We start from the raw sequence: 89,547 nt of genomic DNA, 5'->3' as shown, positions 1-89,547 counted from the left end.
AAAAAATAACTGCTGGTATTCAAGGTAGTGTTAAAGGTGGTATTAGTATTTTTAATTTTGATATTGGGGGAAACGTATCTTATACTGATGATGGCCAGACAAGAGACACATTTACATTTACATTAACCCCATCAGATTTGGAACATTCTAAGCCAGTTCTATTTGCTGTAATAAGCCAAAAGTTCCAATAGACTAAACATTACAAATTAAAGTAACAAAATTATCCCCTTTTAACTCCTATAAAACTGTAATTACAAAAGTAGAAGGCCAAATTAGCCTTCTACTTTTTATTTATAGGGGAATTATTATTTGTCTTCTAAACTAAGATCTATCTTAAAACTCTTCTATCCTTCCTAACTTTTAAGAAAAGAATAATATCTGTGGCACCAAGTTTTCATCATACTTTTGAATCAAGCTGTATCCTATGCCTGCAAGACCGTTGATAAAGGATAAGGACTCCTTATCATAGTCAATATTTTCATACATAGTGCCGTCTAAGATGCTTTCAATTATGTTGTTGTAGGTGTTTATACATCTATTTTTAAGAATAGGATTCTTTGAAACCTTGGCTGCGTAGTTTAAAATCTCTAGGTTTCCTATTTGACCATAGCCATAATAAGGGTTGTCTCCAAGGCCTTTCTCTATAACCATATTAACAAAAAACTCTATTTCCTCATCTAATAGTAGGTCCTTATACCCTGCATCCTTTAACATAAGCCTGCTTAAAAGGATTCCTGATAGCCCATTTAGCCAGTTATTTTTAAGCTTACTTTTTTCCTTTTCATATAGTTTTCTCTCTAAAGATAAGATGTAAGCTATAAATTCTTCCACACCTTCATCACTTTTCATTGGGATAAGCTTTGATAAATAAGCTATGATCCCTGACAAACCATAGGCAAAACCTACATTAAATACATCCTTGCTGTCTAGAATTTTCACCTGCTGCACCACATTTTTATAGGCAATGTTTATAAGATCAAGGGTGGTTTTTTTTAGCTCCTTGTCATCAATATCGTTGTAAATACAAGTTAAAATTCCTATAATTCCTGCGCTGCCATCCATTACATTTACACATTTGCTACCCATAAGTCTATATAAAATTGATATATTATCCTTTATAAATTCCTTAATATCTTCCCTGCCTGTTAGCTTATATAGCTTGGCTAAAGTGTAAAACATACCGCTAATACCCTTAAAAGCTCCTAGGGGAAGATCTATGTTTTTGTTTGCATTTTCTATATAACGTTTCACAACCTCCATAGCTTCAAAGGCAGAACTTATAAAATATTCCTTCTTGCTTGAAGCTCCTAAATAAGCTAGGAATAAGGCTATGCCGTTGTTTCCTTCATATAAATTGCTTCCAATTATAGATACAGTATTATTTTCTAAGGTATCTATCCAAGTTCTTTCAATCTTAGAATTCTTGTAACCTATAATGCCCTTTTCAATTATATAGTCCCCAAGCTTCAAGGCCACAGTTAAAAGATGCTCACTGTTAAGCTCTGTTTTAAGTTCATTTTTTGAAAAACAAACCCCATTGTTATAAATATGCTTCCTTGAAAATCTAGCATCTATAAAGTTTAGCTGCCTTTTAAGATCTTGATTGTTAAGCATTTGAATTTTAATTAATATATAATTAGCAATGCTAGAATCCTTCCCTAAATTTGTGCTTATAAGCCTAGTTACATTAAGCTTTTCTTCTAAAACTATATTATAAACAATCTGAAAACCTTCCTTTATATATTCAATATATTCTTCCTTAAATTCTAGCTTATTAAAGGTTAAAATCTCTTGCTTGTAAATTGATCCATCAAGTATATTTTTTGCAATGTCATCACAGAAAAATGCTCTCCTTGGCTCTATAATGTTTATGTCACTAAAATCTACAATAACTGGGCTGTCACCTTTAATCAGAATATTTTCTAAGTTTACATTTCTTAAATTCAGAATATATATAATAGCTAAAAGCTCTCCCAGCTTTAAATAAAATCTGTCAGCCTGAAGCTTATTTTTAGAAGACTCATCTTCTATAAACTCACTGAAAATATAACCCTCGCTTTCTATAAAGTCCTGTATATATAACCGCTTTTCCTTTTGAAGCTTTTTATTTATCCATTTAACTACTCTATTAAAAATACTTAAGACTTCAGAATTCTTCCTGTAAAGAAAGACCTTATCACCATCACTGAAAGTAACTAATTTTACAAAACCACTATAAGATCTTATGGAGGCTATCTCCTTTGTATCTTCAAATTCACAATAAACCTTACTTACTAAATTTACACTTTCTAATAAGGAAGAAAAATATTTAGCTGCAATGTGATTTAAATCTGCTGAACTGGACTTTTTTGAACTTTCTTTTAAAATAGAGCATAAATCTTCTGTGGCATTTTTTATAAAAGAATTTTTATCATAAATAAATTCTTCTTTATGTAAGCTGTCTGAAAAGCTATTTATAAACTCATTAAAATTCCTATTTACCAATTCATTATCATCAATTGTTAGCATACTTCTCACTCTCCTTTCTCATTATTGGTCTTGAAAAATAACCATGTCACACTGACTTTTTTATTTTTCAAGATTCCTTGTTCATACTAAAAATATAACATGCAATTTAAGGAGAATTTTACTTTGATAATATATGCCTTATTTTTAGTAAATTCCGAGATAACTAAGACTATAAAAGCTCAGGAAGTAAGGATTTTTTGCTACAGAAAAAATATAGTTTAAAATCATATCTTTTGGGGAAGATATCATGATGTAATGAAAAGAATATATCATGATATCATTATAAGATGATATCATGATATAGCAATTTAAACTAATCAGCCTATTAGATCTAAAATTTAGCTGTTTGTTTACATAAGACATCTGAAAATAAATAACAAGTCCAAATAGACTAGCAGATGGACTTATTTACTTTTTGAAGATGTCTAGATGTAGTTTTATTATTGCAACCTATCTATTAATTAAAATTAGTATCTAAACCTTCTAATGTTTTCTTTGCTTCATAGCTTAATTTTATCATCATAATGAAATTTACCAATGGAATAAACATTAAAATTACTACTTTTAGCACAATTTTTCCTTTAACTCTAATTGCTCCATTTATTGACATAACCATAGACACTGCGTACATTATAAATAGCGCAAAAATCATATAAGGTGCATAGATAATTACCATGGGACTAAATGAAGATACTACTATTACAAAAAAGCAGATTGGTACATGAATTATAGTAATGTATAGTGTATACCATATTGAATATTGTAATAAACTCCTGCCTTCTTTTAATCTGATGTGTTCATTACTTTCCTTGATAGCCATTGAATTTTTAGAAAGTGGTTTTATATTAATTTTTATTATTACTCCCATTATTACAAGTGTTGTACTTGCTACAATTAAAAAATTAAGCAGTATTTGAAATTCTGCTGAACCACCTAACAAGATTAAAAGGTTAATCAGCTGATCTGGATAAGTATAGAGAATAAAAGGTAATAAAAACAATGAAGTAGAAATCATTAAAATTCTACATATATTACTTCTTCTATTCTTAATTAGAATAAGCAATATTATAAGAATAATCATTATTACTAATATTCTATTATTTAATATAGCACTCATTTTATAGCCCCCAAATTTCCTAATATTTATTTTAAAACATAGACTCTGATTAATACAAACTACTATAAAATTTATATTATCAACTCATATGAAAATTATACCACATAATTCTTTTAATGGTAAAAGCTATTGCGCAGTTAACAATTTTGCCAACTACGTAATAGCTCCTTATTACGCTATTATTAAAATCATCTGTTTTTGACTTTGGTTGTTGTGATTTAGGAACACCCAAGGTAAACACTACCTTACTGTTATCCCAAGTTACTGAACCAACTGAATTAGCAGTGCTATTAATATCAACATTAGAGTCAATATAACCAAAATCCTTCAAGCCGCCTAAAAAAGCAACTCTCATTTCTGGATTTTTTATACCTTCTTTCATTAATTTAATTACATAAACTATAAAGATTTAAATTAATGAAATATAAACCTAATATTAAATTAAATATTTTTCCTACAACCACCCTGTTGTTGTTTTATTTGTTTTTATGTTTTTATTGTTTATATGTTTAGACCTAGCGTAAAGTCAGTTATATCAAGGCTTTAAAATTTTTAATAATACAAATGACTACCGTACTAATACAAATAGCTACCCAACTAATACATTTGGCTACCTAACTAATACAGATGGCTACCTTAACTAATACAAATAGCTACCTAACTAATACAAATGACTACCTTAAATAATACATTTAGCTACCCATTAACTAATACATCACTATTGCCTATGTATTAGTTAGTGATATAATCATCCTATGAGGTGGATTTATGAACGAGAATTATCTAGTTACTAAGGCAAATACTTTAATAACATCAAATTATGATTTAAGTTTAGAAGAACAAAGAATTATATTAACTTTAGCTAGTACAGTGCAGCCTACAGATGAGGATTTTAAACCTTACAAGTTTAGCATTAAGGACTTTATTCATCTTTTGGGCATTGAGGATAAGAGAAAATACACAAAGATTCCGAAGATCACAAAGGAACTGATGCAAAAGGTCTTAGAGATTAAGCAAGGCGATGACATTCTTCAAGTGGCTTGGCTATCTTCTGCCCATTATAGAAAAGGCACAGGCACCATTGAACTTGAGTTTAGCCCAAAGCTTAAACCTTTTATGCTGGGCTTAAAAGAATTCTACACCAGCTATAGGTTAAAAAACGTGCTGGAGCTTAAAGGAAAGTACTCCATTAGAATGTACGAAATTTTAAAATCAAATGAATTTAAAAAATCTGCAGAAATAGAAGTGGATGAACTTAGAAAAATTCTAAAGGCAGACACAGGCTCTTATCTGGTTTATCAAAATTTTAAAAATAGAATTATAGTGCAGGCACAAAGGGAGCTTCAAGACAAAACAGACATAAGCTTTGACTTTGACGAGATAAAAACAGGGAAAAAGGTTACCAGCATAAAGTTTTACATAAATTCAAATAAAAATAAGATAAATGAAGCTATAAACCTAATTCCACAGCCCCTAAATGAAGAAAACCTATCTTCTGAAGAAAAAAGTGAAGGTTTAGAAGAAGCTATAAATACAATTGTTTCTATGATGAAGGATAAAAATATCACCCCTTCAGAAGCTCTAAAAATATATAACAGCTCAGAAGGAGATATAAATCAAATAAATAAGGTATACAATCACTTCAAAAACAAGGAAGCTGAAAATTTTGTGGGACTTATGCTCTCTCAAGTTAAACCAGGAGCCTTCAATGAACCAAAAGTAAATTCTAAAACCACTAACTTTCATAACTTTGAAGAAAGAAATTATGATTATAAGGACTTAGAAAATAAACTGCTTGGATGGGATGAGTAATAGAGAGAATGGCGTAAAGTCATTCTTTTTTTTCTTAAACCAATAATATACTATTATGCTAGTTTTAGGTTCTCTGATCTCTTTTTTAAGCATAACTTTGTGAAAATCAAAGCTTAGATATCCCTTACATTTCAAATTGTAAAGTTTACTCTTATCTCCAGTTACTTTACATATAATTACATACAATTGTATAATTATTACTGTTAAATAGCTATTTATGAAATTAAGATCAAAATTGTATGTTAGGGGGATAATTTTATGAAAAAAAAGAAAAGTTTATTGAAACTTTTAGTTACTGCCATTACTGCTGCAAGCTTAGTTACAGCAACTTCAACAGGTTCCTTTGCAGCAGCAGCTAAAACAACAACTGGCACTGCACTATCCGATACTCCTTTATATAGCTTTAGTGTTATTTCAGATTGTCACGTAAACGTAAATGATGGGGATAGAAATGTTAATTTCACCAATGCACTACAATGTATAAAGTATAAATTTGGTAGTGATAGTTGCATAGTTATGAATGGTGATGTAGTTGATGATAACAGTGAGTACGATACTTTAGGTAAGCTTATTAGCTCTGCAAATTCTGGTAAAAGGTTACCATATATCTATTTTAACTATGGCAATCATGAGTTCGATGACCACCCTGGTGATTCTCCTCATGTAGAAAACTATAATCAATCTCTTGATACCTTTATTAGAGAAACAAATAGAATTCAAACTAATTACTTAAATCATAGCGATGCTGTTCGTGATGCTGGCAATTCCTATGATTGGAAGTATGTAAAGGGAAATCTATTTTTCTTCTTGGGAACTGACAAGCTAGCCTATGATCAACAAATTAACTGTGCTGATCTTAATCGTAACTATCAGTTAAGTCATTTATTTAGTAAATTAAATTCTACTAGCGGATGGAAGTTTGTTTTCTGCCATCAACCTCCACACGGAACAGTACAAGGTTCAGATTGGACAAATTGTATTTGTGAACGTAGCTATAATGATCCTAATGGTGATTATTTTGAAAATAATATTAAACAATATAATAAGACTATAATGTTTACCAGCCATACTCATAGAGATTTTAATCAATACAAAAATGCACCTGACGGATCCAAGGATGCATTTGGCGGAAATAACGATGATTTTTACCAATTAGGAGGATGTTCAGTATTTAATACTTCTTCAGTGAAATACTGCGCCCAAGGTTTGCATGTTATAGTATATAGTGACCATGTACATGTTGATGGTGTACAATATAAATCACCAACAAGCGTTTCCTTTGTATCTAAGAGAGACGTGCGAAATTAAAAAACCCTTTATCTTAATATATAAGAATGGCGAAAGTCATTCTTTTTTTTTTATAAACAGCTTTCAGCAAATCTTTTGGTAAAAATCATTGCAATTCTTTGTTTGGTATTACTAAAACAGTCTCCTTACTCAGAAAATCACTGTTTTTTGTCCCAAACTATAAGGAGCCTATTATTCTTACTTTAAGTGCTTTAATCTAGCATTTTAGGCATAACTTTTTGAAATTTTTCATCATATTTTCTTAAAATTAGTCTTCTGTAGCAAAATACAACTCCAGCGCCTATTTACATATAATCTCACTTATGTATATAATTATTACAGGAATTAAATTATTAAAAAAGTTTTTGCATAATTCAACAAACAACCTTATTGGTTTGTTTAATAAATAGATACCTTAAAAATTAATATCTCCCTCAGGATAGTTTACAAGAAAGAGCTACCTTATTTATAAATTAAATAAGGATGCTCTTTTCTTTTTATATAATTTATAGTTTACAGAGTTTCTTACTTATTAACAAATCTAATGTAATTACAAACTATTACATATATCCACTATTTGTATCTCAAAAAACTAAAGTTTTATAATACATGTATTTTAACAAGAAAATCTATGAAATTTTAAAGTAAATATAGGACTATAACTTTCAAAAAGTGTATCATGCTACTTGCATAGTTTTATGATACACTTTATAATTTTATCATGAAAGAATTTAAGGAGATGACAATATGTTATTTAATAGAAGTAAATCTTATGAAGATATATGTCCTGCACTAGACACTAAAAAGTTAATTATGCTGGTAAAAAAATTACTTCCTGATGTAGTTTTCAATATGGCTAGCTTAGAAGGAAATCCATTCACCTACCCAGAAGTTCAAACTTTACTAGATGGAATTACTATAGGCGGACATAAGGTAAGTGATGAACAGCAGATTTTTAGTATTAGAAATGCGTGGAGTTACTTATTTGATATAGTAAGTCAAAACAAAGTTATTCTTAATGCTGTTACTTTTAATGAATTCAATCATATAGTTGCTGAAAATGAAGCCTTAATCAGTGGAGCCTTTAGAACAGGTCAAGTTAGAATAGCTGGTACAGAATTCATGCCTCCAAAAGCTGAAGACTTAGAAAATATATTTGAAAGCGAATTACCTGAATTAATAAAAAGATGCAAAAGCCAAACAGAGTTAGCTTTTGACATATTCCTATGGGGCGCTCTAAATCAATTTTATTATGATGGTAACAAAAGAACTTCTAGATTAATTTCTAACATGATTTTAATATATAACGGCCAAGGAATTTTTAATATTAAAGCAAAGGATAGATTAGAGTTTAATACTTTAATGGTTGAGTTCTATAACACTAGAGAAGCAGATAATATTTTTGATTTTCTATACAACAATTGCCTAGAAAGATATTAGGCATATAAACTTATTTATTTTTTGAAGATTCCTTAGTACTTACTATTTTAGGATATCTTAATTAAAGGAGAATTGCTTTAAAATGAATTATAGTTATGAACGTGTAAGCACCACAAAGCAGGATGAACGTAGGCAAGAGCTTGCCTTTAATAATATAAAAATAGATAAAAGGTACCTTGACAAAGTCAGCGGAAAAACCAAGGACAGACCTGAACTTAACAAGCTTATGTTAGACTCCAAAGCTCAGGACAACATCTATTGCGAGAGCATTAGCAGGCTTGGAAGAAACGTGGATGACTTAAGATATCTCTGCAGCTACTTTAAGGATAAGGATGTAACAGTGCATTTTATAAAGGAAGGCTTCAATACAAAGGGAGATATGTATAAGTTTATGCTCACCATTTTAGGAGCTGTAGCTGAAATGGAAAGAGAAATAACTGCTGATAGAGTTCGTGAAGGTCTTGAAAAAGCCAAGATCTTTGGAACTAAGAGTGGAAAACCTATAGGCAGACCAGAAACCACCCTTCCAAAGGAATTTCCTAAATATTATAGAAGGTGGACCCTAAAGGAAATCACCGCAGTAGAATTTGCAAAGCTTCTAGGGGTAAGCAGAGCCACCCTTTATAGATATATAAAGCATTATGATGCTAATTTAGAGAAGTAGATAAAGGCTTAATTTTTCTGTAATTACAGAAAAAAACATATTGTATAAGTACCATTTAGGATGGAAACTGAATTTAAGCTTTCAGCTTATTATGTATTACATGGTGTACAGCACTGGGATAACAATTTATGAGCTAACTATAACTTCAATTAAATTTATTCTTAAAAATATAGGAAACAGCATATAAACTGCTGTTTCCTATATTTTTATAAATTAACCACTTCATCAAAATCATCCATAAGCTCTTCATTTAAATGGTGAGTTATAAGAAGTACCGTAAGATTTTTATTCTTCAATAAAGCAGACTCTACTTCCATAGCATTCTTTTTATCTAGGGCAGAAGTGCCTTCATCTATTATAAGCACAGGCTTTTTTCTAATCAAAGCCCTTGCTATAGCTATACGTTGTTTTTGTCCTCCTGAAAGATTGTTCCCATCTTCACTTATTACAGTATTTAGTTTATCTTCTAAGGAGTAAACAAATTCATTTAAACAACTTTCCTTTAAAGCTCTGTCCATTTCTTCCTTGCTAAAGCTTTCATTCAAGGTGATATTTTCTTCTATAGTGCCACTAAATACATAAACATCTTGGCTGATATATGCAATGTTGTCCCTTATACTTTGGGAATCATATAGTTTTATATCCTTATTATCAATACAAATCTTCCCTTTATATCCCCTTAGATGTCCCAAGATTAATTTAATCAAAGTAGATTTTCCACTGCCACTAGCCCCTAATATTGCGTACTTTTTGTCCTTCTCAAAGGTAAGAGAAACATCCTTTAAAACTTCCTTAGCTTCATAACTAAAATCTAAATTTCTTAATTCAATAGCTTTATTGAATTCAGGACAGATGACCTTCCCACTATTCTCTACATTATCTATATTGAACTTTTCAAAAATAGGCTTAGTAGATTGTATAGCTGTTCTTGATCTTAATATATTAGAAACTGCACAAAAGAAGGTCCCTGCTAGACTTCCTGCGGGCAGAATATTGCCTATGCTTGTTAAGCCAATAACTGATAAATACCCTGTTATAAAGTTTATACCGATTTGAGAAAATATATTGGTAAGTCCAATCAATTCACTGACTAAGGTTTGTTTTTGCCTAAAGGTATATTTAGCTCCTTCTAAAGCCTCAGACCCCTTTGAAATATTATTTTTTAATCTAGATAATAAATTATAGCTATACAATATTTCATGACCATTAATAGTTTCCTTGGTGACCTTCACAAACTCCTCCTGCTGAATGGACATATTCTTTGAGTACTTTTCAATAGTTTTATTCATTAGCTTTGGCACCACTGACATTATTATAAGCATTATTATTGAAGATATAGCCACCCAATAATGGATAAAAAATAAGCCTCCAAGTGAAAACACCACTGTTGCCAAACCGTAGACAATTGTGAAAATAGAACTAAAGCCTAAGTTTTCAATTTGACTTATATCATTGGTTAACCAAGAAACATAGCTGCCAGTTTCTTCTGAATAAAATTCTTCATAATCCATCTTGGTTAGCTTTTCTGATATCTCATATCTTAAGGTAGAATTCATCCTGGCTATAGCCTTTGAGGAAAGGATACTCTTCATATAGTCTAAGATTAAAAGTACTCCCCAGCCAAGTAGCAGTAGTATTGTTTGTTTTATTAAATCCTTAACATCCCTTGCAATAATGGCATTTAAAAGATTGGTTAGCATCAATGAGGTTATTACTACTACTAGAGATGCCATTATATTAAAAATGCAAGCCACTATTACTATATTTTTATTCTTTAAAATAATGCTTTTCATGACTATCCTTCACCTCTATTTCTAAAACTATCTTAGTAACTCGTCTAAAAAGAAGCAAAAGTTACCTGAATTATTTACCAATCTATTAAAGAAGAGAACAATACCTGAAGTACCACTGCCAAGATCTGTAGATAATTTATTTATAAGATTTCCTGGGAATAACACTCCGTCTGGAGAGTCTATCTTGTATAAATAAATTCCTTCTGCCACATCATAAGCCATCTCCTTATAAGCTGCATCCCCTAAGAATTCATAGCAATCTAATAGGGTATTTCCAAGAGATGTAAGTCCAAAAAATAGGCCTGGATTAATAGCATACTTTACATAGATTCCTGGAAGTAATGAATTTATTTCCTCCATAAAAAAGCTATCCTTAGTAACCTTATAATATCTTAATAAAACTGAGATTACCCCTGAATTACCTTCTGTAAAATATGGATATAAAGGCTTTGTCAAGCTATTATCCCTAGGGAAGGAATAAAACTCTGTACCTTCTACCAGTATCTTCTCCTTCAAATCATATCTTAAAGCAAGCTTCCCTGTTTCTAGAAATCTTTCTTCTTTGCTCACTGAGGATAAATATAATAAAAATAATGCAATTCCAGTAGCTCCATCCCCATAACCTATAGAAATTTCTTTCTTTCCCTCAGGCCAGCAGGCTGTTTTGTTTAATTCATCTATCTTAGCACAAGCAATTAATGTGTCCCCTATATAAACTGCCTTCTCTAAAAATTCTTCCTCCTTAGTTTCTAAGAAGAACTTTAATAAGGTTAGTCCATATCCAGCAAGTCCACAGCGAATACCAAAGTTATTGTCAAACAATGGATTCTTATCAATCTTCTTAAGCACTTCCATAGCCTTTTCTCTGTACCCTAGCTCCAAAAGTACCCAAGCAACGCCGCTAACTCCAACATATAATCCTGGTGCATAGGACTCTATTTTCTGAAGCTTGTCCATAACCCAAGGCATGTATCTATTAATCTTCTCTTCTTCCTGCATGCAGTTCATCATATATATGTTTCCTAAAGCTCCGCAGGTTATATTCAAAGAGTTATCTATACATGGAGTGTTTGGGAAAAGTCTCTCTTTTTCTTCTAAGTTTGCAGTGTTATCTATAGCCTTTATGCACTCTTTAGTTAAATTACTATACTTTAAATCTAAAGCTTCATAATCTAGCTTGTTATCTCTCTTTATGCAAACCTCACTTCTTCCTTCAATGGCTTCTAATCTTTCTTTAACCTGATCTAGTGAAGGTCTCTTTTTGAAGTCTTTTTGAGTTAAATCAAGTATTAAGTTCACCAAATCCTGAGGTAAGGAATAATCCTTTAAAAGACTATCAAGGAATCTTTTTATAATCTCATGATCAAAACGTATCATCTCATTTCTTTGGGCCAAACAGCTAAAAAATACACAACCCAAGGCATATAAATCTGACTCTATGAAATTATCTTTTGTTATTTTCTCGCTGTAACCTGAGGTAGACATTTGAGCAAAAGACTCATCCCCCTTCTCTATGCAGGCTTCTAAATCAATAAACTTAACCTGTAAATCCTCTGTAATCATTATATTGTTTGGAGACAAATCCGCAAGTATCAAATCACTTTCATGAACCATCTTAATGAAATCCACTATCTTAAGGAATACCTTTGTCAAATTCTTAATATAAGTATCTATATTTTCGCTGTTTTTAAAGGTCTTATAAAAAGGATTGTGTTGAGCACAAAAGCTCTTCAAGGTTTTACCCTCAAGAAATTCCTCCACCAAAAAGATGTGCTCCCATTCCTTAAAAAGTTCAATAGGAGTTGGAACCATATTAGATTTTTCTAACTTTTTTAAGAAGAAATACTCCTTTTCTCTTAAATATATAGAATCCTTCTCATCATCTACAAAGCAGGTATAAGGACGAGCTTCCTTTATAATAACCCGTCTTCCATCTTCAAGCTTCACACCTTCATAAACCCCACCACTATTAGAAAAAATAAGGGGCTTATCAATTCTATAAGTAGTATCAAGATGTGATTCAACAGGCTTAACTATAGGTTCTTTAATAGGATTCTTTATATTAGCTGGCACTGAAAAATAAGGATTTCTAATATCATCAATCCAATTACCATTACCATCCTTAATTATAGGAACAAGATCTCCATCCTTCTCCATTCTATATTGTCCAATCATTCCTCCATAACGATAATATAAAACCTTACAATTCTTGTATCTTTTATCAGAAAGAATATAAGGGCCCTTAAAATCCTTTAATTTAGCATAAAAAATCTCAAGCAGCTTCAAAAATGCATCTTCATTTTCTGGATATATGGTTATGAACTTTCCAGACCCACCCCTTGAGTACGCTTTTTGAGAAGTTATCTGCAATATCCTAGTATCCCTCATAAATTTGAAAGAGAAGTTATTTTCTACAGCCGCTTTAGATACAAATTCAAGTATTTCTTTGCAATTAATTAAGGTTGCTGAAATATGAATCTTCCAACCTGTAAGTGGTATTTTATGAGCCTTATTCATGCAAGTTAAGTATATTGAGCTTTTCTTTAGCTCCCACTCCTTAGGCAATATACTGCTAGCTATATTATAAAACTCCTCAGAGCTTTTTAATTTATCAATGCCTTCATAATAATATTTATTATCTAAAGCTTCTAATAGAAAATTTTGTCTCATACAATTCTCCTCCTAACCAAATATAAAAATATAATTAAATTCTATGTACTGAAATTTTTTATAGAGAAGGTATGTATTAGCACAGATAATTAATACATACCTTCTTAACTATTAATTAATCTATTGAAATTTTTTTACCATTATTGCAAGCGTTGCTTACAGTACTCCATTCTTCTACTTGATCTCCTGTGATAGGACTCATTGCTTGTAAGTTTAGTATGTTTTTCATAATTCTCATTCCTCCTTAATTTAATTATTAGTTAGTTTCAATTTTTCTACCATTGTTGCAAGCGTTGCTTACAGTGCTCCATTCTTCTACTTGATCTCCTGCAATAGGAGCCATTGCTTGTAAGTTTAGTATGTTTTTCATAATCCATTCCTCCTTAATTTAATTATTAGTTGGTTTCCGTTGTTCTAATGTTGCAAGTGTTACTAGTTGCACTCCAATATTCTACTTGATCTCCTGTGATAGGACTCATTGCTTGTAAGTTTAATATATTCTGCATAATTCTCATAACTCCTAAATTAAATTATTAGTTGGTTTCAATTTTTCTACCATTGTTGCAAGCGTTGCTTACAGTGCTCCAATCTTCTACTTGATCTCCTGCAATAGGAGCCATTGCTTGTAAACTTAATATACTCTTCATAATTTATTCCTCCTTTTTAATTCTTCTTATTATATAACTCTGCCTTTATTGCTCTATAACTCTGCCTTTATTGTTGCAAGCGTTGCTTACAGTGCTCCAATCTTCTACTTGATCTCCTGTGATAGGAGCCATTGCTTGTAAGTTTAGTATATTTTTCATAATCACATCCTCCTTTCTTTAAAATTCTATATTAAGTTAAATTTCACCTTGGTCCATGTCTTCAAGATTACAAATACCACTAAGTGTACTCCAACCTTCTGCTGATGCTGATATATCTCCAGTCATTGATTGTAAACTCAATACACTTTCCATAACACTTATTTCCATAGTATTTATCCCCCTTTTAATTTATAAATTTAATTCTCAAAATCTTTTTCCTAAGTACTTTAAAAATCTTCAGTTTAAAATTCTATATGTTTTTCAATAGATGTAAATTAGAAATATATGAAATTCAGTTTGTGTAAATATTTTTATTTACACAATTATAGTAACATAGGTTTTTATTTTTGTAAATATCTTTTTTTACAAAAATAAAATAATTTTACTTTTTAAAACAATTCATTTTTCTTCAAATTTATCTTCTTGAAATTCTTACTTCTTAGGTGGTTCTATTCCTGGATCTAGTATTTGAGCTTGACCACTAGTACTATAATGAAAAGCTAAAAAGCTAGTATTTATCGCATTTTTTCTTATATTATTTTTTTGTATTGGATATATAGCCGCACATAAACATACTCCCAAAACTATAGATAGAGGTTTTATCATTTTATTCATTCCCATCTTCTCCTTTAAAATAAATATAATCAATATGTAAATCATTAATGCACATGTAAATTTTCTTGTTTACATGTAAAATATACCATAATATTTTCTTCTTGTAAAGATATTAATTTACATTTATTTTTTTTTATGATATGATATTGTTATAAGATAATTAAACCTATGTTTATAGACAATAAAATTTTCGAATTTTATACTAGACATTTGAAAGGAGATTGATATTTATGGAGATTTTATCACCAGGTCAAAAGATAAAAAAAATCAGACAAGAATTTAAAATTAATCAAAAAGATATTACGGGAAATAAAATAACTCGTGAACTTATAAGTATAATTGAAAATGATAAATCAGCACTTACTCCAGCAGTAGCTGAAATAATCACTGATAATATAAACAGAATATGTAAAGATAGAAACATCGATTTTCATCTAGATTCTGAATACTTATTAGAAGATGTAAACTTTCAAACTAATAAAATGGCTAACCAATATTTAGAATTCTTATGCGTAAACGAGGATAATCTCTCAAAGGATTTTTCAAAGGACATTGAAGAAATAGAATTATTTCTAATTAGATATGATGTTCCTGAAAAGAAAATGATTATTTATGAAAAGATAGCAGATATACTAAAGAAACAAAAGGATTATAGTAGAAGTTATACCTACTATATAAAGGCTTTTGAAAATCACAATCATTTATTTAATGATATTAAACTATTTAACCTTTTGCAGAAGCTTGGAAATGTATGCATATATCTTCAAAAATATAAAGAAAGCTTAGACTTTAATAAATTAGCTCTTATATATAATGATAATGTGCCAGAAGACTTAAAATTCAAGGTGCTTTTCAACACCACCCTAGCATACATGAACCTTAAAGAATATGATAAAGCATTAATTGAAATTGAGCACATTCTAAGTACCTTTAAAGCATTAACTGAAGAAGATACATTATCGCTTAATGTTTTAAAAGTAAATTGTCTTAGATTCAAAAAGTTTTACAGTGATGCCTTTAACTTAAATCAATCTATGCTAGACAATATAGATTCAAATGATAAAGGTCATATTGCTTTAATCACTGGAAATATTCTTGATATCTACACAGTGCTTAAGGATATAAGCAATATAAAAATTTATATAGATAAACTACTTTATCTATTAAAGGATTATGATAATGCAAAAGAAAGTTACTACACAGCTAACTGCTACAATCAATTAGGTATCTCTGCTAATTTAATAGGCAACAAGGAGCTTGCCATTGATTGTTACAAAAAATCCATTGAGATTGCTAAACACCAAAAGGATAAAAGTATACTAAAAAAATCCTTAGATGAGCTTTTAACCTTACTTATAAAAGAAAATAACCCAATAGAAATAAATAGCTGCAAAAATACAATCCTTGAGTTAATATCTTTAGAGATTATTGATACTAATTCAACGGCTATATTCAAACTTATAGATTTTTATAATGAAGTTAATGATAAGGACAGCATAAACAGTATAATAAAATTTATATTGGACTTAAAAGAAGAATAATTACTTTTATTTAGGAACCATATTGCTCCTGATATTAGACTTAAATAAGCCAAAGCTTTCCCCCTAAGATACTTTAGGGGGATTTTGTAATTTTAAATTACTGCTATTTGAAATTCATCTCTATATTTCTATATATTTCATAATACCCTTTTAAACTACAATTTATATGTTTAATCCCAAATAGACAAATCATTGTATAAATAATAAGAATACGTAGTTATTTTGGTACAAGCATAATATATCCGTGGAAAAGAGCTCTATGAATAGCGTAGCAATATTTGACATTTAATTCATTTAAAGGTATAACTAACATTGATAGCATGTTATTAATGATTTAGAGGAGTGATTTTATGAAAATTACAAAAAAAATCTTTAGTTTTATTACTTCAGTTTTAGTTTTAGCTACTACCCTTACTTTGGGAAACACAGTTGCTGCTAAAGCAGATACAAATGAGGTACCTGTCCAATTATATTATAGTTATGGAGTAGGAAACACTTCAGAAACCAGTCACTACGTTGGATATATTGCTGTAAAGAACCTTTCATATGATAAGAAGGTTACTGTTCACTATACTTATACTGGCCCTCAAGCAGGAGGTCCATGGAAAGATGTAGCTGCAACTTATGTAAGAACCAATGCTTCAGATGGATATGAAATATGGAAGTTTGAAACTCCTGAAACATTTGATCATTATGGTTTTGGACAAATTCAATACTGCATCAAATACGAAGTAAATGGACAAACTTATTGGGATAACAATAATGGTAAAAACTATGTTGGAACTGATTTTTCAGCAAACAGACCACACCTAGTTAATACTTCACTTTCTTTTGATAACGGTAATTCTTATTTAAATTGCTATGTAGCAACTAAAAAATCTGTAAACCCTCAAGCAATTAGAATACGTTATTCTAAGGATAACTGGGCTACTTATAAGGATGTAGATGTAACTGCTTCAACTGATGTATATTACAATGAAGATTCAAATTGCTGGGTTGCAAAAGTACCATTTGGAAGGGGTACTGAAGTAAAGCTTGCAGTTTATTATGTATTAGATGGTGTAGAGCACTGGGATAACAACCTAGGAGAGAATTATAGTTTTAATTAAATCTAATTCTTAATAATATAGAGGAAATAGCATATAAATTGCTGTTTCCTCTATTAATTTCTGACCTATTAAACTATATAATAAGATCCTAACCTATATAAATATTAAGCTTTTGTAATTACTTTTTAAACATTGTATACTTAAATTAACAAGTAAATTTATTGATTAGGAGGTATATTATGGATGCAACCAGGTTTGAACTAAAGACAATTTATGAAAATCTGCCAAACGTAGAAAAAAATAAATGGGCAATAAATTCTGGATATAAGGGCTATCAAGGATTGTATCGATATCTAAGGCATAATGAAAAAGAATTGGCTTTTCATAGAATTGTAGAAGGCCTTGAAAAAACTATTGGAACTGAACGCTTCAAGCTTTTCTTTGCTCAAAAGCTTAATGAGGAAGGAAGCTCTCAGGTTGAAATAATTGAGGATAAAACCAATGAATCTGCAACTGATATTAGCGAACTTAAAGAAAAAATTCTAGATGCAATTTCAAATTCAAATGATGTTAAAGAACTGCAATCCATTGAAGCTGCTCTTGATACACTAAAAGATACTATAAAATATCAAAGAGAAAGATTGGAGTTTTTATCTAACTTACAAAAGAACAAAATTAAAGTAATTAAATAAATTTCTTCTAAATTGAGTATGTTGGTGTTTTTCTTTAATATTATCATTAATCTATATTTAGTGATGGAAATAAAAGATGATATCATGAAATAATCTTTTCATGATAAGAACAACTAATGATATCTTCTTATAATGAAAAGAACAAATCATTATATCATTAAATCTTCTTTTCATGATATCATTATATCATGATATACTTGTAATCAGTGTTAAGCCTACTTAATCAATAAAGAAGACTTACTTTTTTAAAAGAATAAGATTAATTTTTATTATTAAACAGCTCTTTAATAACAAAAATTAATCTTATACAACACACTCAAATTTATACTTCTTATTTTTTAGTGAAGTTTGTCTCCACTTAGGTATCTCTTAAAATAGATACTTAATCTAAATATGCAAAAGATTCTTTCTCAAGATCCTTAGCTTAAACATGCCCAAGTTTGTGATCCTACAATGCCATCTGGTGCAAGAGTAGGTTGACCATTAGGTCTTGCCCATCTGTTCCAGTTAAGTTGAAACTGTCTAACTGCGTCTCTTGTTTTTGGTCCAAATTGTCCATCTACATCAGAACTAGATAAGTATCCCCAAGAAACCAATCTACTTTGGACATCTCTAACAGGTTGTCCTGAATCTCCTTCTTGAATAACTCCACCATTAGCTATAATAGTAGCAGCACTTTGATTGCTATAGAAGTCCTCATGGATTGCTGGCTTTACCCCTTTTGTATTTGTTACAGTTTGTGCAAAAACAGGTGTTGCTGATGTTGCTACAGCTACTAATACACCTAAGCTTAAAAATTTTAATTTCATGTTTTTCATTTAAAACACCTCCTAAGTAAATGGTAATTTTTTATAAAAATAATGTAAAACCTAATATTTAAATCTCTAGTTACATATAAACTCATATTTTAAAATTACATGAGGTAAGCTTGAATTTTCAGGCTTTTTTACATCATTTTTCATTTTTTATCTTTTATTGGTTATAGCTCTTTTAAATCTTCATTTATATAATGCTTAACTGGGTCATTTTTTGATGTTCAAGTTAATTATTTTAATTTTAACCTAAATTTGTATATAAAAAGTTTTTAAAGTTTACAACTTCTTCATTTAACTATGAAAAGAAATGATTATATCTTGATTTCATGATATAATTATAAGAAGAAAAGATGATATGAAGAAAAGAATAAATCATGATAAGAAGATATCATCTTATCATGATATAGTTATATGAACCATTAAGGGGGATTTCGTAATGAAGACTATCGCTATTTTCAATCAAAAAGGTGGTTGTTCGAAAACATCTACCTGTAGCAATCTTGCAGCAGCTCTATCCTTAAAGAACAAAAAAGTTTTGCTGGTAGATTGTGATCCACAAAGCAATTTAACTTCCAGCGTAGGAATTGATGATGAAACTTTAGAAAGCACAATTTACACTTTGCTTACTTCAAGGGATATATCCTATGAGAGTATTAACAAAGTAATACTTCCAACAACATATAAAAATTTAAGCATTATCCCATCAGATATAACCTTATCTGATGCTGAAATCAGCTTATCAAACACCATGAGTAGAGAAACTATTCTTAAGAGAATTCTAGCTAAGGTAAAAGATGAATATGATTTTATACTTCTAGACTGTCCACCAAGTCTTGGACTTCTTTCACTTAATGCTCTATGTGCAGCTGATGATATTATAATCCCAGTAAGTCCAGACTTCTTCAGCTTAAAGGGAATCAAGCATCTTTTATCTACAATTGATGCAGTGCAAAGCACAATAAACCCTGACTTAAAAATCCTTGGAGTGCTTTTAACTAAGTATGATAGCAGAAAGAACTTAGCAAAGAACATTCAAGAGATCCTTAGAGAGAACTTTGGAGATTCTGTGTTTAATACACTAATAAGAATAGATAGCCAAATAGAATACTCACAGGACAACATGACCCCTGTAGTTTTCTATAACCACAAGGCTAAGTCCAGCGAGGACTACACTAATCTTGCAGCGGAGGTACTAAAAAATGTCAAGTAAGAGTACAGATTTATTTAAAAACTTAAAGCTAAATGCAAAGAAAAATCAAGAAGAAGTTATATCACTAAATGGTGAGGAAGAAGAAGTTTCTGATGCCTTTCAAGAAGTAAAAGGAACTGTTATTCAAAGCTTCAACTTTCAAAATGATGAAAATAAAGAACCTGCTTCTGTTTCTTCAGTAGCAGAAAACACTAACACTCAGGAAACAAAATTAAATAAACAAACTGCTGATATTAAAGCTCCTGAAGTAAAGGTTGAAACAACTGAGGTTAAAAAGGTAGATACTAATGTTAATGAAACCAATGCTTCTTTAGCTGATAACAGAGCAAATACAGGTTCAGCCCGTGGCTTAACCCCTGAAATAGAAGGAGAAAGACTTTGTATAAAGAGAAGCTATCAATATAGAGAGTCCACTTTAAGAAAATTAAATGAACTAAAAGCTGTGCATCCTGATGTAAATGTATATTTAAATACTATAATCGATGCAGCCATTAATCATTATTATGACTATATAATGAATCAAGGCGGAAAGCAAAAGTAAAAAATAATGAGGCTGTGCACTAGTTATTATTTAGTGCAACAGCCCCATTATTTTTTATTCTTATATTTTATAGTTATGCAAAAGCGTTTAACTTAAATCCATAAGTCTATAAAAGCTATATATATTGTTTATTATATATCTAAGTTATATATCTTCCTAGAAACTAAAATAGAAATTATCTCCTAGGTTGTTATCCCAGTGCTCTACTCCATTTACTACATCATAAGCAGCAAATTTTACTGGTTTTCCAGATATAATTGGAATGTCTATACTCCATGCATTTGAATCAGAATTAATGAATCCATCTCTTGCTTGAGTTAAATCTACTTCTTTATAAGTAGCCCAATCATCTTGAGTATAACGTACTCTAACAACTTGAGGATTTACTGATTTTTTAGTTTGAACCTGGCAGAATAAATATTCTTGTCCATTGTTTCTTGCATACCCTGAAAAACCATTTAGATAAGGTCTACTTGCTCCAAAATCTCCTCCAAAATAAGTTGATTTATAATTCTTCCCATTATTGTTATCATAGAAGGTTTGTCCATTTACATCATATTCAATATAATATTGAATATCAGCCAAACCGGAATATTTACTATCTACAGAAGGTGTTTCAAATTTCCAAACTTCATCTCCATCTGAAGCATTATTCTTTACATAACTTGCATTCACATCATACCATATATTACTTGCTTGAGAATTAGTATAATTGTAATGAACTACAACATTTTTAGCATAAGCAAGGTTTTTTACACCAATATATCCAGAATAATGTGCTGAAGAACCAGCATCATAAACTACATTGGTATGATATAACTCAACAGGTTTATCAATTGTCTCTGCTTTAGCAGATATCCCATTAGTAAATGTAACTGCACTAGTTAAAACTAAAGCTGAAGTAATAAAACTAAAGATTTTTTTTGAAAATTTCATAAAATCACTCCTTTAAAATTACTAATTATTAATAACATGTTATTGACTTAAGTGTTACATTCTTGTATATTCACTGTCAATTATAGCTTATTTTGTAAATTACTATAAAACCGTATACATAGCTCTTTTACTTCATTTAAAGGATTTTTTCGCACTATTATGACAATTATAAATATTCTAACAAATAGTTTTTCCTTTAAACCAATTATTGATTATAATCCTTTTATCCCATAATGATATCTTCTTATCATTAAATCATGATATAATCTTATATTCTTTTCATTATATGTTCTTTTCATGATATCATCATATCATGATATAGACATACCAACACTTCTAAAGCCTCAATTAAAATAATTTCTTTACTATTAGAAATTTTAACTATAAAACGTCTAGCTTAATATCAATTATATTGAAATTACCCCTTTAATTATATAAAAAATACAATTTATAAAAACTCATATTTTAGCACAATTTAATTATGTTGTATTTTAACAGCGAATATTTTTTAGGAGTGGTAACTATGTTACTTACAAATGCTATAAAAAAACACGCATCAAATTTGGTTCAAGCTCAAAATGATTATAAATTAAACGTGATTAGAACAAATACATTTATGACCAGTGTGCTAACTTCACAAATTCCAAGTTTGAATTATAAACCAAAAGATTTTCAAGAATATTTAACAGCTTTTCAAAAAGCAAATGGTACTGCATTAGACTGGTCAAATAAAGTAATGGCTAAATTACTTACAGTTCCTGATGAAATTGTTAGTTATAATGATATAATAATTTCTCTTTTGAATGATGCACAAACTCAAACTGAAGCCTTAAAGGTTCATCCAGATAATAGCATAGCTATAAAAATATTAACCAACGATCTTGACACCTTATCAACTCAACTTTCTATGGTTCGAAGCTTTATATCTGGATCTGTTACTAGTATTGAAGGTGTGAAAAACAATCTACCAGATATGGCAAAACAATTAGAAAATATTTCAAATAGAGCTATCAATGATGAAAAGGCAGATAAAAAACAAATTGATGACCTAAACAAAGCTGTAGATAAATTAAAAAGTGATATAGATTCATGCACTGCTTCCATTGTTGGATTTAGTATTGCTACAGGTGCTGCCGTGACTTTTGGCATAATATCAACAATTGCAGCTTGGCCAATAGGGGCTGTAACTTGGTTCTTTATAGCTCCTGTGGTTGCAGTATCAGTGTATTATATTGTTATCGATTCTATTCAAATAGAGACTGATAAGAAATTGATAGAAAATATTCAAAAAGAAATTACAGGAGTAACTGCTGATGTTGCTACCCTTAGTCTTCTTTCTAAAAACTTTACAAACATGGCTAATGAGGCAAGTAAGGTTCAATCTAATCTTCAGGCGGTTTTAAATGAATGGATAGTTCTCGAAAATGATATTAATAGAGCTATTAATGAGATAAAAGACGCTATTAATGAAAAAAATCAAAAGAAATTCAATGAGATTTTAACTGATTTAAAAGAAGCTACTGCTGCTTGGAAGGATGCTTATACTCAAGCTGGTGCATTACATCTTGATTTAGGAGTTAATAATTGTGAGTTAAAACTAGGCATGTCTTCTGATGAAGTTAAAAAAGCTTTAGAAGGTGGAAAAGTAATAGATATCATAAGTTACTATAATGAAATTCAAAAGGTAAATTCAAAGGAATTACAGCCAGTATAACATTAATGTAAAGATCCTTGTTTGAAAAAAGGTTAGCATCTATACTGCTAACCTTTTTGTATAAACTTTATTCACCATCTGAATAAAGAATTGGCTTACCATTCCTATCAACAAGAACTGTTACGCCACCACCATATCCATCAAAGGCATATAAATACTGAACACCTGTGTCTTTATCCACTATTATCTTGCAGCCAGACATACCACTAGTATCCTTATGAATCGCTACAAATCTTTTTTCTTTCCCAAACATATTATCACCCCCGATAACGAATTTAAATATTATTAATGCATTATTTTATAATTATACCATTATTTTCAATGCAATTAAAAGCGATTCAACTGCTTCCTATGATAAAATCCTAAAAGCGACTTTTGCGTACCTAAAATATAGTTTGGGTACGCAAAAGTCGCTTTTTAAGATAATTTATCAATATTTCTTTTATTATAAGTTTTAATTATATAAACTTCTGTAGGATTTTTTATAAGTGAAGAAACCTTTATATTGCTAGGCTTTAATCATGCAACAACCTTCTCATGCTTTTAAGTTTTCTATATTTATATAAATGTAATTTCGGTACGCAAAAGTCGTCTTTAATCATAAACGCGTACTTTTTGGTAACTAATGCTATTTTATGTATATAAACCAAACGTTTATTCTTTAAAATATTCAGTAACGCAACTATACCCATTATTAATCCCAGATCCAAGAACTTCTACTTGCTCATTATTAATATACTTATTAAGCATTTTAATAAACTCAATTTTATATAAGTCTGTTAATGTATTTACATTTCGAGCAAAATAACATTCAAAAAGTATTGCAACCCTTTATTTGTTCAAGTAATTCACTCACATTTTAGTACTCCTTTTTAAAATATATCAATTAATTTTATTATAAACTTAATTATTAAAGTTTGGGTACGCAAAAGTCGTCTTTAAAGTCTTTACTTGTTTACTTTGTGTTTTGGACTATATATTAACTATGATTTATTGAGCAATGCTTTAGAATTGCATATTAAAAAATCGCAAATCCAATCTCTTGAATAATACGATTTTAGAATTTACTCTTTAATTTTATTAATTCCTTATTAAAGAATATTTAGTATTTAGTTTAATGTAGATTATGCTTATTTTGAACTCAAATAATAGTGTTCTCCTTCATATACCTTGCCTTCACTGAAGCCTAGTTTTAATAATGTTTGCCATCTTTCAACAGCTTCAGGTATTGCCTTAGTTGCAATTATATCAACCTCAAACAAATTAAAAAAATTCTCGTTACAAACACTAAATATTTCATTTAAGTTATTTTCAATTTCGTATTCAGAAGACACATCAACTCGGAGTATTCCTGTTTTGTTTTTACATTTACCAACATAACCAAACATTTCTACTGTTCCAATAGCTTTACATAGTGATTTATCTATAATTGCAAAGCGTATAAATTCTTGTTGAGAATATGCATCTAGCCAAGCTCTTATGCATTGTAACATATCCTCAATTGTGTACATACAGAAATCCCCTGTACACCTATCACAGTTAAAAATTTTTTGTGCCTTATTATCAGAATAACATTTAAGTAGCCCTTCAGAATCTTCTTCCGAAACGAGTCTTAGAATAAAAGTTTCTGTTTCAAAAGTAGGACATATTTTGTATGGGTTTTGCATAAAAATCCTCCTCATCATGTAAATAATATAATGTTTCACATTAATTTACTATTTTGCATTTATTATAGCATATTTTGTAAAAATCATATTGTTTAAATTTCAAAAAGCATTTTTATAATTTACTACTTCAAATCTATAAAAGGTTCATAAAAAACATAAGTTAACTTAGTAAAAATCTCACTATTTAATTTTCAAAAAAGCACTTTAATTTTAATATATTTCTAACGACAACACTGTTGTTGTTTTATATGTTTTATATATATTGTTTTATATGTTTTAGACACCCTTCAAAGCATTGGTATAACTGGGCTGTAAAAATTTAAAACGACTTTTGCGTACCTAAAGACGACTTCTGCGTACCTAAAATTGATTTTAAAACGACTTTTGCGTACCTAAAAACGACTTTTACGTACCTGAATTTTATTAAAAACGACTTTTACGTACCCATAAACGACAAAAACGTTGACCTAGTCGTTATAATGTGATAAATTTATGCTAAGGGGTGAATTTATGGATAAGCAGTATCTAGTAACTAAGTCTAATTATTTTATTATGAACTCTAGCTATGACCTAAGTTTAGAGGAACAAAAACTTATACTTACTCTAGCTAGTATGGTTCAACCAACAGATGAAGAGTTTAAACCTTATGTTTTCAAGATTTCTGAGTTCATGGAGCTTTTAGGGGTTGATACGAAAACAAAATATACTGAAATTCCTAAGATCACTAAGGAACTTATGAAGAAGGTTTTTGAAATTCATGAAGGTAATTCAATACTTCAGGTGGCTTGGTTAAGCAGTGCTAGATATGAAAAGGGATCTGGAAAGGTTACTTTAAAGTTTAGTCCAGACTTAAAACCCTATATGCTAAAGCTTAACAACATGTTTACCCAATATAAATTGGCCAATATCTTAAACATGAAAAGTAAGTATTCACCTAGAATATATGAGATTTTAAAGTGTAATGAATTTAAACAGCAGGGATATATTGAACTTGAAGTTGAGGAGCTTAGAAAGCTTCTAAAGACAGACGGGATATATACTAGATATAATGACTTTAAGAAGAAAGTTATTCAGCAATCACAAAAGGAACTTAAAAAGCTAAGTGATATAGATTTCGATTTTGATGAGATAAAGACAGGAAAAAAGATAACCAGCATAAAGTTTTATATACGTGAAAACAGTCATGATGGAAGAGCTTTAAACAAAACCAACAAATCTAATAAGTCCAACAAAACTAAAAATACCTATGATGAAATATCAGCCACAGTGGTGCCTTATGAAGATGTTAGTGATGATATGGGCATAAAGAAAGTCCAAGACATGCTAAAGGGACATAGAGTTGGTCCAAAGAGTGCTAAGGCCATTTATGAAAACGCTAAAGGTGATATAAGGCAAATAAAAAAGGTTTATGAATATAGCAAAACTCAAAAGATAAAAAGCCTAGTAGGGTTTATGAAGGCTATGGTTGTCCCAGGAGCTCTTGAAGAAAGCATAGGTATGCCAAGACAACTTTCCTTTAATAACTTCTCTCAAAGGGCCTATGACGGTTCTGATGGGGGTATGACCTTTGATGAACTTGAAAAGAAATTATTAGGCTGGGATGAGTAAGAGTAAGATAATGTGTTTAGAAGGATTTAAACATATTATCTTACTCTATTTTTATCACTAGATAATGAATAATTATATCTTCTGTCTTCTTATAATGAAATCATCTTATCATTATATATTGTTTTCATGATATCATGATATAGTATTTTCAATATTTAAAGAGTTTTTTATAATGAAAAATAAGCTCATATTAATTATTAAGCATTATACTTGAGGTAATCATTATTATAGATAAAAATAAATCTATTAATACCTTGAATTAAGGTTTTATTAATAATGTACAAAAAAGTACCGTGGAGAAATACTCTAAGTTGCTTTTGGTACTTAGTTTTTAACAAATAAATGTATGCTACTATGGTGACATATAGCGCTTATAGCTCTGCAGAAACTTTACAATTAACAATAGAAATTCCTCAGTAATTTTATAAATATAAGACCTGCTTTTAAGAATAATGCTATGTCACATATGAGTAAAATGAAATATTTAGTACAGAATAATAGGCCGAAGAGAAACCTCAACCGCCTATTATCAATACATTTTTTGGTTTAGTTATATAAATAATTTAATTATCTATGATATAAGGTGGGTATCACTCATGATAAACTTCTTACACCATAAATTAAGCGTGGTTTTGCATTGAGCTCCAAGTTGCAGGACCAACTTGACCATCTCTAGATAATCCATGTTGATCTTGATAGAATAATACAGCAGCTTGAGTTGCAGGACCAAAATGACCATCTACGGTAATGCAATATACATTATATTTAGGATCTGCTGGTGTTGAAAAATATAAGTCACGAAGAAATTGTTGAACTTGTGCTACATTAGAATCATAGCTTTCGTTTCTCATACTTAAAACATATCCAGGATAAGAGCCTAATCTATCACTTACGTGGTAAGGACATGCAGATGCTGTTTTAGGATTCACTATTCCATTTAAACCAAAGCCTCCTAAAACAATTAATGATACAGCTAAAACTTTTGTCAATGTCTTTGACATTTAAACCAACTCCCTTTTTTATTTATATAAACAGCGCTGTTTATACAAAGTATTCTATAAAAAAAAAGCAAAGTCCTTTATAAAAGCCCCAAATATAGAAAAAGTTACCTAAAGGTGTATTTAAGTAAATATGGGTTGATTAGGCAAAAAAATCTGATTTTAAAGAGAAAATAAAGAATGATATCTTTTTTTATTCTTATAATGAAATCATCTTATCATTATATATTCTTTTAATGATATCATGATATAGTATTTTCAATGCTTAAACAGTTTCTATAATAAAAAGTAAGCTCATAATAATTAAATTATAAAAGAAGTATGACCATATAAAATCTATACTTCTTTTAATTTTTGTAATTAGTAACTAAGATATAAAAATATTGTGCTACCTTAATTTATTAAATAAATTAATTAACATTATAATTATAGTTGTAATATTCACTGCCAATTTAAGTTTATCATATTTTTTCTTATTCATTTTTTTCCTCCTATCATATAAGTTTTTGAAACTATAAAAAATAGTTTCGTAAATATATATTGGAACCGTTTGAAGAAAAAAGTTTGCAGTTTAAAAAAATAATTAAAAAACTTGTAATTACAAAATTTACCAGTAAAATATATAGTATAGATTGTAATTACAGGAGTGATTTTATGAAGGAAACAAAGAGTGAACTTTTGCAGATAAGACTTACAGAGCTTGAGAAAAAGGTAATAAAGGATAAGGCTGATCTTTTAGGAATTACAGTGAGTGACTATGTTAAAGAATGCTGCGTTTATAGCAATGTATCAGAAATGTTTATAAATCAGCTGCACAAACAGGAAATTATCTAAAGGTGGTTTCTTTTTCATGTACTATGGAATGTATTTTTTTCATATAGTATAAAATAAGTCTATGGTCTTTATAAATGCTAGTTTCGGATAGTTTATTAAGATACTCTTTCATTTCATTATAGAGATATTGATCATAGGCTTACCTATTAATTGTGTAAATACAGTAAAATAGCTGGCTTCAATTGTAATGACAGAATGAGCTTTGATGAACTAGAGCAAAAGCTTCTAGGGTGGGAAAATGATTAAGCTATTACAGAAAAATAATATAAATGTTAAAAAGAATTATTTAAGAAAACAAGTAAAAGTAATATTGTATATTCAAAATTACTTTTACTTGTTTTTTGTTAATATGTAATTTGGTTATGTATAAATATTGATTTAATAAGCTACCAGAAAAAATACAACACTACTGCTTGTTCTTTTTTATTGCATCACAAATAATAAATGTACATAGAAATATTGAAAAGATAATTGCCACAAACATAATACTAATCCATAAAGAATTGGCTAAATCTGCATCTACATTTGAGTAAAACTTACAAACAAAAGGAAATACAACAAATATACAAAATACATCAATTCCTATTGTACATACAAATGCTAAAAGTATCTTTTTTAAAAATTGCCACTCTTTTTTAAACATAAAATTCATTCCCCTTTTTCTAACAAAGTTTGGGTAAGTAATTGTTAAATACCATATAAACTTATATATTTTAAAAAGTATGGTATTAATTTATATTATAACAGAAAAAAGGCAAATGGTTTTATGAAGAAATCTAAAAAGATAGTTATCTTAGCACTTATATTATCCCTGGTATGGCATTTTTTAAAGCACAGGCCGGCACGTTATCCATCACCCCAAAAAGTACAAGCTTCTGTTAAGAGCTTCTAAGTTCAGTTGAGTTTTCCGTTCCGTGAACCTCCCCTAAACTAAGAATCTCTAAAGCCAAAGCTAGTCCTTTTGTTAGGGTACCCGATGGCGTGCAAAAGGTATGAAAAAAAGATTAATTTTTTTATGAAAGTGTTAAAAGCTTGGTTTCTGCCCCTTGGTAGTGCTCCGGAGCCATTGGAGTTTTTTTCTTCCACCCACTAGAAAAAAAGAAACCTTTTCCTTCCAACACGCTTGATAAATTTCGAAGTCACGAAATTTACCCACCGGTTGGCTACTGGTATTTTAGGGCTGGACATGCTCCCATGAATTCCTTGGCATACACCCATGCAAGCAAGTCCACCCAAGGGTATAAACTCATTAAAGGTACTCTTATGAGGGTAGAAATGAGTAGGCTATGGAGCAGCTTCTCTATGGTCCTCATATCTACCCTTTACCCTTTGATATATAAGAATACGTGTTTAAGGGTGGACAAGCCTTTTAATCCTTCATTCTCTACGCTGGAGCTAACCGTTCGTTCCTTACTTATAGCTCACTTCGTTCATTTGGATAAAAGGGCTTGTCCACCCGGTATGTACTACTTAAGAAAGTTGTACAAGTACAACGTTATTTATAGGTGTAGCCAACAAAAACCACAAATCCCACATTAACGAATATAGTTTCATAAACCATTTTAAATATATTCTATAGTTCTATAATCCTATCACAACTATTTGCTACTTCTCTATCATGAGTTACTATTACAATAGTTTTTCCTTTTTTATTTAATTGTTTCAGTAAACTCATAATTTTATTTCTATTATTACAATCTAGGGATCCAGTAGGTTCATCTGCCAATACTATTTTACTTGGTTTTAAAACTACTCTTGCCATTGCAACTCTTTGTTGCTCCCCTCCACTTAGTTCATATATTTTTCTCTTTTCATATCCTTCTAAATCAACACTTTTTAAAGCGGATTTTATTAAATCTATTTTATCAGCTTTTTTTAATTTAACATATTTTAATGCTATTTCTAAATTTTCAAAAACAGTTTCTTGTTCAATTAAAGCAAAATTCTGAAATAAATAACTTATCTTTTCTCTAATTATTTTAGTAGCTTTACTTGAATTAATTTTAATACTCTTTTCATTATCAATAATGACTTCACCAGAATCTGCATCTTCTAATAGTCCAATAATATTTAATAAAGTACTTTTTCCTTTCCCACTTTCTCCCACTATCGCTACTATTTCATTTTCTTCTATTTTTATAGATAGGTTGTTTAGGATTTTTTTATCATAACTTTTAGAAACATTTTTTAATTCTATAACAGGTTGCATAATTACTCTCCTTTTATGATGCTAATTATTTTCTTTTTTTCAATTACATTTAGAACTATAACAGAAAATATAATTTCTATAATAAATAAAATAATACTTATAATTCCAATATCCAATATCGATGACTTATATACTAAAATACTTAAAGAGAAAACAAGAAGCCAACTTATAATTATTCCTATAAAATAGTTTTCATGTTTATCAATTATTTTATATCCTGTTAATTTTTCAATGGCTAACTTTTGTTTATACTTATCAAAATAATTAATAGAATTTTGTAATATAATTACGATTAATACGGCTGTAAGCAAGATTGTAAATATAATCGAATTCCTAATGCTATCTTTTGCATCCTTAATAACACTAGCAACTTGCTCATTTGCTGGAGATATTTTACCTATATAATTTTCGATTCCATATTTTTTGAACATTTCTCCTATAGTATTTTTCATATCCATATTTTTATCTACTTTAATTTTAAAAGGATTACTAAACTTACCTAATAAATAGTCATAATCAGATGTAGAAGCATTATTTTCGGTTAACACATAAATTATTGGGTCAATAATCTCATTAGAATTACCAGGATTTATATCTATAGCTGCTGTGAAAACTTTTTGATTTGATTTTGTCCATATTATTCTTGTTTTTTGATTCTTTCCAGTAGAGTAATACTGTTGTTCCTTGAAAGAGGTAGCTTGTTGTAATATTTTACTTTCATCATTCTTATATTTATCAGGAACTAAAAGAATTTGTGTATCATCAGAATCTGATATAGTTATCTCTTTATTTTTACTATCAAATATTTTATATTCATTTAGATAGTTTGGATTAACAACTACATTATCAGTTTCATAGTAGTAATTATGTTGTGATAGTACTGTACTCCTCATTGCAGGAGAATAGTTTCTAAAATCTGCAAATATTGCACCTTTTTCATTGAATTCTTTATATAATTTTTTCTGAATCTGCGAATAAACATTATAGCTATCACTATCTTGCAAAACACTAATCGGTATTTTTGATTCTGGTATAACTGCAAAATCATTAAGTTTTTCCCAATTACTATAGCCCTTATTATAAATATTGTTCATATTTTTGAAATTATTTATAGCTTGTATAATAAAAAACATCACTAAAATTAAGCATCCTATTTTCGCAATATAATTTAATACTATTATTCCTGTTAGAGGTTTCTTGTTCTTTAGCATGTTAGATATTTTAATAAAGCATATATATATATATGCTATTGAACATATCCCAACTAAGGCTACGGTTTCTATTACTAAATAAAATATAAATTTTAATATAAAGCTATATACATATATATTTAATTGATTAAAAAATATAAAGGACATAACTATAGTTACTATTGCCCCTATACTTAAATTAATTTTTATTAAACTTAATATTTTTTCAAGATAGATGTCTTTTACTGAATATCCAAACATTTTTTTTAAGCCAATTTTTTTATATGAATTCAGTAATTCATATAAGACTAAAAGCATGATTATAAAATAAATAACTACAACTATAATCTTATAATTATTATTTACAGTTATATTCACAGATGTCTTATCAATAATTGCTATTCCTTTTGTATGTAATGCTGTTTGTAGTTCATTTATAAAGTCTTTAATATTTATGCTACTTTTAAATGCAATGTAACAAGGTCCGCTAAAATTAAAATCATCATCTGTCATACTTTTTAAAGTTTTTATTTCTCTATTTTCTTCTTTATTAAAAGTTGCTATTCTACCTATTTGTAAATCATCTGTAATTTTCTTTGTTGACAAATATTTATTAGTTTCCATTATATCAGGAGTTAACTTTTTTCCATCTGTAAGCTCAATCTTTGAAGTATACATACTATTCTTATCATAGATATACTTAACTCTTGTACTTTGATCCTTAGAGACTCTATCATAATAAATACTACCTTCATATTTATCCAATATTTTTGTTATATTTTTATAATTTTGTTTACTATCATTATTATCAATATTTATTGGAATCATTATTCGATAATTGTTTGACAGATTCATTTCTATTTCTTGTATTCTTTTTGTAAGTTCATTTCTTTCTTCACCATATGAAATATAGTAAGAAATCACGCATGATATTATTAATAATATACTTATAACTTTTTTCATTTTGTCATCTCCTATAGAATTTCAATAAATACATATAATATATATATTACCATTATTATCATAGATCTAAAACACATAGTAGCAGTGTAACTCACGATGGACAAGTAGTTAAAGAGAGTGGTAAATATGGTGCAGGTTATACATCTATAGCAAATGGACCTAGTGTACAAGTTAACCACTATGATATATCACAATGGTATCAAACTTATTAAAAATTAGTTTTGTAAATAATATTTTTTAATCCCATCCAAGGAGTTGATTTTCTATTTTGTGATAGTCATATGATCTTGGGGGAAGTTAAGCTATGAATCTGAAAAGCAACTTATAGATACGTATTAGCTAAATATTAGAAAACAGTTATTTTTCTATATGTACTTGTATAGGAAACTTATATATATACAGTAATTACTAGTGAGTGTATAAAAATTCATGTCGCTAAAGTCCTTGTAAATGCAAGGCTTGGGAATTTTTTTACTCATTTTTGAAAATTGACTTCTAGCGACTTTCCACATCTTTTAAGGCGACTTATTTTATATTTTTAGTGAGGCATTATTACTAATGTATACATTGGGACAGTTGCATTTTTTGTATTTTGTGTACTTATCTAACATAATTGTATAAATTCTATTTTTATTATAAAATTAAGGGATACATCATAGTAAATATATATTATAAGTTCGCAACTATAAATGTTGACTAAATTTAACTTTGGGGTGTTGTATATGAAAGACTTAAAAGCTTTTTTTATTGGTGTTGGTGTATTTATTTTGGGTTTTATAATAGCAGGAACATTAGCAGAACTTTTTTCTGGAAATAATCCAGAGCGTTCCTATTATCATCTAATCTTCTTCTCAATTCTATATTTATCAGCGGTTGTAACTACATTAGGAATAAAAGTTTTAGAAGAAATCAGAAGTGATGACAATAAATAAGTTCAAATCTGTTAAAAAAGTAGATGTAATACACATGCTTATCAAGGCGTGAATTATGTCTGCTTTTTTATTTTCCTTGCTGCCGGCAGGCCAAGACCTCGAAGCACTACCCGAAAAGAGAGTTATGTCCTAGGGTGGACATGCCCCTAAGGCTGGAGGTACAGAAGTCTTGGGAGCTTGTACACCCGGACCTTTTCCGAGCATTTTTTTTCGGTTGAGCTTGCGGTGGGTGGGAGGTGGAACATCCCATTATATTTAATGGGTGCAGCCACGACACTTGACCAAAGATGAGTGAAGGTATGGGACTGTGGTTTTTTTCTATTATAAAATAGTTTATAATCTTTAGAAAAGTTAGTTTAGGATAGTCTATTTGATAATTTTAAATTTTAATATAGTTATTGACCATATGGTTAATAACTATATTAATGCGTAAATACAGCAGAATAGCTAACTTTATTTGTAATTACACTTTAAAATGGTTGTATGCTCAAATTCAAAGTCAATATGAGAAATACAGATATTGTGTTAAGTTGTATATGAAAGTTCCAATGTGGCTGAACCTATGATTACTATAAGATCAGTAAAGTTTAAAGGCTTCAGAATATATTTAGGAGAATTTGGGTCTAATCTTAAAAGTTCTTGAATCTTTTGTTCAGAATCTATTATCATAATAACAGATTTTCCTTCAGAAATATTATTAATTTTATAATTAACATTAGTCATTAGGCCTATATCTTTTATTGTATAAATGCCCTGAGATAAATGTATAGGATTTTTAGTCTCGGCATAAGTATTAATTGGCTTAAACAATAAAATAAGCAAAAATACAGATATAATAATAATTTTTTTTCTCATTTGCTAAACACCCCTTTATTAATTATCAATTTTATTATTTATAATTAATAAATTAATATGTATTTAAATTTAATATTTAATCTAATAACTGAAGTGTTAATAAGAAAATGAGTTAATAAAGACCTATTTTTATAAGAAGTGTTAACATGTTTTGGCTTATAAGAGATATTTAAAATTATTGGGAAAAATATCTGTATAAATTAAGTCTTAAAGTGTGCAGCTGCTGTCTCCAACTTGTATAAGTTGAAGTTACAACTACTAACTATAAGATAAAATCAAAGGTGTTTTAGGTGGGTACGATAGTATCTTAACTCAGATTCATTTTCAGTTTTGCATGTCTTCTCAAGATAAGCAATCATATTAGCTTTATCCTTTGGAAGTTGACCTTCAACAAAAAGGGCATTTGATGCACCTAGAGTGGAGAAGTATACTGGAATATTCAAATTATCAATAAGTGTCTTCAATTCCTCCAACTTTCCTACCTCCGTTTCTTCAGACCAATTACCAGCCTGAATTTCATGGAAAAGTTCAGATTCTGGATAGACAGTAAGCATGGAAGAACCAATAATCTGTGGATGTGTCTGATTAAATACTTTGGCAGTTTCTAATGCACTGAGTTTTCCTCGTCCAGCACCAGAGAGTCCCGTAAGGTAAAAATAATTATATTTAATGTTAGCAGCATCCAGACGGTGACTTTGAGTTATAATTTCTTCAGGTCTATAGCCTTTATTCATGAATTCAAGAGTTTTTCCATCACCAGTTTCTACACCGATGGTAATACCATCATAACCAAGTTCATGCAAAGAATTTAATTCATCCTCCGTCTTAAGAGTAATATCAGTAATACGGGCGAAACATCCTATGGTCTTACAATTTGGCAGATATTTGTGAATTAATTCTGCTATTTCTTTTAGTCTTTCGTATTTTAAGACAAAAGGATTTGCTCCTGTTAAGTAAACACGCTTGACCTTTTGGTTATAGTTCTGTGCTTCTGTTAGATCTTCTTCTATATCTTCAAGTGGAGATATTCTAAATTTGAAAGGGAGATCATCATAAAGAGTACAAAATTTGCACTTGTGGTGAGTACAGCCAGCGGTGACTTCAATTAATAAAGATTCTGCCTCATATGGAGGTCTCCAGATAGTTCCAGTGTAATGCATATATATCGCTCCTTTAGTAATAGTTTAATAATAGCTTTTTTCAATGAAACGAGTCTCAAGATGGTGGCCTCCCGTTTCTTACTTACATGCTACAGTAAAGTTTTTTTATATACAAGTACGGTTTTTTTATGGAGGTAGTATTATTTTTAATACTAGGTGTAAGAAAAAGTAGTACATTGTCTTTTGCGTTAGTGTGAGGTATACTGTCCATAAACGGAGGGATGAACTATGGCGGATAATAAGTTTAGTGACAAGAATATGATAGCCCGCTGTGTTCCAATGAGCACGCTGCAGTCTGTATTAAATGGTAAATGGAAAATATTAATTTTATGGTATATAGCATGTTATAAGGTTCAACGTTTTGGTGAATTGATACGTCGTTTGGATGGTATAACGCAGTCTACACTTACCAAGCAGCTCCGCGAGTTAGAGGAAGATGGTTTTTTACATAGGGAAATTTATAAAGAAATTCCACCGAAGGTTGAGTATACATTAAGTGAACTGGGGGAAAGCTTTGTTCCTGTTTTGAATGCTATGATGGCTTGGAGTGAAACTCATCTGTGCCAGGGTTATGTAAATCCATATATGAATAAAGAAAAAGCTGATAAAGAGCAATAAAAGGCTGGATGCGTGGAAACATCCAGCCTTTTAATATAATGAGTTCCAATTTTGTGTATAAACCTTCATTTCTTCTTTAGGAGAGTATTTTTGCAAGGAATAAATTTAGAAGCCTATATAGATTATAAACAAGTTTAATTGAGGAAAGTCGAAGGAATTATTTTAATGGAATGTATGCACAAATAGCATTCAATTAAATTGAATATAAGTATAATAATTCAAAAATTAGAGCTATATGTAGTGCTATTGCGGTGTATACGTTTATTAAGCTATTTCTAATACAATAACAATAATTGACATATTTTATATTTAAATGTATAACAACATTGATAACATGTTATTAATAATTTAAAGGAGTGATTTTATGAAAATTTCAAAAAAAATATTCAGTTTTATTACTTCTCTTTTAGTTTTAGCAACTACTCTTACTTTAGGACATACAATATCTGCTAAAGCAGATACAAATGATGTACCAGTTCAATTATACTATAGCAATGGAGTTGGCGACTCTTCAGAAACAGGGCATTACTTTGGATATATCGCTGTAAAAAATTTTGCATATGATAAGAAGGTTACTGTTCACTATAGTTATACTGGACCTCAAGCAAGCAATGTATGGAATGACATAGCTGCAACTTATGTTAAAACTAACGCTTTAGATGGATATGAGATATGGAAGTTTGAAACACCTTCAGAATTTGATCATTATGGTTTTGGACAAATTCAATACTGCATTAAATATGAAGTGAATGGACAAACTTATTGGGATAATAATAATGGTAAAAATTATGTAGGAATTGACTTTGCAGAAAGCAGACCCCATGTTATTTCCTATGGACAATCTGACAGTGGTTTATCTTGTTATATTGCAACAAAAAAATCAGTAACCCCTGAAGCAATCAGAATACGTTATAGTGAAGATAATTGGACTACTTATAAGGATGTAGATGCAACTAACGCAACTGATATATCTTACAGTAATGATACAAATTGTTGGATTGCAAAAGTACCAGTGGAAAAAGGAAAGCAAATAAAATTTTCAGTGTATTATTTATTAGATGGGGTACAACATTGGGACAACAACTTAGGAGATAATTATAGCTTTAATAATTAGAAATATTTGTACCCATATATTTTGGAGTACAACCCCTATATGTATAAGAATAGGCCATATATTGGACATTGGTTTCAATATATAGCCTATTTCTTGTATTTTGAATACCACAGGTTATACCTGTGGTTCTAAAAAGCTTTTAGCTATGAGTAGAAAAAAGCAAAAAATAGAGCACCTTTTAGGTGCAGCCAGTAAAGGCATGCGGTTGGCAAACCTAAAAGGTGCGAGTAGCACCGCCAGCAATAAAGCCTTATAGGCGCAGTGCAAGCCACCCGTTTTCCGGGTGGTCATGACTTGGTATAGAATGTTTAGACCTTATGAAAATGTACGTTTTCCTGTTTGATTTATGATAAACCATGACAAAATCATTGTTTATTATTGAAACAATTTACTTATGTTACTAATCATAGTATGGTGTAAGTGTATTAATAATTATTTATTATATTAGGTGGTGATTTAATAATGGATTTTAAAATGGTGTGCTTAGATATTGATGGGACACTATTAAATTCTAAGCATATGATTTCTGAAAATACAAAAAAAATTATTTATAAAATCACAGAAGAAAAACAAATTCCAATAATACTAGTCTCAGCACGAATGCCAAAAGGGATATTATTTTTACAAGAAGAGCTTAACATAATTCAACCAATTATTTGCTACAGTGGTTCTTTAATTCAAAGTAACAATACAATTTTATTGAATAATACAATATCACTTTCTGATGTTAAGCCTCTATATGGTATTATGAAGGACCTAAATATACATGTAAGTTTATATAGAAATAATGAATGGTATGTAGAAGAAATGGATGAGTGGGCGCAGCAAGAAAGCGAAATAACAAATATTAAGCCAACAATTGTTAAATTTGCTGATTTATTTAGCATATGGGCTCAGAAAAATTCAGGACCTAATAAAATATTATGTATGTCCAGCTCAAGTAACATAAAAGAATTAAATAAGAAAATTCAAGGGTATCATTTTGACAAGTTAAATGTATATCCATCAAAGCCTACGTATTTAGAAATAATGCCTGTTAGTGCAACTAAAACTTCAGCAATTGAATTTTTATGTAAAATGTTTAATATATCAAAATCACAAGTAATTGCTATAGGAGATAATTATAACGACATGGACATGATAAAGTTTGCTGGTTTAGGAATTGCCATGGGAAATGCTCCAGATGAGGTGAAAAAATGTGCTGATGATATAACTTTCTCTAATGATGATGATGGTGTAGCAAAAGCATTAGAAAAGTATATTATATAAAGTACTAATTTATTTGCAATTAAAAAGCAATTCAGATCTGCATCTGAATTGCTTTATTTATGTGTGCCTAGCATTGGGCTTTTTACTCAATTCTATTATCTTTTAGAAAACAAAAAATTTAGGAGAAGATTTTTTTATTCAAAGGCAAAGCTTTGGTTCACAGTTGATGTTGCTTCAATATAGTTTTCAACTAAGTTATCAATGCCTTTGCAAATGGGCTCTAAATTACAAGCCTCACAATTTCTTAGAATTCTTCCTTCAAGTAAGTGGCATTTTGAACCCTTAAAGCTTGTATCAAAAAGAGTTGAAGCAATAGCAAACTTATCATAAGTAGCTTCACCATCTATTTTTTTAACTACTTCATTATCTACAAAAAACTGATTTTCCATTATACAAACCTCCAATAAATATTATTTTGATGCATCACCATATACTTTACGGTGAAATAAACTAAATTTATGCTTATTGGGAGTATATTTCGATGAATTAACTTGGAAAGTATAAATAACTTAGTAGATCTACTGAGGATAATAAAAAATAAAATAATTTGCTTAATTTAATTATTTCCCTATCCTACAGGTTTCTATTCTTTATCCTAATATTAAGTAAGTTATTGATACACTAATTCCACTTACAATCCTTTAGATAAAATGTTTTACTACATTCTTTCCCAAAGATATCTTCCCAAGTTACACATACTTTAAAGTTTTCAAACAATTTAGTTATGTCATCCTTTTTGAGCTTAGGTGCGTAAAATGTAACTTCTCGGTCATATTGTAGTTCGTAAGGATATTCAAGACTTCCGTCTCCTAATAATTTTATATTTGGGTTGTTCAATATAAAATTATCTAAATCTTCTGAACTTACTTTAACATGTTTTCTCATTATTCTATTTTTTGAGAATGTGAATCCTATAGTTACTTTCTTTATGTCACTAGGTTTCACAGTTGACATGTCAACTCCAGAAACGTATAAAAGATGAGATGAATTTTCTACTTTTTTATATGCATTTATTGAAATCTCAGAATTAATATTTTGAAAAACAAAGAATAGCATAGTAAAAATTATAACCACAATAACAGCTATGAAAATTAATGCTTTTTTTCGATAAAAATTTTTTTTCAATTTTAGCCTCCATAATTAGAACCACTATTTTAAAAAAATATTACATATAAAATATCTAATAAATCCATGTAAGCAATTAAGTATAATGTTTGTAGTATCTAATATTTTTGAGTGTGCTACTTGAAAATGTCTTTCCAAGTATTATAAACACCATATATTTCATGAAAACACAAATACAGCAACAATACTTAGTCCCTTTAATATTCTATATATGTATAAAATAACATATATTTCTCCATAGTATCAATACTTCATTCTATGATTATTTCTGATTACTAATAATTTATTTTTTAAGTAAAGCTCCTAAATTTTGAAAGCTCCTCCGTATATATAAACAAATATTATTTAATGAGGACACACCAATGGAAGATTTCATAAAGCTTGTAGCCAATGTTGGCTTTCCAATAGCCGTTGCTGGCTACTTACTTATCAGAGTTGAGACTAAGATAGATAAATTAACTGAATCCATATATAACCTTTCAATTGTTATTAAGGCATCTGAAAATAAATAACAAGTCCAAATATGCGACGGATATTTGGACTTAGACAAGGAAATAGGTTCCGCAGATAGCAGAGATATCTAAGGGTTCTGTTGACACAGTATAAGATCAAATAGACTAGCAGATGGACTTATTTATTTTTTGAAGATGCCTAATTTTGAAATTAGGTGGCAACAATGATAATACCAACCATGCTGCATAAAAGAAAAGCCTCCATAGTAATTTGTACTATAGAGGTTTTTTTCTATAAGTTAAGACTCAATCTTGTTCTATGTTATAAATTCTTTTAGAAGTAGCCACTACCCGTACTTTATTAGAAATTCGGGAGTAAACAGGCTACGCCCATATAATTTAAGACACCGTTTCGTGTCCGGTTAGTTTTTTTGAAAATATAGAGAATTTTACAAATTATCGTATCGCCTTATTGTTCGCTCACTAACACCTAGTTTTTCAGCCACTTCCTTTTGGGTTAAGCCCTGCTCTCTCAACTCCTTAATGGCTTCTACTCTATTTAATTTTTCACGTTCTCTCCTATTTAACCCTATGTCATTTCTTCTTTTAACTTTTCTATTTGAATAATCCCTACATCTTTTTTCTTTATTATCAATAATTGTGCTAAGCTCTTTCATTTCTTCAGCTGTAATGCTTAGGAGCTGAATCAAAGTAGCATTTTTATAGTTATATCCTAATGTTTTGTATACCTTGCTTCTTCCTATAACCTTTTGGAGCTTTACCTTAGTGGCTTCATCTACCTCGCCTTTTTCATTTTTAACAAGGTTAAAATCATTAAGTAGCCATTCTTCATAAGCACGATTTGCTGATTCAGTTATTTTTTCAACTTCTTTATTACTAAGTGGCTTCTTAAAGTTGCTATTAAACTCTAAAGTATCTTCTAAGGCTTTTTCCTTATCCCCTGTGAAGCAGTTGGACCAGTAGCGATATAAAAAGCACATAAGCTCTCGTTGTCCATGAATTACTAATTCCCCATCGCTATTACGGCAATAGCCTTGTCTAAGCTCTTGAAGCTTTATAAGATCCAAGAGTCTTGCGTGGTGCAAGGAAAACATATTATATAGCTTTACAACCTTTGCTTTTCTGCCCTTTTGCTTGTGCATTGGGTTTTTAACATAAGGGGTTAGCTCTGGAAGGTAATTTTCTTGGATTTCTCTTAAAGAATAGATGTAATCATTATAAATTTCTATCTGAGCTTTAACCTTATTTTTTTGATTCGTGCTTCCAGCAAGCCTCATTATTCTGGCACTATCTATGCTTTTTGAATCTGCACCCACGTCTTCAAGCTCTTTAAGTAAGTACTTTTGAAGTCCATTCCAAAGGGGGAGCGCCTTATAGGGTACTGGCTCTATAAGCCAATAAACAGCCATGCCTCGACCTGTATTTATTATAAAGCTTGGCTCAGGCACAGTTTTGCCAAAATAATCATGTTCTAAAATATATTTAACTCCATCATAGCTACTGTTTTGGTAATGTTTACTATTATAAAAATCTATATCAATGTACAGAGCATTAAGTTTTCTTATGTTTTCAATCCTTCTATATGGCTTAAAATAACTGTTTGGAGATACATATATATTGACATCTTCAATACTTAAAACCTTACCTATGTTGGCTCTTAAGCTCTGAATCTTATAATGATACTGAAGAAAGCGATTATCCTTCTTTACAGCTATGGTTATAAATCCATCATCCTTATTATGCAAAAGATCCAGCTGAGTTATTGCCATGTTAATAATCTTTTCATCACCGTTCAATTTCAGTTCGTTTTTTGAACGGTTTTCTAAATTTCTAATTGCTGTTATCATATACAGTCACTAACCTAATACAAAAAAGCATTGTCTGTGGTCAATGCCATTAACACTGGTTTTATGTCCTGTAAAGTAGTCTAAAATAGGCTTAATTTTCATAAAAAAACGCTCCAAATCCTTTATTTTACTATAATCAGCAAGGGTTCAGAACCGTACTTTTTTTGTTGACTTATGATACACTAATATGTATAATCGTAAGTGAAAACAACAAAAATAAACTAAATAAATAAACAATTATTAAACTAATTATTTATTTACTTAATTATTTTTTGAGATCCTATATGATGTTTGGCCTGAGAAACTTCGCATCATATGGGATCGTTTGCTTTTTATAGTAATTTTATTTATAATTATTTTAGTTATTTAACATGACTTTATATTACTTAATATACTTTATTCTATTCTTTATTTCAAGTTTTTTCGTCCATGCCGTCTTTTATGGAGAAAAAAATCTCAACCCTTCTTTATATTCTATCTAAATCAAGAATTTCCTTGTATTTAAGTGCAATTTCCAAAAAATTCACGTATTAGTAATATGTAAATATATGGTGAAGCCTTAATTTTATTAAGGTGGTGTTTTATGGATCATAAACAAATTGAACAATGTGTTATAAAAGCCAAAGAAGGAGATAACGAAGCTATTCTAATGCTTCTGGATCAATATAAGCCTTTTATTTTCAAAACAGCAAACAAATACTATGTTAGCTACCTAGATATATACGACCTAGCTCAAACAGCCTATGTAGCATTAATCAATTCTATAGACAAGTATAAGATAGGCTCTAATACCTTTAGCAGCTATGCCTTTCAAACAATTTTAAATGCAATCTTAGACCTTACAAGACACAATATAAAACATAGTGATAATGTGAGCCTAAATGAAAGAATTTCAAATGAAGGAAATGCTGAATTTATTGAATGTCTTATGAGCCAAACTGATATTGAGGATGATTTTATAAGACTTGAAAACTTCAATGAACTTAGAAGTGCTTTATCAAAGCTCTCTGAAGATGAATTTGAGCTTATATTCCTCGTATATTACAATGGGGTTTCCATGAAAACCTACGCTGAAAGAAAGAACATGGAGTACTTCAGAGCTATTAGAAAAAGGAATAAGATACTTAGGAAATTGAAGATGGAGATTAGGAAGGTTATTTAATAAAATAAAAAGATTAAAAAGGGCTACACAAAATTGTATAGCCCTTTTTAATCTTTTATGCACTTGATAGCATCATAGTATGTAAAATTACTAATTATTCAACAAATCAAGCAACTTATCACTATTAGATAATGGACCTATAGGATTAAACCCTTCTCCTTCAAAGCTCATTAAATTACTAGTATCATCCTTCACATCCAAATTAAAATACAACTTAGTATAAGTTATAGTTGTGTTTATACCTTTCGCATTAACATATTGTAAGGTCTCTTTTTTATAATAATCAAATTCTAACAAAAATCCTTTTTGTTTAAATTCATCAACAGAGAATAAACTTTTATATTGATCCTTAATGGTCTTAATTCGTCCTTTAGTTTCATCAACTATAGCATTAAAATTTTTATCTTCTTTTGAAATAACAGTACTCTTTCCGTTTTTATAATATATTATTTTATATGGAACTGCTAAGTTATAAAGTGTTTGCACTGGGGAAGTCATACTAGTTGCAGTATTATTCATTATTTTTTTATCTTCAAAATTATTTTTTGCTTTGGAACATCCGATTATAGTTACTATACTTATACAAGATATAATAGCTAAACAAAGATAAACTTTTTTCATTTACGTCACTCCCTTTTAATATTATACGTTGTCACATAAAGAAAAGTTTAAAAAGAGACTTAGAATTAATTATTTCTAAGTTTTTTTTCATTAATTACTAATAAATCAAATTAAAACAATATAAATTTTCTATTAATAAGCATAACCATACCAACTTCTATCACCAAAAAATACAATAGGAGTTGTTCCTTTTCCAGGAACAAGAGAATAGATAGTTTTGTGTAATTAGTATTTAATATTACTGCATTTATTCTAAGTCTGAATATATAAAATAAAGCAGTATGAACCTGCTCCGAATAGATATTAATTAGGTAACAAATATTAATCTTATCTAACTTGCTAATTTTTTTATTAGTTACGTATATATGGACATAAGGCATCTGAAGTGGTGCCCAAATAAAAAGGGGGTGTTTTTATGGCTATAACTGCTACAAAACAAGAAAGATCTCTAAATATCAAACTTGAGACTGGTACAAAGAATGGTAATCCAGTTTATACAACTCAAAAGTTTGGGAATGTTGCTGACACTGCAACTGATGAAGATCTATTTGCTGTTGCAACTGCTATTGGTGGGGTAATGGCAGCTGGTAACAAGGTTGTCCTAAAAAATGAATTGTACAAACTAGCTCAAGCTTAGTAAAATGCAAAATATATTGAAAGTGAGGTGAAACAATATGTCTAAATCATTAAGCATGACTTTTGCTACAGATGCAGGAAACAAGGCTTCTATTTCTGTAAATAACGTAAAAGAAAATGTTACTACTGATGAAGTTAAGGGATTAATGGATACTATAATTGAAAAGAAGGCTTTTAAGCTTCCTAAGGGAGCTCTTGTATCTAAGTCTTCAGCAGAAATAATAGAAAGAAACGTAGATAAGATTACTCTATAGTAATTAATAAATTTCCAAGAAAACTCCTATATGAAATAAGGTCCTCAATAGTAGGCCTTATTTTTTTGCAAAAAAATAGAGCTTAATGCTCTATTCTTCTCTTATTCCTAAATCAATATATGGTGTAACCTTAAATTAATTATACCATATGTAGATTTTAAAGCTACTTAATTTATTAAATATTCTGTAAATTTACGTATATATGTTAAGGCATCTGAAAATATATAACAAGTTCAAATAAACTAGCATATAAGCTTATATTCTTTCAGCTGACTTAAACCTTAAGGAGGTGTGTTTATGGTCATAAAAGCAGTTTTATCTAATCATGCTTTAAAAATAAAAGCTACATTCAAGCAAGATCAGCGAGGAAATGATATTTTCACCATCCAAACCTTTGATAATCTAAATCCAGCAATTAGCGATACTGATATGCTTGCTGTTGGTGAAGGTATTGCTAGCCTTCTTGAAAAAAATAATGGTTACTATGTTTTAACTGAAGAAACCTATGATCTAATAAGTGAATAATAGAAAGGGGGAATCACAATGGAGAAATCACAAATAGCCAAAGACCTTGTAATCAAGGTACAAACAGGTGTATCAGGTACTAATAACACACCTGTATATCAGAAATTGAAGCTTATTAATATTGATCAAGAGAATACTGATGAAGATATTTATTCTGTATGCTCTGCTATGGCTAACTTAATGGACCCTAATATGCCAAAGGTATTTCAAAGGGTTGATAGATACTTATTAACAAATTAATTTAAGACTGTGAGGTGAGATTATGTCTAAAACATTAGCATTAGTGTTTCTAAATAGAACTCAAGGAGCTACTAAGACTGTAAACATACCCTTTGCTAAAGATAATGTTACAAAGGAAGAAGTGTCAAAGGTAATGGATTTAATTCTTGATAAACGTATGTATATAACAAACCATTATGAGGATGGAGTGAAGGCTAGCGCTAGAATTATTAAAACCAAGACTCAAAATATTAAGGTATGAAAAAGTAGCATTGCAAAAGTGAATTGCAATGCTATTTTCCTGTGTTTTAGGTAGGTATTGGGTTATGAATAATAAATAGAATTTATGTTTAAAATTTATTTATTGAATCTTTGGTTCTGTATTAGAAACATTATGTTCATTTGATTAAATAAAGAATACAAGGTATAATATGTATTATTCGACATTAAATTCCGGACTTTATAATTATCTTATAGTAAGTTAAAGAATATATTTGAAAGGAAATGTGAATTATGAATAAAAAGAAGATAATACCCATATTAGTTTTAATGTGTGTTTTTTTAGGTGGATGTAGCAATAGTAATGATGTGAAGGATGCTTCTTCAAAGACTAATACATCTCAAAATAGCGATACAACTTCAAAAGATCAGACAGCAAATGATAACACTGATAATAATTCAACGGCTGGTAATTCAGACTCAAACCAACAAACAACAAAGGAGAATAATTCAAATTCAAACCAACAACCAACTAAAAATGACTCTGGTTCAAAGAATAATGAGATTCGACCATCATTTTATGGAACTTGGACTATTTCTAAAAAACTAGCAAGTAATAAAGTAACAACTTTTACTGATGAAGACTTAAATAAGATTATAGGCAAAACTGTTATTTTCTCAAAAGAGCAGTCAATCTCTTTCGCTGAAAACGTAAGTGACTTGAATAATATAATAACTAACCCTATTTATCAGAAAAAAACAGTATCAAATGATACTATTGCAAGTGAGACGAGGAATCATGTTACTTTAGATAAATTAGGGATAAAAGGTAATAGCGTTACTGAAGTAGAAGTTATCAATTCTAAAAAATATACGGGCTGTAGTTTCTATATAAAAGATAAAAACACTTTGATTTTATCTGGTGGAGGAGTGTATTTACAACTTAATAGAAAATAATGCAGAAAAGTGAATTTAAAATAAGTGACTTTTTATTAATATATAAAAGTTTATATATTAAAGGACTGTTGAAAGCTCAACAGTCCTTTGCTATATTTTTTATTTAGTGGTTTTTGTAAGTTCCATATAAGAACATATCACATTCTGCATTTCTTCTTACAGTTAATCCAGCTTTTACACTTGCTGGACCAGTCCAAGCTAAGAAGTTTTCTCTAATACGCTCATCCCTTACCCCGCTGCATATATTTCTGAATATTTCGTATTTATCACAAAAAGCACCTGTGCCACAGTTATAAGCAAAGCTACATAAAGCATCAAATTCATTTTGTTTAAAAGTTACCCCTCTAGATGCGAAAATTTGTTTTACTTGACTAGCAGTAGCATTAATGTCATCCATTAGCCATTGTCTAGCTTGAGCTTCTGTGCAATGACCTAAAGCAACCTTACTCTTATCTGTTGTACCGTAACCTATGGTCATAACTCCTGTTCCATCATCATAAGCATGATCTGAAAAACCTTCGAAGGATTTTACAAAATCAACCAATTTATCTGATACTAATCCAGTAGTAGTTCCTCCAGTAGAACCGCCAGTTGAACCACCATCTGAAGAGCTGCCACCTGCATAAACAACATATCCAGATTTAGTATTGGCACCTTTAGAAGTGTTATATACTACATGTGTTTTTCCACCTGCTTTATATAATGGTGTAGCTGATTCATGTGGATCTAGAGAACCTATGACTGCATCATTGCCATCATATACAGTTTCTGAAGTTGATCCATTATGCCATTCTCCTTGATGAAAATATTTTATAAGAGAAGTTACATTGTTTACATAACCTTGTCTTACAACACTACCTGCTGGGTATTGAACTAATACTAGTTGTTTTGTATAACCAACATCAAGTACTGTTATCTTATCTCCATTGCTTACTGATCTACCTGCTATTTGATTTCCACTTGCATCTCTTATATAAAGGTCATCCCCTACAACTTGAGCATTATTTGGATAAGTGAAACCACCTGATACTATATTTCCAGGTGCTACGTTTGGAAGTACATTTGACATATTAAAAACCCCTTTTTATTAATATTTAATTTTATAATTTAAATCAAGCTTGAAGTAATTACATTAATATAAAGAGAGTTTTGTCTTTAATTTGTAAACATGGAAAATAAATTTTTTTATAAGTTAGATTTGATAGCAAAAAAATAGCCAAGCTCTTATAAAGCTGGCTAAATAATAGGTTAATTTATATTATATCTAATATTATTATTTTAACGAATGTACCACTTCTGTTGGTTTTAACTCATTTATCATTTTTACTATATTATCAAAATATGTTGCAACTTCCTTATCTACCTTATTTCTATCAGATATATAGTTTGCAAACATCTCTGCAAAGCCTTCTGATAAGCACTTTCTTGTATCTGAGGAAGGGTTTCTGCCGTATTCCGTAAATATAGAAGTGTTTTTATATTTTTCATAAAGCTTTTTAAAGTCGTCATTTGAAGATAAAGTATATCTAAAATCCTCAGCTGCATATCCTAACGCTGAATAACAACCCATATAGGCATCTATAGCATGTCCAAGTTCATGAAATAGAGTCGTACTATTATTAAGTGTACTTATATATATATTATTATTTTCATAAAGGCCAGCTATATTTCCAAATTTCTTTATTGTATCCGGGTCATTAACTTTTTTGTTTAAATCATTTTCTAAATATATCTTCAGTTGAGGAAACTTTTCTAGTATGTTTTGAACCTTAGGTATACTATCTGAAACATTATTATACTGAGAAAACAATACAAATCCTTCTTTTGTTATTAAATTATTTTTATGAGTCAATAACTCATTTCCCACAAGTGCTATTAATATAATCAGCAAAGTAATGCCTAAAGACCACAGAAAATTTTTAAGAACCTTTTTCATATCAATTCCTCCGTATTTCTATTTAAATTAGCATTGTGCATAATCCTATGATAAAATTCTAAATTTAAATAAAATAAAACCATGTAGATCTAAAAAATGTCATTTTATTTTACATGATTCCCGCACTAGTTGTAATTAATATGATCTTTCATTATTTGCACAAAGGAATTTTTCTCAGCTTCATTACTAAATGCTCTTATAGGCACTACAAAAAACTTATGGGTAGTTAGATTTATTACTATATGTTCGTTTATAAGTTTAATATTTTGAATTTCATTCCAAGGAGTTGATAATATATCTCCATCTACTTCTTTACATATACCAGTTTCATTTAAAGTTAAAGTAATATTTTTTAATAAATCCTCAGACTCTGTTATTCTTCTATATAATACTTTATATAGTTTACTTGCATAATATTTTTTATAGAATACTGCGAGTAATAAGGCTAATAATATATATGTACATTTAATTATTATAAATACAATGCCAGAATAGAAGTTTAAAACTAAAAGAAACACTACTAATATTATAGGCAAAACAATCCTACACATATTAATCCTTCTTTTCACTATAGGACTATCCATTAAGAGAACATGATTAATTTCCACTACCTCATCTAAATTATTAGTATAATTTATTTTCATATTTACTTTCCACCTCTTAAATACTTTTATTAATAATTACAGAGTTATTTAATTATAAAAAACTAAATAAACCAAAGGTTAAACTAAGAAGCTGTAATGACATGACTATTGATAAATTCTAAAAACAGTTTCGTTTCTCCTTTATCTTTAAAAGTGTCTTCTGGGATGATTACTTCATCATTATTTTTAAATCTCAAGTATATTTTATTTTTATAATTTTCAATAACTTGCACATGATTCCAAGTGATTATATCAATTGAACCATTTCTTTCTTTTTTTATACTTTCTTCAGTTAATGTTAATGTAATAGGATTTAGAAGATTACTATAGTCTAATTGTTTTAGGATATTAGAAATATTATGATTAGCACGAAGTTTATAAAAATTAAAGTTACTTTTATAGGCAAAAAGAACACAAAATATGCTAATACAGATTGATATATAATAGACGTATACACTAGATTCAAATATCAATAAAGCTATTATAAAAGAAGAAAGCATAATTATTAATAGAGTTAAAATTTTTCCAAAAGTTAAGCTTTTTTTGTTAGATTTATCATTTAGATATCTGAATTTATACATATCAATTAAATCTTCATATGTATTTGAATATGTTATCTCCATATTGACCCCTACCTTAATTAGATTAATGTACTATATCAAGTGAATCTTAGTTGAACTTACACCCTCAAGGGGTACCTCGTCCAGGAGCGTGCAGCTGTTATCTCCAACTTAAGCAAATAAGTGAAAGTCAAAATCTATGATTTGGTTACTTGAACTTAGTTAACTAATGAATTAGTTAACTTCATTAAAATCAATTTAGTGTGAATCGGTTAAGCAGACATCTCAAATCTATGATTTGATGATGGTCGCTTACTCTGTGAGTACTCATCTGACTTTAGCAAGAGGAGTTTCATATAAAGTTGGAGTGTTACGAATGCTAGCTATTGGATAAATATTAACAGAAACAACTACATATAGTATATATAACTTATATTTTTATGTAAATTTTGTGATTACATTCCTTTTACAGTCAAATATCAATACTTCATTTATTCTTCATAAGAAAAAATTAACTACTAAAAACATTTAGTTCTTAGTAGTTAATTTTCACATTATTAAACTATTATAAAGCTGCAACAAGCGGAGGTAGCGCCTCAAAATTTCCAGTAACAGTAGCTACTATACATAAATCTATCAAAGCTTCTTCTATTTTTCACTTGTTTTTTCTGCACTTATAATTTGATCATCTTTATACTGTAGAGTTTCAATTACTTTACCATAGCTAAAAATTTTATTGCTTCTATTTATGATACTGTACATTTTACTTGTTTCTGAACTTGCTCCAAATACTGAAGCAATTAAATCATTCTTATGATCTTCTATTCTGTCTGTTGCAAAATACCCATCACTAGGTTGCCAATTACTAGGCAATTTCCTGCTGCTTCTATAGAAATATGATTCATATTGCCTTTTTTTATTTTTATCTATTTTACTCCCTGTTTCTAAAGGAGTATCTTTTAAAAAATTCTCAATTAACTTCTTTAATTCACCGAGATCTTTAGGTGGATTTGTAATTATATAATGTTTTTCTATGGTTATTACTTTACTATCTGGATAATTATAAACTATACTTGTGTTCTTAATTTCGCATATTTTAGGTGAAGTTCCAGACTCCTTATTACTTATGAAATGGCAATATAGTGTATATGTTGATAATGAAATAAGAAAAATAATACTTAAAATAATTTTTACTTTTATGTTTATCTTTTTCATAAATTAATACTCCTCATTATAGATACATACTCTATTTTGATTATATAGTATTAATTGGCATGATATCAAGAATTATATCAAATACTTTATAGATATACACTACTATTTCTAGCATGCCCTCTATTCGGAGCTTTGGGACAAGAGAATAACTTTGTTTTATATACTTTTATCAGAATTGGCTTATTAAATATAAGTGTATACTTTAATAACTTCCTTCAAATGGAACGTCAAATTCTATAACTGTAGGGAAAGGCTTATATTTTCCACTAAATTGAGTATAATGTTGTAACACAAACCAAGCTCTAAAACCTGCTAGATTAACATAGTTCTTTTCTACATCTGGTTTATCCAAACCAAAATGATCATAAATATTGAAATGAAGAACTCCTTTAAATGAGTTATCTGAAACTGAATAGTTTCTTACTTCTATATTATTACCCCACGTATCGTTTATAGCCATTGTAAGACCACCTAAAATATCTGACCATGAATGAAATATTGGGCGTTTTGCATTACTTTGAATATAATTATATAATTGGTTTGAGTTCTTAGTATTTTCATTAAATTGTAATGCTGCTAAATTACCTTTATTATTTACCAATTCACTAATCACAGCTTTTGTTACTACTTGAATATAATCTTTTGTTGTATCATGCTCTTTTACATTTTTCGTCAATATAGAGTTGCTGTAATCTTCTCCTTTTCCACTCTTAAAATGATTAATCATATCTAGAATAACTGCTGACATTTCTCCTTTTGCAAATAAACCTATGGCCATAATTTCTAAATCTTTAAAAAGGTCTTCAGGATTATTAGATTCATCAATTTGTAAACTAAATAATGAATTAATTGCAAGTAAGTTTTCTTTTGAAAAATCATTTATTTTCATATCGTTTGCTAGACTACCATCTTCATTTAATCCTTTTCTTCTAGCGGATTGATATACTAATGCATGTGTAGTTGTATATTTTATATTATCTAAATCTATAGCTTTTTTAATAGCTATAAGTGTTTCATTGGTTACAACACCATTGGCTGGTATTATGCTATATCTCAATTGAAATTCTTTAACTGCAAATTCAGTTAACTTGTCATAAATTCCTGATATAACTCCACTATAAATACCTAGGGTCTTTAAATCAGCTTGAAGCTGTTTAATATTATTAAATTGTATTGCAAGTATTGCATTAACTGCATTGGTTATCTTTTGAGAATAGTTTCCACTAACAACATCACTATGACTATAAGTAGCTGTTGGTAATTCAATCAATGCTGATTTTGCTCCAAGAACTGAATTTGTCCATGCAATTAAATAGCCTTGATCTTCACCATATCCATTTCTTTGTTCAAAGCCAAATTGATTTCTGAAATATTGTCCTATTTCTGGATTACCTATAGCAGCACCTTCCCATCCATGTAAATCTATAACAACCATTTGTCCAAGTGTTGAATTTTTTACCCCTTGTAGAAATTCACTTAACTGCTTAGATTCAGGTACAGTGAGTGGTGTGCTATCAGTATAATTTCTTGAACTTGTATTATGAGTAAATCCTACAGGGAAGTCTCTATTAATATCTATTTGTCCAACTATAGTGCATCTTCCAGGACCATCCTTGGTATATCCTTCAGCTAGTCCATCTGGATTTGCTGATGGTATTACATATACTGACCATCCATTAGTGCCTGAGCTTACAAGATTTTTAATTAAGTCATTTCCAATGTTAACTAGTTCTATACCATCCTTGCTCCAATGATCTTCAAAACCGTGAACTTCACATACCATTACCAAGGAATTTGATCCACTTCCAATTTTATGAGCAATTAATGGTCTGCCCTTTCCGCTTGTTCCATACTGAATTTTATCAGCACCAGCTACTGTTACATATGGTATATCTATAACCTGAGCTGAGCCACCTTCATATTTAACAAATCCAGATTTAGTGTTAGCCCCCTTATCTGTATTGTAAACTACATGAGTCATACCATTTCTTTTATATATTGGTGTAGCTGATTCATAAGGATCTAGTGAACCTATTGCCACATTATTTTCATCATATACAGTTTCAGAAGTAGAACCGTTATGCCATTGACCTTCATTAAAGTATTTTATTATTTTTGTATCATTATTTACATAACCTTGTCTTACAACATTGCCTGCTGGATATTGAAGTAGAACTAACTGCTTTGTATATCCTACATCTAGTACAGTAACCTTATCCCCAGTGTCAACTTGGTGTCCTGAAACTCCATTTCCATTAGCATCTCTAAGATATAAAAAGTCTCCTACTAATTGTGCATTGTTTGGATAAGTAAAACCACCTGGCACTACATCTCCTGGTGCTACACCATTTTCAAGGCCAGAAGAACTACTACTACCTCCTTCATATTTAACAAATCCAGACTTAGTGTTAGCCCCCTTATCTGTATTGTAAACTACATGAGTCATGCCATTTCTTTTATATATTGGTGTAGCTGATTCATGTGGATCTAGTGAACCTATTGCTACATTATTTTCATCATATACAGTTTCTGAAGTAGAACCATTATGCCATTGACCTTGATTAAAGTATTGTATTATCTTTGTATCATTATTTACATAACCTTGTCTTACAACATTACCTGCTGGATATTGAAGTAAAACTAACTGCTTTGTATATCCTACATCTAGTACAGTAACCTTATCCCCAGTGTCAACTTGGTGTCCTCCAACTCCATTTCCATTAGCATCTCTAAGATATAAAAAGTCTCCTACTAATTGTGCATTGTTTGGATAAGTGAAACCACCTGGCACTACATCTCCTGGTGCTACACCATTTTCAAGACCAGAAGAACCACCAAAACCACTAAAACCACCATCATAGGCTACATATCCAGATTTAGTGTTTGCTCCCTTACTAGTATTGTATACTACATGTATTTTTCCTCCAGCTTTATATAGTGGAGTGGCTGCTTCATGTGGATCTATTGACCCTATTGCCACATCATTTTCATTATATACGGTCTCAGAAGTTGAACCGTTATTCCATTTACCTTGATTAAAGTATTTTATTATATTTGTATTGTTATTTATATAACCTTGTCTTACAACATTACCTGCTGGGTATTGTACCAAGGCTAATTGCTTTGCAAATCCTATATCCAATACAGTAATTTTATCTCCTGCATCAACTTGATGCCCTCCAACTCCATTTCCATCAGCATCTCTAAGATATAAAAAGTCTCCTACTAATTGTGCATTGTTTGGATAAGTGAAACCACCTGGTACCACATCTCCTGGTGTTATATTTGGAAGTACATTTGACATATTTAAACCCTCTTTTCATTAATGTTTAATTTCATAACTTAAATCAAGCTTGAAGTAATTACATTAAATAAAAGAGGGTTTATTGTCAGATTTGTAAACATGGAAAATAAGTTTTTTTATAAGTTAGATTTGATAGCAAAAAAATAGCCAAGCTCCTATAAAGCTGGCTAAATAATAGGCTAATTGATATTATATCTAACATTTTTATTTTAACTAATGTACCACTTCTGTTGGTTTTAATGCATTTATAATTTTTACTATATTATCAAAATATGTTGCAACTTCCTTATCTACCTTATTTCTATCAGATATATAGTTTGCAAACATTTCTGCAAAGCCTTCTGATAAGCACTTTGTTGTATCTGAGGAAGGGTTTCTGCCGTATTCCGTAAATATAGAAGTGTTTTTATATTTTTCATAAAGCTTTTTAAAGTCATCATTCGAAGACAATTTAAATCTATTATCATCACCTGCATATCCAGTCTCTAAATAACATCCCATATAAGCATCTACAGCATGTCCTAATTCATGGAATAGAGTAGTGCTATCATTACTAAATCCACTTATATATATATTATTATTTTCATAAAGACCATCTACACTTTGAAATTTTATCACTTTGTAATTATTTAATTTTTTTTCTAAACCATGTGTTACATATATCTTCAATTGAGGGAACTTTTCTAGTATATTCTGAACTTTAGGTATATTATCTGAAACCTTATTGTACTCAGAAAACAATGCAAATCCTTCTTTTGTTATTAAACTATTTTTATGAGTCAATGCTTCATTTAGTGTAAGTCCTACTACTACAAACAAGGAAATAGTACCCATTATTAAAGAAAGTTCTTTTGCAAAGTTTTTCATACTAAACTTTGGTTTTATTGACTTATAAGTGGAGTTATCAAAACGATCACCTATATTTTCACTAAGAATTTGCAAAAATTTTTCCTTATCTTCTAGGCTATCAAAAGTATCTACAGGTATCATTAAATTATTAGACTTTAAATAGATAAATATATATTGGTCTATCACAATAGCCTTGTCCACATCACACCAACACAATGCATAGGAGATATCCTCAGACTCATCAATTATTCCATTGGGATCTATAATCATAGTTGCATTCCTATTATAATTTTTGTAGTATTCCTTTAGAGAGAACTTTAAAAATTTGTGGTACAACTTAGGAAAAATGATCACCACTATTTCACCTATTATAAAAATATGTATAATATAGTTTTTAAACAAAATGTCCCTTATAAAATAAAATAAGCCTATGTTAGTTACAAAATACTCAAATATACAAATAAATAGAAGCCCTATTAATAAATAATATTTTGAGTACTTTTGTTTATGTTTATAATAGGGTGAGTTTAAAAGCTTAAAAAGTTTAAAATTAGCTATATCATCAGAATTATTTATATAATCTATTTTCATAATCTCAACTCCAAAATCATCTAATTAGCATATTTTTTAAAATTAATATCTTTATCTTTGCTAACATTGGTTAGCAGTTCTTCTAATTCATCAGGTTTTTCAATTGCAGATAAAGGGATTATATAAACACTGCTATTGCTAATGAAAATATGTAAGTATTTAGAAGTTAGCTCCACTTTATTTACTGCCTGCCACAGCATTTTACAAAAACCCTTTTCTTTGTGATCAATTATTCCATCAGTATTTATTTCTAAATATATTTTATCATCACTATTATAGAGGTAGGATATCTTCTTTTTTAAACTCCAATAATAAATTTTAGGATAGAAGAATATAATTATTACGGTTAATAAAGCAAATAATAGTGTATTATAGAGCGCAACTCTCCTATCAAATGAATTTTTCATTATAAAAGTATTCTTAAAAGAATAAATAAATATAAGCAAAGGAATGATTGCAAAACCATATCTTCTTATTGGACCACGTCTTTTTATTGGATCACGTATTCTTCCTTTTGAGCCACTTATTTGAAATATTTGAAAGTTAATAAAATCCTCTAACTCATTTTTATATATTATATCCATAATAACCCCTTAACTTCATTATTTTTACTATATATTATTATAATACATATGTATAATTGTTTAATGCCAATTTTTATTTTGATTAAAATTTGAACTATTCTCATAAGTTTATAATCCTCACTAGATATAAAAATATCACCAAAATTATTTCAAATTTAAACTTGAAAATAATTTTGGTGAATAAATTAGTGTTGATTATATTTTATGAGAATTTAGTACATCGCTATTTACAGCAATTTTAACCAGCAATCGCTCCAAAAAGTTCAAGCATTTTTTTTATGAATGAATCTATAGTTTTATTGACAGTTCCTCCTAATTTTAAGAATACCAATCCGCTAACTCCAAGAGCTACTAAAAAGCCTTGTGTTAAATGCTTCCAATCAATATTAAGATCTACAGATGCACTGTTACAATATTGACTCGCCTTTTCCATATTAGATATTTCTTCTGAAGGATAATCTTCGTGAATTGATATTTCTATTTTGCAATATAAATTTTTTGATAAATATACTAAAGCATCTAAATCAAATTTAATTTCTATTGTTATTTTTTGCTTTGAACTTAATGCAATTGAAATATTTCCGTTACCTATTTTAAGAGCGAGCTCATCTAATTTTGATTGTAATTTTATATATTCAGTAATCGGGAAGTCGCTTAAATCAAATGAAGGTTTCCCATTTTTTATAGAAATATTACCTACCTTACCGTCTGATAGCGTCATAGTAGAAGTAGATCCGATAGTTACGTCTACCTCAAAATTTCCAACAATAAATTTAAAAGGAATATTAGCATCAAGTTTATTTTGATAACCCATATTATATAAAATTGTGCTTATGCAATCCATTGCATCTGAGTAAGTCTTTCCAGCAACTTTTGTTCCAGGATTATTTGCAAGTATTGCATTAACTGCATTTGTTATCTTTTGAGAATAGTTTCCATTAACAACATCACTATGACTATAAGTAGCTGTTGGTAATTCAATCAATGCTGATTTTGCTCCAAGAACTGAATTTGTCCATGCAATTAAATAGCCTTGATCTTCACCATATCCATTTCTTTGTTCAAAGCCAAATTGATTTCTGAAATATTGTCCTATTTCTGGATTACCTATAGCAGCGCCTTCCCATCCGTGTAAATCTATAACAACCATTTGTCCAGGTGTTGAATTTTTTACTCCTTGCAGAAAATCACTCAATTGTTTAGATTCAGGTACAGTGAGTGGTGCGCTATCAGTATAATTTCTTGAACTTGTATTATGAGTAAATCCTACAGGGAAGTCTCTATTAATATCTATTTGTCCAACTATAGTGCATCTTCCAGGGCCATCCTTGGTATATCCTTCAGCTAGTCCATCTGGATTTGCTGATGGTATTACATATACTGACCATCCATTAGTGCCTGAGCTTACAAGATTTTTAATTAAGTCATTTCCAATGTTAACTAGTTCTATACCATCCTTGCTCCAATGATCTTCAAAACCGTGAACTTCACATACCATTACCAAGGAATTTGATCCACTTCCAATTTTATGAGCAATTAATGGTCTGCCCTTTCCGCTTGTTCCATACTGAATTTTATCAGCACCAGCTACTGTTACATATGGTATATCTATAACCTGAGCTGAGCCACCTTCATATTTAACAAATCCAGATTTAGTGTTAGCCCCCTTATCTGTATTGTAAACTACATGAGTCATACCATTTCTTTTATATATTGGTGTAGCTGATTCATAAGGATCTAGTGAACCTATTGCCACATTATTTTCATCATATACAGTTTCAGAAGTAGAACCGTTATGCCATTGACCTTCATTAAAGTATTTTATTATTTTTGTATCATTATTTACATAACCTTGTCTTACAACATTGCCTGCTGGATATTGAAGTAGAACTAACTGCTTTGTATATCCTACATCTAATACAGTAACCTTGTCCCCAGTGTCAACTTGGTGTCCTCCAACTCCATTTCCATTAGCATCTCTAAGATATAAAAAGTCTCCTACTAATTGTGCATTGTTTGGATAAGTGAAACCACCTGGCACTACATCTCCTGGTGCTACACCATTTTCAAGGCCAGAAGAACTACTACTACCACCTTCATATTTAACAAATCCAGACTTAGTGTTAGCCCCCTTATCTGTATTGTAAACTACATGAGTCATACCATTTCTCTTATATATTGGTGTAGCTGATTCATGTGGATCTAGTGAACCTATTGCCACATTATTTTCATCATATACAGTTTCAGAAGTAGAGCCATTATGCCATTGACCTTGATTAAAGTATTTTATTATCTTTGTATCATTATTTACATAACCTTGTCTTACAACATTACCTGCTGGATATTGAAGTAGAACTAACTGCTTTGTATATCCTACATCTAATACAGTAACCTTGTCCCCAGTGTCAACTTGGTGTCCTCCAACTCCATTTCCATTAGCATCTCTAAGATATAAAAAGTCTCCTACTAATTGTGCATTGTTTGGATAAGTGAAACCACCTGGCACTACATCTCCTGGTGCTATACCATTTTCAAGACCAGAAGAACCAGAAGAACCACCAAAACCACTAAAACCACCATCATAGGCTACATATCCAGATTTAGTGTTTGCTCCCTTACTAGTATTGTATACTACATGTATTTTTCCTCCAGCTTTATATAGTGGAGTGGCTGCTTCATGTGGATCTATTGACCCTATTGCCACATCATTTTCATTATATACGGTCTCAGAAGTTGAACCGTTATTCCATTTACCTTGATTAAAGTATTTTATTATATTTGTATTGTTATTTATATAACCTTGTCTTACAACATTACCTGCTGGGTATTGTACCAAGGCTAATTGCTTTGCAAATCCTATATCCAATACAGTAATTTTATCTCCTGCATCAACTTGATGCCCTCCAACTCCATTTCCATCCGCATCTCTAAGATATAAAAAGTCTCCTACTAATTGTGCATTGTTTGGATAAGTGAAACCACCTGGTACCACATCTCCTGGTGTTATATTTGGAAGTACATTTGACATATTTAAACCCTCTTTTCATTAATGTTTAATTTCATAACTTAAATCAAGCTTGAAGTAATTACATTAAATAAAAGAGGGTTTATTGTCAGATTTGTAAACATGGAAAATAATTTTTTTATAAGTTAGATTTTTTGTAATATCAAAGTTAAAGCGAATACCCACTAGATTTAAACCAATCTTCTCGGATATGGTGTTTTGATAAGTCATTATATAAAGATAGAAAATAACTTCACTTTCTATAATGGTTATAAGGGTAAAGTTTTATATTATTACTTACCTTTAACTGATTTTTTGCTTTGTTAAAATCATTTAAATTTTTATAAGGACCATACCTTTTGTCTATTTTAATATCCATAATCCAATACCAGGTTTCATTTTCATCTGGAACCTTTGGGGTATAAATCTCATCATGATAAACTTCTTTAGGTCTAACTTGTTTTGCTATTATAAAATTATCATCAAAACCAAAGCTATCTACAAAAGTATCAATTCTACAGAGATCGTTGTCTTCAACATCATCATATATATATGATGAATATCTATTTGTTCTGGCAAATTTATATTTCTTTGTTATGTTATAGCTGAAGTCTCCTCCACCTGAAACTGGAGGCACAAAGTTTATAATGAACTCTTTCACAATGAAAAAAATAATAATAGGAATTATTAGGGCAATAAATATATAAAACTTCTTTTTTTTCATTCAATCATCTCCATTCCATAAATACTTTATCATATAATACAGCCAATATACAGATATTCAAAAATATGTATTTTATATGTTTGATTTCCTTTACACACTATGTGCATTTGTCATAAATCTCTATATAATGGAGTGACCGCTTCATTTCAATCTATTAAACCTATTGTCATATCACTTTCTTATGTAAAAAGTATAGGAAATAGCTATATCAAAGCGTATAAATTCATTTTGATATAGCTATTTTCATTTAAATTAACAATATTTATTTTATAAGTTCTTATTATAAATTAGTTATAATCATATACTATATTAATTGTTCTTATTAACATAATATATTAAAAGTACTGTCTTAATTTTTTTAAGGCCCTGTTTTTATTTTGATTAACAGCTTGTCTACTAATATTATTAATTGAAGCAATTTCTCTATCGCTAAGTCCCGCAAAATACCTAAGTTTTATTACAGATTTTTCTATATCACTTAAATTATTAATAAGTTCACTTAATATAAACTTATTTTCTGTAGAATCTTCACAATTCCCAATATCATATTCACATGAAAATTCAGAATTATTAATGCATCTACTTTTTTTAGATAGCTGTATGTATTTATATTTTATAGCTCTGTTTATATATGATACTGCAACTTTATCTTCTTTGAAACCGTCTTCATATATTGGGATTTTTTTAACTACTTTTATAAATTCTAATACTAAATCCTGCTTTTCATCCTCACCATCCTTATAATTAAGCATTCTTGAATATTTATTTAATAAGGGATCAAATTTTTGCAATAGTAATATCAGTGAGTCCTTATCTCCTTTTTGACACCTTTCTATTAAACTTAATATCTCATTTGCCATAATACCCCTCCAAATTTCTTTTTTATGTATATAGATACATAAACTTCGAAAAGGTAAAGGTTGTAAATGAAATATTTTTAATATTTAATTTTAAGTTCCAATAATGCATTTTTTTGTATAAACAGTATTTATTTTAACACTTTTTCTTTTATTTCTTCTATATCCTGTTTAATTGTAGGCAATACAGAGGTTAATTCAGTAATTATATTCTGATAATTTGTTTCTCTCTTACTATTTTCTTTTAAAACGTAAAATAGTAGATATGAAAATAAAATTGCAAAGGCTCCTTGGGTAGCAATTAGCTTTAAAACGTCAGCTTCCATAATTTCATCTCCTTTCTTTATTTAAAATTCTATATTATAAATTTTAACTAGATTACTATTGCAAAAACTCTAATAATAAAAGAGTAAGTAATCCTATTTTTGTAAAGCAGTTTATCAAAAATCTTTCTTATTTACAGTATACACCTCATTATTGAGGTTATAATATTTTTTAAATAATCAAACTTTATGACTCTGTCAATGTATATTAAGTTAATATATTAATATACGCAAACAACATGTTACTTTTGAAAAATTGGGCATAAAAGGTGATACTATTACTGAAATATCTATTGATGACTTTAACACTTAATTAGGCTTTCCCTATATAAAAGATAAAAACACTTTAATTTCATCTGGTGGCGTAGTGTATTTCCAACTAGATAGAAAATAATATAAAGAAAACATGATAAGAATAAATCATTATTTCATGATAAGAAGATATAATGATTTAATGAAAAGATGATATCATGATATACTAATAATCAGGATTCTAATCACCTTGATAAATAATATGCATACTATTTATTATGGTTTTTTCTATCTAAGAAAACACTCATTCTCCTATAGCGAACAAACCCCAGTATACTACATGCTGAGGTTTGTTCGTTATAAGAAAATTATAAAAAGGAATAGAATAATTTTATAAAACAAAAGAAAATATATAGTTTTAAAAGAGGTTGGATATTATATTAAACTATCCAACCTCTTAAAGTATATCTCTAATTAACGAACATCCACATAATCGAAAAAGAATTTACCAGCACAATCTTTACCGTCTGCCCACCAATCTCCTAAAGCTACAGATTTCACTGAATCTATATATGCGCATGCTGTATATACAAATTTATCATCTATGGCGATATCTGTCTTAGTAGTAGAAACACAGTTCCATGTAAGTTTATGCCAACCTGTACTTCTAGGTATACTTGTTATCCAAGAACCACCTCTGCCAACAGTGAATGCATAATTGTTTTTAGATGCGTCAGTATCCACACCAATAGATATTGATCCAAATGCGTCACTGGAGTCAAAGTTACTGCCAAATGCAGTGCCCATAACTTTTGCGGAAGTAACACTTGCATCATCATAAAAGAACATAGTTAATGTTTTAAATTGAGTTGCATTAAGATTTTTGTATATATAAGCTTTATCACCAGAAAGATATAAAGAAAAACCTCCCTCACATGCTTTCTGCAAAGTTTCACCTACATTACCGAAACTATCCCAGGCTAATAGTGCATTGTTCTCAAAAGTCTCTCTGAAGTAAGGCTTAGGTACATAGTTCTGGTAATAAATAATTTTATTCAGAATACTTTGATTATCAACGCAGTTACTAGGAGACATATCTTTCTTAGATACAGCTTTAGTTTTTCTAAAAATATAAGGACTATATTTTTCTTTGTTTTCTTGAGAAAGACCATTATATATTCTATCAAAATTAGAATTAAAAGTGACATTGAAAAGCTTAAACATCATTTGGTCATTATATACTCTGTTGGTTTCCTTTTGAAGATAATATACTTTTTTGTTACAACCTAAAGCTATTCCAAAGTTTTTATTGTGGTATTCCATCGGTAAACAGTATCTTTCAAAAGGTGTAGTTTCATTTCCATTAAAAAATTCAAAGTATAACTCAGGGGTATTACTATCAGCTGTAACACAATATTGTTGACCACTTTTTAATGTGACTTCTACTGGATTTTTGGCATTAGTTTGAGAATAAATTTTTATACGATAAGAAAGGCTAGAGTTATTAGGATTTATTCCATCATACATACTTATATAGAATTTATCTTGAGCAAAGTCAGGGGGTGCAAAAGATATCCACTCATTATAATCTCCATTGTTTATTGAGAGATTATCGATGGATTTTGCTATAAGTGGGAAAAATGTGCTTAAGAAGTTTCCAACTATGCCCATAACACTCATACCCCCATCTATCACTTCCCCACTTGCATGGGCTTCCTTAGGGATAAATGTTAAGGGTAAAGTTAATACAAGTAAGAGCGTTGTTAGCTTTTTAAGAAATTTTTTCATAAAAGACCTCCTTATTTATTGAAAATAGGACTTATGCAGTCACTGTCAAAACATGCAGGAGTCCCATTAAAATATACCATATTTAGTATAAATTGTATACGGCTTATACTAAATATGGTATATAATTTATACACTTGTGTGAAATTTGTGACTAATACAAGGGGTAGCGCCAACATTGTGAAAAACGTTGGCGCTACCCTATTTATTTTTTATTGAACAATTATTATGTAAAATAAAAACAAAGTGAAGAATCTTATTCTTCACTTTGTTTTGTTAAACCTTTTATGGATCGGGTTGATATTAAACATTCTTCTCCGTTTATCATCTGTGCAATTCTATTTTTCACATCCAGCTCTTTGATATTGTCTTTGTTTACTAAGTAAGATTTGTGGCATCTATAAAATCTTTCATCAAGTTTTTCTTCGATTTCCTTCATCTTTGCGTAGAATTCTATCTGTCTATCAGTGGCATGAAGGATAACTTTGTGGATCACATCTGAGGTCTCAAAGAATAAAGTTTTATTGTACTCTACATTTATAAGCTTGTCTTCACACTTCATGGTGAAGATTTTCTGAAGCTCTGTGGTCTTTGCAGTGTATTTTTCATTGGCGTTCATTATGCATTGATGAACCCTTTCTTTTATGTTATTGTAATTATCCTTTATGATATAATCCATAGCTTCTACCTTATATAAGAAAGTAAGATAGCTCATTTCTGCATGAGTGGTTATATTTAAAATGGTGTGCAAATAAGAAAGGGCTATCCTACTAGCTGTTTTAAACTGCTAATGGGATAGCCCCTGAGAGAATCAATCAAATTAATTCTCGTATCTATATAGAATACATATCAAATATATATATTTAATTTATTACTCTAGCATTAGCCCAGTCAGCATGATCGTTGTCTATACCATCTCCGGCATCAGTTACAACAAGCTTCAACTGACTTACACCAGTTACATTTACATTTATTGATTTAGCAGATGTACCTCCAGTTACAACTCCACTATCATAAAGTTTTACTCCATCTCCATATACTTGGAATACCACACTACCATAATTGCCAACTTCACTATCAACACCTACATCAGATCTGAACATTGCAAATTGTTTTCCAAGATAATAAACAGTTTCACTTATAGCATGTGTACCAATTCCCTTTGTATAAACATTTCCATTAATACTAATTGGTTGAGAGTATACACTCTTATCCTTTTGTGTTGGAAGTGAAGGGTAAGTTGTTGTTGCAGAAGTCCAGTCAGTATCACTTAGATAAGTTGAAGTATTGTACAGTCTAGCATTAGCCCAATCAGCATGGTCATTGTTTATACCATCTCCACCATCATTTACAACAAGTTTTAGCTTGCTAACTCCAGTTACATTTACCCTGGCTGTTTTAGCTGGTGTACTTCCAGTCATCACTTGTTGACTATCATAAAGCTTTACTCCATCTCCGTATATTTGGAATGTTACACTTCCATAAGGGCCAACTTCACTATCAACTCCCATATCAGTTTCAAAATTGGTGAAGTTCTTTGCAAGATTATAAACTATTTCACTTGATGCATGTGTGCCAATTCCTTTTGTATAAGTTTTTCCATTAATACTAATTGGTTGCATGTATACACTTTTATCCTTTTGTGTTGGAAGTGAAGGGTATGTTGTTGTTGCAGATTCCCAATTAAGATCACTTAAATAAGTTAAATCTGTGAAAGCATTAACCCCTGAGGATGCTGCAGGGGTTGCTGCTTTTGCTACCTTTGCTGGCATGATTACAAAGCTTTGAAAAAATAATGTAGATGTGATTAGAGATGTGGTAAGAAACATTTTTAATTTGTTGTTCATGTAGTAACTCCCTTATTTTCAATTTATTTACATCAAAAGTATATAGGTTCTTATATTCATTGTCAATATATTTTTTATTGACTAGTTTATGTTGATATTTAAATTTAGTTTTCTACAAATAATGAGAATATCAGTGAAAATGTACTAAAAAGCAAGTAAAAGAGATTTCATGATATAAAGAAAAGAAGAAATCATCTTATCATTATAAGAATATATCATCATTTCATGAAAAGATTATATCATGATATACTTATACAGCTATCTAAGAAGGTTTCACCACATTATATAAATATATAGTATTTTTAAGAAAAGCAAGGTTAAGAAATCTAAAACCAAGTAATAAAAATCTTAGAATTACATAAAATTTATGAAAAGAAATCATATCATTAAAATAAAAACAAAGTGAAGAAATTTACTCTTCACTTTGTTTTGTTAAACCTTTTATGGATCTGGTTGATATTAAACATTCTTCTCCATTTATCATCTGTGCGATTCTATTTTTAACATCCAGCTCTTTGATGTTGTCTTTGTTTACTAAGTAAGATTTGTGGCATCTATAAAATCTTTCATCAAGTTTTTCTTCGATTTCCTTCATCTTTGCGTAGAATTCTATCTGTCTATCAGTGGCATGAAGTATAACCTTGTGAATCACATCTGAGGTTTCGAAGAATAAAATCTTATTGTACTCCACATTTATAAGCTTGTCTTCACACTTCATGGTGAAGATTTTTTGAAGATCTGTGGTCTTTGCAGTGTACTTTTCGTTGGCGTTCATTATACATTGATGAACTCTTTCTTTTATGTTATTGTAATTATCCTTTATGATATAATCCATAGCTTCTACCTTATATAAGAAAGTAAGATAGCTCATTTCTGCATGGGTAGTTATGAAGATTATAAAGCCCCTTGGGTCATATTTTCTGATTTGCTCTGCAAGGGTAATTCCATTGATTGTGTCCTTTAGGTCTACATCCAAAAAATACATGCCTGACACATCATTTTCCTTTATATAGTCTAGTATGTTTTGAGGTTTTTCTGTAGACAGAGCCACTTCCATATCTAGGTTTTCTATCATTATAATGTTGTCCACTATATCAGTGATTCTCTTTCTTTGTTGATCGTTATCTTCGCATACAAATATTTTAAGCATAAAGTCCTCCAGATTATCTATTTTTTATTTCAAAGGTTTAATTTTGCTACATTAAGCCTGCATAATACTTTTATAAATTTACTAATTCCTTACTTCTAGTGCTTGAGAGAATTCGCCGTTCTCAATCACTGTGTCTAAGAAAATTGTATTGTATTTTCCTAGGATTTGTTTTAGGTTATAAAGGCCAAGGCCCCTGTTTTCACCTTTAGTCGAGAAACCTTTTTCATATATCTTGTGTATAGGGGGCGTGTCTTTTGGAGTTCCATTTACGATTATCATAAGTACTGAATTTTCTTTGTTTATAAGAGCAAGCTTTATAAAAGGCTTGTCACATTTTAGAGCAGCTTCTATGGCATTATCAAGAAGGATCCCAACAGATCTACTTAGATCTATAATATCCATAGACATTTTTAGGATAGGCTCCACTACTTCTATGGCTACATCAATGCCCATTTCTTGAGCTCTTATTACCTTTGAAGCAAGGATACCCTTTATTTCAGGAATTTTTATATTTTGAAGAAGACCTATTTTAAAGTTATTAGATTTCATTCCTTCACTCAAGGGAAGAATGTTCTTATTAAAATGTTGTTCAAGCCCCTCCATATCCTTACTTTCTATATACCCAACCATTGATGACAGGATGTTTATATAATCATGTCTAAAAACCCTCATATCATTGTATAAGGTTTCTAGGTTTTTTGTATATTCACTAAGGTTTTTAAACTCAGTCTTTGTATTTTCAAATTGCATATCTTTTCTTATACTTGCAATCAAAACAAACATTATAAAGAGTAAAAGTACAAAGTACACAGAAAATAAAATTAGGTTAAATTGTACACTTTCATCTGTAAAGCCATTCTTCTGTCCCCAAATTACATTAAATAGGAAGATGGCAAAGGTTACAACTAGGCTTAAAACTATTAATAATGCTGACTTTCCTTTTAAATTCAAGGTTGAAATATTAAGCTTTTTGTTTAATATAAGCCCTAGGATTTTGCTTATAATAAAGGTAATAATTAACCCACATAAATAAACAAACAAATAGCTGGGGTTATTTTTATTTATTATATCCGTATGAGAAAATAAAATTTTAAAATAGTAAACTATAATATCTGCAGTAGCTAAGCTCATAACAGATATTATAGATATAACTATACTTTGAATAATTCTTTTTGTCTTCAGGTATAAACAAAGAGCTATCACTATAGTTGCACTTAACATAATTAAAGATTCAGATATAAAGTAGGATACACAACACACAACACTTGTTACCAATAATAAAGAGAGTTTTTCTTTTCTACTTGCTTTAAATGAAATCAAGTTTAATACTGCTATCCATATTATAAAAGCAGTAAGAATTACAGAAAAAAATTCCATATTAGCCCCCCTTTACCTATACTAATTTTAGCACATATTACAATAAAAAGTAATGGATTGTATTATAAAAATTAATACAATCCATTAGCTTCTACTTATTTCGTGCTAAAAGTTCTATAGGTAATTTAGGTTCATAAAAACCTGACATTATACATTTTCCCACTGCTTTTTCACTTAACTTTATTGAAATTTCTCCAAGTCCTTCAGAAAATTTTTCTCCTAATTTGTTAACTAATACATTTTTCATACTTTCCATAATTATCATAACTCCTTTTTAATATTTTATAGGTTATTGGCAATATACTTACAACTTGTTCAAAAACTGCTAAGGTTATCATTGTTTTTAATTGGGCATTTTGTGCAAGTAGAGCAATAGCCATTAAAAACAACCCTTTTATCACTGCTTCTTTCTTAAGTTTTTTTCTTAAATCCGCTCCTATCAAAGGATGACTTTCTGTATCTGCCGGAGCATATTTATACAAAAGTATGTTTAATATAGTAAATATAATAAGTATTTCATAATTGTTTAGCATTAGATATTTGCTTACATAAGCACCGCCTACAAACATTATTAGAGTTACAATGGTACAAACTGAGCTACTTTTAGCATGTAACCCAAAAGCACTGGCTCTTATAACTGCAAATATTAAACACATCAAAATGGTTTCTTTTAATAAATTCATCATTAAGCTTAGGGTAATCAATATAAAAAGTTTTGAAAGGTTAATCAGTAATATTTCCACGCCTAGCTTCATTTTTTGTAACTCAATTCCTTCTTTATTAAGTTTATCATTGATTTTACTTGTGATTTTTCCTGCTAAGATTTCCATTAAGCTTTCTTTACTTTTTAATACATTCTCCAATTTCATCACCCAAATATAGTATATCTAGAAGGTGTATGAAGTTTATAAGTCCGTCCTAAGAAATCATATTTGAGTAACAAATGAAGGAAAGATTTTTCTCATGAAAATAACCGTAGGATTTTTTGTAATAAGCGTTTTAGAACTAAAAAAGCAACTTGGATTTTCTCCAAATTGCTTTCTTAGGTTACTATTTATTTTCATTACCTTTTAATTAATTTCATTCTTCTGTTATCTAACTTAAGTAATTTGTTGCCTCATCTTAGCTGCCAGTCCATTTACTGTTTTTCTTTGGTTTAGCATCTTCTTTAGCTCACTTCTTTTTCTTCCTTTTCTTCTTTAGCTTTGTAAAGACTTGCGTACAAGCCATTTCTTAGCATTAGTTCTTTGTGGGTGCCTGCTTCTACAAGCTGGCCTTTGTCCATAACGTAGATTACATCTGAGTCTATGATGGTTGAAAGCCTATGGGCTATTACTATTCTTGTACATCCTATGTTTTTGAAGTAGTTTGAAACCTTGACTTCATTTACTGTATCTAGAGAGCTTGTGGCTTCATCTAATATTATAAGCTTTGGATGGTTTATTATAGCTCTTGCAAGGGCTATTCTTTGTCTTTGTCCCCCTGATAGGTTCATGCCCATATCGGATACGAAGGTGTTATAACCCATTGGCATTGCTTCAATTTCTTCTGCTATTTGTGCAATTTCCGCTGCCTTTTTTACATCTTCAAGGGTTATATCGTCCTTGTTCATCTTTATGTTTTCAAAGATTGACTTGTTGAACAAGGATATATCCTGTGGCACTATGCCTAGCTGCTTTCTTACATTTTGTTTATTAAGTTCATTAAAGTTTATGTCATCGTAGTAGATATCTCCATTGGTTGGTTCGTATAAGCCTAGAAGTATCTTGCTTAGTGTACTCTTACCAGAGCCTGAGGCTCCAACAATTGCAACCTTTTGTCCCTTTTTAATGTGTAGTGACACATTTTTAATAACTTCTGGTGAAGTATTAGTGTAAGCAAAGGATACATTGTCTAGCTTAATTTCTCCAGATAACTGAATTTCCTTAGCATTCTCAGGACTCTTTTCTTCCTTGGCATCGGTTATGTCCTTTATACGTTCAAGATAAGATGAAGCTAAAAGGAAGTTGTTAAAGGTCTGGAATAAGGATACTCCTGTAGCGAAAAATGTGTTGGACAAGGAGTAATATGCTATTACAGTTCCTAGAGATATATGGGAGCTAAAATATTGCTGAACCCCTATGAACAATATCAAAAATGGACTTACGGTTTGAGTTACGCTTATCATTGAAGTATAAATATTAAGTATCTTTGACTTGTATTTATATCTTTCTATAGACTTCTTGTACCTTTCATTCCAGGAATTAAAAATTTGGTCTTCAACTCCAGTGGTTTTAACACCAAGGATTGAGTATACAGTTTCTACTTGTACAGTTTGCAGCTTTGAATTTTCCACTATTTCATATTGATTTGCTTCCATCATAAAAGGTCTCATATATATAATAGCAAGTCCGTTTAAAGCGAATAAAATCAATGTAACTACAGTAAGTGGAATTGATCTTGATACCATGTAACATAGTATAAATACTATGGCTCCAAAGTCCATGATCCCCTTTATTACCTGCTCTGATAAAAGATCTCTTAATATATGAAGACTGTTAAGTCTAAATAATAAATCTCCATTGGATCTTACCTCAAAGTATTTGTAAGGAAGGCTTAAAAGTTTCTTGAAAGTTCCTCCCATAAGACAGTTATCAAGGAATACTTGAAGTTTTATTACATTGTCACCCCTTATATAAGTGAGTGCTGCGAATAGTGCCATTATTCCTAGGATTGCAGCCACATAGGGCATTAGCATACCAGAATTATTTTTAAGTGCCACCTCATCAATAAGATACTGAACCACCACTGGTATTGATATACTTATTAAGTAGGTTAATACTGATATTAAGGCTATCTTGGTGAACAAAAGCTTCTTATGTTTAAGATTCTCCATGATACCTGCCCAAGACTTTTCCTGTTTCTTCTTTGGTTTAAACTCCTCTGTTGGAACCACTGAGAGCACTATGTTTGTGAAGTTCTCTCGTAGCTCATCCTGAGACATCTTTCTTCTTCCAAAGGCTGGGTCAACTACGATGGCTGTACTGTTTGTCATCTTTTCAAGCACCACAAAATGCTCATTGTTAAAGAACACTATAGCTGGTAGATTAACCTTTGCAAGCCCCTCCACCGAGGTTTTGTAAGCAAAGGTTTGAAAGCCTTTTACCTTAAAATAATTTCTGATTTGAGATAGCTTAAGTCCATCACGCCCTGCTTCAAGACGATTTCTTAGTTCTGATAAGGTTTCGTAATGCTTGTAATATCTTAAAATCATAGCTGTACAACAAAGTCCACACTCGGTTTGTTGCATCTGCTCTATATAAGGTACTTTTTTTGAATGTTTAATTTCCATATCAGATCACCTCCTTTTTCATAACATCTAAAGCTAGTACTGATGGATACTTTGGATTTATGCTCCTTAAAAGGCTGTAGCCAATGCCTGATAGGCCTGTCATGAAGGTTAATATGGCGGCACCGTTATAAAGACCATAGCGTATACCATCTTCTTTAAGCCATTTCATTGCTGATTGAAAATTATATCTATATATTTTTTCTAATTCATTGTCCTTTAGCTCCTTAGATATATCAAGCAAGATGTCTAGGTTTCCAAGAAGTCCATGGCAAAGACTGTGACTTTGGTTTCTTATAAATCCTTGGTTTATTAAGGTTTCCATGGAATCATTTATTCTTTCTTTAAATAGCTTTTGTTTATCCTTTGGTAAATAATTTAATGCCTTTACCCTTCCAAGCAATATGCCTGGAGCTCCATGACACCAATAAATGCAGCAATGATCTTCTTCTTCATCCTGTGCTTCAATGGCCTTATCTTCTTCAGTGTTATGATTAAGATTTTCCTTATGCTCCTTATGTTTATGGCCTTCATGATCTCTTAAATCTATCCAGTTTTTCTCATCAGCCTTATAAAGCTTGTCTTCTATTTCTATAATCTCATTTGCAAAGTTTGCATATTTCTCGCTGTTAATTGCGTCTCCAAGAACATAGAAAGCTAGTGCAAAGCCTGAATAACCATGGGAGAAACCTGATAGCTGCTCTTTATTTTGTTTTAGCTGTTTATATAGATAATCACCGTAGTTTTTAGCTACATGTAAGGCTAAAAGGTTTTTGTCTTCCTTGTAGATATTTATTAAGGTTATTATTATGCCTGCTGCTCCTCCAATTACATCTAGTAGCTCTCCTTCTTTGATTTCATGCTTTTCTAAGAACTTTAAGGTATTTAAGTATTTTTCATAATATGCTTTATCTTGATGCATTACATAAAGGTTATAGTATAGGTAGGTTAAGGAAACTATGCCTGAAAAAGCTGCTGTTGGAAGGTCACTAAGGTCTGGTGGCATAACTTCTTCTATCCCCTTTAAGGTTGCATCTGCAAGTTTCTTATATTTTTCTTCCTTGGTTTCTTTTGCAAGGGCCTGCAAGAATAGAATAAGTCCTGCTCCGTCATAAAGAGTATAACTTACAGGTCCTATAAATGCCCTATCCGCTGAATAGTTTATATTTAAGTAAGTACAGGTTGTTTTATCCTTATTAAATAAAGCCTTGTCAAAAATAAAATCTCCTATGTTTTTTAAAGTTTCCATTGTATCTTCTGTATTTACAGAGATATTCTCCCCCCTATCGCTGGTTTTACTATATAAATCTTTCTTTGTGGTTAAAAGTGAATTTCTAATATAATCAAGCTGCCTAGCTAGGTTCTTGTCATTTAATCTCCTAACTCTTTCATGAAGCATGTCTTTTATTGGTATATCAAAGTAATTTTCAATTACTTGGTTGTGGCTTGTGTAAACATTGTTTGTTTCATAATCTGTAGAGAAGTATGGTACATCTTCATTAAATAAATCCTCAACTTCTGCATTAACCTTGTAGGCTTTCACTGTTTCATCGCTGATCTTTGGGTCATTAATGCTGATATTTTTGAAGATATTAAGCCTATCCTCCAAGGTTTTCATGAACTTTGGATGCTGAGCTGCATCTAGGTATCTCGCATATATAAAGGTTGGTCTTAAAACCTGTCTGTATCTTCCTTCTCTAAAGGCTTCATCTATAACTTTTATAAACTCTTCCTTATTATCTTTAATTAAGTTGTAGCAATCCTTAAAGCCCTTTTCTATTTCCATTATATAATCTAGTGGGTCAAGCTTTACTCCATTTAAGGCTGCTCTGTTGTTGCTTTCAGTGGACACTACAAACTGTCTTGTTAAACAAATATCCTCGGTACCCTCATTCTTTAAGCTGAAGCCATAGAGCTTCTTTGAAACCTGTCCTCCATCCCCTGCAAGACCGCTTATGTCAATGTCTATAGCTGCGGATTCAAAGTTTTGTGGAAGCAATAAATTGTTAAGAACTGAATCTCTAATTTCCATGATGTAGGCTTTTACTACACCATCCTCAAGGTTGAAGCGTACATTGTTTGTTAGGATGGTTTCAAGATCTATAAGTACTGGATTGTCCTTATTAACTATAATGTTTTCTGAATGTATGTCTGAAGCCTTTAATGTGGTGAATAAGGAAAGAAGTACTCCAATTCTGTAAAAATAATCTCTAGCTTCTGATTTCTTTGTACATTCCTCATATTCTATAAACTGCTGCCAGCCGTAATTACCTTTATCTAAGGTGTTTACATGTGTCATTACAGTGTCTATGCCTTGTTTTTTGTTGAACCAACTGTAGATATCTCTCATTGCAGAGTCCCCACTAAGTCCATGAGGCTTATAAACTAGTTTTGTGTTATCCTCAAATTTAAATATAATTACGCTCTTGCCTTGGTTGTGGGTGTCCCCATTGTCCATTGATATGTGCTGTAATCTGTTATATTCAAGGCCAAAACTATTTCTAATTTCAGCTATGTCCTCCTGAAGCCTTAGTAGAGCTTCACTTACCAAACTGTTTATGCTGTTTAGTCTTAAGTAAAGTAAAAGATCTAAGCCCTGGTATTTGTCTAAGATTTCTCTTATGTTTTCCTTATCTAAGAAACTATCATCAAAGTATTTATAGGTTTCTTCTTTTGTTGCTCCCTTTAGCTTATTATTGTCCTTTCTCTCATGAAGTTCACTTATGAGAATTTTCATAGATAAGCCTATAAGGGTGCCTTTAGAAGATGACATAATATCTTCTAAAAGGCTGTTTTTGTCTATGTTTAACAAATTCTTATTTTCTAAGGTTTCTAGCAAAGCTGTGCTGTGTTTTTCTATATAAAACAGGAATGGTTCATAAAAGTTATCAAACACTCCAGTTTTTTCGTACTGTATTTCAGATTCTCTGCTATATTCATTTAAAACTTTTCTTATAAAATATTTAGACTCCTCATTTTTATTCATAATGCATTCTCCTTAAACACATCACCTTAAATCTTTTTTAGCAACTACTATGGCTGCTATGGTGATGAAAATTACTCCTGAAACTATAAGACTCATAATCTCGTAAGGTCCGTAGACACGGTTTGAAATCATATTGTCTGCTGCATAAAATGGGATGCGGTTTGTTATCCAATCTAGGGAAGGTACTTTAGCTGAAATAAGAGCTATTACATTTGGTAGAATCATAAATCCTACAAAGTTTCCTACTATTCCTGATATGGAAGTTAGATATATGGAAGTTATTATAAATGCGAAGCTTCCTATAACAAAACTGTAGATTAAGTATAAGTAAAGGTTGGTCCATAGATCATTTAAAACCACATTTAAGGTTAAACTGTCATGTAATGCTACCTTGAAAACTGAGCTTACCACTGTATTTACAATTCCTAAAATCACTCCTAAGACTAAAATGCTTAGTAATTTTGAAATCACTATCTTAAGTCTTGAGACTTTGCTTGTAAAAACTTGAGTTGAAGTCTTAAGATCAAATTCATCTCCAAGAGCTTTAGCTGAATAGATAAACAATAAGATGGTTGCAACATTTGCAAAGAATGCATTTACATGCCTTATGTTAAAGGTCTTTGGGGTTAAAGTCGCTTGATATCCTATAGCAGATGCAAACAGTATGCTTAACAATAGGCCGATATATATACCCCTTCTTTTGAATATTTTCCTTGATTCTAAAACTGATAAATTAACTACTTGTAACATGATTTACATCTCCTTAATAGAAATTTGAATTTTTTTCAACTTAAGTATAGCATTGCTAAACTTAATTACTTTTCTTAGTTAATAAACTCCTAAGATTTAATAATAATTGATTAATCCTCCATAAATCTTCTGCAAAATTAATCGATTTTTATGTAACAAGTGATAATGGATTAACCTTTGTAGCTTTTGTTTTAAGAGCTTTTTATAACCTGGATAAGCTCTCCTTCTTCTTGCCTTTTACCTATTTCTTAGTTTTCATAACTTAAGCTTCACCAGCAATATTTCTTGGATCTTATATTAAGAAACCAGTATTTATCCTAAATTCAATATTTTAAAAAAATCAGTGACAGAGTCACTGATTTAATTAACAACTAACATTTTGAACTGCATTTTGTTGTTGGACATATAGCTGCAGAAGCTCCGATAGTTGCAGTTACTGTTGCAACTATTGTTGGTGTACTAGCTCCGTTAACTTCTTGAGTTTCAGTAAGTTCGTTTAATTCTTCAATTTCTACTAGTCCTGCTGGATCTTGTTTTCCTATATTAATTTGTTTTTCCATTTTCATATCCTCCTTAAAATTAGTTACAGCTTGGCATACATTCTTTAGTAACTGTACAGTATTTACCCTTGTTTCCTAGATAGTTACTGAAATCGCTATACCAGCCTGCACCTGCTAAAGTGTTCATGTCTTGCTCTGTAAGCTCTGCAATTGCATCTCCTGATGGGTTTGCCATGATATTTTGTAACTTTGCCTTTAAAACTGGGTCCTTTAAAACTTCAACATCTTTCATTTTTATTCTCCTCCATTAATCCTTTTATTTTAATTCTTTTATTAATGTACTTAATTTGATACTTAAAACAGTCTAATATGTTATTAGCATTTAGAGCTACATTTTGTTGTTGGACATATAGCTGCAGAAGCACCGATTGTTGCAGTTACTGTTGCAACTATTGTTGGTGTACTAGCTCCGTTAACTTCTTGAGTTTCAGTAAGTTCGTTTAATTCTTCAATTTCTACTAGTCCTGCTGGATCTTGTTTTCCTATATTAATTTGTTTTTCCATTTTCATATCCTCCTTAAAATTAGTTACAGCTTGGCATACATTCTTTAGTAACTGTACAGTATTTACCCTTGTTTCCTAGATAGTTACTGAAATCGCTATACCAGCCTGCAGCTGCTAAAGTGTTCATGTCTTGCTCTGTAAGTTCAGCAATTGCATCTCCTGATGGGTTTGCCATGATATTTTGTAACTTTGCTTTTAATACTGGGTCCTTTAAAACTTCAACATCTTTCATTTTTATTCTCCTCCATTAATCCTTTTATTTTAATTCTTTTATTAATGTACTTAATTTGATACTTAAAACAGTCTAATATGTTATTAGCATTTAGAGCTACATTTTGTTGTTGGACATATAGCTGCAGAAGCACCGATTGTTGCAGTTACTGTTGCAACTATTGTTGGTGTACTAGCTCCGTTAACTTCTTGAGTTTCAGTAAGTTCATTTAATTCTTCAATTTCTACTAATCCTGCTGGATCAGCTGTTACCTTTCTTTCATCAGCCATTTGAAGTCACCTCCTTTAATTCATAATTTTTTCTATTTAATTAGCAGCCAACATGACATTCTTTAGATAAAGTACAAAACTTACCTTTGTTGCCAAGCCAGTTGCTTAAATCGTCATACCAGCCTGCAGCTGCTAAAGTGTTCATGTCTTGTTCAGTAAGTTCAGCTAAAGCATCTCCTGATGGGTTGTCTATTAAATTTTGTACCTTTGCCTTTAATACTGGGTCCTTTAAAACTTCGATTTCGCTCATTTTTATTTCCTCCTTTAATCTTTTATTTAAAATATTTTTAATTTTATCTACATTTATATGTGCCCACTGTGCAGCCTTGATTTCTTGTTGGACATACAGCTTCAGAAATACCTATGGTTACTGTTACTGCTGTTGTGCCTATAGCACCGTTAACCTTCTGATCTACTGTAAGTTCTGTAAGTTCATCAATCTCTACAAGTCCTGCGGGATCTTCTTTTATTGCTTTATCTACTTCTTTCATTTTTTCTCCTCATTAAGCCTTTATTTATTGTTCAACTTAAAATTTGATACTAGAAACAGTTTGTACCTGTTTTTTGAAAACTAAATATTAGTCTCCGCAAATAGGCATACATTCTTTAGTAGCTGTACAATATTTACCCTTGTTTCCTAGCCAGTTACTAAAATCACCATACCAACCTGCAGCTGCTAAAGTGTTCATGTCTTGCTCTGTAAGTTCTGCAATTGCATCTCCTGATGGGTTTGTAATAATATTTTGTACCTTTGCCTTTAATACTGGGTCCTTTAAAACTTCAACATCTTTCATTTTTATTCTCCTCCATTAATCCTTTTATTTTAATTTCTTATAAATTTACTTAATACAATTTGTACAATTTTTCAAACTAAATATTAGTTTCCGCAAATAGGCATACATTCTTTGGTGATTGTGCAATACTTGCCCTTGTTTCCAAGATAAGCACTAAATCCGCCGCCTGCACCTGTTACAGTGTTCATATCTTGATCTTCAAGTTCATCTGCAGCATCCCCAGATGGATTGGTAACAGGTTGTTGCACCTTTACATTCAAAACTGGGTCTTTTAAAATTTCTACTTCACTCATTCTTCTTTCCTCCATATTTTTATATAAACTTAGTTATTAGATAGCCTAATAAAATTTGGATAGGGATATAAGGCATCTTCAAAAAATAAATAAGTCCATCTGCTAGTCTATTTGACCTTATACTGCGTCAACAGAACCCTTAGATAGCTCTGCTATCTGCGGAACCTGTTTCCTTGTCTAAGTCCAAATATCCGTCGCATATTTGGGCTTGTTATTTATTTTCAGATTCCTAAATTAAATGTACTTACCGAAAGAAGCTTGTACAATCTTTCAGCATAGATGAAGTAATCATCTATTTGGCTTATTGAATTTTTTTAAAAATTTATAAATGAATTTATTCACAGTTATTTATGTGCTTTATAACTGATGTTGCTTATACTCATAAGTAATCCTAATTACTAGAATCCTTAGAATGATAAATAAGCATATGTTTACGTAACTCTCCTTGGCTTAAAATTGATACGCAAACCTTAATATTTAGTTATCAAAGGGCTGTACAATTCCAAGCCAAAATCTCTACACGCCATAAGCCAAATGCTTAAAAGCTTCTACACGCCAAATAAGTTCTTATTCATAGTGTTTTGTCTAGTTTCATAACCAACCCATTTACCGATTTCATTAATAGAGCTTGAAGCTATTACTTTATCTAAATCTTCATCTGTAAGCTCCATAAGTAAATTATCATTTTCACTGGACTTATAAATTAACTCTTTACTACTCATGAATCTAAGCCTCCTTATAGCTTTATTTTTGTTTGTTTTTGATTTGTTTTGCTTTCCATGAGTTAAGTATATAATCTTCTGTCCACATTTCTTGCAGCCTGTCATAAGATGTAGCTAAAAAATAATCAGCGCTTTAAATATGTGATTTTTTTGCGTTTGTGATGTACTGAAGTAAAAAAAAGGGGGGGGAGATGGTGTGATTATGGAGGTGTTAAATGGAGGTGGCTTGGGTGGACAAGCTATATATTCTTTGTTAGGTGGTAACTTTGTGGTATTAATTGAGATGGCTAGGGTGGACAAGCCTTATATGAGGAAAATGCGTTTATTACAAATGTAATTACAGTTATTATAATGAGAAATAGGAGATTATATTTTTGATGTAATAAAAGGTGGGAATGGGGTATTTAAAGATTGGGTGAATTTTTATGGTTGTATTAAAATAGGGTGGCTAATGTGGATGGGTTGGATTTTAGAAAGCTGCTGCTGGACAAGCCATTTGTTATTAAGGAAATTAATAAGCATAAAAAATAGCAGAAGCTAAAACTTTTAATTTAGCTTCTGCTACTTATATTAATAATATTAGATACGTATTTAAATTTTTAGATATTGATTGTGGTTGTGGTAAGGTTCACCGTATCAATGTAAAACAATACTTTTTCAGCTACCAAAAACCTAGTTTTTAAACACAATTTTTGGTATAATTTTAAAGTACAATTCAATAGTTAAATGTGGGCTACTGGTATCACTCACCTTTCTTGTGAAAGGAGGTGATACATGTGAGTAACGATACTTTAATGTTACTATTTCAGGCAGGATTATTTTTACTAGCACTATTAACATTTATAGTGTTACTTATTGATAAAATGTCAAAAAAATAGTAGCCCCGACTCGCAATTGGAAGCTACTATTTTTATACTAAAAATTCTAGTGATACCAGTTGCCTAAGCAACTAGAATTGTATAAGGTAGAGTGCGACAACACTCTACTTTTTTATTATCTTCTTTTCATATCTATATTATATCAAATTTTCATGAAAAATAAACATATATATTTAACACTTTTAAAATCAGTTTTGCTGGTATTATGGACAGGCATATTTAATAATTTCATTTAACATATCTTAAATCTCCCCCTAATCCTAAAAGCCTTTTAATTTAACCACTGCACTCAAAGCTAAGTGTTTGCAGTAAAAGACAGCTAAATTGCTTCTTTGATTATTACTAATTAATTGCCTGCTTCTATAAACATAATAAACCTACTGAAGCCAATAATTCTATACGTAATTACATAATTTACCAGTAAATAAATTGATTTTCACTTAAAAATTCATTGTAATACCCTACATTTGCTTAAGCAGAACTTTAAGTAAGTAGCTAGTTATTAGATATAGAACGCTAATTGCAATATAATGCTGAAAATTTTTATACAAAACAAATCACCCAGAACCTAGACCCTTTCTAAATCCTGAGTGATTTTCCTATTAAAATAATTTAAATCTTTTTAAAATCTTCTTTGGCAGATTCCCACAAATATTTGCCTACATCATCTGCCTCATTCTTTAAGGTTTGATGGGATGGAAGTCCTGGCGGATGCATCCTGCCTATTGCACGAATTCCTACTGATAAGACAGTCTTTCCTACTCCTTTAAATAGATGAACAGCAGCTTCTTGAGTTTCTTTACTTAAAATTGCTGAAGGTAAAGCCATATAAATCCCTCCCTTTATGATTTTTTCTACAGAACCTTCTTATTATCACTTTCTTAACCACTATTGATTAAATTAATTTTGTAATTTAGGTTGATTTAATTTCACTTTTATTAAATCTATTGCATTGCTGAAGGAGTCCTTTAGATCTTTACCTGAAAAATAGCCCCTAGCAATGTCTGCAACAGATTCAGTCATTAAGTCTAAAATGTAGCTTATAAATTTTATATCTGGATTGTTTATAAAACTCTTATCAATTAGATTCTCATCAATTAGTTCACAAACCGCTGTTATAAGGATTCCAGTTAGTGCATGTAAGCTAAAAGTAGTGATGGCACCTGCTGCTACTCCAACTCCAGGAATTAATTCTAACAATTTACCTGCTATAATATTGCCACTTGCAGCGCCAACTACAACTCCTATGAAAGAAGAAATGCCTGAAATACCATCGCAATCGTATACTTTAACTATTCTTTTGCACATTTTGGTTGTAACCTTAGTTAATGCGCCTACTTCAACTCCCAGTAAGGCTAGTTGTACCATTTGCCCTGCTCCTGGAAACATATGAAGTACTCCTTTGTATCCACCAGCAACCGCTGCTGCTTTTGCTCCTGCAGAAATTATGATTTCGATAGATTCATAAGTTTTATAAGACATTTTAACTTCCCCCTTCATAGATAAAAATTTCATAGTTTTTGAAATATGTATGCCATTTCTTCAAAATAGTAAAACGTAAGATAATATTAATCTGTAGGAAAATTATTATTTATATGGTATATTTATACTATAGCCTATATACACTCTTATATGAACTTGAAATCTACAGCATTAAAAAAAATATTTTTCAAATTACTCAAAGCAAAATATCAAATTACTTGAACCTATACTAAAACTTAATTTATCTTATAAAGGGGTTTTAAACATGAGAAAGCTATTTTTTTCAAAGAATTTATGGTTCTTAAGAACAGAAAAACTAAAAATTACGCAAGAAAAGCTGGCAGAAGAAATAGGAGTGGAATACAGCTCCATCTCTAACTATGAAAGAGAAGATAAAGTTAATTTGCCAAGACTAACCACTCTAATTAAAATGGCAGACTTTTTTTCTGTAAGCATAGATTCCTTACTCTTTGAAGATTTAGAAGCCTTTGAAAGTAGCAAGGTGGATCTTAAGAAATTAGGAATGAAAACTCTCCCTTACAAAGATGAAGAATATAAAAAGTATATTAACCAGCGATATTATGCCTACTACTATAACACAAACTCTGCCTATAATTCAGAACTTGCCTGCTGCTATTTTGAAATAAAGCCAAATGAAGCTAAAGAAAGATATGATGTTTCCTTTGCTCAGATTGAAAGGGAGAAAAAATATTCAGGGAACTTTCTTTTAACCAATCGTCATATATATATCTATCTAAGGGGAATTGAGCACTCTGAACGTGCTTTCATAACCTTGCCAAAGCCTGAAAACAGCTACTTAAAAGCCTACATTGGCGGCCTTGGAATTATCTCCTCAATTTCCTCAGGAGTAAGAAGGGACCCTTGCAGCCAAAAGATCTTTATGGTAAATAAAGATGTTAATGATACTGCTGAACTTAATGAAGAAATACGCTCCTTATTAAGCATTGGTAATAACTCCTGCTTAATAAGGGTAGACTTAGACGAAGATGCTAGAGCCTTCGATCTAATAAAAAAGATAAATAGAAAATCCATAAATTAAAACACAAATCACCCAGAGCCTAGTACACTTCTAAGCTCTGGGTGACTTTTATAGGGGATACAGGGGTAGCGCCAACATTTCCGACAAAACCCACGCTAAAACAAAAAGTGGGCGAAAACTTTAAATTTTACCCTCTTTACTTTTTATGTTTTGTACCATAAATGTTATATATATGTTTAAAATAATTAGAATAATTATTAACATTATGTGCAATTATAATCACCATAGCTTTAATTTTATCAAGATTAGATAAAAACTTTTCTATAGTTACTTCATTCATAGCTGAAAAAGGTTCGTCAAGTAAAAGAACAGGTTTTTCACTACAAAGTGATCTTAATAATGCAATTACTTGTTTTTCTCCGCCACTAAGATTTTTGCTCATTGTGCTTGTTTTAACCTGCTCAATTAAATCATCTGGAAAAAATGTCTCATAAAGTGATAAGTTTTTATCATCATACGTTCCGTACAATGTAACATTATTATAATAATCTGTTTCAAATATAACGGGATATTGTGGACTATATGCATTTAATAAACTAACATCAACTTGACTTAACTCATCATACTTTATCTCTCCATTATCTAGTTTGTAAAAATGCATTAACATACGAAATAATACACTTTTACCAGCACCATTATCTCCTGTTATTAAATACTTATTGGGATAAATAAACTCCATATCAGGAAGATTAATTTCAGTTTTTCCCAATGTTTTTGTTATATGGTTTGTCTCTATTTTTTCAACTCTATCTATAGATTTAAATGAATCACTACTTTTACTACAAATAATATCCTGTAATTTTTCCTGTATATTCTTTGTAGATTTAACTCGTCCAATATTTACATTCAATTCATAGATAGGATCTATAAATTTAGTGCTATATATAAATGCTGCTGTTGCCATACCAATTGTTATGGATTTTGAATATAGTAGCATTGCAACCATAATAAAAGAAATAACTGCTATAAATTCTACTGATCCACCATTTAAAACCATCGCAAAGCTATTTAACTTACGAAAATGCATATTACGTGATAAAACTGATTCTAAATCTTTTTGGTGAACTTTTTTTATTGAATTGGCACTTTTTTTGTCTAATATATCATGTGACTCAAAGTATGTTTTAATTTTTGATGTATATTTTCCTACCTCTTTAAGGTATGTACTATTTCTTTCTGCTAATTTTGACGCTGTTAGTTGTGGCACAAACGATGCTAATACAGACCCCAAAATAATAGCTATTGCAATTGAAAAGTCCACACACACAATTAATGAAATTCCAAATACAACTATCATCATTATAGATCTGTATATTGACAATAATGGACTCAAATAATTTTGACACATCTCTGTAATATCATTAGCTTGCATAGACAAATATTCTCCTACATCAAACTTATAATAGTCTTCAAAATTCTTATCTATTACAGAATTAAAAAAATCATTTTTTATACTTTTTTCAAATTTTATTCTCCTATAATCTGAAAATCGATTAATCAAATAACATACTATCAAGTACATACTAAAGGCCAAAATATAACAAATTACAAGATACCAAATAGTTCCTACCCCTTCTAAATAATGATCTACTAAATAACCTGGTAAAAATAATGTTACAGCTGTGGCTGCAGTTTCTAAAAAATAACACGCAAGACTCCCTATTATATATCCCTTAATTTCTAGCAAATATTTTTTCATATTCAGTTTTTATAAAATCAGACTTTAAAATATGATTTTATATTTTCCTCCCCTGTTAGATCTTTTTTAATAACCTATAACTACACATATTTATCAAGTGAAACTTGATTCAGGTGGGGTGCATCCCCATCTGAATCTTAGTTGAACTTACACCCTCAAGGGGTACCTCGTCCAGGAGCGTGCAGCCGTTATCTCCAACTTAAAGAAGTTGGAGTGTTACGGATGCTAGCTATCGGATAAATTTAGTTATTACATCTTAAAAAGTAAATTTTTTCTTAACTTTTAAGATACAATATACATAATATGAATATTATTGTCAATATACAATCTTTTGTAAATTACTTTGAAATAATTTGTGTAAACTTTGAAAAATACTGCTTGTCCTGCTTTTTTGTTGATTATCTAATTTCTTTAACTTATCAATTGTTATATCACCGTTCATAATTCCATCATAACCATTTTCTCCCTGATATAACTTTTGTAATATTTATCTGGAACTACTTTATGAATACCCAACAAATGCGGCAAATTTTCTGTGTAGAATCTTATTTTTAATTCAAATCCATTATTAAGTTTATATTCATACATATTCTTAGCAAGAATTTCATTATAAAACTCTAGTATAGATTTTAAGTTGTATTCATCATGGCGCAGCTGTTTAATAATTTCACTTTTATCAACTTTCAATAACTTCTCTAAAAGTGGTGCAGCCAACAAAACCGACAAATCCCACGTTAAGGAATATTGTTTCATAAACCATAGATTAAAACATAAATCACCCAGAGCCTAGCACATTTCTAAGCTCTGGGTGATTTTTATAGGGGATAAAAAATTCCTTAGCTTATTTTATTTTCGTTCATTAAATCTAGGAAGGTGTCTTCTAGTGTCTTCACTTCTTCTTTAACGCTGTAGAACTTTATATGGTTTTTAACCAAAAGTTCCATGATAACTGGGATGAAATCCTTATCTGCATCCACATAAACCTTAGAGTCTTCAAGCTTCTTTACAGTAATATTATTATTCCTAAGTACCTTTGAAGTTTCAAGAGTATCTTCAACTTCTATAGCCACTTCGCTTACAGCTGTAGCTTTATCCTTTGTTAAATCAATGGTGTCTATTATGGCTCCATTTTTTATGATTATAGCTTTGTTACAAAGCTTCTCTAGCTCTGATAGGATGTGGCTAGAGATTAAAACTGTTATGTTTCTTTCCTTTGCTATGTTTTTAATGTACTCACGAAGTTCATGAATACCTGTTGGGTCAAGGCCGTTGGTAGGCTCATCTAAAATTAAAAGCTCTGGATCTGAAAGAAGGGCTTGAGCTATGCCAAGTCTTTGTCTCATTCCTAAAGAATATCCTTTAACCTTCTTCTTTAAAGCATCTGAAAGGCCCAAAAGTTCTGCAGTTTTAAGCACCTTTTGTTTGTCACGAACCCCATTAAGCTCTGCAAAATACTTTAAGTTTTCAAAGCCTGTCATGTAGGGATAGAAGCTTGGTGTTTCTATAACACAGCCAATGGATCTTTCTCCTTGAAACCTAACCTTTCCTTCATACCTTTTTGTAAGCCCTACTATTATTCTCATAAGAGTGGTCTTTCCTGCACCGTTAGGTCCAACAAGTCCCACTATTTCTCCTTTGTTAAGGGTAAAAGATACCTTATCTAACGCCTTTTGGTTATTAAATTCTTTCGATATTTTTTCTAATTCTAAAACCTTTGTCATTTTCAAAACCTCCATTATTTTTTATTTTAAATTTCTAATCTATGTGTATTTTTAAATCTTACTTTTCTATATTTTCTTTATTCAAACCATAGTACTGGTGGTACTAAATTTTCATCATACTTATTTATTAAGGCGTAGCCAAAGCCTGCAAGGCCAATCATAAGTCCCATGGCTTCAGTTCCACAGTAAACACCTTTGTTCCAGCGTGGCTTTATAAGCAATTCAAACATTTCCTTAAAGGTATTTTCACACCTATTTTTTAAGTTTTCATCCTTTAAAACCTTGGCTGCATATTGAAGAATTGATAGGTTTCCTATATCTCCATGGCAGTAACAAGGGTTGTTTCCAAAGCACTTGTTTATGGTAGTGTCCATAGCATTTTCAATTTCTTCATCTATATAATCATCGTGATATCCAGCTTCCTTTAGCATTAGTCTGCTTAGTAAAATACCAGGAGCACCATGACACCAAGCAAGAGCTGCTCTGTCCTTTGTATGTGAAGATTTCCAGTTCTTCTGCTGTGGCAAATATAAATGTCTTTCATAGTTTAGAGCCTTAACAATTAAATCTTTTATCTCCTCATCCTTTGTTATGCTCCAAAGCTTTCCAAGGTAAGCTGCAATACCAGCGTTGCCATGAGCAAAACCAGTGGAAGGTACATAAATTCCACCTGAACCCCAGGCTACAGAATCTCCAAAATACTCTACTGCATTTTTCTTTAAATGCTTATAATTTGCCATTGCAAGATCTAAAACTGTATGTTTTAAATCCTCATCCTGAGTATCCTTGTAGATACTTAAAAGCACTCCAATGGCTCCTGCAGCTCCACCAATAACATCCAAAGATTTATCTCCATCTATTAACTTATAAAGAATTGAGATATTTTCCTTAATTACATCCAAAGCTCTCTTATCTCTTGTGTTCTTATAAAACTTTGACAAGGCATAAAAGCAGCCTGTAGCCCCATTAAAAGGCCCTGTTAAGTATGGTATGCTGCCATCTAATCTCTTTATGGTCTTTATGGAAGACTCCATAGCCTCCATGGCTGTATTTATATATTTATAATCCAAAACTAAAGAACCTAACTGCCCTAAAAATAAGGCTATACCTACATTTCCATCGTATAAATTATCTCCCACAGGACTTAGTGACCAGGTTCCTTCCTCCCTGCCTTCTAAAACTGTGCTTATCCAGGTTCTGTCCTTTCCTTCCTTGCTTTCTCCCACAATGCTTCTCTCAAGAATATAATCCCCTATGGTTTGTGCAAGCTCTAAATATCTTTGCTTTGGTAAATCCACAGCCTCAGTGTTATCTGAGAATTTAATAGGAGTCAAATCCTTGTTACTATTAGTGTTCTTTGCAATAAAGGACATATCTATAAAGTTAAGCTGCATATTCATATCCTTATTGCTAAAGTGTGAAATCTTTGATAAAACCTTATCCATTGGGCTCTTATCAAGCTCTAGGTTTATATCCTCATCCATTGAATTATGAATTCTATTAGAATCTATATATGAGTAAAAATAAGGGACATCCCCCATTAATATGTCATGAATTTCTGAAGACACAATCTTCTTAAATTTCTTCTCTATATTTATTCCAAGCCTATGAAGAAGAATTTCTCTGTGAATCTTATCCCTAAAGAAATCTGGATGATGGCTAGTTTTTATAAGCTGGCCATACAAATAAGTAGGTCTTAGAATAAATCTATTTTTCTTTCCTTTGAAAGTATTTTCTACAACTCTTATAACTTCATTTTTATTCTCTAGCATAAACTTATAAATTGAAATGAAGCCCTGTCTTATATAATCAAGATAATCCTCAGACTTTTGAAGCTTTCCGTTAATCTTTGGATTATTATTTTGAACGGTTATAACTCCATAGCCTTCCTCAAGCTTAAGCTCATCAGTGTGAAAGTTCTTAAGCTGCAAGAACTTGAAAGGTGAGACCTGATCCTCCACTGCACTTAAACCACTAACATCCACTGTAAGCTCTGTTTCATCAGAAATACCGCTGATTTTTTGAGGCAAAAATCCTATGGAATATACTGAAGAATCTATAATCTCATAAGCCACCTCATGAGAGCAAAAGAATTCTTGTTCCATAAGTACCACAGAAGAATGGAAAAGTGCCTCAAGGTCTATAATCACAGGGTGTTTCCCCATGGCAATTATGTTTTCATGATGAATGTCCTTAGCATTTAAACTGTAAAGAATCCCTAAAAGCCTTCCTATATTAAAGTAAAAATCCTTAACTTCCTCAGTGTCATTACACTGATCATAGCTTATAAACTCAGTCCAGCCGTACTTTTCTCCATTTATAATCTTCATTATATAAAGCTTCTCATGATTATCTATGTGATTTTTATTTATCCAAGTTAAAAACTTATTAAAACCTTCCTCAAGCCCTAAAATCCTTGGCTTGAAAACAACCTTCTCACCGTTTGAGAATTTTATTATAGATACGGTTTTTCCATTGTTATGACTGTCCCCTAAGGAAGACTCTATTTGCTGAATCTTAATATCTTCCTTGGTGTTTAAGATTTCTTCTTTGATTCTAGAAAGGTTCTTATCTGTTTCCTTAAGCATATCTAAGATAAAGTCAAAGGCAAGCTCTGCCCTGTTAACCATCACGTTATACAAATGAAAATACTCCTTATATAACTGGCTTAGGTAATTCTTGTTGTTTAGCAAGGTATAAACAAAGTAATCATATCTTTCCTCCTTGCTTTCCCCCTTTAAGTCCTTCCTCATTCTTGCTATGTTAATCTCAAGAATCAAGGTTCTTTGAGAGAACTCAAACAAGCCTGTAGCCACAAGCTCTGTAATGTTCTTAAGGAACAAATCTCTATCTTCTAAAATCTCTAAGCTTTTTATCTGATTATAAAACTTATCTATGTAAAGATTTATAATAGGTCTGTGAAAATAGTAAAAAGGAACTGTGTCTTGAAGCTCTGAATCTAAAGCCTTTAAAAGCTTAGAATCCTCCAAAGCTAAAAGCTCATCCACTTCTATTTTTGGTTCCTCATTATAATTTCTTATAAACTCCTCAGCCTTCCCTAAATCTATGTCTGACATGTCCTTTAATAAGGTCTCCAATTTTTCCATAGAGTCAAACTCTCTAAAAAGACTTAACCAATATGCTTTAACATCCTCACAGCTTATTTTCTTATTTTCTAAAATCATAACAAAATCCCCCTAACAAAGAATTAATATATTGTAAATATACCATTTCCTTACTAGGGGGCTGTTTTTTTATAATATAAGGCTGCTTTCTTGTAAATAAGCTTAAAAACTTAGTTTTTTCGATGTCGGTTGTTATGGAAAAGGGGGCGGTAATTACTAACCCCAAACTTGTCCATATATGTTAATTATGCATTTTATACTCTTCTCAAACATATAAGTAATAGTCATTAAAAACCTGGAGGAAAGGTAATTGAAAATTAATAAAGATGGTTATTTGGTACGTATGAATCGCAACTTTAAAGATGAAGAAATGCCTAATGGTGCTAATGGGAAATGTATGGAAGTAAGCTTTACCTACGGAAATACTAAAGAAGACGCAATTAGGTATATATTATCTGACACCTCATTAAATATTGTGAGAGGTGAAGGTATTGAAAACACCAGTGTTAAAAATATAGGAATAAACAACATAAAGGAAGATCCAACAAAAACTAATAAGCATCATTGCCTTGTTAGTAACGTATTAATAAAAAAATTAACAGGTTGTTTAAGATGTGAAGATTCAGTACCAGAATAAAATTACTGATCTAATATATGTAATTTAAAATTTATAAATATAAAATTGGAGGTAACATTATGCCTGATCAACAAATAGAAGTTAAAGATAAAGGATGGCTAGCTTACTTTTCTCTACTAAAAAATTTGATTGAAAATAATGATATAAGTAGCCCTGCAGGAAGCAACTTTGTTATTCAGTTTTGTGATCCAAGCTTTTCTAATAAAATAGAGTCTTCAACATATAATCAAGTTACTGATTATAGACCTTTCAATGGAACTGATATTTACTCAGCAGCCACTGCAATAAGTATTAAGAATGCTTATGTCGGTTTCTTAAAAGCTGTTAGAGATATAATAAAAAAAGATGAATACCCTGATGACTATAATGATGTCAATGATCTTATAAAGAAAATAACTGAAGAAAATGAGCCATTCTCCACTATCCAGGGTCTTGACTCAACAATTTCAGATTGGAAAAATAACTACGATCAAACGGTGGAAGAATCTATTGAATTGAAGTCTGGAAAACTTACAGATTTTACAGCAGTTATGAGTGAAGCTGATGTGGGCTTTCAAAAAGGAATTGTTAAAGTTGATATTAACGGATCAGGCAATTTCGAATACAGAAATGCAGAACAATACAACTTTATGTCCATCGAAATTAAAACTTCAATTAAATCATTTCCAATTCAACGATCAAATTTAGACTGGTCATGGATAGATAACTATAAAGATCAATTAAATGATAAAGCAAAAAATGTTTTTGATGAAGATAACGGTGGATTATCACTTATTCCTACAGAATTAGTGATCGCATGGAGACCACAAATTACATTAAAAGTCTCTCGTGAAGATGGAC

At 30.3% G+C, this 89,547-nt stretch carries 93 protein-coding genes; 31 read left to right on the top strand and 62 right to left on the bottom strand.

The annotated features are described in order from the left end of the window. The coding region (locus OCU47_RS21755; protein WP_261830752.1) for a hypothetical protein at positions 1 to 191 on the top strand (191 nt) is incomplete at its 5' end. 169 nt (positions 192 to 360) lie between these two features. On the opposite strand, the gene OCU47_RS21750 is transcribed toward OCU47_RS21755, so the two are convergent. The 3 genes from OCU47_RS21750 to OCU47_RS21740 form a co-directional block, all read right to left on the bottom strand. Then, complete coding sequence (locus tag OCU47_RS21750) at positions 361 to 2,508, bottom strand: lanthionine synthetase LanC family protein (RefSeq protein WP_261830751.1); 2,148 nt, start codon at positions 2,506 to 2,508, stop codon at positions 361 to 363. A 457-nt stretch (positions 2,509 to 2,965) separates the two neighbouring features. Continuing rightward, complete coding sequence (locus tag OCU47_RS21745; RefSeq protein WP_261830750.1) at positions 2,966 to 3,625, bottom strand: hypothetical protein; 660 nt, start codon at positions 3,623 to 3,625, stop codon at positions 2,966 to 2,968. A 79-nt stretch (positions 3,626 to 3,704) separates the two neighbouring features. Further along, entirely contained in the window at positions 3,705 to 4,007 is a 303-nt protein-coding gene (locus OCU47_RS21740) for a hypothetical protein (protein ID WP_261830749.1), read from the bottom strand. A gap of 386 nt (positions 4,008 to 4,393) precedes the next feature. On the opposite strand from OCU47_RS21740, the gene OCU47_RS21735 reads away from it, so the two are divergent. The 4 genes from OCU47_RS21735 to OCU47_RS21720 all read left to right on the top strand — a co-directional run bounded on the left by OCU47_RS21735 (position 4,394) and on the right by OCU47_RS21720 (position 8,828). Beyond that, positions 4,394 to 5,437, top strand: coding sequence for a replication initiation protein (locus OCU47_RS21735; protein ID WP_261830748.1), 1,044 nt, complete (start codon positions 4,394 to 4,396; stop codon positions 5,435 to 5,437). Positions 5,438 to 5,695: 258 nt separating this feature from the next. Next, positions 5,696 to 6,745, top strand: a complete 1,050-nt coding sequence (locus OCU47_RS21730) for a metallophosphoesterase family protein (protein WP_261830747.1) — start codon at positions 5,696 to 5,698, stop codon at positions 6,743 to 6,745. Between the two features lie 726 nt (positions 6,746 to 7,471). After that, positions 7,472 to 8,164: a Fic family protein gene (locus OCU47_RS21725; protein WP_261830746.1), complete on the top strand. Its 693-nt coding sequence runs from the start codon at positions 7,472 to 7,474 to the stop codon at positions 8,162 to 8,164. Between the two features lie 82 nt (positions 8,165 to 8,246). Next, positions 8,247 to 8,828 (top strand): recombinase family protein, encoded by a 582-nt coding sequence (locus OCU47_RS21720; RefSeq protein WP_261830745.1) that lies wholly within the window; start codon positions 8,247 to 8,249, stop codon positions 8,826 to 8,828. Positions 8,829 to 9,034: 206 nt separating this feature from the next. On the opposite strand, the gene OCU47_RS21715 is transcribed toward OCU47_RS21720, so the two are convergent. The 7 genes from OCU47_RS21715 to OCU47_RS21685 all read right to left on the bottom strand — a co-directional run bounded on the left by OCU47_RS21715 (position 9,035) and on the right by OCU47_RS21685 (position 14,712). Then, the gene (locus OCU47_RS21715; protein WP_261830744.1) at positions 9,035 to 10,621 is read right to left on the bottom strand and encodes an ABC transporter ATP-binding protein; all 1,587 of its coding nucleotides are present in this window, start codon (positions 10,619 to 10,621) and stop codon (positions 9,035 to 9,037) included. A 27-nt stretch (positions 10,622 to 10,648) separates the two neighbouring features. Further along, positions 10,649 to 13,291 (bottom strand): class III lanthionine synthetase LanKC, encoded by a 2,643-nt coding sequence (lanKC, locus tag OCU47_RS21710; protein ID WP_261830743.1) that lies wholly within the window; start codon positions 13,289 to 13,291, stop codon positions 10,649 to 10,651. A 115-nt stretch (positions 13,292 to 13,406) separates the two neighbouring features. Beyond that, entirely contained in the window at positions 13,407 to 13,520 is a 114-nt protein-coding gene (locus OCU47_RS21705; protein ID WP_261830742.1) for a class III lanthipeptide, read from the bottom strand. A gap of 27 nt (positions 13,521 to 13,547) precedes the next feature. Continuing rightward, positions 13,548 to 13,661 carry a class III lanthipeptide gene (locus OCU47_RS21700; protein WP_261830741.1) on the bottom strand — a complete coding sequence of 38 codons (114 nt, stop codon included), beginning with the start codon at positions 13,659 to 13,661 and terminating at the stop codon, positions 13,548 to 13,550. A 322-nt stretch (positions 13,662 to 13,983) separates the two neighbouring features. Further along, positions 13,984 to 14,097, bottom strand: coding sequence for a class III lanthipeptide (locus OCU47_RS21695; protein ID WP_261830740.1), 114 nt, complete (start codon positions 14,095 to 14,097; stop codon positions 13,984 to 13,986). Positions 14,098 to 14,133: 36 nt separating this feature from the next. Further along, the gene (locus tag OCU47_RS21690; RefSeq protein ID WP_261830739.1) at positions 14,134 to 14,265 is read right to left on the bottom strand and encodes a hypothetical protein; all 132 of its coding nucleotides are present in this window, start codon (positions 14,263 to 14,265) and stop codon (positions 14,134 to 14,136) included. A 264-nt stretch (positions 14,266 to 14,529) separates the two neighbouring features. Beyond that, the gene (locus tag OCU47_RS21685) at positions 14,530 to 14,712 is read right to left on the bottom strand and encodes a hypothetical protein (RefSeq protein WP_261830738.1); all 183 of its coding nucleotides are present in this window, start codon (positions 14,710 to 14,712) and stop codon (positions 14,530 to 14,532) included. Positions 14,713 to 14,942: 230 nt separating this feature from the next. On the opposite strand from OCU47_RS21685, the gene OCU47_RS21680 reads away from it, so the two are divergent. From OCU47_RS21680 to OCU47_RS21670, 3 genes are all read left to right on the top strand, one after another. After that, positions 14,943 to 16,253: a tetratricopeptide repeat protein gene (locus OCU47_RS21680; RefSeq protein ID WP_261830737.1), complete on the top strand. Its 1,311-nt coding sequence runs from the start codon at positions 14,943 to 14,945 to the stop codon at positions 16,251 to 16,253. 350 nt (positions 16,254 to 16,603) lie between these two features. Beyond that, positions 16,604 to 17,362 carry a carbohydrate-binding protein gene (locus OCU47_RS21675; protein WP_261830736.1) on the top strand — a complete coding sequence of 253 codons (759 nt, stop codon included), beginning with the start codon at positions 16,604 to 16,606 and terminating at the stop codon, positions 17,360 to 17,362. A 179-nt stretch (positions 17,363 to 17,541) separates the two neighbouring features. Further along, entirely contained in the window at positions 17,542 to 17,994 is a 453-nt protein-coding gene (locus OCU47_RS21670) for a hypothetical protein (protein WP_261830735.1), read from the top strand. Between the two features lie 419 nt (positions 17,995 to 18,413). Here the strand turns inward: OCU47_RS21670 and OCU47_RS21665 are convergent, their stop codons facing one another. Beyond that, the gene (locus OCU47_RS21665) at positions 18,414 to 18,812 is read right to left on the bottom strand and encodes a peptidoglycan-binding domain-containing protein (protein ID WP_261830734.1); all 399 of its coding nucleotides are present in this window, start codon (positions 18,810 to 18,812) and stop codon (positions 18,414 to 18,416) included. A 433-nt stretch (positions 18,813 to 19,245) separates the two neighbouring features. Between OCU47_RS21665 and OCU47_RS21660 the strand changes: the two genes are divergently transcribed. Both OCU47_RS21660 and OCU47_RS21655 read left to right on the top strand, forming a co-directional pair. Beyond that, a complete protein-coding gene (locus OCU47_RS21660) occupies positions 19,246 to 20,019 on the top strand; it encodes a ParA family protein (protein ID WP_261830733.1) in 774 nt (257 codons plus the stop codon). Continuing rightward, entirely contained in the window at positions 20,009 to 20,560 is a 552-nt protein-coding gene (locus OCU47_RS21655) for a hypothetical protein (RefSeq protein WP_261830732.1), read from the top strand. Before OCU47_RS21660 ends, OCU47_RS21655 begins: the two co-directional genes overlap by 11 nt. A gap of 156 nt (positions 20,561 to 20,716) precedes the next feature. Here the strand turns inward: OCU47_RS21655 and OCU47_RS21650 are convergent, their stop codons facing one another. Then, entirely contained in the window at positions 20,717 to 21,496 is a 780-nt protein-coding gene (locus OCU47_RS21650; RefSeq protein ID WP_261830731.1) for a CBM21 domain-containing protein, read from the bottom strand. Between the two features lie 523 nt (positions 21,497 to 22,019). Between OCU47_RS21650 and OCU47_RS21645 the strand changes: the two genes are divergently transcribed. Further along, positions 22,020 to 23,210, top strand: a complete 1,191-nt coding sequence (locus OCU47_RS21645; protein ID WP_261830730.1) for a hypothetical protein — start codon at positions 22,020 to 22,022, stop codon at positions 23,208 to 23,210. Positions 23,211 to 23,277: 67 nt separating this feature from the next. Here OCU47_RS21645 and OCU47_RS21640 read toward each other — a convergent pair whose 3' ends face one another. After that, positions 23,278 to 23,463 carry a DUF6440 family protein gene (locus tag OCU47_RS21640; protein ID WP_261830729.1) on the bottom strand — a complete coding sequence of 62 codons (186 nt, stop codon included), beginning with the start codon at positions 23,461 to 23,463 and terminating at the stop codon, positions 23,278 to 23,280. A gap of 877 nt (positions 23,464 to 24,340) precedes the next feature. Then, entirely contained in the window at positions 24,341 to 24,877 is a 537-nt protein-coding gene (locus OCU47_RS21635; RefSeq protein WP_261830728.1) for a GNAT family N-acetyltransferase, read from the bottom strand. Between the two features lie 510 nt (positions 24,878 to 25,387). On the opposite strand from OCU47_RS21635, the gene OCU47_RS21630 reads away from it, so the two are divergent. Continuing rightward, a complete protein-coding gene (locus tag OCU47_RS21630; RefSeq protein ID WP_261830727.1) occupies positions 25,388 to 26,485 on the top strand; it encodes a replication initiation protein in 1,098 nt (365 codons plus the stop codon). Between the two features lie 620 nt (positions 26,486 to 27,105). Here OCU47_RS21630 and OCU47_RS21625 read toward each other — a convergent pair. Continuing rightward, the gene (locus tag OCU47_RS21625; protein ID WP_261830726.1) at positions 27,106 to 27,486 is read right to left on the bottom strand and encodes a peptidoglycan-binding domain-containing protein; all 381 of its coding nucleotides are present in this window, start codon (positions 27,484 to 27,486) and stop codon (positions 27,106 to 27,108) included. Between the two features lie 651 nt (positions 27,487 to 28,137). Between OCU47_RS21625 and OCU47_RS21620 the strand changes: the two genes are divergently transcribed. After that, entirely contained in the window at positions 28,138 to 28,317 is a 180-nt protein-coding gene (locus OCU47_RS21620; protein ID WP_261830725.1) for a plasmid mobilization protein, read from the top strand. A 406-nt stretch (positions 28,318 to 28,723) separates the two neighbouring features. Here the strand turns inward: OCU47_RS21620 and OCU47_RS21615 are convergent, their stop codons facing one another. The 3 genes from OCU47_RS21615 to OCU47_RS21605 form a co-directional block, all read right to left on the bottom strand. Next, positions 28,724 to 28,960 (bottom strand): hypothetical protein, encoded by a 237-nt coding sequence (locus OCU47_RS21615; RefSeq protein ID WP_261830724.1) that lies wholly within the window; start codon positions 28,958 to 28,960, stop codon positions 28,724 to 28,726. A 930-nt stretch (positions 28,961 to 29,890) separates the two neighbouring features. Continuing rightward, complete coding sequence (locus OCU47_RS21610) at positions 29,891 to 30,526, bottom strand: ABC transporter ATP-binding protein (RefSeq protein WP_261830723.1); 636 nt, start codon at positions 30,524 to 30,526, stop codon at positions 29,891 to 29,893. Positions 30,527 to 30,528: 2 nt separating this feature from the next. After that, positions 30,529 to 32,679, bottom strand: coding sequence for a DUF1430 domain-containing protein (locus OCU47_RS21605; protein ID WP_261830722.1), 2,151 nt, complete (start codon positions 32,677 to 32,679; stop codon positions 30,529 to 30,531). A gap of 41 nt (positions 32,680 to 32,720) precedes the next feature. On the opposite strand from OCU47_RS21605, the gene OCU47_RS21850 reads away from it, so the two are divergent. After that, complete coding sequence (locus OCU47_RS21850; RefSeq protein ID WP_376778068.1) at positions 32,721 to 32,891, top strand: lactococcin 972 family bacteriocin; 171 nt, start codon at positions 32,721 to 32,723, stop codon at positions 32,889 to 32,891. A gap of 510 nt (positions 32,892 to 33,401) precedes the next feature. Further along, positions 33,402 to 33,611 carry a permease gene (locus OCU47_RS21600; protein ID WP_261830721.1) on the top strand — a complete coding sequence of 70 codons (210 nt, stop codon included), beginning with the start codon at positions 33,402 to 33,404 and terminating at the stop codon, positions 33,609 to 33,611. 525 nt (positions 33,612 to 34,136) lie between these two features. Here OCU47_RS21600 and OCU47_RS21595 read toward each other — a convergent pair. Both OCU47_RS21595 and OCU47_RS21590 read right to left on the bottom strand, forming a co-directional pair. Next, positions 34,137 to 34,466 carry a hypothetical protein gene (locus OCU47_RS21595; RefSeq protein ID WP_261830720.1) on the bottom strand — a complete coding sequence of 110 codons (330 nt, stop codon included), beginning with the start codon at positions 34,464 to 34,466 and terminating at the stop codon, positions 34,137 to 34,139. A 275-nt stretch (positions 34,467 to 34,741) separates the two neighbouring features. Continuing rightward, the gene (locus OCU47_RS21590; protein WP_261830719.1) at positions 34,742 to 35,626 is read right to left on the bottom strand and encodes a radical SAM protein; all 885 of its coding nucleotides are present in this window, start codon (positions 35,624 to 35,626) and stop codon (positions 34,742 to 34,744) included. 228 nt (positions 35,627 to 35,854) lie between these two features. Here OCU47_RS21590 and OCU47_RS21585 point away from each other — a divergent pair, with 228 nt between their 5' ends. From OCU47_RS21585 to OCU47_RS21575, 3 genes are all read left to right on the top strand, one after another. Continuing rightward, positions 35,855 to 36,244: a winged helix-turn-helix transcriptional regulator gene (locus OCU47_RS21585; protein WP_261830718.1), complete on the top strand. Its 390-nt coding sequence runs from the start codon at positions 35,855 to 35,857 to the stop codon at positions 36,242 to 36,244. A gap of 364 nt (positions 36,245 to 36,608) precedes the next feature. Continuing rightward, positions 36,609 to 37,358 carry a CBM21 domain-containing protein gene (locus OCU47_RS21580; protein ID WP_261830717.1) on the top strand — a complete coding sequence of 250 codons (750 nt, stop codon included), beginning with the start codon at positions 36,609 to 36,611 and terminating at the stop codon, positions 37,356 to 37,358. Between the two features lie 462 nt (positions 37,359 to 37,820). Further along, positions 37,821 to 38,627, top strand: a complete 807-nt coding sequence (locus OCU47_RS21575; protein ID WP_309297474.1) for a Cof-type HAD-IIB family hydrolase — start codon at positions 37,821 to 37,823, stop codon at positions 38,625 to 38,627. Between the two features lie 134 nt (positions 38,628 to 38,761). On the opposite strand, the gene OCU47_RS21570 is transcribed toward OCU47_RS21575, so the two are convergent. After that, positions 38,762 to 39,016 carry a hypothetical protein gene (locus tag OCU47_RS21570; RefSeq protein WP_261830716.1) on the bottom strand — a complete coding sequence of 85 codons (255 nt, stop codon included), beginning with the start codon at positions 39,014 to 39,016 and terminating at the stop codon, positions 38,762 to 38,764. 232 nt (positions 39,017 to 39,248) lie between these two features. Continuing rightward, positions 39,249 to 39,752 carry a hypothetical protein gene (locus OCU47_RS21565; RefSeq protein ID WP_261830715.1) on the bottom strand — a complete coding sequence of 168 codons (504 nt, stop codon included), beginning with the start codon at positions 39,750 to 39,752 and terminating at the stop codon, positions 39,249 to 39,251. A 362-nt stretch (positions 39,753 to 40,114) separates the two neighbouring features. Between OCU47_RS21565 and OCU47_RS21560 the strand changes: the two genes are divergently transcribed. Then, positions 40,115 to 40,264, top strand: coding sequence for a YvrJ family protein (locus OCU47_RS21560; RefSeq protein WP_261830714.1), 150 nt, complete (start codon positions 40,115 to 40,117; stop codon positions 40,262 to 40,264). 389 nt (positions 40,265 to 40,653) lie between these two features. On the opposite strand, the gene OCU47_RS21555 is transcribed toward OCU47_RS21560, so the two are convergent. Then, positions 40,654 to 42,072, bottom strand: a complete 1,419-nt coding sequence (locus tag OCU47_RS21555) for a helix-turn-helix domain-containing protein (RefSeq protein ID WP_261830713.1) — start codon at positions 42,070 to 42,072, stop codon at positions 40,654 to 40,656. A 583-nt stretch (positions 42,073 to 42,655) separates the two neighbouring features. On the opposite strand from OCU47_RS21555, the gene OCU47_RS21550 reads away from it, so the two are divergent. After that, the gene (locus OCU47_RS21550) at positions 42,656 to 43,234 is read left to right on the top strand and encodes a sigma-70 family RNA polymerase sigma factor (RefSeq protein WP_261830712.1); all 579 of its coding nucleotides are present in this window, start codon (positions 42,656 to 42,658) and stop codon (positions 43,232 to 43,234) included. Positions 43,235 to 43,324: 90 nt separating this feature from the next. On the opposite strand, the gene OCU47_RS21545 is transcribed toward OCU47_RS21550, so the two are convergent. Then, entirely contained in the window at positions 43,325 to 43,855 is a 531-nt protein-coding gene (locus OCU47_RS21545) for a hypothetical protein (protein ID WP_261830711.1), read from the bottom strand. 415 nt (positions 43,856 to 44,270) lie between these two features. Here OCU47_RS21545 and OCU47_RS21540 point away from each other — a divergent pair, with 415 nt between their 5' ends. The 6 genes from OCU47_RS21540 (at position 44,271) to OCU47_RS21515 (ending at position 46,665) form a co-directional block, all read left to right on the top strand. Beyond that, the gene (locus OCU47_RS21540) at positions 44,271 to 44,492 is read left to right on the top strand and encodes a DUF1659 domain-containing protein (RefSeq protein ID WP_261830710.1); all 222 of its coding nucleotides are present in this window, start codon (positions 44,271 to 44,273) and stop codon (positions 44,490 to 44,492) included. Between the two features lie 37 nt (positions 44,493 to 44,529). After that, entirely contained in the window at positions 44,530 to 44,745 is a 216-nt protein-coding gene (locus OCU47_RS21535) for a DUF2922 domain-containing protein (protein ID WP_261830709.1), read from the top strand. Between the two features lie 297 nt (positions 44,746 to 45,042). Beyond that, positions 45,043 to 45,270, top strand: coding sequence for a DUF1659 domain-containing protein (locus OCU47_RS21530; protein ID WP_261830708.1), 228 nt, complete (start codon positions 45,043 to 45,045; stop codon positions 45,268 to 45,270). Positions 45,271 to 45,288: 18 nt separating this feature from the next. Continuing rightward, a complete protein-coding gene (locus OCU47_RS21525; protein WP_261830707.1) occupies positions 45,289 to 45,510 on the top strand; it encodes a DUF1659 domain-containing protein in 222 nt (73 codons plus the stop codon). A gap of 22 nt (positions 45,511 to 45,532) precedes the next feature. Continuing rightward, entirely contained in the window at positions 45,533 to 45,751 is a 219-nt protein-coding gene (locus tag OCU47_RS21520; protein ID WP_261830706.1) for a DUF2922 domain-containing protein, read from the top strand. Positions 45,752 to 46,002: 251 nt separating this feature from the next. Beyond that, positions 46,003 to 46,665, top strand: a complete 663-nt coding sequence (locus tag OCU47_RS21515) for a hypothetical protein (protein WP_261830705.1) — start codon at positions 46,003 to 46,005, stop codon at positions 46,663 to 46,665. A gap of 103 nt (positions 46,666 to 46,768) precedes the next feature. On the opposite strand, the gene OCU47_RS21510 is transcribed toward OCU47_RS21515, so the two are convergent. From OCU47_RS21510 to OCU47_RS21355, 32 genes are all read right to left on the bottom strand, one after another. Next, entirely contained in the window at positions 46,769 to 47,734 is a 966-nt protein-coding gene (locus tag OCU47_RS21510) for a lysozyme (RefSeq protein ID WP_261830704.1), read from the bottom strand. A 204-nt stretch (positions 47,735 to 47,938) separates the two neighbouring features. Next, complete coding sequence (locus OCU47_RS21505; protein WP_261830703.1) at positions 47,939 to 48,601, bottom strand: hypothetical protein; 663 nt, start codon at positions 48,599 to 48,601, stop codon at positions 47,939 to 47,941. 125 nt (positions 48,602 to 48,726) lie between these two features. Beyond that, on the bottom strand, positions 48,727 to 49,245 hold the full coding sequence (locus OCU47_RS21500; RefSeq protein ID WP_261830003.1) for a YcxB family protein: 519 nt from the start codon (positions 49,243 to 49,245) through the stop codon (positions 48,727 to 48,729). 83 nt (positions 49,246 to 49,328) lie between these two features. Next, entirely contained in the window at positions 49,329 to 49,868 is a 540-nt protein-coding gene (locus tag OCU47_RS21495) for a hypothetical protein (RefSeq protein ID WP_261830004.1), read from the bottom strand. A 585-nt stretch (positions 49,869 to 50,453) separates the two neighbouring features. Next, positions 50,454 to 51,020, bottom strand: a complete 567-nt coding sequence (locus OCU47_RS21490) for a hypothetical protein (RefSeq protein WP_261830702.1) — start codon at positions 51,018 to 51,020, stop codon at positions 50,454 to 50,456. Positions 51,021 to 51,222: 202 nt separating this feature from the next. After that, entirely contained in the window at positions 51,223 to 54,324 is a 3,102-nt protein-coding gene (locus tag OCU47_RS21485) for a DUF3289 family protein (protein ID WP_261830701.1), read from the bottom strand. 213 nt (positions 54,325 to 54,537) lie between these two features. Beyond that, positions 54,538 to 55,764, bottom strand: coding sequence for a YcxB family protein (locus OCU47_RS21480; protein WP_261830700.1), 1,227 nt, complete (start codon positions 55,762 to 55,764; stop codon positions 54,538 to 54,540). A 20-nt stretch (positions 55,765 to 55,784) separates the two neighbouring features. Then, entirely contained in the window at positions 55,785 to 56,348 is a 564-nt protein-coding gene (locus tag OCU47_RS21475; RefSeq protein WP_261830699.1) for a hypothetical protein, read from the bottom strand. A 238-nt stretch (positions 56,349 to 56,586) separates the two neighbouring features. After that, positions 56,587 to 59,376, bottom strand: coding sequence for a M14 family zinc carboxypeptidase (locus OCU47_RS21470; protein ID WP_261830698.1), 2,790 nt, complete (start codon positions 59,374 to 59,376; stop codon positions 56,587 to 56,589). 229 nt (positions 59,377 to 59,605) lie between these two features. Beyond that, the gene (locus OCU47_RS21465) at positions 59,606 to 60,076 is read right to left on the bottom strand and encodes a DUF3997 domain-containing protein (RefSeq protein WP_261830697.1); all 471 of its coding nucleotides are present in this window, start codon (positions 60,074 to 60,076) and stop codon (positions 59,606 to 59,608) included. A gap of 335 nt (positions 60,077 to 60,411) precedes the next feature. Next, positions 60,412 to 60,936: an RNA polymerase sigma factor gene (locus OCU47_RS21460; protein WP_261830696.1), complete on the bottom strand. Its 525-nt coding sequence runs from the start codon at positions 60,934 to 60,936 to the stop codon at positions 60,412 to 60,414. A gap of 128 nt (positions 60,937 to 61,064) precedes the next feature. Continuing rightward, positions 61,065 to 61,259, bottom strand: coding sequence for a BhlA/UviB family holin-like peptide (locus tag OCU47_RS21455; protein WP_261830695.1), 195 nt, complete (start codon positions 61,257 to 61,259; stop codon positions 61,065 to 61,067). Positions 61,260 to 61,982: 723 nt separating this feature from the next. Next, on the bottom strand, positions 61,983 to 63,296 hold the full coding sequence (locus OCU47_RS21450; RefSeq protein ID WP_261830694.1) for a hypothetical protein: 1,314 nt from the start codon (positions 63,294 to 63,296) through the stop codon (positions 61,983 to 61,985). A gap of 253 nt (positions 63,297 to 63,549) precedes the next feature. Further along, positions 63,550 to 63,972 carry a LytR/AlgR family response regulator transcription factor gene (locus OCU47_RS21445; RefSeq protein ID WP_261830693.1) on the bottom strand — a complete coding sequence of 141 codons (423 nt, stop codon included), beginning with the start codon at positions 63,970 to 63,972 and terminating at the stop codon, positions 63,550 to 63,552. A 184-nt stretch (positions 63,973 to 64,156) separates the two neighbouring features. Next, positions 64,157 to 65,140 (bottom strand): NPCBM/NEW2 domain-containing protein, encoded by a 984-nt coding sequence (locus OCU47_RS21440; protein WP_261830692.1) that lies wholly within the window; start codon positions 65,138 to 65,140, stop codon positions 64,157 to 64,159. Between the two features lie 412 nt (positions 65,141 to 65,552). Further along, positions 65,553 to 66,290 (bottom strand): LytR/AlgR family response regulator transcription factor, encoded by a 738-nt coding sequence (locus OCU47_RS21435; RefSeq protein WP_261830691.1) that lies wholly within the window; start codon positions 66,288 to 66,290, stop codon positions 65,553 to 65,555. Positions 66,291 to 66,371: 81 nt separating this feature from the next. Further along, entirely contained in the window at positions 66,372 to 67,667 is a 1,296-nt protein-coding gene (locus OCU47_RS21430; protein ID WP_261830690.1) for a sensor histidine kinase, read from the bottom strand. A gap of 91 nt (positions 67,668 to 67,758) precedes the next feature. Continuing rightward, positions 67,759 to 67,923, bottom strand: a complete 165-nt coding sequence (locus OCU47_RS21425) for a cyclic lactone autoinducer peptide (protein ID WP_261830689.1) — start codon at positions 67,921 to 67,923, stop codon at positions 67,759 to 67,761. Further along, entirely contained in the window at positions 67,895 to 68,536 is a 642-nt protein-coding gene (locus OCU47_RS21420; RefSeq protein WP_261830688.1) for an accessory gene regulator B family protein, read from the bottom strand. Before OCU47_RS21420 ends, OCU47_RS21425 begins: the two co-directional genes overlap by 29 nt. Before the next feature lie 299 nt (positions 68,537 to 68,835). Beyond that, a complete protein-coding gene (locus OCU47_RS21415; RefSeq protein WP_261830687.1) occupies positions 68,836 to 70,998 on the bottom strand; it encodes a peptidase domain-containing ABC transporter in 2,163 nt (720 codons plus the stop codon). A gap of 1 nt (position 70,999) precedes the next feature. Then, positions 71,000 to 73,981 carry a type 2 lanthipeptide synthetase LanM gene (lanM, locus tag OCU47_RS21410; protein ID WP_261830686.1) on the bottom strand — a complete coding sequence of 994 codons (2,982 nt, stop codon included), beginning with the start codon at positions 73,979 to 73,981 and terminating at the stop codon, positions 71,000 to 71,002. A 21-nt stretch (positions 73,982 to 74,002) separates the two neighbouring features. Then, positions 74,003 to 74,731, bottom strand: coding sequence for an ABC transporter permease (locus OCU47_RS21405; protein ID WP_261830685.1), 729 nt, complete (start codon positions 74,729 to 74,731; stop codon positions 74,003 to 74,005). 371 nt (positions 74,732 to 75,102) lie between these two features. Beyond that, on the bottom strand, positions 75,103 to 75,291 hold the full coding sequence (locus OCU47_RS21400; RefSeq protein WP_261830683.1) for a class II lanthipeptide, LchA2/BrtA2 family: 189 nt from the start codon (positions 75,289 to 75,291) through the stop codon (positions 75,103 to 75,105). A 19-nt stretch (positions 75,292 to 75,310) separates the two neighbouring features. Continuing rightward, positions 75,311 to 75,523 (bottom strand): plantaricin C family lantibiotic, encoded by a 213-nt coding sequence (locus tag OCU47_RS21395; RefSeq protein WP_261830684.1) that lies wholly within the window; start codon positions 75,521 to 75,523, stop codon positions 75,311 to 75,313. Positions 75,524 to 75,606: 83 nt separating this feature from the next. After that, the gene (locus OCU47_RS21390; protein ID WP_261830683.1) at positions 75,607 to 75,795 is read right to left on the bottom strand and encodes a class II lanthipeptide, LchA2/BrtA2 family; all 189 of its coding nucleotides are present in this window, start codon (positions 75,793 to 75,795) and stop codon (positions 75,607 to 75,609) included. Positions 75,796 to 75,814: 19 nt separating this feature from the next. Beyond that, positions 75,815 to 76,027: a plantaricin C family lantibiotic gene (locus OCU47_RS21385; RefSeq protein WP_261830682.1), complete on the bottom strand. Its 213-nt coding sequence runs from the start codon at positions 76,025 to 76,027 to the stop codon at positions 75,815 to 75,817. An 83-nt stretch (positions 76,028 to 76,110) separates the two neighbouring features. Beyond that, positions 76,111 to 76,296 carry a class II lanthipeptide, LchA2/BrtA2 family gene (locus tag OCU47_RS21380; protein ID WP_261830681.1) on the bottom strand — a complete coding sequence of 62 codons (186 nt, stop codon included), beginning with the start codon at positions 76,294 to 76,296 and terminating at the stop codon, positions 76,111 to 76,113. 40 nt (positions 76,297 to 76,336) lie between these two features. Then, a complete protein-coding gene (locus OCU47_RS21375; RefSeq protein ID WP_261830680.1) occupies positions 76,337 to 76,546 on the bottom strand; it encodes a plantaricin C family lantibiotic in 210 nt (69 codons plus the stop codon). A gap of 43 nt (positions 76,547 to 76,589) precedes the next feature. Beyond that, complete coding sequence (locus OCU47_RS21370) at positions 76,590 to 76,787, bottom strand: class II lanthipeptide, LchA2/BrtA2 family (RefSeq protein WP_261830679.1); 198 nt, start codon at positions 76,785 to 76,787, stop codon at positions 76,590 to 76,592. An 87-nt stretch (positions 76,788 to 76,874) separates the two neighbouring features. After that, positions 76,875 to 77,090, bottom strand: coding sequence for a plantaricin C family lantibiotic (locus OCU47_RS21365; protein WP_261830678.1), 216 nt, complete (start codon positions 77,088 to 77,090; stop codon positions 76,875 to 76,877). Positions 77,091 to 77,173: 83 nt separating this feature from the next. Continuing rightward, positions 77,174 to 77,383 carry a plantaricin C family lantibiotic gene (locus OCU47_RS21360; RefSeq protein WP_261830677.1) on the bottom strand — a complete coding sequence of 70 codons (210 nt, stop codon included), beginning with the start codon at positions 77,381 to 77,383 and terminating at the stop codon, positions 77,174 to 77,176. Positions 77,384 to 77,931: 548 nt separating this feature from the next. Further along, positions 77,932 to 78,105, bottom strand: a complete 174-nt coding sequence (locus tag OCU47_RS21355) for a hypothetical protein (protein WP_261830676.1) — start codon at positions 78,103 to 78,105, stop codon at positions 77,932 to 77,934. A 202-nt stretch (positions 78,106 to 78,307) separates the two neighbouring features. Between OCU47_RS21355 and OCU47_RS21350 the strand changes: the two genes are divergently transcribed. Beyond that, positions 78,308 to 78,442, top strand: coding sequence for a hypothetical protein (locus tag OCU47_RS21350; RefSeq protein WP_261830675.1), 135 nt, complete (start codon positions 78,308 to 78,310; stop codon positions 78,440 to 78,442). 439 nt (positions 78,443 to 78,881) lie between these two features. Further along, entirely contained in the window at positions 78,882 to 78,983 is a 102-nt protein-coding gene (locus tag OCU47_RS21345) for a putative holin-like toxin (RefSeq protein ID WP_035294721.1), read from the top strand. A 612-nt stretch (positions 78,984 to 79,595) separates the two neighbouring features. Here the strand turns inward: OCU47_RS21345 and OCU47_RS21340 are convergent. Together OCU47_RS21340 and OCU47_RS21335 are read right to left on the bottom strand one after the other, a co-directional pair. Beyond that, on the bottom strand, positions 79,596 to 79,811 hold the full coding sequence (locus OCU47_RS21340) for a hypothetical protein (protein ID WP_261830674.1): 216 nt from the start codon (positions 79,809 to 79,811) through the stop codon (positions 79,596 to 79,598). 72 nt (positions 79,812 to 79,883) lie between these two features. Continuing rightward, entirely contained in the window at positions 79,884 to 80,465 is a 582-nt protein-coding gene (locus tag OCU47_RS21335; protein WP_261830673.1) for a hypothetical protein, read from the bottom strand. Between the two features lie 265 nt (positions 80,466 to 80,730). On the opposite strand from OCU47_RS21335, the gene OCU47_RS21330 reads away from it, so the two are divergent. Further along, complete coding sequence (locus tag OCU47_RS21330; RefSeq protein WP_261830672.1) at positions 80,731 to 81,525, top strand: helix-turn-helix domain-containing protein; 795 nt, start codon at positions 80,731 to 80,733, stop codon at positions 81,523 to 81,525. Positions 81,526 to 81,661: 136 nt separating this feature from the next. On the opposite strand, the gene OCU47_RS21325 is transcribed toward OCU47_RS21330, so the two are convergent. The 4 genes from OCU47_RS21325 to OCU47_RS21310 all read right to left on the bottom strand — a co-directional run bounded on the left by OCU47_RS21325 (position 81,662) and on the right by OCU47_RS21310 (position 88,130). After that, positions 81,662 to 83,212, bottom strand: coding sequence for an ATP-binding cassette domain-containing protein (locus OCU47_RS21325; protein ID WP_261830671.1), 1,551 nt, complete (start codon positions 83,210 to 83,212; stop codon positions 81,662 to 81,664). 450 nt (positions 83,213 to 83,662) lie between these two features. Then, the gene (locus OCU47_RS21320; RefSeq protein ID WP_261830670.1) at positions 83,663 to 83,941 is read right to left on the bottom strand and encodes a PBECR4 domain-containing protein; all 279 of its coding nucleotides are present in this window, start codon (positions 83,939 to 83,941) and stop codon (positions 83,663 to 83,665) included. A gap of 119 nt (positions 83,942 to 84,060) precedes the next feature. Next, positions 84,061 to 84,945, bottom strand: a complete 885-nt coding sequence (locus tag OCU47_RS21315) for an ABC transporter ATP-binding protein (protein WP_261830669.1) — start codon at positions 84,943 to 84,945, stop codon at positions 84,061 to 84,063. A gap of 77 nt (positions 84,946 to 85,022) precedes the next feature. Next, positions 85,023 to 88,130, bottom strand: a complete 3,108-nt coding sequence (locus OCU47_RS21310) for a type 2 lanthipeptide synthetase LanM family protein (protein WP_261830668.1) — start codon at positions 88,128 to 88,130, stop codon at positions 85,023 to 85,025. A 250-nt stretch (positions 88,131 to 88,380) separates the two neighbouring features. On the opposite strand from OCU47_RS21310, the gene OCU47_RS21305 reads away from it, so the two are divergent. After that, the gene (locus OCU47_RS21305; RefSeq protein ID WP_261830667.1) at positions 88,381 to 88,707 is read left to right on the top strand and encodes a hypothetical protein; all 327 of its coding nucleotides are present in this window, start codon (positions 88,381 to 88,383) and stop codon (positions 88,705 to 88,707) included. A gap of 59 nt (positions 88,708 to 88,766) precedes the next feature. Continuing rightward, positions 88,767 to 89,547 (top strand): hypothetical protein (locus OCU47_RS21300; RefSeq protein ID WP_261830666.1); only part of this gene is annotated, 781 nt, incomplete at its 3' end.

Source organism: Clostridium sp. TW13 (assembly GCF_024345225.1).
Classification (GTDB): domain Bacteria; phylum Bacillota; class Clostridia; order Clostridiales; family Clostridiaceae; genus Inconstantimicrobium; species Inconstantimicrobium mannanitabidum.
This window is presented reverse-complemented; position numbering and strand designations above follow the sequence as displayed.

Excerpts from the sequence above, each read along its gene's own strand:
- OCU47_RS21515 (WP_261830705.1), top strand. The coding sequence starts at position 46,003 with ATGAATAAAAAGAAGATAATACCCATATTAGTTTTAATGTGTGTTTTT.
- OCU47_RS21505 (WP_261830703.1), bottom strand. The coding sequence starts at position 48,601 with ATGAAAAAGGTTCTTAAAAATTTTCTGTGGTCTTTAGGCATTACTTTG.
- OCU47_RS21605 (WP_261830722.1), bottom strand. The coding sequence starts at position 32,679 with ATGAAAAAAGTTATAAGTATATTATTAATAATATCATGCGTGATTTCT.
- OCU47_RS21590 (WP_261830719.1), bottom strand. The coding sequence starts at position 35,626 with ATGCATTACACTGGAACTATCTGGAGACCTCCATATGAGGCAGAATCT.
- OCU47_RS21490 (WP_261830702.1), bottom strand. The coding sequence starts at position 51,020 with ATGAAAAAGATAAACATAAAAGTAAAAATTATTTTAAGTATTATTTTT.
- OCU47_RS21720 (WP_261830745.1), top strand. The coding sequence starts at position 8,247 with ATGAATTATAGTTATGAACGTGTAAGCACCACAAAGCAGGATGAACGT.
- OCU47_RS21635 (WP_261830728.1), bottom strand. The coding sequence starts at position 24,877 with ATGCAAAACCCATACAAAATATGTCCTACTTTTGAAACAGAAACTTTT.
- OCU47_RS21510 (WP_261830704.1), bottom strand. The coding sequence starts at position 47,734 with ATGTCAAATGTACTTCCAAACGTAGCACCTGGAAATATAGTATCAGGT.
- OCU47_RS21655 (WP_261830732.1), top strand. The coding sequence starts at position 20,009 with ATGTCAAGTAAGAGTACAGATTTATTTAAAAACTTAAAGCTAAATGCA.
- OCU47_RS21475 (WP_261830699.1), bottom strand. The coding sequence starts at position 56,348 with ATGGATATAATATATAAAAATGAGTTAGAGGATTTTATTAACTTTCAA.
- OCU47_RS21700 (WP_261830741.1), bottom strand. The coding sequence starts at position 13,661 with ATGAAAAACATACTAAACTTACAAGCAATGGCTCCTATTGCAGGAGAT.
- OCU47_RS21695 (WP_261830740.1), bottom strand. The coding sequence starts at position 14,097 with ATGAAAAATATACTAAACTTACAAGCAATGGCTCCTATCACAGGAGAT.
- OCU47_RS21575 (WP_309297474.1), top strand. The coding sequence starts at position 37,821 with ATGGATTTTAAAATGGTGTGCTTAGATATTGATGGGACACTATTAAAT.
- OCU47_RS21690 (WP_261830739.1), bottom strand. The coding sequence starts at position 14,265 with ATGGAAATAAGTGTTATGGAAAGTGTATTGAGTTTACAATCAATGACT.
- OCU47_RS21705 (WP_261830742.1), bottom strand. The coding sequence starts at position 13,520 with ATGAAAAACATACTAAACTTACAAGCAATGAGTCCTATCACAGGAGAT.
- OCU47_RS21375 (WP_261830680.1), bottom strand. The coding sequence starts at position 76,546 with ATGAGCGAAATCGAAGTTTTAAAGGACCCAGTATTAAAGGCAAAGGTA.
- OCU47_RS21365 (WP_261830678.1), bottom strand. The coding sequence starts at position 77,090 with ATGAAAGATGTTGAAGTTTTAAAGGACCCAGTATTAAAGGCAAAGGTA.
- OCU47_RS21580 (WP_261830717.1), top strand. The coding sequence starts at position 36,609 with ATGAAAATTTCAAAAAAAATATTCAGTTTTATTACTTCTCTTTTAGTT.
- OCU47_RS21525 (WP_261830707.1), top strand. The coding sequence starts at position 45,289 with ATGGAGAAATCACAAATAGCCAAAGACCTTGTAATCAAGGTACAAACA.
- OCU47_RS21335 (WP_261830673.1), bottom strand. The coding sequence starts at position 80,465 with ATGTCTTATAAAACTTATGAATCTATCGAAATCATAATTTCTGCAGGA.
- OCU47_RS21540 (WP_261830710.1), top strand. The coding sequence starts at position 44,271 with ATGGCTATAACTGCTACAAAACAAGAAAGATCTCTAAATATCAAACTT.
- OCU47_RS21445 (WP_261830693.1), bottom strand. The coding sequence starts at position 63,972 with ATGGATTATATCATAAAGGATAATTACAATAACATAAAAGAAAGGGTT.
- OCU47_RS21405 (WP_261830685.1), bottom strand. The coding sequence starts at position 74,731 with ATGTTACAAGTAGTTAATTTATCAGTTTTAGAATCAAGGAAAATATTC.
- OCU47_RS21535 (WP_261830709.1), top strand. The coding sequence starts at position 44,530 with ATGTCTAAATCATTAAGCATGACTTTTGCTACAGATGCAGGAAACAAG.
- OCU47_RS21615 (WP_261830724.1), bottom strand. The coding sequence starts at position 28,960 with ATGTTTAAAAAAGAGTGGCAATTTTTAAAAAAGATACTTTTAGCATTT.
- OCU47_RS21585 (WP_261830718.1), top strand. The coding sequence starts at position 35,855 with ATGGCGGATAATAAGTTTAGTGACAAGAATATGATAGCCCGCTGTGTT.
- OCU47_RS21495 (WP_261830004.1), bottom strand. The coding sequence starts at position 49,868 with ATGGAGATAACATATTCAAATACATATGAAGATTTAATTGATATGTAT.
- OCU47_RS21645 (WP_261830730.1), top strand. The coding sequence starts at position 22,020 with ATGTTACTTACAAATGCTATAAAAAAACACGCATCAAATTTGGTTCAA.
- lanM (WP_261830686.1), bottom strand. The coding sequence starts at position 73,981 with ATGAATAAAAATGAGGAGTCTAAATATTTTATAAGAAAAGTTTTAAAT.
- OCU47_RS21480 (WP_261830700.1), bottom strand. The coding sequence starts at position 55,764 with ATGAAAATAGATTATATAAATAATTCTGATGATATAGCTAATTTTAAA.
- OCU47_RS21680 (WP_261830737.1), top strand. The coding sequence starts at position 14,943 with ATGGAGATTTTATCACCAGGTCAAAAGATAAAAAAAATCAGACAAGAA.
- OCU47_RS21355 (WP_261830676.1), bottom strand. The coding sequence starts at position 78,105 with ATGAGTAGTAAAGAGTTAATTTATAAGTCCAGTGAAAATGATAATTTA.
- OCU47_RS21665 (WP_261830734.1), bottom strand. The coding sequence starts at position 18,812 with ATGAAAAACATGAAATTAAAATTTTTAAGCTTAGGTGTATTAGTAGCT.
- OCU47_RS21370 (WP_261830679.1), bottom strand. The coding sequence starts at position 76,787 with ATGAAAGAAGTAGATAAAGCAATAAAAGAAGATCCCGCAGGACTTGTA.
- OCU47_RS21650 (WP_261830731.1), bottom strand. The coding sequence starts at position 21,496 with ATGAAATTTTCAAAAAAAATCTTTAGTTTTATTACTTCAGCTTTAGTT.
- OCU47_RS21315 (WP_261830669.1), bottom strand. The coding sequence starts at position 84,945 with ATGACAAAGGTTTTAGAATTAGAAAAAATATCGAAAGAATTTAATAAC.
- OCU47_RS21745 (WP_261830750.1), bottom strand. The coding sequence starts at position 3,625 with ATGAGTGCTATATTAAATAATAGAATATTAGTAATAATGATTATTCTT.
- OCU47_RS21385 (WP_261830682.1), bottom strand. The coding sequence starts at position 76,027 with ATGAAAGATGTTGAAGTTTTAAAGGACCCAGTATTAAAAGCAAAGTTA.
- OCU47_RS21500 (WP_261830003.1), bottom strand. The coding sequence starts at position 49,245 with ATGAAAATAAATTATACTAATAATTTAGATGAGGTAGTGGAAATTAAT.
- OCU47_RS21610 (WP_261830723.1), bottom strand. The coding sequence starts at position 30,526 with ATGCAACCTGTTATAGAATTAAAAAATGTTTCTAAAAGTTATGATAAA.
- OCU47_RS21560 (WP_261830714.1), top strand. The coding sequence starts at position 40,115 with ATGGAAGATTTCATAAAGCTTGTAGCCAATGTTGGCTTTCCAATAGCC.
- OCU47_RS21425 (WP_261830689.1), bottom strand. The coding sequence starts at position 67,923 with ATGGAAAGTATGAAAAATGTATTAGTTAACAAATTAGGAGAAAAATTT.
- OCU47_RS21465 (WP_261830697.1), bottom strand. The coding sequence starts at position 60,076 with ATGAAAAAAAAGAAGTTTTATATATTTATTGCCCTAATAATTCCTATT.
- OCU47_RS21360 (WP_261830677.1), bottom strand. The coding sequence starts at position 77,383 with ATGAGTGAAGTAGAAATTTTAAAAGACCCAGTTTTGAATGTAAAGGTG.
- OCU47_RS21435 (WP_261830691.1), bottom strand. The coding sequence starts at position 66,290 with ATGCTTAAAATATTTGTATGCGAAGATAACGATCAACAAAGAAAGAGA.
- OCU47_RS21330 (WP_261830672.1), top strand. The coding sequence starts at position 80,731 with ATGAGAAAGCTATTTTTTTCAAAGAATTTATGGTTCTTAAGAACAGAA.
- OCU47_RS21400 (WP_261830683.1), bottom strand. The coding sequence starts at position 75,291 with ATGGAAAAACAAATTAATATAGGAAAACAAGATCCAGCAGGACTAGTA.
- OCU47_RS21390 (WP_261830683.1), bottom strand. The coding sequence starts at position 75,795 with ATGGAAAAACAAATTAATATAGGAAAACAAGATCCAGCAGGACTAGTA.
- OCU47_RS21640 (WP_261830729.1), bottom strand. The coding sequence starts at position 23,463 with ATGTTTGGGAAAGAAAAAAGATTTGTAGCGATTCATAAGGATACTAGT.
- OCU47_RS21550 (WP_261830712.1), top strand. The coding sequence starts at position 42,656 with ATGGATCATAAACAAATTGAACAATGTGTTATAAAAGCCAAAGAAGGA.
- OCU47_RS21470 (WP_261830698.1), bottom strand. The coding sequence starts at position 59,376 with ATGTCAAATGTACTTCCAAATATAACACCAGGAGATGTGGTACCAGGT.
- OCU47_RS21660 (WP_261830733.1), top strand. The coding sequence starts at position 19,246 with ATGAAGACTATCGCTATTTTCAATCAAAAAGGTGGTTGTTCGAAAACA.
- OCU47_RS21670 (WP_261830735.1), top strand. The coding sequence starts at position 17,542 with ATGGATGCAACCAGGTTTGAACTAAAGACAATTTATGAAAATCTGCCA.
- OCU47_RS21395 (WP_261830684.1), bottom strand. The coding sequence starts at position 75,523 with ATGAAAGATGTTGAAGTTTTAAAGGACCCAGTTTTAAAGGCAAAGTTA.
- OCU47_RS21595 (WP_261830720.1), bottom strand. The coding sequence starts at position 34,466 with ATGAGAAAAAAAATTATTATTATATCTGTATTTTTGCTTATTTTATTG.
- OCU47_RS21675 (WP_261830736.1), top strand. The coding sequence starts at position 16,604 with ATGAAAATTACAAAAAAAATCTTTAGTTTTATTACTTCAGTTTTAGTT.
- OCU47_RS21530 (WP_261830708.1), top strand. The coding sequence starts at position 45,043 with ATGGTCATAAAAGCAGTTTTATCTAATCATGCTTTAAAAATAAAAGCT.
- OCU47_RS21310 (WP_261830668.1), bottom strand. The coding sequence starts at position 88,130 with ATGATTTTAGAAAATAAGAAAATAAGCTGTGAGGATGTTAAAGCATAT.
- OCU47_RS21520 (WP_261830706.1), top strand. The coding sequence starts at position 45,533 with ATGTCTAAAACATTAGCATTAGTGTTTCTAAATAGAACTCAAGGAGCT.
- OCU47_RS21630 (WP_261830727.1), top strand. The coding sequence starts at position 25,388 with ATGGATAAGCAGTATCTAGTAACTAAGTCTAATTATTTTATTATGAAC.
- OCU47_RS21735 (WP_261830748.1), top strand. The coding sequence starts at position 4,394 with ATGAACGAGAATTATCTAGTTACTAAGGCAAATACTTTAATAACATCA.
- OCU47_RS21340 (WP_261830674.1), bottom strand. The coding sequence starts at position 79,811 with ATGGCTTTACCTTCAGCAATTTTAAGTAAAGAAACTCAAGAAGCTGCT.
- OCU47_RS21380 (WP_261830681.1), bottom strand. The coding sequence starts at position 76,296 with ATGGCTGATGAAAGAAAGGTAACAGCTGATCCAGCAGGATTAGTAGAA.
- OCU47_RS21715 (WP_261830744.1), bottom strand. The coding sequence starts at position 10,621 with ATGAAAAGCATTATTTTAAAGAATAAAAATATAGTAATAGTGGCTTGC.
- OCU47_RS21350 (WP_261830675.1), top strand. The coding sequence starts at position 78,308 with ATGGAGGTGTTAAATGGAGGTGGCTTGGGTGGACAAGCTATATATTCT.
- OCU47_RS21730 (WP_261830747.1), top strand. The coding sequence starts at position 5,696 with ATGAAAAAAAAGAAAAGTTTATTGAAACTTTTAGTTACTGCCATTACT.
- OCU47_RS21440 (WP_261830692.1), bottom strand. The coding sequence starts at position 65,140 with ATGAACAACAAATTAAAAATGTTTCTTACCACATCTCTAATCACATCT.
- OCU47_RS21430 (WP_261830690.1), bottom strand. The coding sequence starts at position 67,667 with ATGGAATTTTTTTCTGTAATTCTTACTGCTTTTATAATATGGATAGCA.
- OCU47_RS21455 (WP_261830695.1), bottom strand. The coding sequence starts at position 61,259 with ATGGAAGCTGACGTTTTAAAGCTAATTGCTACCCAAGGAGCCTTTGCA.
- OCU47_RS21555 (WP_261830713.1), bottom strand. The coding sequence starts at position 42,072 with ATGATAACAGCAATTAGAAATTTAGAAAACCGTTCAAAAAACGAACTG.
- OCU47_RS21545 (WP_261830711.1), bottom strand. The coding sequence starts at position 43,855 with ATGAAAAAAGTTTATCTTTGTTTAGCTATTATATCTTGTATAAGTATA.
- OCU47_RS21415 (WP_261830687.1), bottom strand. The coding sequence starts at position 70,998 with ATGGAAATTAAACATTCAAAAAAAGTACCTTATATAGAGCAGATGCAA.
- OCU47_RS21740 (WP_261830749.1), bottom strand. The coding sequence starts at position 4,007 with ATGAAAGAAGGTATAAAAAATCCAGAAATGAGAGTTGCTTTTTTAGGC.
- OCU47_RS21420 (WP_261830688.1), bottom strand. The coding sequence starts at position 68,536 with ATGAAATTGGAGAATGTATTAAAAAGTAAAGAAAGCTTAATGGAAATC.
- OCU47_RS21570 (WP_261830716.1), bottom strand. The coding sequence starts at position 39,016 with ATGGAAAATCAGTTTTTTGTAGATAATGAAGTAGTTAAAAAAATAGAT.
- OCU47_RS21600 (WP_261830721.1), top strand. The coding sequence starts at position 33,402 with ATGAAAGACTTAAAAGCTTTTTTTATTGGTGTTGGTGTATTTATTTTG.
- OCU47_RS21685 (WP_261830738.1), bottom strand. The coding sequence starts at position 14,712 with ATGAATAAAATGATAAAACCTCTATCTATAGTTTTGGGAGTATGTTTA.
- OCU47_RS21625 (WP_261830726.1), bottom strand. The coding sequence starts at position 27,486 with ATGTCAAAGACATTGACAAAAGTTTTAGCTGTATCATTAATTGTTTTA.
- OCU47_RS21485 (WP_261830701.1), bottom strand. The coding sequence starts at position 54,324 with ATGTCAAATGTACTTCCAAATATAACACCAGGAGATGTGGTACCAGGT.
- OCU47_RS21450 (WP_261830694.1), bottom strand. The coding sequence starts at position 63,296 with ATGAAAAAATTTCTTAAAAAGCTAACAACGCTCTTACTTGTATTAACT.
- lanKC (WP_261830743.1), bottom strand. The coding sequence starts at position 13,291 with ATGAGACAAAATTTTCTATTAGAAGCTTTAGATAATAAATATTATTAT.
- OCU47_RS21725 (WP_261830746.1), top strand. The coding sequence starts at position 7,472 with ATGTTATTTAATAGAAGTAAATCTTATGAAGATATATGTCCTGCACTA.
- OCU47_RS21620 (WP_261830725.1), top strand. The coding sequence starts at position 28,138 with ATGAAGGAAACAAAGAGTGAACTTTTGCAGATAAGACTTACAGAGCTT.
- OCU47_RS21460 (WP_261830696.1), bottom strand. The coding sequence starts at position 60,936 with ATGGCAAATGAGATATTAAGTTTAATAGAAAGGTGTCAAAAAGGAGAT.
- OCU47_RS21750 (WP_261830751.1), bottom strand. The coding sequence starts at position 2,508 with ATGCTAACAATTGATGATAATGAATTGGTAAATAGGAATTTTAATGAG.